The organism is Cohnella silvisoli (assembly GCF_021190915.1).
Classification (GTDB): domain Bacteria; phylum Bacillota; class Bacilli; order Paenibacillales; family Paenibacillaceae; genus Cohnella; species Cohnella silvisoli.
Genome location: NZ_JAIOAP010000003.1, coordinates 403700 through 519042 on the forward strand (window position 1 = coordinate 403700; position 115343 = coordinate 519042).

The 115343-nt window shown below is 45.2% G+C and carries 113 protein-coding genes, 2 pseudogenes and 1 riboswitch (2 of these 116 running past the window's edge); of the genes and pseudogenes, 54 read left to right on the forward strand and 61 right to left on the reverse strand.

Translation table 11 applies throughout. The annotated features are described in order from the left end of the window. The 20 genes and pseudogenes from K7P76_RS08495 to K7P76_RS08585 all read left to right on the forward strand — a co-directional run. A protein-coding gene (locus tag K7P76_RS08495; RefSeq protein WP_232184817.1) for a hypothetical protein crosses the window boundary here: on the forward strand, window positions 1–73 show its final stretch. It extends 335 nt beyond the left edge of the window; the window shows 73 of its 408 coding nt (coding positions 336–408); the start codon falls outside the window, past its left edge; its stop codon occupies window positions 71–73. A 150-nt stretch (window positions 74–223) separates the two neighbouring features. Next, the gene (locus tag K7P76_RS08500; protein WP_232184818.1) at window positions 224–601 is read left to right on the forward strand and encodes a transposase; all 378 of its coding nucleotides are present in this window, start codon (window positions 224–226) and stop codon (window positions 599–601) included. Further along, window positions 601–1053, forward strand: a complete 453-nt coding sequence (locus K7P76_RS08505; RefSeq protein WP_232184819.1) for a hypothetical protein — start codon at window positions 601–603, stop codon at window positions 1051–1053. The genes K7P76_RS08500 and K7P76_RS08505 overlap by 1 nt, the downstream gene beginning before the upstream one ends. Window positions 1054–1077: 24 nt before the next feature. Further along, window positions 1078–1686, forward strand: a complete 609-nt coding sequence (locus K7P76_RS33645) for a transposase (protein WP_373692363.1) — start codon at window positions 1078–1080, stop codon at window positions 1684–1686. Between the two features lie 859 nt (window positions 1687–2545). Further along, a complete protein-coding gene (locus K7P76_RS08510) occupies window positions 2546–3532 on the forward strand; it encodes a LacI family DNA-binding transcriptional regulator (protein WP_232184821.1) in 987 nt (328 codons plus the stop codon). 249 nt (window positions 3533–3781) lie between these two features. Next, window positions 3782–5119 carry an ABC transporter substrate-binding protein gene (locus K7P76_RS08515; RefSeq protein ID WP_232184823.1) on the forward strand — a complete coding sequence of 446 codons (1338 nt, stop codon included), beginning with the start codon at window positions 3782–3784 and terminating at the stop codon, window positions 5117–5119. Between the two features lie 156 nt (window positions 5120–5275). Further along, window positions 5276–6190: a carbohydrate ABC transporter permease gene (locus K7P76_RS08520; RefSeq protein WP_232184825.1), complete on the forward strand. Its 915-nt coding sequence runs from the start codon at window positions 5276–5278 to the stop codon at window positions 6188–6190. A 20-nt stretch (window positions 6191–6210) separates the two neighbouring features. Further along, window positions 6211–7071: a carbohydrate ABC transporter permease gene (locus tag K7P76_RS08525; protein WP_232184827.1), complete on the forward strand. Its 861-nt coding sequence runs from the start codon at window positions 6211–6213 to the stop codon at window positions 7069–7071. 58 nt (window positions 7072–7129) lie between these two features. Next, window positions 7130–8263 carry a Gfo/Idh/MocA family protein gene (locus K7P76_RS08530; protein ID WP_232184828.1) on the forward strand — a complete coding sequence of 378 codons (1134 nt, stop codon included), beginning with the start codon at window positions 7130–7132 and terminating at the stop codon, window positions 8261–8263. A 275-nt stretch (window positions 8264–8538) separates the two neighbouring features. Beyond that, window positions 8539–11769 (forward strand): glycoside hydrolase domain-containing protein, encoded by a 3231-nt coding sequence (locus tag K7P76_RS08535; protein WP_232184829.1) that lies wholly within the window; start codon window positions 8539–8541, stop codon window positions 11767–11769. Window positions 11770–12488: 719 nt separating this feature from the next. Beyond that, on the forward strand, window positions 12489–12653 hold the full coding sequence (locus tag K7P76_RS08540) for a hypothetical protein (protein ID WP_232184830.1): 165 nt from the start codon (window positions 12489–12491) through the stop codon (window positions 12651–12653). 403 nt (window positions 12654–13056) lie between these two features. Beyond that, window positions 13057–13689 (forward strand): HD domain-containing protein, encoded by a 633-nt coding sequence (locus K7P76_RS08545; protein ID WP_232184831.1) that lies wholly within the window; start codon window positions 13057–13059, stop codon window positions 13687–13689. Between the two features lies 1 nt (window position 13690). Then, window positions 13691–14278 (forward strand): GNAT family N-acetyltransferase, encoded by a 588-nt coding sequence (locus tag K7P76_RS08550; protein ID WP_232184832.1) that lies wholly within the window; start codon window positions 13691–13693, stop codon window positions 14276–14278. Then, window positions 14275–15096, forward strand: coding sequence for a VanW family protein (locus K7P76_RS08555; RefSeq protein WP_232184833.1), 822 nt, complete (start codon window positions 14275–14277; stop codon window positions 15094–15096). Before K7P76_RS08550 ends, K7P76_RS08555 begins: the two co-directional genes overlap by 4 nt. A 133-nt stretch (window positions 15097–15229) precedes the next feature. Next, window positions 15230–16501, forward strand: coding sequence for a stalk domain-containing protein (locus tag K7P76_RS08560; RefSeq protein WP_232184834.1), 1272 nt, complete (start codon window positions 15230–15232; stop codon window positions 16499–16501). A 17-nt stretch (window positions 16502–16518) separates the two neighbouring features. After that, window positions 16519–17520, forward strand: a complete 1002-nt coding sequence (locus K7P76_RS08565; RefSeq protein WP_309244744.1) for a phosphotransferase — start codon at window positions 16519–16521, stop codon at window positions 17518–17520. 85 nt (window positions 17521–17605) lie between these two features. Further along, window positions 17606–17974 (forward strand): helix-turn-helix domain-containing protein, encoded by a 369-nt coding sequence (locus tag K7P76_RS08570; RefSeq protein ID WP_232184837.1) that lies wholly within the window; start codon window positions 17606–17608, stop codon window positions 17972–17974. Between the two features lie 119 nt (window positions 17975–18093). After that, window positions 18094–18572, forward strand: a pseudogene (locus K7P76_RS08575) (MerR family transcriptional regulator). A 23-nt stretch (window positions 18573–18595) separates the two neighbouring features. After that, the gene (locus K7P76_RS08580) at window positions 18596–19039 is read left to right on the forward strand and encodes an SRPBCC family protein (protein ID WP_232184838.1); all 444 of its coding nucleotides are present in this window, start codon (window positions 18596–18598) and stop codon (window positions 19037–19039) included. A 23-nt stretch (window positions 19040–19062) separates the two neighbouring features. Further along, the gene (locus tag K7P76_RS08585) at window positions 19063–19653 is read left to right on the forward strand and encodes a dihydrofolate reductase family protein (RefSeq protein ID WP_232184839.1); all 591 of its coding nucleotides are present in this window, start codon (window positions 19063–19065) and stop codon (window positions 19651–19653) included. A 495-nt stretch (window positions 19654–20148) separates the two neighbouring features. On the opposite strand, the gene K7P76_RS08590 is transcribed toward K7P76_RS08585, so the two are convergent. Then, complete coding sequence (locus K7P76_RS08590) at window positions 20149–20946, reverse strand: SDR family NAD(P)-dependent oxidoreductase (protein WP_232184840.1); 798 nt, start codon at window positions 20944–20946, stop codon at window positions 20149–20151. 152 nt (window positions 20947–21098) lie between these two features. Between K7P76_RS08590 and K7P76_RS08595 the strand changes: the two genes are divergently transcribed. From K7P76_RS08595 to K7P76_RS08640, 10 genes are all read left to right on the forward strand, one after another. Further along, window positions 21099–22541 carry a nicotinate phosphoribosyltransferase gene (locus tag K7P76_RS08595; protein WP_232184841.1) on the forward strand — a complete coding sequence of 481 codons (1443 nt, stop codon included), beginning with the start codon at window positions 21099–21101 and terminating at the stop codon, window positions 22539–22541. A 74-nt stretch (window positions 22542–22615) separates the two neighbouring features. Next, window positions 22616–23749, forward strand: a complete 1134-nt coding sequence (locus tag K7P76_RS08600) for a GntR family transcriptional regulator (RefSeq protein ID WP_232184842.1) — start codon at window positions 22616–22618, stop codon at window positions 23747–23749. A 299-nt stretch (window positions 23750–24048) separates the two neighbouring features. After that, on the forward strand, window positions 24049–26100 hold the full coding sequence (locus K7P76_RS08605; RefSeq protein ID WP_232184843.1) for an RICIN domain-containing protein: 2052 nt from the start codon (window positions 24049–24051) through the stop codon (window positions 26098–26100). A gap of 31 nt (window positions 26101–26131) precedes the next feature. After that, on the forward strand, window positions 26132–27694 hold the full coding sequence (locus K7P76_RS08610) for a glycoside hydrolase family 76 protein (protein ID WP_232184844.1): 1563 nt from the start codon (window positions 26132–26134) through the stop codon (window positions 27692–27694). A 3-nt stretch (window positions 27695–27697) separates the two neighbouring features. Then, window positions 27698–28108, forward strand: a complete 411-nt coding sequence (locus K7P76_RS08615) for an ArsR/SmtB family transcription factor (RefSeq protein ID WP_373692357.1) — start codon at window positions 27698–27700, stop codon at window positions 28106–28108. A 106-nt stretch (window positions 28109–28214) separates the two neighbouring features. After that, window positions 28215–29342, forward strand: a complete 1128-nt coding sequence (locus K7P76_RS08620; RefSeq protein WP_232184845.1) for an NADH:flavin oxidoreductase — start codon at window positions 28215–28217, stop codon at window positions 29340–29342. Window positions 29343–29466: 124 nt separating this feature from the next. Then, window positions 29467–29805, forward strand: coding sequence for an ArsR/SmtB family transcription factor (locus K7P76_RS08625; protein ID WP_232184971.1), 339 nt, complete (start codon window positions 29467–29469; stop codon window positions 29803–29805). Between the two features lie 14 nt (window positions 29806–29819). Beyond that, entirely contained in the window at window positions 29820–30269 is a 450-nt protein-coding gene (locus tag K7P76_RS08630) for an SRPBCC family protein (RefSeq protein WP_232184847.1), read from the forward strand. 36 nt (window positions 30270–30305) lie between these two features. After that, the gene (locus K7P76_RS08635) at window positions 30306–30479 is read left to right on the forward strand and encodes a hypothetical protein (protein WP_232184848.1); all 174 of its coding nucleotides are present in this window, start codon (window positions 30306–30308) and stop codon (window positions 30477–30479) included. A 21-nt stretch (window positions 30480–30500) separates the two neighbouring features. Then, the gene (locus tag K7P76_RS08640; RefSeq protein WP_232184849.1) at window positions 30501–31139 is read left to right on the forward strand and encodes an NAD(P)H-dependent oxidoreductase; all 639 of its coding nucleotides are present in this window, start codon (window positions 30501–30503) and stop codon (window positions 31137–31139) included. A gap of 156 nt (window positions 31140–31295) precedes the next feature. Here K7P76_RS08640 and K7P76_RS08645 read toward each other — a convergent pair whose 3' ends face one another. Next, entirely contained in the window at window positions 31296–31472 is a 177-nt protein-coding gene (locus K7P76_RS08645; RefSeq protein WP_232184850.1) for a hypothetical protein, read from the reverse strand. Between the two features lie 195 nt (window positions 31473–31667). Between K7P76_RS08645 and K7P76_RS08650 the strand changes: the two genes are divergently transcribed. From K7P76_RS08650 to rpiA, 4 genes are read left to right on the forward strand one after another with little or no spacing between them, the layout of a single operon-like run. Beyond that, window positions 31668–32075, forward strand: coding sequence for a hypothetical protein (locus K7P76_RS08650; RefSeq protein ID WP_232184851.1), 408 nt, complete (start codon window positions 31668–31670; stop codon window positions 32073–32075). A gap of 15 nt (window positions 32076–32090) precedes the next feature. After that, the gene (locus K7P76_RS08655; RefSeq protein ID WP_232184852.1) at window positions 32091–32588 is read left to right on the forward strand and encodes a GNAT family N-acetyltransferase; all 498 of its coding nucleotides are present in this window, start codon (window positions 32091–32093) and stop codon (window positions 32586–32588) included. 19 nt (window positions 32589–32607) lie between these two features. Beyond that, window positions 32608–33405 (forward strand): inositol monophosphatase family protein, encoded by a 798-nt coding sequence (locus tag K7P76_RS08660; RefSeq protein WP_232184972.1) that lies wholly within the window; start codon window positions 32608–32610, stop codon window positions 33403–33405. 44 nt (window positions 33406–33449) lie between these two features. Continuing rightward, entirely contained in the window at window positions 33450–34121 is a 672-nt protein-coding gene (gene rpiA, locus K7P76_RS08665) for a ribose-5-phosphate isomerase RpiA (protein WP_309244741.1), read from the forward strand. 80 nt (window positions 34122–34201) lie between these two features. On the opposite strand, the gene K7P76_RS08670 is transcribed toward rpiA, so the two are convergent. Continuing rightward, on the reverse strand, window positions 34202–35575 hold the full coding sequence (locus K7P76_RS08670; protein ID WP_232184853.1) for an MFS transporter: 1374 nt from the start codon (window positions 35573–35575) through the stop codon (window positions 34202–34204). Window positions 35576–35727: 152 nt separating this feature from the next. On the opposite strand from K7P76_RS08670, the gene K7P76_RS08675 reads away from it, so the two are divergent. Next, window positions 35728–36729, forward strand: a complete 1002-nt coding sequence (locus tag K7P76_RS08675; RefSeq protein ID WP_232184854.1) for a CapA family protein — start codon at window positions 35728–35730, stop codon at window positions 36727–36729. Window positions 36730–36884: 155 nt separating this feature from the next. Continuing rightward, a complete protein-coding gene (locus K7P76_RS08680) occupies window positions 36885–37229 on the forward strand; it encodes an MmcQ/YjbR family DNA-binding protein (RefSeq protein WP_232184855.1) in 345 nt (114 codons plus the stop codon). A gap of 286 nt (window positions 37230–37515) precedes the next feature. Here K7P76_RS08680 and fumC read toward each other — a convergent pair whose 3' ends face one another. Beyond that, window positions 37516–38901: a class II fumarate hydratase gene (fumC, locus tag K7P76_RS08685; RefSeq protein WP_232184857.1), complete on the reverse strand. Its 1386-nt coding sequence runs from the start codon at window positions 38899–38901 to the stop codon at window positions 37516–37518. Window positions 38902–38970: 69 nt separating this feature from the next. Beyond that, window positions 38971–40056: a tyrosine recombinase XerS gene (gene xerS / locus K7P76_RS08690; RefSeq protein ID WP_232184858.1), complete on the reverse strand. Its 1086-nt coding sequence runs from the start codon at window positions 40054–40056 to the stop codon at window positions 38971–38973. A gap of 163 nt (window positions 40057–40219) precedes the next feature. Between xerS and K7P76_RS08695 the strand changes: the two genes are divergently transcribed. The 9 genes from K7P76_RS08695 to K7P76_RS08735 all read left to right on the forward strand — a co-directional run bounded on the left by K7P76_RS08695 (window position 40220) and on the right by K7P76_RS08735 (window position 51310). Continuing rightward, entirely contained in the window at window positions 40220–40489 is a 270-nt protein-coding gene (locus tag K7P76_RS08695; protein WP_232184859.1) for a hypothetical protein, read from the forward strand. A 37-nt stretch (window positions 40490–40526) separates the two neighbouring features. After that, window positions 40527–41624 (forward strand): nitric oxide synthase oxygenase, encoded by a 1098-nt coding sequence (locus K7P76_RS08700; RefSeq protein ID WP_232184860.1) that lies wholly within the window; start codon window positions 40527–40529, stop codon window positions 41622–41624. Window positions 41625–41650: 26 nt separating this feature from the next. Next, entirely contained in the window at window positions 41651–41791 is a 141-nt protein-coding gene (locus K7P76_RS08705; RefSeq protein WP_232184861.1) for a hypothetical protein, read from the forward strand. A gap of 80 nt (window positions 41792–41871) precedes the next feature. Continuing rightward, window positions 41872–42573 (forward strand): response regulator transcription factor, encoded by a 702-nt coding sequence (locus K7P76_RS08710; protein WP_232184862.1) that lies wholly within the window; start codon window positions 41872–41874, stop codon window positions 42571–42573. Between the two features lie 3 nt (window positions 42574–42576). Beyond that, on the forward strand, window positions 42577–43569 hold the full coding sequence (locus K7P76_RS08715; RefSeq protein WP_232184863.1) for a sensor histidine kinase: 993 nt from the start codon (window positions 42577–42579) through the stop codon (window positions 43567–43569). Window positions 43570–43674: 105 nt separating this feature from the next. Next, on the forward strand, window positions 43675–44439 hold the full coding sequence (locus K7P76_RS08720; protein WP_304518391.1) for an ABC transporter ATP-binding protein: 765 nt from the start codon (window positions 43675–43677) through the stop codon (window positions 44437–44439). After that, on the forward strand, window positions 44414–46291 hold the full coding sequence (locus tag K7P76_RS08725; RefSeq protein ID WP_232184865.1) for an FtsX-like permease family protein: 1878 nt from the start codon (window positions 44414–44416) through the stop codon (window positions 46289–46291). Before K7P76_RS08720 ends, K7P76_RS08725 begins: the two co-directional genes overlap by 26 nt. Window positions 46292–46545: 254 nt before the next feature. Next, window positions 46546–48894, forward strand: a complete 2349-nt coding sequence (locus K7P76_RS08730) for a glycoside hydrolase family 36 protein (RefSeq protein WP_232184867.1) — start codon at window positions 46546–46548, stop codon at window positions 48892–48894. A gap of 43 nt (window positions 48895–48937) precedes the next feature. Further along, window positions 48938–51310 (forward strand): DUF4838 domain-containing protein, encoded by a 2373-nt coding sequence (locus K7P76_RS08735; RefSeq protein WP_232184869.1) that lies wholly within the window; start codon window positions 48938–48940, stop codon window positions 51308–51310. A gap of 111 nt (window positions 51311–51421) precedes the next feature. On the opposite strand, the gene K7P76_RS08740 is transcribed toward K7P76_RS08735, so the two are convergent. The 13 genes from K7P76_RS08740 to K7P76_RS08800 form a co-directional block, all read right to left on the reverse strand. Beyond that, window positions 51422–52255, reverse strand: a complete 834-nt coding sequence (locus tag K7P76_RS08740; protein ID WP_232184871.1) for an AraC family transcriptional regulator — start codon at window positions 52253–52255, stop codon at window positions 51422–51424. 877 nt (window positions 52256–53132) lie between these two features. Next, on the reverse strand, window positions 53133–53684 hold the full coding sequence (locus K7P76_RS08745) for a GNAT family N-acetyltransferase (RefSeq protein WP_232184873.1): 552 nt from the start codon (window positions 53682–53684) through the stop codon (window positions 53133–53135). Window positions 53685–54075: 391 nt separating this feature from the next. Continuing rightward, on the reverse strand, window positions 54076–54693 hold the full coding sequence (locus tag K7P76_RS08750; RefSeq protein ID WP_232184874.1) for a helicase-related protein: 618 nt from the start codon (window positions 54691–54693) through the stop codon (window positions 54076–54078). Window positions 54694–54711: 18 nt separating this feature from the next. Further along, window positions 54712–55107, reverse strand: a complete 396-nt coding sequence (locus K7P76_RS08755) for a hypothetical protein (RefSeq protein ID WP_232184875.1) — start codon at window positions 55105–55107, stop codon at window positions 54712–54714. Between the two features lie 295 nt (window positions 55108–55402). Continuing rightward, window positions 55403–55858 carry a putative iron-sulfur cluster-binding metallochaperone gene (locus K7P76_RS08760; RefSeq protein ID WP_232184876.1) on the reverse strand — a complete coding sequence of 152 codons (456 nt, stop codon included), beginning with the start codon at window positions 55856–55858 and terminating at the stop codon, window positions 55403–55405. Window positions 55859–55874: 16 nt separating this feature from the next. Continuing rightward, entirely contained in the window at window positions 55875–56246 is a 372-nt protein-coding gene (locus tag K7P76_RS08765) for a glyoxalase superfamily protein (protein ID WP_255678411.1), read from the reverse strand. 526 nt (window positions 56247–56772) lie between these two features. Further along, on the reverse strand, window positions 56773–57963 hold the full coding sequence (locus tag K7P76_RS08770; RefSeq protein ID WP_232184878.1) for a trans-sulfuration enzyme family protein: 1191 nt from the start codon (window positions 57961–57963) through the stop codon (window positions 56773–56775). A gap of 47 nt (window positions 57964–58010) precedes the next feature. Continuing rightward, on the reverse strand, window positions 58011–58847 hold the full coding sequence (locus K7P76_RS08775) for a carbohydrate ABC transporter permease (RefSeq protein WP_232184879.1): 837 nt from the start codon (window positions 58845–58847) through the stop codon (window positions 58011–58013). After that, window positions 58847–59731, reverse strand: coding sequence for a carbohydrate ABC transporter permease (locus K7P76_RS08780; RefSeq protein WP_232184880.1), 885 nt, complete (start codon window positions 59729–59731; stop codon window positions 58847–58849). The genes K7P76_RS08775 and K7P76_RS08780 overlap by 1 nt, the downstream gene beginning before the upstream one ends. 99 nt (window positions 59732–59830) lie before the next feature. Next, entirely contained in the window at window positions 59831–61177 is a 1347-nt protein-coding gene (locus K7P76_RS08785; RefSeq protein WP_232184881.1) for an ABC transporter substrate-binding protein, read from the reverse strand. A 96-nt stretch (window positions 61178–61273) separates the two neighbouring features. Next, window positions 61274–62224: a PHP domain-containing protein gene (locus tag K7P76_RS08790; protein ID WP_232184883.1), complete on the reverse strand. Its 951-nt coding sequence runs from the start codon at window positions 62222–62224 to the stop codon at window positions 61274–61276. Between the two features lie 14 nt (window positions 62225–62238). Further along, window positions 62239–63084: a metallophosphoesterase family protein gene (locus K7P76_RS08795; protein ID WP_232184884.1), complete on the reverse strand. Its 846-nt coding sequence runs from the start codon at window positions 63082–63084 to the stop codon at window positions 62239–62241. Window positions 63085–63156: 72 nt separating this feature from the next. After that, window positions 63157–63957, reverse strand: coding sequence for an HAD-IIA family hydrolase (locus K7P76_RS08800; RefSeq protein WP_232184885.1), 801 nt, complete (start codon window positions 63955–63957; stop codon window positions 63157–63159). Between the two features lie 373 nt (window positions 63958–64330). On the opposite strand from K7P76_RS08800, the gene K7P76_RS08805 reads away from it, so the two are divergent. The 3 genes from K7P76_RS08805 to K7P76_RS08815 all read left to right on the forward strand — a co-directional run bounded on the left by K7P76_RS08805 (window position 64331) and on the right by K7P76_RS08815 (window position 72608). Beyond that, on the forward strand, window positions 64331–65182 hold the full coding sequence (locus K7P76_RS08805) for a MurR/RpiR family transcriptional regulator (protein ID WP_232184886.1): 852 nt from the start codon (window positions 64331–64333) through the stop codon (window positions 65180–65182). Between the two features lie 247 nt (window positions 65183–65429). Then, window positions 65430–65509, reverse strand: a riboswitch (ZMP/ZTP riboswitch). 365 nt (window positions 65510–65874) lie between these two features. Next, window positions 65875–67227: a catalase gene (locus K7P76_RS08810; protein ID WP_232184887.1), complete on the forward strand. Its 1353-nt coding sequence runs from the start codon at window positions 65875–65877 to the stop codon at window positions 67225–67227. Between the two features lie 269 nt (window positions 67228–67496). Further along, entirely contained in the window at window positions 67497–72608 is a 5112-nt protein-coding gene (locus K7P76_RS08815; protein ID WP_232184888.1) for an InlB B-repeat-containing protein, read from the forward strand. 88 nt (window positions 72609–72696) lie between these two features. Here K7P76_RS08815 and K7P76_RS08820 read toward each other — a convergent pair whose 3' ends face one another. The 13 genes from K7P76_RS08820 to K7P76_RS08880 all read right to left on the reverse strand — a co-directional run bounded on the left by K7P76_RS08820 (window position 72697) and on the right by K7P76_RS08880 (window position 83472). Continuing rightward, a complete protein-coding gene (locus K7P76_RS08820) occupies window positions 72697–73626 on the reverse strand; it encodes a response regulator (protein ID WP_232184889.1) in 930 nt (309 codons plus the stop codon). Then, the gene (locus tag K7P76_RS08825; RefSeq protein WP_232184890.1) at window positions 73623–75446 is read right to left on the reverse strand and encodes a histidine kinase; all 1824 of its coding nucleotides are present in this window, start codon (window positions 75444–75446) and stop codon (window positions 73623–73625) included. The genes K7P76_RS08820 and K7P76_RS08825 overlap by 4 nt, the downstream gene beginning before the upstream one ends. A gap of 261 nt (window positions 75447–75707) precedes the next feature. Further along, complete coding sequence (locus tag K7P76_RS08830) at window positions 75708–76217, reverse strand: DinB family protein (protein WP_232184891.1); 510 nt, start codon at window positions 76215–76217, stop codon at window positions 75708–75710. 150 nt (window positions 76218–76367) lie between these two features. After that, window positions 76368–76823, reverse strand: coding sequence for a DinB family protein (locus K7P76_RS08835; RefSeq protein ID WP_232184892.1), 456 nt, complete (start codon window positions 76821–76823; stop codon window positions 76368–76370). A 67-nt stretch (window positions 76824–76890) separates the two neighbouring features. Further along, entirely contained in the window at window positions 76891–77490 is a 600-nt protein-coding gene (locus tag K7P76_RS08840) for a hypothetical protein (RefSeq protein WP_232184893.1), read from the reverse strand. Window positions 77491–77594: 104 nt separating this feature from the next. After that, window positions 77595–78074 carry a hypothetical protein gene (locus K7P76_RS08845; protein ID WP_232184894.1) on the reverse strand — a complete coding sequence of 160 codons (480 nt, stop codon included), beginning with the start codon at window positions 78072–78074 and terminating at the stop codon, window positions 77595–77597. 343 nt (window positions 78075–78417) lie between these two features. Beyond that, on the reverse strand, window positions 78418–79038 hold the full coding sequence (locus K7P76_RS08850; protein WP_232184974.1) for a helix-turn-helix transcriptional regulator: 621 nt from the start codon (window positions 79036–79038) through the stop codon (window positions 78418–78420). Window positions 79039–79104: 66 nt separating this feature from the next. Further along, window positions 79105–80280, reverse strand: coding sequence for an ABC transporter substrate-binding protein (locus tag K7P76_RS08855; RefSeq protein ID WP_232184895.1), 1176 nt, complete (start codon window positions 80278–80280; stop codon window positions 79105–79107). Window positions 80281–80474: 194 nt separating this feature from the next. After that, window positions 80475–80663 (reverse strand): hypothetical protein, encoded by a 189-nt coding sequence (locus tag K7P76_RS33855; RefSeq protein ID WP_232184896.1) that lies wholly within the window; start codon window positions 80661–80663, stop codon window positions 80475–80477. A gap of 415 nt (window positions 80664–81078) precedes the next feature. Then, the gene (locus K7P76_RS08865) at window positions 81079–81837 is read right to left on the reverse strand and encodes an alpha/beta fold hydrolase (RefSeq protein WP_232184897.1); all 759 of its coding nucleotides are present in this window, start codon (window positions 81835–81837) and stop codon (window positions 81079–81081) included. A 12-nt stretch (window positions 81838–81849) separates the two neighbouring features. Next, the gene (locus tag K7P76_RS08870) at window positions 81850–82554 is read right to left on the reverse strand and encodes an alpha/beta fold hydrolase (RefSeq protein WP_232184899.1); all 705 of its coding nucleotides are present in this window, start codon (window positions 82552–82554) and stop codon (window positions 81850–81852) included. Window positions 82555–82579: 25 nt separating this feature from the next. After that, the gene (locus tag K7P76_RS08875) at window positions 82580–83023 is read right to left on the reverse strand and encodes a pyridoxamine 5'-phosphate oxidase family protein (protein ID WP_232184900.1); all 444 of its coding nucleotides are present in this window, start codon (window positions 83021–83023) and stop codon (window positions 82580–82582) included. A gap of 8 nt (window positions 83024–83031) precedes the next feature. Then, on the reverse strand, window positions 83032–83472 hold the full coding sequence (locus tag K7P76_RS08880) for a MarR family transcriptional regulator (RefSeq protein ID WP_232184901.1): 441 nt from the start codon (window positions 83470–83472) through the stop codon (window positions 83032–83034). 239 nt (window positions 83473–83711) lie between these two features. On the opposite strand from K7P76_RS08880, the gene K7P76_RS08885 reads away from it, so the two are divergent. Then, window positions 83712–84728 (forward strand): aminoglycoside phosphotransferase family protein, encoded by a 1017-nt coding sequence (locus tag K7P76_RS08885; protein WP_232184902.1) that lies wholly within the window; start codon window positions 83712–83714, stop codon window positions 84726–84728. A gap of 702 nt (window positions 84729–85430) precedes the next feature. Here K7P76_RS08885 and K7P76_RS08890 read toward each other — a convergent pair. Further along, a complete protein-coding gene (locus tag K7P76_RS08890) occupies window positions 85431–85643 on the reverse strand; it encodes a hypothetical protein (protein ID WP_232184903.1) in 213 nt (70 codons plus the stop codon). Window positions 85644–86144: 501 nt separating this feature from the next. Next, complete coding sequence (locus tag K7P76_RS08895) at window positions 86145–86294, reverse strand: hypothetical protein (protein ID WP_232184904.1); 150 nt, start codon at window positions 86292–86294, stop codon at window positions 86145–86147. Window positions 86295–86921: 627 nt separating this feature from the next. Between K7P76_RS08895 and K7P76_RS08900 the strand changes: the two genes are divergently transcribed. The 3 genes from K7P76_RS08900 to K7P76_RS08915 all read left to right on the forward strand — a co-directional run bounded on the left by K7P76_RS08900 (window position 86922) and on the right by K7P76_RS08915 (window position 88864). Continuing rightward, a complete protein-coding gene (locus K7P76_RS08900; protein WP_232184905.1) occupies window positions 86922–87047 on the forward strand; it encodes a sporulation protein YjcZ in 126 nt (41 codons plus the stop codon). A gap of 403 nt (window positions 87048–87450) precedes the next feature. Continuing rightward, window positions 87451–87681, forward strand: coding sequence for a hypothetical protein (locus K7P76_RS08905; protein WP_232184906.1), 231 nt, complete (start codon window positions 87451–87453; stop codon window positions 87679–87681). 889 nt (window positions 87682–88570) lie between these two features. Further along, a complete protein-coding gene (locus tag K7P76_RS08915; RefSeq protein WP_232184909.1) occupies window positions 88571–88864 on the forward strand; it encodes a hypothetical protein in 294 nt (97 codons plus the stop codon). Window positions 88865–89050: 186 nt separating this feature from the next. Here K7P76_RS08915 and K7P76_RS08920 read toward each other — a convergent pair. The 26 genes and pseudogenes from K7P76_RS08920 to K7P76_RS09045 form a co-directional block, all read right to left on the reverse strand. After that, window positions 89051–89624 (reverse strand): annotated as a pseudogene (locus tag K7P76_RS08920) (dihydrofolate reductase family protein). A gap of 171 nt (window positions 89625–89795) precedes the next feature. Then, window positions 89796–92075: an ATP-binding cassette domain-containing protein gene (locus K7P76_RS08925; protein WP_232184910.1), complete on the reverse strand. Its 2280-nt coding sequence runs from the start codon at window positions 92073–92075 to the stop codon at window positions 89796–89798. 258 nt (window positions 92076–92333) lie between these two features. Beyond that, window positions 92334–92777 (reverse strand): cell wall hydrolase, encoded by a 444-nt coding sequence (locus tag K7P76_RS08930; protein WP_232184911.1) that lies wholly within the window; start codon window positions 92775–92777, stop codon window positions 92334–92336. 214 nt (window positions 92778–92991) lie between these two features. Next, a complete protein-coding gene (locus K7P76_RS08935) occupies window positions 92992–93759 on the reverse strand; it encodes an ABC transporter permease (RefSeq protein WP_232184912.1) in 768 nt (255 codons plus the stop codon). Next, window positions 93760–94518 (reverse strand): ABC transporter ATP-binding protein, encoded by a 759-nt coding sequence (locus K7P76_RS08940; protein ID WP_255678412.1) that lies wholly within the window; start codon window positions 94516–94518, stop codon window positions 93760–93762. It lies immediately after the preceding gene. Window positions 94519–94533: 15 nt separating this feature from the next. Then, window positions 94534–94884: a DUF1048 domain-containing protein gene (locus tag K7P76_RS08945; protein ID WP_232184975.1), complete on the reverse strand. Its 351-nt coding sequence runs from the start codon at window positions 94882–94884 to the stop codon at window positions 94534–94536. 12 nt (window positions 94885–94896) lie between these two features. After that, window positions 94897–95244 (reverse strand): DUF1048 domain-containing protein, encoded by a 348-nt coding sequence (locus K7P76_RS08950; RefSeq protein ID WP_232184914.1) that lies wholly within the window; start codon window positions 95242–95244, stop codon window positions 94897–94899. After that, window positions 95244–95549, reverse strand: coding sequence for a PadR family transcriptional regulator (locus tag K7P76_RS08955; RefSeq protein ID WP_304518392.1), 306 nt, complete (start codon window positions 95547–95549; stop codon window positions 95244–95246). Before K7P76_RS08955 ends, K7P76_RS08950 begins: the two co-directional genes overlap by 1 nt. 245 nt (window positions 95550–95794) lie before the next feature. After that, window positions 95795–96301: a GrpB family protein gene (locus tag K7P76_RS08960; protein ID WP_232184915.1), complete on the reverse strand. Its 507-nt coding sequence runs from the start codon at window positions 96299–96301 to the stop codon at window positions 95795–95797. 418 nt (window positions 96302–96719) lie between these two features. Next, window positions 96720–97349: a tetratricopeptide repeat protein gene (locus K7P76_RS08965; protein ID WP_232184916.1), complete on the reverse strand. Its 630-nt coding sequence runs from the start codon at window positions 97347–97349 to the stop codon at window positions 96720–96722. Window positions 97350–98048: 699 nt separating this feature from the next. Continuing rightward, entirely contained in the window at window positions 98049–98495 is a 447-nt protein-coding gene (locus K7P76_RS08970; protein WP_309244742.1) for a DUF2269 family protein, read from the reverse strand. A 28-nt stretch (window positions 98496–98523) separates the two neighbouring features. Next, complete coding sequence (locus K7P76_RS08975) at window positions 98524–99252, reverse strand: NAD(P)-dependent oxidoreductase (RefSeq protein ID WP_309244746.1); 729 nt, start codon at window positions 99250–99252, stop codon at window positions 98524–98526. A 268-nt stretch (window positions 99253–99520) separates the two neighbouring features. Continuing rightward, the gene (locus K7P76_RS08980) at window positions 99521–99853 is read right to left on the reverse strand and encodes a winged helix-turn-helix transcriptional regulator (RefSeq protein ID WP_232184919.1); all 333 of its coding nucleotides are present in this window, start codon (window positions 99851–99853) and stop codon (window positions 99521–99523) included. A 355-nt stretch (window positions 99854–100208) separates the two neighbouring features. Continuing rightward, entirely contained in the window at window positions 100209–100718 is a 510-nt protein-coding gene (locus K7P76_RS08985; RefSeq protein WP_232184920.1) for a C40 family peptidase, read from the reverse strand. Window positions 100719–101116: 398 nt separating this feature from the next. Continuing rightward, complete coding sequence (locus K7P76_RS08990; protein ID WP_232184921.1) at window positions 101117–102115, reverse strand: phosphotransferase; 999 nt, start codon at window positions 102113–102115, stop codon at window positions 101117–101119. Next, window positions 102112–103245: a glycosyltransferase family 4 protein gene (locus K7P76_RS08995; RefSeq protein WP_232184922.1), complete on the reverse strand. Its 1134-nt coding sequence runs from the start codon at window positions 103243–103245 to the stop codon at window positions 102112–102114. Before K7P76_RS08995 ends, K7P76_RS08990 begins: the two co-directional genes overlap by 4 nt. A 499-nt stretch (window positions 103246–103744) precedes the next feature. Then, window positions 103745–104257, reverse strand: a complete 513-nt coding sequence (locus K7P76_RS09000; RefSeq protein ID WP_232184923.1) for a DUF421 domain-containing protein — start codon at window positions 104255–104257, stop codon at window positions 103745–103747. Window positions 104258–104665: 408 nt separating this feature from the next. Next, entirely contained in the window at window positions 104666–106429 is a 1764-nt protein-coding gene (locus K7P76_RS09005; protein WP_232184924.1) for a Rieske (2Fe-2S) protein, read from the reverse strand. 302 nt (window positions 106430–106731) lie between these two features. Continuing rightward, a complete protein-coding gene (locus tag K7P76_RS09010; protein ID WP_232184926.1) occupies window positions 106732–107085 on the reverse strand; it encodes a hypothetical protein in 354 nt (117 codons plus the stop codon). A 95-nt stretch (window positions 107086–107180) separates the two neighbouring features. Further along, window positions 107181–107828: a L,D-transpeptidase family protein gene (locus tag K7P76_RS09015; RefSeq protein ID WP_232184977.1), complete on the reverse strand. Its 648-nt coding sequence runs from the start codon at window positions 107826–107828 to the stop codon at window positions 107181–107183. A 454-nt stretch (window positions 107829–108282) separates the two neighbouring features. Continuing rightward, entirely contained in the window at window positions 108283–109098 is an 816-nt protein-coding gene (locus tag K7P76_RS09020; RefSeq protein ID WP_232184928.1) for a DUF2935 domain-containing protein, read from the reverse strand. Between the two features lie 307 nt (window positions 109099–109405). After that, window positions 109406–109786: a VOC family protein gene (locus K7P76_RS09025; protein WP_232184930.1), complete on the reverse strand. Its 381-nt coding sequence runs from the start codon at window positions 109784–109786 to the stop codon at window positions 109406–109408. Window positions 109787–109861: 75 nt separating this feature from the next. After that, window positions 109862–110377, reverse strand: a complete 516-nt coding sequence (locus K7P76_RS09030) for an SRPBCC domain-containing protein (protein WP_232184932.1) — start codon at window positions 110375–110377, stop codon at window positions 109862–109864. Window positions 110378–110388: 11 nt separating this feature from the next. Next, on the reverse strand, window positions 110389–110733 hold the full coding sequence (locus K7P76_RS09035; RefSeq protein WP_232184934.1) for an ArsR/SmtB family transcription factor: 345 nt from the start codon (window positions 110731–110733) through the stop codon (window positions 110389–110391). 162 nt (window positions 110734–110895) lie between these two features. Then, the gene (locus K7P76_RS09040; protein ID WP_232184936.1) at window positions 110896–112257 is read right to left on the reverse strand and encodes a sensor histidine kinase; all 1362 of its coding nucleotides are present in this window, start codon (window positions 112255–112257) and stop codon (window positions 110896–110898) included. Next, window positions 112254–112940, reverse strand: coding sequence for a response regulator transcription factor (locus K7P76_RS09045; protein WP_232184937.1), 687 nt, complete (start codon window positions 112938–112940; stop codon window positions 112254–112256). The genes K7P76_RS09040 and K7P76_RS09045 overlap by 4 nt, the downstream gene beginning before the upstream one ends. A gap of 166 nt (window positions 112941–113106) precedes the next feature. On the opposite strand from K7P76_RS09045, the gene K7P76_RS09050 reads away from it, so the two are divergent. Continuing rightward, on the forward strand, window positions 113107–113520 hold the full coding sequence (locus K7P76_RS09050; RefSeq protein WP_232184938.1) for a DUF6220 domain-containing protein: 414 nt from the start codon (window positions 113107–113109) through the stop codon (window positions 113518–113520). 350 nt (window positions 113521–113870) lie between these two features. Here K7P76_RS09050 and K7P76_RS09055 read toward each other — a convergent pair whose 3' ends face one another. Then, window positions 113871–114464 carry a YdeI/OmpD-associated family protein gene (locus K7P76_RS09055; protein ID WP_232184939.1) on the reverse strand — a complete coding sequence of 198 codons (594 nt, stop codon included), beginning with the start codon at window positions 114462–114464 and terminating at the stop codon, window positions 113871–113873. 340 nt (window positions 114465–114804) lie between these two features. Between K7P76_RS09055 and K7P76_RS09060 the strand changes: the two genes are divergently transcribed. Beyond that, window positions 114805–115176, forward strand: a complete 372-nt coding sequence (locus K7P76_RS09060) for an iron chaperone (RefSeq protein ID WP_232184940.1) — start codon at window positions 114805–114807, stop codon at window positions 115174–115176. 146 nt (window positions 115177–115322) lie between these two features. Here the strand turns inward: K7P76_RS09060 and K7P76_RS09065 are convergent, their stop codons facing one another. Next, a protein-coding gene (locus K7P76_RS09065; protein ID WP_232184941.1) for an ATP-binding cassette domain-containing protein crosses the window boundary here: on the reverse strand, window positions 115323–115343 show its 3' end. The gene runs 2226 nt beyond the window's last position; only the last 21 of its 2247 coding nucleotides appear in the window; the start codon falls outside the window, past its right edge; the stop codon is at window positions 115323–115325.

A 115343-nucleotide genomic window follows, 5' to 3' on the forward strand; every position in this document is an offset into this window, starting at 1 on the left:
TACATGGGAAAGATACAACGAAGTCCTAAAGGACTTCCGGCTTCCTAAACCTCGTATCTACGTCAATCTCTAAGGCAATACAACTCTGTAAATGATGATGTGAAGAGCCGTATGCGGGAAATCCGCACGTCAGTCTGTCTAACAATTATTTCAATATATCCTTTTTTTAGCATGTAAATGGATGATCTTTGTCGAATCTCTTTACCTAAGGAGATGAGCGCATATGCCTTTTATTGAAGGTGAAGATAGACTTCAAATTCATTTACTGCCATATACGTTGGACGATTTTGTAGAAGAAGAAAATCCTGTTCGAGTTATCGATGCTTACGTTGATAGCTTGATCCTAGAAGAATTGGGGTTTCAGGTGTATTCGGGCTCCAAAGCGGGGCAAAAACCTTACCGCCGGCAAGAGCTTCTCAAGCTCTATCTTTACTGCTATATGAACGGCATCCGTTCCTCTTGTAAGATGGAAACCGAGACGAAAAGAAATATTGAACTGATGTGGCTAATTGGTAAGCTCCAGCCGGACCACGGCACTTTATCTGCTTTCATGAAGAGTAACCAAACGGCCATAAAAAACTGTTTAAAGAATTCACCTTAATGTTAAAAGGTTTCGGGTTAATCGATGGTCAAATTGTCGCGATTGACGGCACAAAATTAAAGGCAGGCTGCTCTAAAAAGAAACATTATAATGACAGCATTATCAGTAAGAAGCTTGAGTATATCGATGAAAAAATCGATGCCTACTTGCTCTCCTTTTTAACAGAGGACGATCGCCTCAAAAAACAAGAAATCACGGAAAAGTTAGAGGTCTATCAAGAGAGAATGCACGAGCTGCAGGTTATGAAACAAGAACTCAAGGAAACGGGTGAAAACCAGCTCTGCGTTACCGACCCCGATGCCAAATCCATGAAAAATAACGGGATACATGAAGTTTGTTTCAATGTTCAAACTGTGGTGGACAGCAAGTATAAATTGATCGTGAACTGCGATATGGTCAATGATGTCAACGATCAAGGGCAGCTGTCCAACATGGCAAAGAAGACAAAGTAAGTTTTCCGTGATCAAAAAACCACAATTCTGGCCGATACAGGCTATTATAACTATCTTGAAATCATCGACGTTGTCGACGAAAACACTGAACTCTTAATAAAGCCACAGAAGGGTAAACATAACAAAGTAGCTAGTGGATTTGATAAAGAGAACTTTGAGTATGATGCCGTAAACAATAGATATATCTGCCCGTTGGGTTATGAATTACCTTTCAAATGGAATGGAAAACAAGATGGAAAAGAGTACAGGCGTTATACATGCGAAGCCTTCGAAATTTGCGGACAAAAGGATCTATGCACGTCTGCCAAAGGTGGGAGGTCGGTAACCAGACTTAGAGATGAAGATGTGATTGAACAGATTACCGAAAATACCCGTAGCCAAAGCAATACATATAAGCAAAGAGCGGCAATCGTTGAGCACCCTTTTGGGACGATAAAACGTCACCTGGGATATACATACTTTTTAACGCGAGGTTTGGCATCAGTAGGCACTGAGACCAATCTGATTTGTCTTGCCTATAATCTTAAGAGATTGATCAAAATAAAGGGAGTGAATGAGCTCATATGTCTCTTCAGAGACCGAGCTCATTCGATTTCTAAAATGCACAACGTTAATTTGAGTAAAATTGCATAAATCCACGTTTTAAGCGTGCTCAGAAATCAGTTGTTAGACAGACTGACGTCCGGATCTGTGAGGGGTATGGGGCACTATCCTCGAAAGGAGAGGCCCCGCCTACTCGACCTGCCGAATTCCAGTATGAAAGGTGGGAAATAATGAATGTCGGATATGACAATACGGAATGGAGCGGGACAGTGAACTAGGATAACGAATCGGAAGAGCTCGTTTTATTGGAACTCCTCTAATTCGTTGTCCCCAGGTTGTAGTATGGATGCCAAGGGCTGTGCTTTTCGCTGTTTGATTCGCCGCTGTAGCTACTGCATTTGATCGACGAAGATGAAGATCGGCCTCGGCGTCCGAAATTTCTGCAAGCTCTTTCGTTCAAGTTGGCGACTTGCTTTCATACAACGGCATATCGATCACCTTGCCAGGGAACATTCGCTTTGATATTCTATGAGCGGAACGAACGTTCGGAGGAAATGCCTCCGATACGTTACTTGGTTATGCGTAATGGGAGACAATCAAAGAAAAAACGAATGATGGTGATGGCTGCACCCCGGCGAAATGGTCAACTGCCTCTTCCATACTCGTTGTCAGATCCGCTCCAAAACCCACAAGGGGATTCAGATGATCTATATTGATATTGGCACAGAGGCAGTACAATTTGCAAGGCTTATTCAATTGTGGTGGCTTGATGAGATTCGAATGTTCTGGGGCGAGCCTTCTGCTTTTCCCATGTTCTACCTGTAACTGCATAACTCGTGATAACTCATATCGTGTACCAGCTATATTCGTTAATTGTTAATATTGCAAAGCAGTGTTATTATAACGGTAGTTAGACATTAACTATAACGCTTTTGGAGGAAGTATAGAAATGATGGTAACGAAGAAGGACATTGCCAATTTTCTCGGTATATCGCGCACATCGGTTTCGCTTGCGTTGAATAACGCGCCTAACAGTACAATCTCAGAAGAAACGAAGAACAAAATCTTAAATGCTGCGAGAGAGTTGGGCTATCGAGATAGCGAGATTAGTCCTAAGTTGTGCTTTATTATTTATAACCGTGCGGAAAATGACCCGCGTTATATTAATGATCTGAAAGTAGTCGAGGAGTCAGCGAGTCGCCATAATTATCGGGTCATTTATATGAGTATCAAAGCAAGTTATCTGGAGCTTCAGAAGCTGCAGAAGTTTTTACAGGGCCAAGAGGTCGAAGGTGTGATCGTGTCGGGCGACATAGATGACCAACTGGTCGAATTGATTGAGAAGTCGAATGTGCCGTATGTCTTTTACGGCGGAATTCAGCGCGAGAATGTTAACAGTATTGTAAATGATGACAAAAAAATCGCATATGAAGCAACCAAGTATCTAATTTCCCTGGGTCACAGGAAAATCGCGTTGTTCTCGGGTCGGTTGGATTTACAGATTCACCGCTTGAATATTGAAGGGTACAAACAGGCGTTAAAAGAAGCCAGGATTCCCCTGGATAATTCGTTAATTCAGATCAGCGGAGAAGAGGATGGCTACGAGCTCTGCAGTCGCATGCAGGCTCTTGGCATTGCCTATTCAGCTGTTTTTTGCGTGAATACAATTATGCAATTTGGCGCCTTGCAGCGACTAAAAGAGAGCGGTGTGAACGTGCCACATGATGTCAGTTTGATCGGATCGGGCATTTCAGAAATCGTTCGGGTGAGCGTCCCTCATCTAACAACTATGTATGTCGGACCTGAAGAAAAGGAATTGCTGGTGACGCGGTTGCTTGACATTATTAACGAAAAGGCAGAGACCCCCCAATCCATATATATTTCGAACTTTGAATTGTTTGAGGGGGGGACGGTAACTTGTAAAAACAAAATATAACGACCCTTAATTATATAGGCTGGATAAAAGTGAAATGATTCAATATTTCACTATTATCCAGCCTTTTCTGTCGTCCTGGGGGCATTGGATTAGTCGATAATGACGCCTCGTTATTTTTTTGTTGACAATAAAAATAACTATGGTTATATTTGAGGAGTCACAAAAGTACATACAAGGGAAATTGAGAAAATCAGGAAATGTTAAGCGGTTTCAAATTCGCAACAAATCAAAAATTACGGGGGGAAGAACATGAGAAGATCACGGTTTTTATCGGTAATAGCGCTTATCAGCATGGTAGTGGCATTGGCAGCTTGCGGTTCGAATAAATCAAAGGGTGAGACAGCCTCAAGTCCATCCGCAACACAGAGTGCGACTACAACGACGGAAACGGGATTAAAGGGCGAATTGGTTTACTGGTCAATGTGGAACGAGAATGAAACTCAGGCAACGGTAATCAAAGAGGCTATTTCAGCTTTTGAGGCAGAGAACAAGGATGTCAAAATTAAGGTTCAATGGAATGGCCGTGACAACGGCAAGTTGATCAAGCCGGCGTTGGACGCAGGACAGCAAGTCGACATATTTGATTCGGACAATAACTCACTATCCGGATTTGAGAGCTATGCGCTGAAGCTGGACGACTACATGACCAAAGCCTACGCATCAACAAACGGGAAAGCGTTGAAAGATGCTCTGGCGCCTGTATTCTACAATGCGATGCAGGTTGCGGCTACTGACGGCACATCCGTATATGGGATGCCTTATCAGCCTTATATGTACTTAATCCCATATAACAAGGCTTTATTCGCGAAAGCAGGAATAACTGCCGCTCCTCAAACATGGGCCGAGTTCATGGAGGCATGCGAGAAGCTGAAAGTAGCAGGAATAACGCCTCTAACTGTTGATGATGCTTATATGGGAGTTTCTAGAATGTACCATTTCTCAAGATATCTGGGTCAAGAAGGCGTAGCTAAGCTTGTTAAGGACAAGACCGGCGCTGAATGGGATAACCCGACGGTGTTGAAGGCTGCTAAAGATATTGAAGAGTTGGCGTCAAAAGGGTATATATCCAAACAGGTTGCAACAAACAAATTCCCGGCGGGTCAGATTGAATTTGCGAACGGCTCTGCTGCAATGTACTTTGGAAATGGAACATGGCTACCGAATGAAGTGGCTACAGTCGTACCAGCTGATTTCCAATGGGGCGAATTCGCTTTCCCGGCAGTAGACGGCGGAGTGCAAGGTCGCGAAGCGGCTATATACGGAACGCAGTGTCTGGTTATTAATAACAAATCAAATGCTCCTGATGCCGCTGTTGCGTTTGCTGCTTCATTGGTAACAGGCAAGTTTGATTCGGAGCTTTCTAAACAGACCAAAGGCATCGCGATGGGGACTGATTCAACTTGGGCTCCAGAGCTTGCAGATGCAAAAGCGGTGTTTGCCGAAGTAACGACACAGCTTACAAAAGGCGGCGGGTGGGATGAAGATGCCGACAAAAATGCAGTTGTAGGCGCAAACTATATTAAGCTGGTTACAGGAAAGATCACGGCTGAAGAATTCGTGAACAATTGCAAGAATAATGTCAAATAGGTAATTAGATAAGGCAATGGTTGTAGTGGCGGAACATTATGATGTTCCGCCACAACAGTAATACTTGCTTCATTCAAGCTCCGTTGCGGCGCGGCCATGAAGAACCTGTAAGTACCAGTTGCCCTAAAAAATGTTTAGCGTCTGTGGAGGTTTAACATGAAAAGCAGTAAATTGATGTTTGTTGTTTTTTTGGGGCCGGCATTGCTGTCCTATTTGATTATTTACGTATATCCAGTTCTTAGAACGGCATTGATGAGTTTCTTCTACGTACAGAATATTACTGATAACAGCTCCGAGTGGAAGTTCGTTAAGCTTGATAACTATATCAACTTGTTGACGGACAATCAGTTGTTTATGCAATCCCTAAAGAATATAGGATATATCTATTTCTGGGGTTTGCTAGGTGTCATGTTTTTTGCTTTATTGTTTGCTGTTATCCTTAACTCCGGTGTGCGGTTCAAAGAATTTTTTCGGTCCGTCCTCTATTTGCCCAATATCGTTGCAGCAGTAGCAATGGGTACGATGTGGGTGCAATACGTATTTAATTCTCAATATGGACTGTTAAGAAGCATTTTTAATTTTTTCGGATTAACCGGACTTGCTGAATTTGCGTGGACAGATGACACACATTTGCTTTTGTCCATGACCATTGCCTACAGCTTTGGCTGCATAGGCTACTTTATGCTCATCTACATGGCGGCGATGGATAAAGTCCCTTCCGATTATTATGAAGCAGCTACTATAGAAGGCGCCGGCATATTCAATAAATTTTTCCGAATTACACTGCCATTAATACGCAATGTATTTCGGACTACGCTTGTTCTGTGGTCAACAGGCTGCATAGGTTTTTTTGCTTGGTCTCTCATGTTTTCAAACATCAACTGGAACATAAGAACTGTAACGCCTATGGTGTATATGTATAATATCGTTTTTCAGGATGCAATAGGAATGGACCCGTCCCAAAAAAATGCCGGCGCCGGGGCTGCCGTAGGTATGATTCTGACGATTCTGGCTGTTGCTGTTTTTACAATCATAAATTTCGTGGTTAAAGAAGATGATGTGGAGTATTAAGCGAGGAGAGAAGGATCGCTATGCGCACAAACAAAACATTAAATAGGTTCTCACTATCGAAGGAACTACCGTTGCTTCCTGGCTATATTTTGGTAACTATATGGGTTGTATTCACACTGATTATGGTGGGCTGGGTTTGTTTGGCTTCGTTATCGACGACCAAAAGCATCTTTTCGGGAAATATACTGGGGGATGGCATCCATTTTGAAAGCTACAAACATGCTTTTCTAGATAACAACTTAGGCGCTTATACCCTGAACAGCATTATATATACTTCTGTTTCAATCACAGGAATGCTGCTTATTGCCGCTCCTGCCTCTTATATGTTGGCAAGGTTTAAATTCAGGGGGAACAAATTCATTCAGGGCATGTTTGTCGTTGCAATGGGAATTCCGAGCATCATGGTCATCCTGCCTTTGTTTTCATTGGCTGCACAACTGGGAGTTCTGAATTCACGAATAACATTAATTATTGTATATATCTTTACAGGCATACCGTTTACTTTATTCTTTTTGCATACTTTTTTCTCAAATTTGTCTCGTTCTTTTGAAGAATCGGCGGCGATAGACGGCTGCGGTCCTATAAAAACGTTTTGGGTCATCATGCTGCCACTGGCTTCGCCAGGTATTATTACCGTTACTATATTTAATTTTATCGGTATTTGGAATGAGTTTTTTATGGCGCTCATTTTTGCAAACCACTCTTCGTTACGGCCGCTTGCAGTAGGCGTATACGCGACGATGAAATCCTTTCTGTATGCAGGTGACTGGCCCGGTATGTTTACAGGCGTTGTCGTGATTTTCATTCCAACATTAATCCTGTATATCCTGCTGTCCAAAAAAATCATTGCTGGTGTAACCGGAGGGGCGGTTAAAGGATAAATAAGAAAGGAAAGGTTAGCAGAATACATGTTCATACGATTGATTAGGAGGTCCTGTTTTGAATCTGGGTGTGATAGGTTACGGTCTCAGAATGCGAACTGTAATTGGTGAAATAATGAAGCTGGACCCTTCATGCCAAGTGACAGCCGTCGTTGATTTGAACAATAATGCAATAAGCGCACGTATGAGGGAACAGGGCACAGAAGATATTCGGTTCTATACATCGACTGAAGAAATGCTGGATGCGGAGCGGCTTGACGGAGTGCTAGTCGGAACCAGATGTTCTTTGCATACAGAAATGGCATTAAAAATTATGCCAAGAGGTATTCCTTTATTTCTGGAAAAGCCTGTTTCCACAAATATGGAAGACCTGCTTCGCTTGAAACGGGCATATGATGATTTGCATTCCCCGGTTGTCGTCTCATTTCCACTGAGAATGACAACGATTGTGAAATCGGTTAAGGAAATCGTCGATTCAGGTAAGATCGGCACTGTGGAACACGTTCAAGCGGTAAATAACGTGCCTTATGGAAGTGTTTACTTCCAATCCTGGTATCGGGACGAGAGCATCACGGGCGGATTATTTCTACAGAAGGCAACTCATGATTTCGATTACATTAACCATGTTCTGCAGTATAAACCAATAGAAGTTTGTGCGATGACCTCCAAGCAAGTGTTTAAAGGCACGAAACCAGCTGAATTAAAGTGCAAAGATTGCGAAGAAAAGCATACTTGCGCCGACAGTAAAGCTTTCAAAACCGGCGAGGAAGGAGATTGGGAGTATTGCTGCTTCGCGGAAGATACCGGAAACGAGGACTCGGGAAGCGCGATAATCCGCTATGAATCGGGCATGCATGTTTCGTATTCCCACAATTTTTTCGCGCGTAGGGAGGCTGGGAGACGCGGGGCTCGCTTCCTCGGATATAAAGGAACGGTAGAATTCGATTTTATCAAAGGTAAAATTATGGTCATGATGCATCATACACCGCGGGTAGAAACATATGAATTCGAAGCAGGAAAAGGACATTATGGAGGAGATGCCGCTTTGGCGGAAAACTTCGTTCGAATGATGAAAAACGGTGCGTCCTCGCAATCTTCATTGGAAGACGGACTGACAAGCGCGCTGATGTGCTTGAAAGCAAGAGAATCAGCTATTTCAAGGCAATTCCAGGCAATAGGCTGGGATTTCTAACTAACAAACTTTTCTCCATTTGGCGTTTTCGACCATTCATATACGCGAACAAAAAATCATGAAGGCGAGGTGGGAAAATGGTGCGCAAACGATACTCTTGAGGAAGGATGCGATTTTAAAAAAAGGCAATCTATACGGAAGATGCGTACTTTGATTACGTCAAATTCACGATCACGTATGTCGATGCCGACGGGACAGTTAATCAAGACAAATGAAAGCGCTTAAAAAAAAGACATATTTCTCCGTAATTCACACAAATCAAGGAGGTAAGGACAATGAAGAGAATAGTTATATGGGCATTATGTGCGTTGTTGGCGTTCGTTGCAGTACCCACCGGTTCATCTGCAGCACCGGCATCAAGGATATGGGTGGCGCCGAATACGGTAAAGATTACAAAAATTCAGGGACCGCCTGCGAGTTCCCAAGGTTCAGTAAATATCAAGATGGCTAAAAATGAATATGAAAGCGCGCAGGTAATTGTTACCGCCGGTTCAACGGCAATCAACAGTGTGACAGCCAGTATTTCTAACCTGGTGTCGGGCGCGAATACGATATCGGCAAGCGACGTGAAGTTATACGTACAGCATTATATTAATGTTACGGTTACAACATCGGGGTCAACCGGGGATTTTGGAACTGGCTGGTATCCGGATGCAATGATCCCCTACCAGAATTACATGCAGGTAAAAACAAATCTTAGTGTTCCGGCCAATAGCAATCAGGGATTATGGTTTACTTTCAAGACGAGCAGCCAGACGCCAGCGGGCACATATACAGGAAACATAACGATTACGGCTGATGGTGTAAACAGCATTGTTCCTGTCGAATTGAAGGTTTGGAATTTCAGTCTAACGGATGAGACACATTCCATGAGCAGCTTCGCGATCTGGGGGGGAGATATGTTAATTGCGGGACATCCAGGCATCGTACAGAATAGTCCGCAATACTGGACGTTGATGCAGAACTATTATAATTACCTGCTAGACTACCGCGTGTCTGCAGGGAAGCTCCCAATTCCTGAGACGGATATCAACGCTTACATTCAACAGGCTGCACAATATGTAAACAATCCGAGGGTTCCCTCCTACAATATTTCATACACGCAAGGAGATTTCAATAACGGCAGGGCTGCGCAAATCGTTCAAGGCCTGAGAAACGCCGGTCTGCTCAATAATAAAGCATTCTACTATCTCGGCGCCGAGATCGACGAGCCCAACCCGGCTATGTACCCGGCCGTTATTGACTTTTCCAATAAAATAAAGGCGCTTGATCCTAATCTGCGGCATGTTGTAACTGTCGAACCGGTGAAGGAATTGATGGGTACTGTTAATACATTTACACCTCTTTTCTATTATTTAACAAATGATTATATCAGGAAGATGAGTGCAGAACATTTTAAGACGCCTGGTAATGAACTCTGGTGGTATGGCTGTGTGGGACCGCAACATCCTTATCCATCGTACCATATTGATGATTACACATTAGGCGCGAGAGTTATTTCATGGATGCAGAAATCGTATGGGATTAAAGGAAATCTGTACTGGGCGGTAAATATTTATAAAAAATATGTCAATGGGCAGTACATCGCAAGAGATATCTGGAATGATCCGATGGCATTTTCCCCCGGTGCGAACGGCGACGGATTCCTGTTGTATCCCGGAACGGCTTACAACATTAACGGGCCAATCGGAACGATAAGGTTGGAAGCGATACGCGACGGAAATGAAGACTACGAATATCTGTGGACCCTGGAACAGAAACTGAATGCTGCAGCGACTACGCTAGGAGTAAATGTAAAGCTGGACGATATCATGCAACCGTTGTATGACAGATTGTTCGGCAATGTAAACGACTATTCCAAAAATCCAGAGGTAATGGACAGCGTCAGAGACGAAGTAGCTGCGATGATTGAAAGCTTGGATAAGAATCCTAAAGCGCTTGCAGTTTTTGGAACTGCAAATACTACAAGTGCTCAAAAAGAGATTACAGTATATGCAGAACAGGGTACAACAGTAAAAGTAAACGGTACAGTCGTTAATGCAAGCGGCACAGTAGGAAATGCCAGCAAATACACGACAAGTGTAGCCGCAGTCCCCGGTTTCAACCAGATGACGTTGGAATATTCCAAAAACGGAAATACAGTAAGTATGGTCAGAAGTTTCATATGGACCTTTTATTCAACGAGTTCAATCAACAATTTTGATAATTCAACTGAACTGGGCAAACTGAGCACCCAAAATGGCGTGACTTTGAGCCTTTCAACCCAGCATGTCACACAGGGGACGAATGCGTTGAAAGCTGTTATTCCGGCAACTGTTCAATACCCCGGATTTTACCTTAACGTGGATACAGGGTTAAATGACATGCGCAAATACAAGACGTTGGAGATGGATATCTACAACGAAAGCAGTACGACGCAATATTTTTATGGAAAGTTCTTCAATACGAGCGGGCAAGTTCACGATAGAAGGATCGGATTTCTGACGCCGGGGCAAAATCATGTATCATTTGATCTGAGGAGCATGCCATCAAGCTTTAACAAAGCGACCATCAATCAGATTTTATTCTGGCTGGATGGCAATAATCCAGCTCCCATAAACCTGTATGTGGACAAGTTATATCTCATCAAAAGCGGGCTTACGGATATAAACAATTTTGAATCGGCAGCTGATATTCAAAGATTTAGCGCTCAGAACGGAGTAACATTAAGCCGCTCCAAAGAAGTTGTCGCAAATGGAAGTAATGCGATGAAGGCGGTAATACCTGCTACAAACCAATTCCCGGGATTCTATATCAACACTGATGCAAGCTTCAGCAATGTTTATCATTATTCGTCATTGGAACTGGACGTCTATAATGACAGCAATGTCAGCCAGGAGTTTTTTGTCAAATTCGTCAACAGTAAAGGGCAGGTAAGCGACAGAAAAGCAGCAGATCTTGCACCGGGAAAAGTAACCCATGTTTCATATCCATTGAGCGACATATCCTCTTCTTTTGACAAGTCGGTCGTAAGCACGATCATGTTCTGGATGTGGGGCGGCAACAGCCAGGTGTCCAACCTATATATCGATAATTTCGGCTTTATTGATCTTGCCACAACCGGTTCGATCTACCAGGCACATGTACAGAATATAGGCTGGCAAAGCTGGGTCAATAACGAAGCTACTGCAGGAACGGTCGGACAGAACTTGCAAATGGAAGCTTTGAAAGTTATGTTGACCAGTCCACCGGCAGGCGCACATATTAAATACCAGGCACATGTGCAGAGTGTAGGCTGGCAAAGCTGGGTATACGATGGTGCGATTGCAGGTACAACAGGCCAGAGTTTGCGAATGGAAGCGGTTAAGATTATGCTTGAAGGCGCACCGGCTGGCTATCATGTCAAATACAGGGCGTATGTAACCAACATAGGCTGGCAAAATTGGGTGTTGGATGGTGCGATAGCGGGTACGACAGGCCAGAGTTTACCGATTCAGGCTATTGAGATATCTGTATATAATGAGTGAAAATAAGATAAAGTTCTAGACATTGTACGGCCTGGATAAGTAAATGATGCAGGGGCAGGCAGAATGCATGCATTCGTCTGCCCTCTCTGCCATCGCATAAGTAAACATTAAAATTTAATTAGACCCGATTGAATGAGCCTGCCTCATGTCATGTTAATTCCCCGTATTATTATAACTTTGATTTATAGCTATGGTCCGATGGCCGGCATTGTAATGGCCTTTCAGAAGTTCAACCCTGCATTGGTTTTTTTTAAATCCAAGTGTGTGGGGGTAGAAAACTTTGAGTATATCGTGAATTTACCGGATTTTTATCAAATTCTCATGAATACAGTTGCCATTTCGTTCTGGAAAATTATGCTGGGTTTATTGATACCTATAATAATTGCCATCCTGTTGAATGAAGTTCATCAAAGTTGGTTGAAAAAGAGTATACAAACAAGTATTTACCTTCCGTATTTTTTTTCGTGGGTCATTTTTGGCGGAATAATTGTAGAGGTTTTTTCATTAAAGGGTCCCCTGAATATTTTTCTTGAGAATATTGGTTGATAATGTAGTATTACAGCATAACAATTGATTCGGCTTTTCGCTGTACTAAGCCGGAAGCAATAAGATTTGCGTCCCATGTCGAAATCATGAGAAGTTATTGCGACATGGGGCGGTTCTTTTCATTTTGAGTTTTTCATGTAGCCTCTCGGGATTAGACAGGGGGTTGAGGGGAGATGGCGGAGGAAATCAGGGGAATGGCGTTGGAAAGGATGGAAAGTGAAAACCAGTTTCAAAAAAGGACAGACTCCGCCAATTTGCAAGACGTTAATTTTTTAAAATTTAGGCGGCAGTGGGGAAAAACAAGGATTTCAGTTTGTCCCATTCGTCCTTCTGGCTGACGTACCAGGGATCCATGTGCTGGCAGATCATAATGCTATAGATGCGCATATACCACATTTGGGTGGAGCGGTGCCGGCCGGATTCGAGGTGGTAATCGACTTTCTCGCGCTTGTTGGAACGCTCAATGGATGTGCGTCGCTTATAGACCAGCTTCCACTTCTCCGAGTCACGTTAGTTTAACAAGCAGGCTGCAATTGGTAAATTTATCACTCATAAAAAGAACTCTCCAGACGCGGAGGGTTCTCACATTTTTTTCCATGTGTTTGCGAGTAGTGTCAGCTACGCTGGTATTACCCCATGAACCGCAAATCGATCATTCGCCAGGAACGAAGCATACTCCCGTACACTCGTCCGTGTTACAATGGTCGCACAGAGTGCATATTGACGGAGGGGTTCTAATTTATGTCGCAGTCGGATTTATGGAATAACGCACGTTTGTCCGGGCAAATCTCGTTTCTTCTAGAAATCGATAAGCTGAAAAACGTGCTCCGCAAAACTTTTCTCATTGACAAGAGCCGACTCGAGAATACCGCCGAGCATAGCTGGCATGTGTCTCTCATGGCCATAGTGCTGCTGGAGCATGCGAATGATCGATCCTTGGATTTGAATCGGGTTATCCGAATGTTATTGCTCCATGATCTCGTGGAGATCGACGCCGGCGATACTTTTGCCTATGATACGCAAGGTTATTTGGATAAGGAAGAACGGGAGAACGCGGCGGCTAGGCGACTGTTCGGTCTTCTGCCGGAAGATCAGCGGGGAGAATGGATGGACCTGTGGCGGGAATTCGAGGACGGGATAACTTACGAATCCAAGTACGCAGCCGCGCTGGATCGCCTTCAGCCGGTCATTCATAATTATTACACGGGCGGCGTAAGCTGGCAGAAGAACGGGATTGTCAAATCCCAAGTGTTGAAACGGCTTGCACCGGTGAAGGAAGTATCGGACACGCTGTGGATCTTCACCCTTGGTGTACTCCAGCGATCGGTGGAACAAGGGATTTTGCTAGGCGATCCAGCAGCCGAGGAGGGATAAAATGCCACGTGTGCACGGGAAACGAATCATGCTGCGGGAATATCGTCGGGACGACCTGCCTTGGATGCGCCAATGGGTGAACGATCCGGAAATCGTATACTATTTATCGGATATTTTCCTATACCCGCACCCGCTTGAATCGACGGAAGCCTATTTGGATTCCATTCTGGAGGGGAGTCAGGACAGTCGGGGATTCGTCATAGCGGATCTATCGGATGAGGCTTATATCGGACAAGTAAATTTAGACTCCATCGATTGGAAAAATCGCGTCGGTCGCATCGGAATCGTCATTGCGTCCACGGAGTATTTCGGGTTAGGGTACGGGACGGAAGCGATGAAGCTGCTCATTAAGTTCGCTTTTCTCGAGATGAATCTGAATCGGCTGGAGCTGGAAGTATATGATTTCAACGAACGGGCGATCAGAAGCTATTTATCTTGCGGTTTTCAACAGGAAGGAAGGCTGCGGGAGCGGCAATATAAAAACGGGCGTTACGTGGATGTCATCCAAATGGGATTGTTGCGATCGGATTGGGAGGGGCAACGGAATGGGCAAGGTGATGGAGTAGGCGAAGGGAAAGAAACCCGATGATGCCGGAACTTCGGCCTATCCCGCGCTCTCCGTGGCGCTTGCGTATTGGTAAATGGGCATATACCTCTCAGCGTTATATGGAGTGGATGTTTGGCGGCGTTAAGTTTGCTCGGTTGAAAAGTGAGCATTCACTCCCGCATCAGGCGATGACGCACAAGACGCCTTTGTTGCGAAAGCTGTCCAATACGGACTTATGGCTGCAGCATAACAAAATCATCAATCTATCGGTAGCCATTCCGCGTCTTGACGGCTTGGTGTTGCGACCGGGTGAGACATTTTCTTATTGGCGATTGCTAGGGAAACCTACAAGGCTTAAAGGCTACGTGGATGGGATGATTTTGTTCTGCGGGGAAGTGCGGACGGGAATAGCGGGCGGCTTGTGCCAGCTGTCGAACCTTATTTATTGGTTGACGCTGCATACGGAGTTGACCGTGACCGAGAGACACCGCCACAGCTACGACGTCTTCCCTGACGCAAGCCGCACGCAACCATTCGGAAGCGGAGCCACTTGCTCCTACAACTATCGGGATTTAAGGATCGCTAACCATACTTCGGTAATCTACCAGCTGCGGCTCTGTCTTGATGGGGAGTATTTGTGCGGGAGTTGGTATGCGGCAGAGCCGTCACGGTACCGTTACGAGGTAAAAGAGCGGGATCACGCGATCACCTCCGAGCCTTGGGGCGGTTACGTCCGGCACAACTTGTTGTACCGAGACGTTTACGCGCTCGATGGAGAATGGTTACGAGAAGAGGAGATAACGGAGAACCATTCGTTGATGATGTATTCGCCGCTATTACATGAAACCTCTAGCACATAGTTGCCGGACTTAGGTTAAAACACTGGCGTGGGAATATATCCCTTCTCTGGAATAGTTCTACGGTCGGTTACTTTGTCGGCATACGTCTGCTATAATTCTTCTATTCTAGTAATACAGAATAGGAGATTAAGAGATGAATATGTGGGGAAAAGCAGCTTTAGCTGCCTTAATAGGAGCAACAGTCATTAGCAGCGTATCAATAGGATCATCCGCCGCCGCAGTCAAAGGGGAAATCAAAGTCGTATTGGATGATGTTCCTCTGCCTCTTGGGGCTTCTCCAGTCATTAAGAATAACGTGACCCTTGTTCCTTTTCGATCGATTGCCCGTGCATTAGGTATTGACGTGATTTGGGATAGCAAGACGAAGTCCGTTCGTGCGCAAGGGGAAGTAGGCGGAGTTACGAGGAAAGTCGTCCTGCGGACCGGACAGAAGAAGGCTGAGGTAGACGGCAAATCGGTGGAGTTGCTGGCGGCGCCCTTGATCGTAAACCAACAAGTGCTTATTCCGCTTAGTTTCTTCGGCACCCAGTTCGGGGCTAAAGTCGGGTGGAACAGCGCCGCGAACACGGTTACGATCGTTTCTCAGAAGAAGTCAATGCATTTGCGGGCTTTCTACGCGATGGGGTCGTTCGCACAGCGGGATAAAATTGCCTCGATGGATTCCGTAGCTTTCGGATGGACTCGCATTAACGAGAAGGGGGAGCTCACGCTAGAAGGCGCTGATTTCAACTGGCCGGAAGCTGCAGGGGAAGTCACCCCGGAATCGCTCGTCAAGGATACCTCCGCGCAAGGCGTTAAACCATACCTTATGGTATATTCCGTAGACGGCAAAGGCGAGCTCACGAAGATGCTGAGCGACGAAACGCTTCGGAACAATTCTATTGAGAATATCGTGAGATTGGCGAGCGACAATAGCTTTGGCGGTGTTTTGCTAGACTTCGAGGGACTCGGATTAAAGCTTGATCCCCTAGGTCAGCAGAAGCTGCTCAACGATTATGTTCGATCGCTTGTCAAGGAGCTGGCTGCGATTAATGTGAAGCTTTCATTGGCCGTACCTCCGCCGAATAGCGCTTATAAAGGCTATGATTATAAAACGTTGGCATCGTTGGCAGACGATCTGGTCGTTATGGCCCATGATTACAATCCAAAGGGAACCCCGGATCATACTCCGGAGCCTAACGCTAAAGTTGATGAAGCCATCTCTCTGATGATTAAAGCCGGAGTGCCCGAGAACAAGCTAATCCTTGGTATTAGCTTATGGAACGAAACGACGGCAACCGTCGACGATAAGCTCGGTTTGGCAAAGAGGTATGGACTAAAGGGTGCATCTTTCTGGAGACTTACCTTCTATAGTCCGGATTTCGCAAATGTTATAGATCGTGTTGTCGAGAAAGTAGGAGAGTAAAGTTGCCTTTTGACCAAGTGTTACAGAGGTATTTCGGGAGTGGGGAATGGAAGTTCATCGAGGGACAATCGGGGTGGAATAACACCATGAGGTTCATCGAGGCGAATGGGCGCCGGTGGGTACTGAGAATCTATGAAACTCATAAAGATGCCGAGAAAATTAAATTTGAGCATGAGATATTGCTCGTGCTGAGCGAATGTTCGTTGCCATTTCAGGTACCCGTACCTGTGAAGTGTGAGGATGGGAGTACTGTAGTAGAGTTGGAAGATGGGACCGGGCGATTGGCCTGCTTGTTCCATTACATCGAAGGCCACAGACCGGAGGAGGGAAGCACGGAGATCGCCTATACATTCGGAGCCGCGACGGGGCAGCTAAGTGTTGCATTGGCCTCATTGAAGGTTGAGGGCAAGCCGATGTACCCTCCCTATTACGAGATGGACTCCGCTCACCCTCTATGTATGCCGAGTAAAGTGGCGGAATTCTGTTTTAACCCTCCAACTGAATTTCAGGGACAATCGGCCGCACTTCGGGTGATCGGTGAAGCTATACAGAACTTTCGCGGCTATTTGCCACAGTTTCGCGAGCTGCCTCATCAACTTATCCACGGGGACATCAATTACTCGAACTCGCTAGTATCGGAGTCTGAGTCGGATGGAAAATGTGTCGCGGCTATATTGGATTTTGAATTTTGTACCCGTGACCTACGCGTGATGGAGCTTGCGGTTATCGTTTCCGGGTTCTTGACTGGTGAATTAGCGCTGGACAATATTGAGGGGATTCTCTCCGGCTTTGGGGAACAACTGCAATTGGAACGAGCTGAAGTTGAAGCCATTCCGTTGCTCGTACAACTCCGGATTCTGGACGTATTCCTTCATTTCCTAGGGCGCTATCTGGATGGAGTTGACGGGGAAAGCGTTCTAAAGGAGCAAACTTTATATGCGTTGGACGGCCTTCGGCAGCTAGAGAAAGTTGAAGGGGAGATATTGGGTCTAAGTTTTCAATATTTAACGACAAAATAGTGATTTCCTATAAATCATTGACGTATTCGCTATGATCGGCGTGGATGCGTCTTTTTGTTAGAACCGTATAATTGGAGGGGTAATAATGAAAGGAAATCCGTTATCAATTATAATTGCTAGCGTGATCATTGGATTCTCGATCATTATGGGTTGTTGGTTATTAAAAGATGAACAGATGAAAGGAAAAACGGCAGACATTAACATTACAGCTATTGGGCCACTGCTTACCATTGAACAAACAGCAACATACCTAAACATGTCTCAGGAACAAGTGAATGTTATTATTGCTGCTGAACAAAAGATATTGAAGGATAGCGGATCATTTTCCGGTAGTATGTTTCCATATTTTAAGATTAATAATGAGACTTACGTCAGTAAAAATGAGTTAATGAATTGGATCAAAGATGTAACTGAACAAAGAAGAGAATATGTAAATGGGACGGTATTGCAATGAGCCAATTCGAAATCTTCATAACTATCAAAAAATGATAAATACACTATTGAAAGTGACGTAACGTAATGTTGTAAACTATAGTTACCGGTAGAAAGCTAGCGCAGAAAAAGGGGATGATCATGAAACAACGGTGGAAAATTGGTGAACTTGCCCAGTTAGCGGGGTTGACGGTTCGAACGCTGCAATACTACGATCAGATCGGTTTGTATTCACCATCGGGTCATTCTGATTCCGGACGCAGGCTCTATACCGAATCAGATATTACACGACTGCAACAAATTTTGTCATTGAAGGAGCTCGGCTTAACGCTAGATGAGATTATTTCTGTTCTGGCCGGTGATGATGTCAGCCTGTTCGACATAGTAACTTATCAGATCGCCCGAATTAAAAAGAATCTCATCGCACAACAGAAGCTTTTACGGGAATTAGAGCATGTATCCAGTCTGATGTTAAGGAAAGAACTTTGACCGTTGAAGATTTTACCAAGCTATTGGGAACGATGCGAATGACTCATGAGAAGTTTTTTGCCGAGAAGCGAGAGAGTTGGAATGTAAATCTTGACCGGCTTGGCGATTATCTTGACAACAATCCAGAGTAATCGAATGAATGGAGGACTTATCGATGAATGAACATTCAGTAAAACACGACACTTTCTTTATCGAACGTAGTTACAACGCCTCGCCTGCACGGGTTTTTGCCGCATGGGCAGATCCAGCTATCAAAGCCAACTGGTTCCCGAAAGCGGAAGAGTTCGACTTCCATGTAGGCGGACGGGAAATCATTCGAATGAGCTCGCCAGAAGGCACGATCTATACTTCCGCCGCCAACTATCAGGAGATTGTGCCGGACAAGCGTATCGTCTACACCCTTTATATCGACATGGGCGAGACGCGGATATCGGTTGCGGTGATTACGGTGGAATTCAAGTTCGAAGGCGCCGGCACGCAACTCATCTATACCGAACAGTGTGCTTTTCTCGACGGCCTGGATTCGCTGGAAGATCACATGCACGGAGCGAATGATTTTCTGGACAAACTGGACATTGAGCTGAAGCGAGCAAATTGAATATAAACGGGAGGGATATATAGATGAGAAAAATCGTTGTATCCGAGTTCGTATCGCTGGATGGTGTCATGGAGGATCCAATTTGGACAATCCCATTCAATACGGATGAACAGAATCAACACAAATTCGAGGAACTCCAATCATGCGACACTCTTCTGCTAGGCCGGGTAACTTACCAAGGTTTTGCCGCAGCTTGGCCTAAAACGGGAGAAACGAATACAGTAAGGAATAACATACGGGATTTTTCCATTCCTGATGGTTTTGCTGACCGAATGAATAACTATCCTAAATATGTTGCATCAAAGACAAAGACTCAACAAGAGATGAAATGGAATTCCAGCCTCATCACAGGGAATATCGCGGAAGAAGTTTTGAAGCTGAAACAGCAGCCCGGTCGGAACATTTTGGCCCTCGGAAGTTGCGAACTCGTAAACACGCTCATGCAATATGATCTCGTTGACGAGTATCGGATCATGGTATTTCCTGTTGTGCTGGGGAGCGGCAAACGTCTTTTTAATGACAATAACGACATGAAGACTCTAAAGCATGTCAATACAAAGACTTTCCATTCAGGTGTTGTGGAACTGACGTATGAACCGGTGAAGAAGGATTAACGGCAATTATCTCCAAACTCAATAAAGCGTATTGGGCTGTTGCGTAAAGCGGCAGCCTTAGAGAATGTAGGGAGGTCGATTAGAACTTATGCATAAATCTGTTCTCTTTATATTTGAATTGCTACGGTTATGTATATTACTTGCGTTGACTTTGCTTATTTTAGGTGGTTTGGAAAAAATCATCTACCAATGGATAGTTGGCGAAACCGTTTTTCATTGGAGTATGGCACTAGGGAATATGATTATATTTCTAGTGTTATACCGGAATTACTTTCAGTTTAAGGGTTGGTATAAATCTGAAAATAACAAAAAATTGAATAATATATCCACAATAAGTTTAACCGCAGTTTCACTAGGGTTATTATTGATACCGATTTGGATAAACCATTAGAGAATGCGCAAAGAGCGTAACGAGCCAAAACAGCAACTTAAAAAAGGTGGATACCTCCGTCCTCAAAACGGCGGCATCCACCTTAGCCCAACAATTCAATCCAATTAATCTAAAATGAACCCGCTAGTTAGGTTGGCAACCGTGCCCGTCATTGATCCGGCATGTTCCGAAGCCATGAAGACCGCCGTGTTCGCGACTTCGGCAAGCGTCGGAAGCCGCTTCAACAACGTGCCACCCGCTGCGCCCGCCATCATCTCCTCGATTGTGACGCCGACGCGCTCAGCAACGAAGCCGAAGATGTCCCGGCTGTGTGAGCCCAACGTCGTCGCCTCGGGAATCATATGAGACCTGAGGCAGATCACGCGGATACCGCTCGGTGCGAGCTCGCCTGCCAGATGGCGGGTAAATGCTTCGATCCCCGCACAAGCGACGCTGTGTCCCATGTACCCTGGTCCCGGCATTCGCGACGCTGGCGTCGAGAGCGTGAGGATAACGCCCGAGCCATTGTTCGTCATGTGCCGGGCCACTGCCTTCGCAGTGATAAAATTGGTCCGTGTGTATACGGTAATCGGAAGCTCGTAGTCCTCGAGGGAAAGTTCCGCTATAGGCGTGCCTTGAACGTGATTAATTCCGACAGCGTTTAAAGCGATGTCGATGCCACCCACCTTTGCAGCCACGGAATCGACATGTTTCTCGACTGATTTCTCATCAAGAGCATCGACTTGGGCGGTTTCGGCAAATCCCCCTGCGGCGGAGATGTCCGCCGCGACCTCGTCGAGTTTGGCAAGGGTTCGACCGGCTAGGAACACCTTCGCCCCTTCGCGGGCGAAAGCACGGGCAACCGCACCGCCGATCGCTCCACCCCCTCCGTAAATCACGGCGTTCTTGTTCTTAAGCAGCATATTATTTTCACCTCCTCTAGCGCTATCATAGCATCTAACCTATTTCGTGGTTTCTTATCGATTGCTAACTTTTGGATTCGACAAAGCGATGAAGGGATTAGTCTTGCGAAACAGCTACATACTGCTATTGACATATAACCGAGGTGAACGAGATGAGCTACGATAATTTGACGCTTCATACGGATAAATACCAAATCAATATGATGTACGCTCATTGGGTGCAAGGGACGATGAACGAAAAGGCGGTGTTCGAGGCTTACTTCCGCAAGCTGCCGTTCGGCAACGGGTTCGCGGTGTTCGCCGGGCTGGAACGCATCGTCCGCTACATTCGGGACTTGCGATTCGGCGACGAGGAGATCGCGTACTTGCGCACGCAAGAAGAAAACTACAGGGAAGGATTCCTTGATGAGCTTCGGCGCTTCCGTTTTACGGGGAACTTGTACGCCGTGGAAGAAGGAACGCTGGTGTTCGCGAATGAGCCGCTGGTCCGCGTGGAAGCCAGCGTGTTCGAAGCGCAGCTTGTCGAGACAGCCATCTTGAACTTCATGAACTACCAGACGCTCATTGCTACGAAAGCAGCTCGAATTAAACAAGTGGCGCCTAATGACACGCTTCTTGAATTCGGTACGAGACGGGCACAGGAGGCGGAAGCGGCGATATGGGGAGCAAGGGCGACTTACATCGCGGGATTTCACGCAACCTCCAACATGAGGGCGGGAATGCTTTTCGGGATTCCCACTTCAGGAACGCATGCCCACTCCTGGGTTCAAGGTCATGATACGGAAGAGGAGGCTTTCAGGCAATATGCCGAAGCGCTTCCCGATCACGTAACTTTACTGGTAGATACCTATAACACATTGAAGAGCGGGGTAATTAATGCCATTAAGATTGCTCGCATCTTAGAGGCGCAAGGGAAAAGAATGAAAGGGATTCGCTTAGACAGCGGGGATTTGGCGTATTTGTCGCAACGCGCTAGGGAGATGCTGGACGACGCCGGTTTCCCCTATGTGAAAATCGTCGCTTCTAACGATCTTGATGAAAATATTATTTTCAGCCTTAAGGGGCAAGGTGCGAAGATCGACATCTGGGGCATTGGAACGCAGCTTATTACTGCCGCTGACCAACCCGCGCTCGGTGGCGTATATAAGCTAGTCGCGAGAGAGAAGAACGGCGAATACGTCCCCGTTATTAAGATTTCGGGTAATCCGGAGAAAATATCGACGCCCGGCTTTAAGGAAGTTTACCGAATCGTGAACACGCAGACAGGCAAGGCAGAAGCGGATTATTTGACTCTAAAAGATGATGAGACCGTTAAGGAAGGGAAACGAATCAAGCTGTTCGATCCCGTTCATCCTTACATTTTCAAACATATTGAGTATTATCATGCGGAGCCCCTGCTTAAGCCGATTTATGTGGACGGCGAGTGCGTCTACGCATTGCCGCAGCTTGAACAAATTCGCGAGTATCACGAACGTCAGCTGAACCTTTTCTGGCCGCAATATCTTCGCAAGCTGAATCCGGAATCTTATCGCGTCAACTTAAGCGAATCAGCGTGGGAGTTGAAGATGGATTTAATCCGCAAATATCAGAACTGAGCCGTAGATTTGATATAGTGATTATTAAATTGTATAGTTGATATATCAAGATTACGTCGTGAGGATGGTTAACGATGGATATTCCACTATACGAACAAATATTCAACGATCTATTTAATAAAATAAAAGGGGGCAGCTTAAAGAAGGGTGAACGCGTGCCCTCAGAGAAAGAGCTGGCGGATCAGTTCAACGTTAGCCGCATTACTTCCAAAAAGGCATTGGAGTTATTGTCTCAATATAGATTAGTCGAGAGGATTCAAGGAAAAGGATCCTTTGTTGCCGAGACACTTCCGGATATGCAGGAAATCAGGATGCAACGGCAATCAGATAGCTCTGAGGCGAACGAAGAGTGGCGAACCATTGGCGTGATTGTACCGGATTTTTCGGATTCTTTCGGCGCTGCATTGCTTCGGGGCATCGAAGAGCAGTGTTCTAAGAACGGCTGCCGGATCATGTTGAAACTGACATATGACAAACGAGAGGAAGAAGAAGCCGCTATACGCTCGTTTGTCAGATTAGGCGTCGATGGGATTATTGTTTTTCCGGTTCACGGGGAGCACTATAATTCCGAATTGCTTAGACTTGTCGTAGACGGCTTCCCGCTTGTGTTCGTCGATAGATATTTGAAGGGTATCGCAGCTACTGCGGTGTTTATTGACAATAGGAAAGCGGCGTTCGAAGTAACTAATGTTCTGCTGGAGAAAGGCGTAAAGCAGGTGGGCTTCCTCTCGGCGCCGGCGGAAAACACGTCGACCATTGAAGATAGGCTGCTAGGCTTCACCGACGCGTGCATCCAGAAGGGGTGGACACCGAAACCCGATCAAATCATGACGAACTTGTACAGTTCGCTGCCCCAGTCGTTTGATACTCCGAAAGTACAAGTAGATATCGAGACGATTCGGCGGTTTGTTGAAATGAATCCGGAGCTAACCGCTTTTGTAGCATCAGAATACAACATTGCACTTATTTTAAGAGAAGTTCTCTTATCGATGGGGAAACGGATACCCGAAGATTACCAGATTGTCTGCTTCGATTCTATCAGTCAGCCATACGGACAATATTTATTTACTCACGTCCGCCAGAACGAACGAGAAATGGGGCTAATGGCAGTAACAAAACTGATAAGCATGTGGAAAAACGAAGAATCGCCATTATACAACATTGTGCCTCACGAAATCGTACTGGGACAATCAACCCTATTATCATAATGCCAAAGTTAAGTAGAAAATTACCGCTGGTTTATCAGCGGTAATTTTTTTTATGAATAAAAACATTCAAACCCAATTGTTATATGTTGACATACTAATTATACAGATATAATATATTAACTGTAAGAGATTTACAAAAATTACTAGGAGGGATAGGATGAACAATCTATGATAATCGTTATGGAATGGACTGAAGAATGATAGGAGGTTACTGATGTGAATAATTATTTTCAGAGAAACCATAAAAAGCAAACGCTTTCACAGTGAGTAAATAATCTATTTTGTGGAGGTATGATGTTATGGAAGCGGCAGCTCAAAAAAAGAAGAACTTTTTGTTTCAAATATTTTTGGCGCTATTAATCGCTTTGCCTATAACGATGTCCAGCTTTCATCAACAAGCTTCTGCCTTAAGCAATGGTTTAGCTTTAACGCCGCCGATGGGATGGAATAGCTGGAACTTCTACGCTTGCAATGTGGATGAGGTAAAAATCAAACAAGCGGCGGATGCAATGGTCAGCAGCGGTATGAAAGCCGCAGGATACGATTATGTGGTCATTGACGATTGTTGGCAAACGGGCCGCGACGCCAATGGGGATATTATCGCAGATCCGGTTAAATTTCCGAGTGGGATGAAAGCGCTTGCGGATTATGTTCACGGCAAGGGCTTAAAGTTCGGACTGTACACTGACGCAGGATTTACGACTTGCGCAGGCAGACCCGGCATTTACAGTCACGAAGTGCAGGATGCCAATAAGTTCGCCTCTTGGGGAGTAGACTATGTCAAGGTAGATTGGTGCGACAACGGGGGGATGGATCCGCAGACACGATATACGATCATTCGAGATGCGATGGCCAATTCAGGCCGCAGCATATTGTTCAGCATTTGCAACTGGGGGATCAATAAACCTTGGATATGGGGTCCAGCCACGGGAAATATGTGGAGAACAACGGATGATATATTCGATTATTGGCAGAGAGTAACTTGGATTATCGATCAGAATGTTCCGCTGGCGAATTTTGCGGGTCCCGGCAGTTGGAATGACCCGGACATGCTGATGGTAGGCAATTATGGAACGGGTGCGGTGTTCGGAGGGGGGATGACGGATACGGAATATCGTTCGCACTACTCCATGTGGGCGATCATGGCCGCGCCGCTCATTGCCGGGAATAACCTTGCCAGCATGAACCAATACACCAAAGACACGTTGATGAATAGCGAAGTCATCGCAGTGGATCAAGATTCGCTAGGCAAACAAGGGGTATTGGTTAGCGATTTGGGCGGACTCCAGGTCTATTCCAAAATATTGCAGACAGCGGGTACCCGTGCGGTCGTACTTCTTAATCGAAAGGATGCGGCTTCCAATATCACAGTGAATTTTGCTAGCTTGGGGCTAGGGTCAAGCGTAGCGGTACGCGATTTGTGGCAGAAAATAAACTTAGGATCCTTCTCCAACAGCTATACGGTGAATGTTCCATCGCACGGTTCTGTTATGTTGAAGCTGACCGGCACGGAAGCAACGACAGGTCCCATCGTTTCCGGTAAAACGTACAGGATCATACCGAAATCAACCGGGTTGTCGGCAGCCGTTGATGGGGCTTCAATGTCTAACGGGGCTTATGTTTTACAATGGGATTACGGAATTGCGCAAAACGATAAATGGATAATAACTGCAACTCCCGGAGGTTTCTATAAAATCATCAACGTAAAAAGCGGAAAGGCACTGTCCGTCGAGAATGCATCTCCAGACGACGGGGCAAAGGTTCTGCAATGGGATTTGGGCTCAACCGGCAATGATCAGTGGCAAATTCAAGGACTCGGCCAAGGGTATTATAAATTGCTCAATAAACTCTCGGGCAAATCATTGAATGTATCGGGTAACTCGTTAATCAGCGGCGGCGGCTTGATTCAATGGACCTATGCCCCGACGGATAGTATGACTTTCCAATTGATCGAGACTGACATCACTTACGAGGCAGAGGCGGGCGTACTTCACTCCCTCTCAACCGAATCAACGCACTTCGGATATACAGGTACAGGATATTTGGCCGGATGGAATGCGGGTGGGCAATGGGTAGATTTCAACGTGATCGCGAATGCAGCTGGGAACTATAATCTGACTTTCCGTTATGCGGGCGGGGCTGGTACGGCAGGACGTTACCTCTACGTGAACGGATCCGGGATCGTTAACAATGTGACATTTAACGGAACAAGCAACTGGGATACGTATAGTACGGTCACTATTCCGAATGTCCCATTAAACACCGGCATCAACACCATTTCACTCATTTACGACGTCGCAAAGGGCAGCACGAACTGGCTGAATCTCGATAGCCTGAAAGTATCCCAGTAACTATTTTCGACAAATGAGAGGGGAAATGAAGATGTTAACATGGAAAAAGCCAATTGCATTCGCGCTTGCTTGTTTGCTCACCGTGTCTCTATTTATGCCCGCTCCGAATCAAAAGGCCGAAGCCTTCACGACTTCCAACGCCGATACGGCCATGACCGCATTCGTTAATACGTTTTATGATGCTTCCGCCAAATACTTCTATACCAACAGCGATCATCTGATTCATCCGGAACATGCGTACGGTCCGAATGGAGGCTTGTATACCGACTTTTGGTGGGAAGCTCAACTCTGGGAAACGGTCATGGACGCCTATGAACGCACGAGCAGCCCAACCTATCGCACCATGATTGACGACATTTACACAGGCTTTAATGCGAAATATACCAATATGATGGCCAATGTATTCAATGACGATTTGGGCTGGTGGGCATTAGCTTGCCTGAGAGCTTACGAGCTGACGGGAACGGTGGAGTATTTGAATCGAGGCTCGTTCTTGTTCGACCAAATCTATTCGGAATGGGATACGAGCTATTACAACGGCGGCATATGGTGGAGAAGAGATGCGCACAATCCGAACGTCTCGGCCAATGCCCAGAAAAATATGGCTACGAACGCGCCTATGGTCATGACGGCAATCAAGCTGCGCTACGCCTATAACAATACCGCTTACCTGACGAAAGCAACCCAAATTTACGATTGGACGAAATTGAAATTGACTAGCGGAAGCAAGGTCAACGATCATATGGAAGGTACGGGCGCCGGAATCGTCAAAGATTGGGATTTCACTTACAACTACGGGACTTTCCTCGGAGCGGCAGTATCCCTCTACCAGGCGACCGGAAGCAGTTCTTATCTCACGGACGCCAACAACGCCGCACAATACGTCATCGATAAAATGGTGTCGGCACAATCCTTGATGTACGAAGGAGAAAACGATGCAGCAGGGTTTAAAATGGTATTTGCCCGTAACTTGAATCGTTTGCGGGTTCAGGGCGGGCAATCGCAATACTTGAGCTTTCTTCAGCAGAATGCGACGCAAGCATGGAATCATCGCCGCACGAGCGATAATATTATAGGCAGCGATTGGCTTCGTCCAACAGGCTCCGGTTACGTGCAAAGTCTCACGGCAGCGGCAGGCGCCTCCATTTTGCAACTTGTTCCGGCAGACAATTATACGGGGTATATCGCCGGAAATGGAGCCTATGAGGCTGAAAATGCGCGGAGAACTTTGGTCAGCGGAAGCGGCATGGTCAACGAAAGCACGTATGCGGGTTTTACGGGTAGAGGATACGTTGCGGGTTGGAATACGAATAATACTTCCCTTGATTTTTATGTCAACCAGAATTCTGCAAGCACTAAAACGATTTCATTCCATTATGCCGCGGGCGCCGGCAACGCATCGCGTTATGTGAAGGTGAACGGCGTATTTGTCTCTAACAATCTGGTCTTCGCCTCAACTTCCGGCTGGGGAACCTTTAGCACAGTAACGGTTTCCGTGCCGCTTAATGCAGGGTCCAATACGATCCAATTAGGTTATGACAGCTCCAAGGGGAATTCGAATTACCTCAATGTCGATTTGCTTAGCGGGTTGTAATGCATGAAAAGCGGCTATCCTAATAGTGGAATTTCCTACTATTGGATAGCCGCTTTTTTGTTTGAGTATTTACATTTCTATAAAAATAGATATAATGATCCTATGGATAACTTATCAATCATTAAAGCCTTGTCGAACGAGACGCGATTCAAGATATTGGAGTGGCTGAAGGAGCCGGAGGTTCATTTCGGGCCGCAGGATCATCTTGCGAAAGAATGCGGTTTTGAACATGGAATATGTGTAGGATCCATTGCTGAGAAAGCGGGGTTAGCGCAGTCGGTAATATCCGGATATCTTGTCAAAATGCAAAAGGCAGGCCTGCTGCAGTCCAAACGAATGGGGCAATGGACTTATTATCGGCGGGACGAAGACGCCATTCGGCGGTTTAAAGAGAGCGTTCAGGCGGATCTGTGAACAGGATTGTTCTCGTTATGGATTCTCTTTGCATAGTTGCATCTATATTTATATATATTAAGATACAATTGGTTTATTCCAATACTTACACAAATGGAGGTTCACAATGGATAATTCGAATACCGTACTTCATTCTCATTCCGTGGAAAGCCTGTTTCGCCCGATAGCAATAGGAAATCTGCAATTGCCGAACCGCGTCGTAATGGCACCGATGACTAGGAGCTTCTCACCAGGCGGCGTACCAGGAGCCGATGTAGCTGCTTACTACCGTCGAAGGGCTGAGAATGGAGTTGGCCTAATCGTGACGGAAGGCACTTTGATTAATCACCCGGCAGCAACAGATGATCCTAATGTTCCTAACTTCCACGGAGAGAAGGCACTGCAAGGTTGGGCTAACGTCGCATCCGCAGTGCACGAAGCGGGTGGCCGGATTTTTCCACAGCTATGGCATATCGGCATCACGCGCAGGAATGGCACTGAGCCGAATCCGGAAGTACTCACGATTGGTCCATCGGGTCTTAAATTAAACGGTGAGAAACTTACTGAACCGATGACCCAGTCGGAGATCGATGACATTGTTGCGGCATTCGCCCAAGCGGCGGCCGATGCGAAGCGGATTGGCTTCGATGGGATCGAACTGCATGGTGCGCACGGTTATCTGATCGACCAATTTTTCTGGGAAAAAACCAATAAGCGCACCGACCAATATGGCGGAGATATCGTTGCGCGCACACGTTTCGCTGTTGAGATCGTCGAAGCGTGCCGTCGTGCGGTTGGACCTGATTTTCCGATCCAATTACGAATATCGCAATGGAAATCGACCGACTATAACGCGAAGTTGGCTGAAACCCCGGAGTTGCTTGGACAGTTGCTGGCGCCTTTAGTAGCAGCCGGTGTTGATATTTTCCACTGCTCGACTCGCCGTTTCTGGGAACCGGAATTCGAAGGCTCGGATCTTAACTTTGCGGGCTGGGTGAAGAAGTTGACAGGCAAACCGACAATTACAGTTGGGTCCGTCGGGCTGGACACCGAGTTTACGAGCGCTTTCAGAGGGACGGGTTCGGAGACCGCCAATATTGATGATTTACTTGTGAGATTGGAACGTGAAGAGTTTGATCTAGTCGCCATAGGCCGCGCCTTGCTGATTGATCCGGCATGGTTAGCCAAAATACGCGACGGTCGCACGGATGAACTCGTTCCTTTTAACGTGGAGGCATTGAGAAAGTTATATTGAGATAAAAAAGTTGAAAATGGATCTATTCGAACCCCATCTCCTTCCTTAGGATGATGGGGTTTTACGCGTCCGTTAATTGGTGATCTGCTTGACAATACATAAAAATCAACTTACACTTAACCACATGGTTAAATATAATGATGAAATTTTGAATGATGTTTTCCACGTGATTTCCGATCCGACGAGAAGAGAAATCATAAGACGTTTAGCTATCGGAGAGATGACGGTTATGAATTTGGCTGAACCTTTTGAGATGTCATTGCCGGCGATCTCAAAACACTTGAAGGTGTTGGAGAATGCTGGATTAGTCTCAATGAGAAGGGAAGGGAGGTACCGGTATTACCACTTACTTCCAGAGACGATGGATATCGCACACGAATGGTTAACAGACTTGAGAAAGTTCTGGACTGATCAATTGGTTAGCCTTGAACACTTTTTGGATAAACAATCTAACGAAGACTAACGGAGGCACTATAGATGATTACAATGCTGGGTGGGAAATTTTCGCTTAAGCTGAATCACGTTTACAACGCGAACAAAGAAAGAGTGTTCCATGCTTGGACAAAGGAAGAGCTGTTAAAGCAATGGTGGGGTCTGGTAGGCTTTACGACGAACATTGAACAAATGGACGTTTCAGTGGGGGGGAAATACCGTTTTCATATGCGAGCTCCCAACGGTAAAATTCATACTTTAGAAGGCCGGTATGTCGACATCGTTCCGAATGAAAAGCTATCGTTTACTTGGAAGTGGGTGAGTGAAGGAGACGATTCAGAGGAAACGGTGGTTACGATTAACTTTGTCGATAAGGACGAGAAAACGGAGCTTATTCTAACACATTCCGACTTCTCCACGATGAAAGTCACGGAAAGACACAATAAAGGTTGGACCAATTCTTTAGAAGGCGGCTTGCGCAACTATTTTAATTAAGGCTTAGGAAAATTTCCACCTAATTATTAGGAGGTGATGCTTATAGGAATGCCCCTTTCAGAAAAAAACAAACGAACAGTAGAAAAAAAAGCGGAGCTTGCGCTGCCACGCAAACCCGCCGAAAGCCATCCGTGGAAAAACACGGGTGACAAAACCAAACTAAGCGTATCACAAAGCCAATTACGTTCCAAGCAGCATTTTAAAAATTAATTGAAGGCAGGTAATTTGATTATGGCAACAGTATTATATATCACAGCAAATCCGCAGAATACTGAAACATCTTATAGCATGGCAGTAGGAAAAGAATTTGTACAGGCTTACCGCTCCGCACATCCGTATGATGAGGTTGTTCATCTAGATCTATATAAAGTGGATGTTCCGCAGCTCGATGCCGATGTTTTTAGCGGTTGGGGCAAATTAGGAGCAGGCACTGCTTTTGAACAATTGACCGATGCGGAAAAAACGAAAATAAGTCGTCTCGGTGAGTTGGTAGATCAATTTGTAGTTGCTGATAAATATGTATTTGTAAATCCGATATGGAATTATTCATTTCCGCCCGTCATGAAAGCATATATCGATTCCGTCTGCGTTGCAGGCAAAACTTTTAAATACACGGATAAAGGTCCGGTTGGCTTGCTGAATAGTAAAAAAGCGGTTCACATTCAAGCCAGCGGCAGCGTGTTGTCTTCAGGGTCAGCTTATGCAGAATTTGAAATGGGTCATCGCCACCTGGATGCCATTATGAAATTCTTTGGAATTCCTAGCTTTGAAGGCATTTTTGTTGAAGGTATGGCTAAGGCTCCCGACCAAGCCCCGGCAATTAAAGAAAAGGCGGTCCAACAAGCGCGCGAAGTTGCCCTGAGCTTCTAACGACTCTGCAAACACGATTCATTATAAGGCCACATGATTGGTGAATAGTCGCCAGCATGTGGCCTGCTTTTACACTTATTCCGAGGCTTCTTGCGCCAATGTCGCACGTATGAATTGGATGTTTCGTCGAATGGAGTATCTATAATGTCACTTTCGTCAATCCAATAAGTCCGCTACAGAATCCTTAAACGTAGCCGTTTCGGATTCTGCTTTCTCTTTGGTCAAACCCTGCGATTCCTGCAGCCAATAATAATACCGTTCATAAATATCACCTTCAATTACACGCTGTCCGGGAACGTGCAAAAACTGCCAAGCTAAATCACTAAAACCCATAATATCAACCTCCAAAGCAATCATATTAAACAATCGGAACCTGGTATAGAGGTATCTTTTGTCGTAAAAAATCGAATGTTAGCTTACTCCCCGACCTAAGGTCTATATCCATAAAAGGGAATCATGGAGAAATTGTCGAACAATAGGATATCAGTATTTAGAATCTATAAGTGATTAAGAGAGGAGAAATGATCCGTGAGTGCAGGTTATTCTGGAACGCCTTTAGTCAAAAAGCTTGGAATTAAAGAAGGAAATATAATTTGTATTATTAATGAACCCGCAAATTACTGGGAACTGCTCGGGGACTTACCTTTTGCAATTGAGCGGGTAGAACCGAATGTAGATCACATTGATTTTATACATATTTTTGTCACCTCAAAGACGGAGTGCGAAGCGTTAATTATTGCAGCTAAGAACCAGATGAGCAAATCAGGTATGATCTGGGTTTCGTGGCCTAAGAAATCATCTAAGGTGCCAACCGATGTGAATGAAGACTTGATTAGGCATATTGCGATAGAAAATCACTTAGTTGATGTTAAAGTTTGCGCAGTGGACGATACATGGTCTGGGCTTAAGTTGGTCATACCATTAAAGTATAGATGATAAATGGAGGTTAAAATGAGCTTCATCACACGTTTCGCGAACAATGAAGATTATCATGATGTTGCTGAACTGGTGAGGCAAATACATGAAATCCATGTCATAGCGCGCCCAGATCTATATTCACCTGATCCTTGTCCAATGGGTGAACCTTATTTTCGAAAACTGATTAAAGAGGAACGATCTCAAATCCTAGTTGTAGAAGATGATGAACAAAAAAAGGTTGTAGCCTACGCCGTAATTAGAATAGACGAACCTCCATACCGTGCGATCTATAAACGAAGAAAATACATTTTTATTGACGACTTTTGCGTAGACGAGAAGGTAAGGGGACAGGGACTAGGGAAATTGCTATTCAGCTCAATCATGTCCTATGGAAAAGAAATAGCAGCCACAAGCATTGAATTAGGGGTATCGGAGTTTAACCAAGAGGCTATCAGATTCTATGAAAGCCTTGGAATGAAGACTAGAAGCCGCAAGCTGGAAATGAACATTGAGGAGAATAGAAATGACTAATATATCCTTAGATGGTTAAATCATTCATGCTGCTAAGGAATTAGCTCTTACTGCAGCTAGGCAAGCTGGACAAATTGCTAGAGAACGATTTGACCGTATCGAGCAAATAAACACGAAGGGTAGCTTTGGCGATGTGGTTACTGAAGTTGATCATCTAATTGAGGAACTTATTTTATATCACATTCAGAATGCTTTTCCAAGTCATCAAATACATAGTGAAGAAATCGGCGATAACGGAAAGAGTTCAGAGTGGCTTTGGTTAATAGACCCGTTAGACGGAACTAATAATTATGCAATAGGTCTGCCTGTGTTTGCTATTTCCATTACGTTGATGTTCCAAAAAGAGCCTGTCTTAGGAGTCGTATATGAACCTATGACGGACAGAATGTTCGTGTCAAGCCTTCTTGATGGAGCTTATTGTAACGATAAGAAGATTCAAGTCAAGAAAACCATGAATTTCAACAAAGGTAATATAGGTTGGATACAAGGTCATAAGGTTCAAAACGATTCTAGAGCTTTATATCTAAGACAACACATCGACAAAACTTTCAAGAGAATGCTGCGTTTATGGGCGCCAACGTTACAGTGGTGCATGCTTGCCAAAGGCGATCTTGATGGTATTGTCCTTTATAATTCTGAGGGGGACGATCTGTACTCCGGAATCTTAATGGCGAGGGAGGCCGGGGGTGTTGTCCTAGATTTCGAAGGGAATTCTATTGTTGGAATGAGTGAGGAGCCTTACATCATTGCTTGTTATCCTGACCATGTCGAACAATTATTGAGCGTTGTCCATGAAGGTTTGAGATCTAATTCATAATATAGTTATCGAGTCCCTAAATACGATTAAACTAAAAGAAAGGCGTGATTGTTCTGATTGCCAAAAGGGTCGCTGCGGAAAAAGCTGTAGAGCTTATTGATAATGGAATGGTCGTAGGCCTCGGATCAGGTTCGACTTCTACTTTGGCTATCCGAAAAATAGCCGAATACGTTAAGAATGGTCTTCAGATTACGGCAGTGGCTAGCTCTAAAAACTCGGAAAAACTCGCTAAAGAACTAGGAATACCTATAATCCCATTTTCCGAGGTTAAGGAAATCGATATCACGATCGATGGAGCAGATGAAGTTGATCACGATATGAATCTGATTAAAGGAGGGGGCGGAGCCCTCCTAAGAGAAAAGATTCTGGCGTTCAACAGCAAGAAATTCGTTGTTATCATCGATGAGTCGAAGCTTGTGAACAAGCTCGGCCAGTTTCCATTGCCTGTTGAAATCGTACCTTTTGCATCCGAATTAACGCTTAAGCACTTAGAAGCTCTCAATTGCAAACCATTGATCCGGAGGCATAATGACAAGGAATGGATATCAGACAACGGGAATCTCATCGTCGATTGTATATTTAATGTGATTAATGATCCATCGGATTTGAATCAGAAGATCAGATCCATACCGGGCGTAGTCGAAACGGGTTTGTTTATTGGAATGACCCACACGCTAATTATTGGGAATATGGAAGGGACGACAAGAACGTTGTGAAGGTTATAAATTCATCGATACGCAAAGGGAGACCCGCTGTCATTCAGACAGTGATCTCCCTTTTTTATTGCGCAGAACTATTATGAAGTTAGGAGCTTACGTGAAGTTGAACGCAGGTAGAAGTAGGCACAACCGATCGAGATTACGACGATGATCGCCATACCCCAATAAATATTACTGTAAGCTTGTGAAAGCGTAAGGTCCTTCTGCCAAACAAGGGCGCTTGCCGTCGTCGCGACCCCGAATGCTCCGCTGAAAAATTGGAGCAGTTGGAACAATCCGAGTCCGGATCCGATTTGCGATGGGAGCAGTATACGTGACATTTCATTAGAAATGCTGCTCGTCAAGAAAGTGAATCCGATGCTCATTAACATGTAGATAAACATAATTGAAAGATAAGAAGTGCCTTCGAACAAGGCGAATAAAACTACGGATGTAAGTACGAGCAAGGGAATGTAACGGATGATTGAGCCATTTCCTCGGACATCAATAATACGTCCAACCCGCCTTGATATTAACATCGCCAATAACGAGCCGGGAAAAATAACAAGGCCTGCTTCGATGGCGCTTAGGCTATACTGATGGACTAGAATTTGCGGCATGAGGAATAGGGTCGCAAAACTGCATAGATACGCCGCGATTCCGACTGCACCCAGTGTTAGGTATGACCGATTGCGGAAAAGCGAAGGGAGCACGAAAGGTTCTCTCGCAGATCGAATTCGCACGACGAACAAAATGAGCGCAATAATTCCGGAAACAAGCGCAATCCATGAATGGTTCGTCAAATAAAGCAGCAAGCCGGTCGTCCCTACTCCAATGAAAAGTGCGCCAAGTGCGTCGAATGACCCTTTTGCTGGTTTTTCCTTAGGAATGAGTAATGAAAAGAAAGGCACTAATAATAAGGTTATCGCAGTTACAACGAATAAGTAATGCCAACCCAGATACTCAACGACTGCTCCACCAACGACAGGACCAAGGCCTAACCCTAGAGAAGCTGCCGACATGATCGTAGCCATTGCTTTGCCTCGACGTTCGAGAGGTACATATCGGGAAATCAAGACTAAAGACAAAGCCGGTATCGAACCCGCTCCCGATGCCTGCAGGATGCGAACAATAAGCAGCATAATGAAGCTGTTGCTGAATAACCCGGCTATAGCAGCGAGACTGAGGGACAGTATTCCGATGATGAAAAGCCATCTGATCGGAACGAAATCGGATAAACGGCTGTAAGTAATGGATGAGATCGCGAATACGATAGAATAACCCGTAACGATCCACGAAGTCGAAGAAGCCGTCAAATGGTAAGCGAGCGATACGTCTGGCAGCGCTAGATTAAACATCATCGTATTCATAATAACAAGCACAATTGAGATGCCGAGCAATAGCGTAACCAAACCTTCTCGCATGGCGTGCTGCTCCGCTATCGGATTGGTTTCCCGTGACGTGACCGACATAGAAGTCCCTCTCTTCATTTTCTAATTTCGAATATCATCGAACATTAGAAATATATCATGAGTCATTTTAAAATGCAATCATCTTGTTTAATGGAAAATGGTTAGGAGGTGCATGATAAAAGACAAAACGAAGGTATTGGATGTGAGTAGATTTGATCCAACAAATGATCTTAGCCGCAATGCTCGCTTATTCGAACCTAAACGGGACAAACGAGCCAAATAAACCGATTGACGTCGTATTCGCTGGAGACACGATGATGGATGGCTCCGTCAAACGCGCTATTCAGCGTAAGGGGCCAGATTTTCCATTCCGGAACGTCAAGTCGGAAGTATCGAAAGCCGATCTCGCGATTGCGAATCTTGAAACATCGGTTACGAACGCCAGTCGTAAAGACAACGTACAGTTGTTCAATTTCAAATCCGACGCAGCTTCGCTTGCGGGAATTAAACATGCCGGGTTTGACTTGGTTTCCGTGGCCAACAATCACGTTCTCGATTATAGGCAACCCGGGCTATTCGACACATTCAGGAACCTTAACAGCTACGGAATTCCTTACGTAGGCGCCGGCAAAAATGAACAAGAAGCTTATTCTGCCAGAACGTTTCTCGTCAACGGGAACGTTATCAAGATAGCGGCATTCTCCCGATTTCTCCCTTCGGGAAATTGGTTCGCACGAAACGATCATGCAGGCGTGGCAGAAGCTTATGAGACGAGCCGAATGATGCAGGCGATCAGACGGGAACAAGTCGGGGCGGACTATCTGATCGTCTATATCCATTGGGGCGTCGAGAAGAACAATCGTCCCGAAGCTTGGCAACGGGCTATGGCTAGGCAGATGATCGATGCCGGCGCCGATGCGATCGTGGGGAGTCATCCGCACGTGCTTCAGGGCTTTGAGATCTACAAAGGTAAACCTATAGCCTATTCCATCGGCAATTTTCTATTCCCCGACTATGTTCGCAACCGGAAGGCGGAAACGGGGCTCCTTCATTTGAAGCTAGCGCAAGGGCAGATCCGGATGTCTTTCTCTCCTTACTATATCCTCAACAATCAAATCGTTAAAAGGGGCGGTAATTATGACAAGTCGCAGTTAAAATACTTGGAGAAGCTTTCTTACGGCGTGAAAATAAGGAACAGGGAAATCGTGAAATAAAATAATATCGCCTAATCGGTTCCACGGCATGGAGGAAGGAGGAACCGGTCAGGCTTTTTTTGTTGTACAATACGAATTATGTAATCAAAAAAATGGTGACGAAAGAGGGTATAGAGGTGTCTCATTCGGGTTTGAAGTCTGCGGAGGGATTGGCAATGCTTCGCAAAGCGAGGGGAACGTTCTCCAAGTTGCCGGAAGTGGAAGAGAAGATTGACGGGTTCGGCCATTCCATCGCGCAGGTAAGAGGGAAAACTTTCTTAATGATGGGAGAGGGAGAAGGGGAAGCTGGACCGGGGATGAGCATCAAGACCGATAAAGAAACTCAGCAGCTCCTTGTCGCGAAGGGCGGTTACTACAAAACACCCTACATCGGTCAGCACGGCTGGGTATCCGTTAAAGCAAGCCAAATTCGCGATTGGGATGAAGTCTCTCAATTAATCATTGAAGCTTATTTACGGCAAGCTCCGAAGAAGCTTTCCCAGCTTTATTTGCAAACCTGATGTTGGTGGTCATGTTTTATTCGTTCGGAGTATAAAATGGTATCGTTACCCTAACGGGTCAATGCAACTAAGCGGGCTCGGTGCGAAAGGAGCGTCGATTTGGAAACTTTCGGAAGAGGCTGTCTTTATCTTATCGTCGGCATTATCGTTCTTACAGTGTTCGTTATTTTCACCCAAAGCTCCATCAATATCCCTTGGTTTATCCTTATTCCAATAATCATTTTTGTCTTCTGGATAGCAAGCAAGAAAAGCAAAAAGTGAGGGCAAACCGCCCTCACTTTTTGCTTTAACGCGGATGAATCATTTGCTCTGGGCGAACGATCTCGTCGAATTGCGCTTCGGTTAATAATCCACTCTCGAGCGCCGCTTCTTTCAGGGTGAGTCCCTTACTATGAGCTGCCTTGGCAATGGCTGCCGCATTCTCATATCCGATATGAGGACTCAGCGCTGTTACAAGCATAAGCGATCGTTCGAGATGTCCTTGGATGACCGCTAAGTTCGCTTCAATACCAACGGCGCAATTGTCGTTCCAAGAATGGATGGCGTCGGACAACAGTCTCGTGGATTGCAAGAAATTGAAAATAATGACCGGCTTAAAGACGTTAAGCTCGAAATTGCCTTGGCTAGCCGCAATGCCGATCGTGACGTCGTTACCCATGACCTGAGCGACAACCATCGTTAACGCTTCCGATTGGGTAGGATTCACTTTGCCCGGCATAATGGAGCTGCCTGGCTCGTTGGCGGGAATCGTAATTTCGCCAATTCCGCTTCTAGGCCCGCTAGCCAACCATCTGACGTCATTGGCAATTTTCATCAGATCGGCAGCTAACGCTTTGAGTGCCCCGTGAACGTAGACAAGCTCATCGTGGCTCGTAAGCGCATGAAATTTATTGACCGCGGACTCGAAGGTTTTCCCGGTTAATCGGCTAATTTGCTCAGCAACCTTAGAACCGAATAGGGGATGAGCGTTAATGCTCGTACCGACCGCCGTTCCACCGATAGCCAATTCCCTTAAGCTTTCCGCGCTTTCCTGGATCATCCGTTCGGTCTTGTCGAGCATCCGGACCCAACCGCTCATTTCCTGACCTAGAGTCAGCGGGGTTGCATCCTGCAAGTGAGTCCGGCCTATCTTGATGACGTCGGAAAATTGTTTGCTTTTCAGCGACAAAGTCTCTTTCAGTTTTCTAACGGCAGGGAGAACGTGATCGTGAACGGCAAGCATAGCGGCAATGTGCATCGCAGTCGGAAAAGTATCATTGGAGCTCTGAGATTGGTTTACGTCATCGTTCGGATGGACGCGTTGCTTGCTGCCTTGCTCGGCAAGGATCTGATTGGCGCGATTGGCAATCACTTCGTTTACGTTCATGTTCGATTGCGTTCCGCTTCCCGTCTGCCAAACGGCAAGAGGGAAGTGCGTATCCCATTTCCCCGCGATGACTTCATCGGCAGCGGCAATAATGGCTTGGGCCTTCTCGGCATTTAATTTGCCAAGCTCGAGATTCACGATAGCCGCGCTTTTCTTCAATATGGCAAAGACGGCTATAAGCTCGAGCGGCATTTTCTCCGTACCGATCCGAAAATTGGTCAAGCTGCGTTCCGTTTGGGCGCCCCAAAGTTTGTCGGCAGGGACTTGAACCTCTCCGAGCGAGTCCTTCTCGATCCGATATTCCATTCGCGCACCTCGATTCCTCATTGTAGTTGACGAGAGTTTAACTTGTAGCATCTATCATTTACTAAGAAATTAACCGTCCGCTTTGCGGCGATCGATGGCTTCGGCCATCGTTTTATCGGTAAGATGGGCATAAATTTGCGTTGTTTCCGGCGAAGCATGGCCGAGCTGTTCTTGAGTTTTGTAAAGATCGTTGCTTAAGTAGTAGTCGGTGGCAAAAGAGTGCCGGAGCTTATGAACGGACAAATACGGCTTACCGAAACGTTTGGCGTATTTCATGACCATCTCTTGAATGGCTCTTTTGGTCATGCGTGAACCTTCTTTTTTCCCATTGGCGATGGCCAAGAATAACGCTTTTTCCTTCTTCGGGGCTTTGTATCTGGTTTCGCGTTGGCCCAGATATTGTTCTAAGTCGCTTACCGCTTCCTGCCTGAAGTAGACGGGAGTCTTGAACGTATCGTCGTTCTTTCCTTTGCGATGCACGTACACGAGCCTTTTCTTGAAGTCCATATCGTCGACGTTCAAGTTCACGAGTTCAGACACCCGCAGACCTGAGTTAAGAATCAGGCTTACGATGCAGCAATCGCGAATCCGATTGAGTTCATGGGCATAAATCGCTTGTTTGTTGGCAGCGGCGTCATGAGCGTAATCTTGTTTAATGTAGTTAATGAATTCGATAATCTCTTGCTCCTGTAGAAGCTTGCCTTCCAATTTGGCTGCGGTATCTTTAGGTTTCTGTGTACGCTTGATCGACACTTTGGCCATGACATTGCGCTTAAGCAATGGATAGAAGTTCTCGTCCTCGGCGATTTGGCTTAAATAATGGAATAAGGAACGAAGAGAAGACAGCTTGCGGGATATCGTCGTCTTCGTGTTGGCGTTGTCCCGTTTCGTAGCGAGGAACATCCGGAAATTATCAACGCTGTCCATATGGAGACGTTCCAAATCCTCAAGAGGGATGCCGCTCATTTTATCCGCCGAGGTTAATCCTTCCGCCATAAACCAGGAGAAGAAGGCTTCGTAATCGCGAACGTATTCCAGCAGGGAAGATGGAGAGAGATCGGGAAGTTTATAATTGACGAACTTCTCGACGTACCAAGGCATCCTTGGAATTCTTAAGTCGAGTTCTTCGCGGTCTTTCTTTTTTTGCAGGTTCATAGAATGCCCCTTCTCCGACGCGTATTTCTTATTACCAAGTATACCAAATTTCTTGATGCAAGTTATTGGGTTAGATTGAACGTGTCATTTCGTTTGCGCCGGGTATTTTGATACAATGAAGTTATTGGTCGTTTGAACCCTGAAAGTTCAAGGAGGAAAAGCCATGCAAGGTCCGGGATATGTGTTCATTTGGATATTTCTATTGATCATTCCGATAATCGCTCTTTGGAAAAGAAGATGGTGGGCATTGGCGCTCTATGTGCTCGGGTGTATTATCTTTCTAGTTGAGGTTATGAAAGGCAATGGCGGCTGGGATGATCTCGCTGATTTCGCCACGCTTGTTGTCATTGTTATTCCAATCTATATTGTAGCAACGATCGTGTGGGTGGTTGGCATCATTATCGATCGGAAGAAGAAAAGATCAACTAAATAACATAATAATAATTATGTAAACTAAAAGAGGTACTTAAATGATTAATGCAGTTAACTATGGTAAATTCGTTGAGCATGAAGCCCTGACTTTCATACAGATGTTCTACGAAGAATCAGGGCGTTCTATTGAAGAGAGAGATGAACGAATAGCCGCAATTGTTGATTGCGGACGTAAGACTGGCACTTATACGCATACGATCGAGGAATTGACTTACGGAGCAAGAGTTGCTTGGCGCAACAACAGCCGATGTATTGGTCGACTGTTCTGGGAATCCCTTGAGGTTATAGACGAAAGAGGTGCGGATACGGAAGAAGCCATAGCAGAGGCGCTTCTCCGACATGTTGCTTATGCTACGAATGATGGCCGGATTCGCCCGGTAATTACGGTATTCGCACCCGAATCCGATGGACGGCGAATCCGAATTTGGAATCATCAGCTCATACGTTACGCGGGTTATGTGACTGCCGATGGAATTATTGGCGATCCGGCTTCAGTGGACTTTACAGAACAATGCATGTGCTTGGGATGGACGGGCAGGGGGACTCGGTTTGATATTTTACCCCTTGTCGTTCAAATAGCAGACCGTCAGCCTAAGTGGTTTCCAATTCCGGATTCACACATTAAGGAAATTGATTTCGTTCATCCGGATATCGAGAATTTCAATGAGCTGGGTCTGAGATGGTATGCGGTACCGATAATATCGGATATGGTTCTGGATATAGGCGGCATACGTTATACCGCGGCACCATTTAACGGCTGGTACATGGGTACGGAAATCGGAGCGCGAAACTTAGCGGATGTCGACCGTTACAACGAGCTGCCTGCAATCGCGAACTTGATGGGCTTAGATCGCTCTACCAATACATCGCTTTGGAAAGACCGGGCGCTTCTCGAACTCAATACGGCCGTTATTCATTCCTTTAAGCTAAACGGAGTTAGCATAGTCGATCATCATACAGCCGCTGAACAATTCATGCGTTTTATGAAACGAGAGCAAGATAACGGACGAAACGTAAACGCGCGATGGTCTTGGTTAATTCCGCCGATGTCGCCAGCCGCTACTCCCATATGGAATCATAGCTTCGAGGAACGCGATGTAAAGCCCGATTTTATTTTACAACCCCGCGCTTATTAAAATAATGTTGGATAGGAGGTTTCTTAATGGCCATCGTACAAGTGACAATCGTCCCTCTAGGAACCGGAACACCCAGCGTAGGCGATTATGTTGCTGCTGATGACCGCAGAGATAAGAAGGGTACGATGGAACAGAAGATCCGTTCGGTCGAAGAAAAGCTGAAATAATGTCATTTACATAGCGCCCGTAAGAAAGACACTTTGTAACAGGTGGCTCTCTTGCGGGTATTTTCGAAAGGATGATTTCTTTGCAGCGCATTATGATTTGCGAGGATGACCCAAAGCTATCGGCCATACTCAAGTCGAATATTGAGAAGTATGGATATGATACCGGGGTAGTTCAGGAATTCGACAGAGTCGTTGAATTTTTCCAATCCTACGATCCGCATCTCGTATTAATGGACGTCAACTTGCCTAAGTACGACGGCTTCTATTGGTGCAGGCAAATACGGGCGTTATCCAAGTGCCAAATCCTATTCATTTCCGCCAGGTCGGGCGAGATGGATCAGGTAATGGCATTAGAATACGGTGCCGACGATTACATAACAAAACCATTTCATCTTGAAGTGTTAATGGCCAAGATTCGCAGCCAAATGAGACGTGCTTACGGTGAATATGCTCCGAATACGGAGGAAAGAATCGTTAAGCTTTTCGGATTATTTCTTTATCCCGAGCGATTGGAGATGGAATTGAACGGCAACAATAACCAACTGACCAAGAAAGAAGCCGTGTTATTGGAAATTCTCATTCAGCAATCTCCTCGAGTCGTTAGCCGAGAAGCCTTATTAGAGAAGTTATGGGATGATCAAGCATTCGTCGACGAGAACACTCTGAATGTAAATATAACCCGGTTACGGAAGAAACTTCAGGAAATCGGAATTGACAACGGGATTGAAACCGTGCGGGGAGCTGGTTATAGACTCCAGATCGCATGGGACAATAGGGACTAAGCCATGAAACTCTTCTTCCGCGAGCATATGCCGCTTGTTATCCTTCATATCGTTCAATTGTTTCTGGTCCTTCTCATTTATTGGCTCGACGGCTATCGAAATATGCTTACGGCTCTTTATTCCATCTTTCTCGGACTTGTATTGCTCACCGGTTATTTAATTTACCGTTACGTATCTCATCAATCGTTATACCGAAGATTATCCGATCCTATGGAAACGTTGGCAGACTCCATTCAAGGGGGCGGCTATACTCCATTATCCGATGCGGTCAATGAACTGTTGCAAACACAATATGGGCATTACCAGCAACAGCTTCGATTGGGGGAGAAAACCCGTAAAGACCATCTTACCTTCATGAATCAATGGGTCCATCAGATGAAGACGCCTCTTTCCGTTATCCGATTAATGATGGAGGAAACGAAAGATACACGGTCCGCAAGCATTCTCGAAGAAACGGATCGGATGGAAAAAGGGCTCGAAACGGTATTATACGCCGCACGTCTGGAAACCTTCGAACGCGATTTCAAGGTCGAAGCCGTGTCGCTTAGAGCCGTCGTTGAGAGTATTATCCATGAGAACAAACGGTTATTCATAGGAAGCAAAGTCTATCCTGAGTTAAAAGTAGAGCCTGAATTAATCGTTGAAAGTGATGCCAAATGGCTTTCTTTTATGATCGGCCAGCTAGTTACTAATGCCATTAAATATTCGGCGGATTCCCATCAGAAAGTTACGTTTTCTTCATCGACAACGAGTAAAGAGGCCATTCTGGAAATACGCGACCGCGGAATCGGCATTCCTTTATCGGATAGAAAAAGAGTGTTTCAACCTTTCTATACCGGTGATAACGGTCGAATGTTTCGGGAATCCACGGGTATGGGGCTTTATTTTGTGCAGGAGATAGCCAATCGCCTCGGTCATCGGGTCGAGCTTGATTCGGAGGTCGGCGAAGGAACGACTGTCCGATTGATCTTTTCTTCTTATCTTACAAAGATGTAATGAAGTTGAAAGGCAAATCGATTGGGCAAATCCTTCTCGTCCATTACACTCGTTACAGAACCTGATAATGGACTGCACGTTGAAGAGGAGAGTTTATCGATGGAGATGCTTAGCGTTCACCAACTGAATAAAATCTATGGAGGGAAGGTTCCATCCCGCGCCTTGACGGATATAAGTTTATCGATAGAGCAAGGTGAATTCGTTGGGATTATGGGGCCATCCGGAAGCGGCAAAACAACGCTGCTTAATCTGGTTGCTGCGATAGACACACCGACTACTGGGGAAGTGCTCATTAACGGGAAAAATCCTCACAAGTTAAAGAAGAAGGAATTAGCACGTTTTCGCCGCAAGGAATTGGGCTTCGTATTCCAGGATTTCAACTTGCTTAACACGCTTACGGTTGAAGAAAATATCGTACTTCCCTTGACCTTGGACGGCGAACGGGTAAAGGTCATGGAGGATAAAGTAGCCGCAATTGCCAAGAAACTCGGTATCGAATCGATTCTTAAGAAGCGTACTTATGAGATATCCGGAGGCCAAGCACAACGGACAGCGATTGCCAGGTCGATGATTCACTCGCCGAAGTTTCTGTTCGCGGACGAGCCTACGGGAAACCTGGATTCGAAGTCGGCCCGGGATGTCATGGAAACACTGAGCACTATTAACCGTACCGAAGGCACGGCCATGATGTTAGTGACCCACGACGCGGTAGCGGCAAGTTATTGTCATCGAGTCATCTTCATTAAGGACGGCCAACTATTTAATGAGATTAATTGTGGAGATAACCGACAAGCTTTTTTCCAGAAAATCATTGACGTCCTTTCGTTGTTAGGAGGGAATGCGCATGACCTTTCGTCAATTCGCGTTTAATAATGTGCTGCGCAATAAGCGTACGTATGGGGCGTATTTCCTCAGCAGCGCGTTCTCTGTTATGGTATTCTTCATGTATGCCGTGTTCGCTTTCCATCCTGATTTGACGGGAGGAACGATCCATAAGAACATTATCACCGGGATGCACTTCGCGGAAGGGCTTATTTACGTCTTTTCATTTTTCTTTGTCCTTTATTCCATGAGCGCGTTCTTAAAGACGCGCAAGAAAGAATTCGGGTTGATGATTATGCTCGGGATGACTCATACGCAATTGCGTGCGATGATATTTCTTGAGAACGTGCTGATCGGTTTCTTCGCAATTGTATCCGGAATCATGCTAGGTTTGGTATTCTCCAAAATTATGCTGCTCGCAGCCCAGAACTTCCTTCAATTGGATCAGAGCTTGCCATTTTATATGCCCAATCAAGCGATCATTTTGACTTTCGCAGCGTTCGCGGGCTTATTCGTCGTGATTTCTTTTTTTACCGTGGTCATTTTAAGAGCCAATAAACTCATTGACCTAATTAAGGGCAGCAGCATGCCGAGAACAGAGCCGAAGTCGTCCGTTACATTATCCTGGTTTGCCGTATTGCTTTTATGCGGAGGATATGCGGTTGCTTTAATAGTGAAAGGCATATTTGTCTTCTACGCCATGATTCCGGTAACGCTGGTCGTTATCGTAGGGACTTATTTCTTGTTTACCCAATTGAGCGTTTACGTCATTCACAAAAGCAAAAATAACCGCACGTTCTTCTGGCGCAAAACGAATATGCTGTTCCTCTCGGATTTGGCTTACCGGATGAAGGACAATGCCCGCACCTTCTTTATGGTCGCTATTTTATCGACGGTTGCTTTCTCTGCGATCGGTTCGTTAGTCGGGTTTAAGACCATGTCGACAGAGGTTATGGTGAACGAGAATCCATTTGCTTTCGAATATACGGCCTACGTTGGCAATGAAAAGAAAGCAGATGAGGATCTTAGAACAATCCAGACTGCGCTTCAAGCAGAAAATATTAAATATCAACGGCTTCAAGCGGCTATGTCAGAGCAGCGAATAGCCGATTCGGTTAAAATAACAACTGTAGTGAAGGCTTCGGAATTTAACGCCATCGCAATCGCGGCCGGTGAACAAACGGTTAACCTGAAGGATGATCAATCAATGATGGTTCAATATTCAAATTCCATGTCAGAAAATAAAGATAAGGGTAAAGTAGAGGGAGTTAGATTACAAAACGGGAATATTGCTCTTGAACCTCTAGGAAGCCTTACATCCGTTACGCTTCCACTATTCAGTAAATATTATGTCGTCTCGGATTCTTTGTTCGATAAGCTGAATCATGGCAAATTAGAAATGTTCTATGCTTTCGACGTTGCCAACATGAAGCAAACGGAAGAGGTTGGAGAGAATCTCACGAAGAAATTGTCCATGGGAAGTAATCACTTTATGTCCACCGCCTATGAATTGCATCAGATGAATCAAGGCTTCGGCGCAGTACTATTCATCGGACTCTTTATCGGTGCCGTGTTCTTCGTTGCAGCAGGCAGCTTCCTTTACTTTAGACTATACGCTGACCTTGGAGATGATAAAGTAAAGTTTAGATCCATCATGAAATTAGGGTTAACCGATGGGGAATTGTCTAAGATACTGACCAACCAGCTTCTCATCTTGTTTTTCGTCCCGATTGTAGTAGCCACAATACATGGAGGGGTTGCGTTAACCTCGTTGCAGCATATGTTCGGCTATTCATTCATGAAAGAATCATTCATGGTGCTGGGGACATTCGTTCTCATACAGATGGTTTATTTCTTGCTTATTAGATCCCGTTATATCAAACAGGTGATTGCAAAGTGAAATACGGGAAATGGCGATGCATGTTGGCACGGAAATAACGAGATTTCCGGTTAGGCGATATAACGAAGGTCAACCATCCTTTCTGGTTGGCCTTTTCTTTTCTCAAGCTCCTAGAAGACAATACTCCATAAAGCTGCGCGTTTTATCCATCTGAAAGTGATTCGATTTATGTTTAAATGAAAATGAAGTTTACATGAAAGCGCTTAACAAGCAAATGTCTCTGGTTACACATTCCAGAAAGGAGAGCAATGAAAATGAATAATGACATCAAGGCCGGCAGAATGAACGTAAAGGTGGATTCCAATCGATTCGGCTTCGACTCAGATCAAATTACATTTAAGGAAGCAGTTCGCGAAGCGACGGTTTTGGTTGGAAAACGAGAAAAGAAATTGACAATTGGAACGGAGGGAAACGTGTTACATAGCTGCACGAGCCGGTCGACTCCTGTCGGAGAAGCGATCGACTATACTTGGCGCCGCGAGAATAGTGAAGGGTTGACGCTCGCTTGGACGCTCAGCTGCCTTGATCATCTGTCAGCAATCACGTTGCGAGCTAGTGTAACTAACGGGACGGAAGACAATGTTCGTTTAAAGGAAATCGTTCTGGCCAGATCGTCAGACGATTCACTTTGCTGTGATGGCGATCCTTCAGCCTGGCTGCTTTCACCGATTTCACATGATAAGAGAGTCGGCCATTTAGGCCAGACCCTTACGAGTGCTAACGAAGATACGATCGAGTTTTGGAAAAGCATGAACGCCGCAGTTCCTTTTAAGCTTCCAACCGAAGAGCGTTTCATTGACGGGCGTTGGAGGTCGTACAAAGATTTTGTGACGCTGTATACGGAGGCCGGGGAGATTGGGCTAACGATGGGCGCCGTAGGCGAGCCTGAAGCGGATGTTCGGTTTGACTGCAAAGTTAACAATGGGAAAATGCGTCTAGATATCATCAGTGAAATGAGCGATGTTCGAATAGAACCGGGAGAAACCCGTCATTCGCAAGAAGTGATGATCCTTGCAAGGCCCTATGATGAAGCAGTCGACACGCTTTTTAAATGGCTGAGCACAACCCACGGAAGCCGGACTCATCAAGGAGCGAAGTATGGGTGGTGCAGTTGGTACGATCTTCGCTGGGATATTACCGAAGACACCATTGCAGCAACTGTCCAACAATTTAATAAGCGTAAGGATCGAACACCCGTGCAGGTTATCCAAATCGACAACGGCTTCGAGAAAAAGGTTGGTGACTGGCGGTGCAACGACAAGTTTTCTGGTGGATGGGCGCCCCTTGTCCATAAGATCCGGGAAGCCGGTGCGGAGCCGGGCATTTGGCTGGCACCTCTGGCCATGCACGATTCGTTGGGTTATTTGGGAGAGCACCCGGACTGGTTTCAACGAAATGCCATAGGCGAATTGGAACTGGGGGATGACACTTGGGGAGCAACGACTCATTGGTTGGACCCGACTCATCCGGAGGTCCAGACGTTCATGCGCGACATCGTGCGCGACCATAGACGGGAAGGATTCACGTATTATAAAACGGACTACAATACCATTTCAGACAACTGCCGCTTTTACGACAGTAAGAAGACTCGACTGCAAGCCTATCGAACATTTTACCGGTTGCTTCGAGAGGAAATAGGAGAAGAAGATTATTTGCTGGCTTGTTCAGGTTTTACTCGCGGAATTATGGGCTTTGCCGACGCTTGCCGGATCGGACCTGATTCTGTTGATGTATGGAGTACGGCACATACGCCATGCACGATCCTTGAAGCGATTCGGGCAACGGGTAAAACTGCGGCAGCCAATGGAATCTTTTTTGCCAATGATCCGGACGTAACCTACACCATGATCCGTCCGCAATCAAGCGTGAAAAGAACTCCCATGGAAGTTGGCGACAGCCTGACTTTGGAAGAATGGCGGACTTGGCACGGGTTTGCAGGTTTGCTTGGAGGCATGCAGTTTATATCCGATCCATTAGAAAAACCAGTCTATGCGAATGCGTGGCGCAGTTTTGAAATCTTGACGCCTCCAGCACCTGAACGAGCACAGTCACTGCATGCGGGCACGGATCTGAATCATCAACGCTTTGGATTTGTTGCGAATCGCGAATGGGGTTCATTTGCTTCTTTGTTGCTTTGGAACGCGGAAGACGAAGGCGCCTCAATAGCTTTAAACAGCAACCGGTTGGATCGGCTCGGGGAATCTTATCACATATGGTCATTCTGGGATGAGACTTATTACGGAATAGGTGACAGCAGCTTTGTTACTCCTCTTCTGCAGCCGCATGCCTCTCTATTACTGCGGTTTACGCCTTGCTATGTTAGCGATGAACGTCCGGTTCTAATCGGCTCCACGTTACACATTTCTATGGGAGCATCTGAAATCAGTGGAATTACTTCTACCAATCATACTCTCGATATCCTTCTAAATGATGGCGGAGCTTCCGATGGCAAGCTCTTCGTTTATAGTAAGCAACCGCTAGTTCTGCAGAGCGCTGAAGGTTGCACCGTTGAGGGTATAAAGGAAGTTGAGGAATTTGTATGGAGCATTCACCTCGCATCACGTCAGAGGGGCAGAAACCAAGCCTGTCATTTATTGTTTTGAACGTTCCGGTGGCTCTGAATAAATAACAAATAGGAGGATTGAAATGAAGAAGAATCTTTCTCGTAAAGCATCGTTCTTTGTTTGTCTGGTACTTTTGTTCTCCTTGTTCATGTCCGTCACTTCGCCTGCATCTTATGCCGATGCTGCTGGATCTGCAGCTGCAGAGGAATCGAGTATTCCGAACAATTTGATGGGGGATTACCGCGAGCCCACTGTTGCACCGATTAAAGGTGTTGATCTCGTTGTCGCGGGAGAAAGCCGTGCAACTGTTGTCTTAACGCCGACCGCAACGGATCTGGAGAAGCAGGCGGCGCAGGAGCTGCAAAGCTATTTGAAACAGATATCCGGGGTGGAGCTGCCCGTTGTGACCAATGCGAATAACGCCACTGGGATCAAAATTTACGTAGGAAGCACTGCACCCGATCCACAGCTGGAACAAATTCGCCAGGGGGGAACGAATGCCGATTCCTTCCGTCTATCCGTCAGCGGAGACAGCATTCAACTCGTCGGCCTTTCCGACAGAGGCACGCTGTTCGCTGCCTACGAGATGCTCGAGCAGATCGGCATTCGTTGGTTTAATCCCGGAGAATTAGGCACGGAAGTTCCATCCATGCAATCGATTACAGTGAAGGAGCAGAATACGATTCAGCATCCGGGTGTGACGAGTCGGTATGTGGGAGGGATAGATTATCTTTTCTCCCAGGAACCGATGGAGTTCGTCGACGAGTTTGAAGGAAAGAAGTGGCTGCAGCATCGCAGGGGTAACAACACGGTCGCTCTTGGCGGGCACGGGCTCCCCTGTACGATCACAGTACAGGAACGTCCAGATTTGTATGTTCAAGTCAATGGAAAGCCTACCAGTCAGTTCGATGTCACGAAACCAGAAGTGCTGATCTGCGTCGTTGAAGGGGCATTGAAGTACTTGGAAGAAAATCCCGATGCAAAATATTTGAACCTCGGACCGAATGACGGCGACGATTTTGGCACATCGGTCTGGGATGCGGAAGATTATGATCCGCTGATGGGCTCCAACTCCATCACTGACCGCTATGTTAAATTTTACAATCTGGTATTGGAGCAAATCGAGCCGCAGTATCCCGATGTCGGCATCGCGTTCTTTGCTTATCTACGCTATATGAGAGCGCCGGTTCGGGAAATTCCTAACCCTAAGCTTCTGCCTGTTATTGCTCCGATCACGGTCGAGCGCATCCATTCGATGGAAAACGGCATGTCATGGGAACGGTCTTATTTGAAGGATCTCATCGACGATTGGAAGAAGCTTGGCGTTAATGTCTCCTTCTACAGCTATATGTACAATTTGGCTGACCCTGGCATGCCTTTTTCGATAATTAACAGAATCGTAGAGGAAATGAATCATTTCAAACAGGAGGGGATGAATCAGCTTCGTTTCGAAGGCCTGCCGTCTTGGGGTTACCAAGGACCTTCCTTATATTTGATGGCGAAATTGAGCTGGAATCCGGATTTGGATGTTCAAGAGACGCTGTCCGACTATTTCTCCAAGTTTTATGGTCCGGCGGCAAAGCCGATGTGGAATCACTTTCGAAAGCTTGAAGATGCGTTTGCTCAAGCGGATTACTATACGGGCGCTGTATTCGATTTCTCGAAAATATTGACTCCGGAAGTGATGGCGAATTTGGAAAGCACCTTGTCCAAAGCGGAGAAACAAGTGCCTGCGAACTCTAAATACGCCAAGCGAATCCGGATGGTACGCGTTGCGTTCGATTTTGGGAAAGCGTTTACGAAGATGAGGGATGCTTACCTCAAATTTAATTTTGTGAAGGCAAAGCAATATTACGATGAGGCCAAAGCGCAATTAAAGGTGGCTGCGAAACATTCTCCCGTCATCATCCATCCTTGGGCGGGCGGATATATCGATATTTTCTGGAAGTACCAAATTGAGCAGGCTTATGAACGGGTTACCAACGGAAGCGGAATTGTGGCAAAGCTCCCAGACGAATGGTCGGCTATGCTTATTCCGGGCGGAAACGGCGCGAAGCTGGGATTATGGAAACCAGGGATAGGCATGAAATCGTGGATGAAGCTTAAGACATATTCCGAAACATTTACCAGCCAAGGCTTGCGTTATTATAAGGGTGAAGTCTGGTACCGAACTTCAGTCAACGTGGCTGAAGCCTATAAAGATAAGCCGATTCGGCTTTGGTTCGGAGACATCGACGAAACGCCGCGAGTGTGGATCAATGGGAAGGAAGTTCAACCTATGACCACCGGCATCGCAACGGTTATCCCTTGGGAATACGATGTATCCAGCGTGATCAAGTTCGGCCAGAAGAACGATATTGTCGTCTCCGTCAACAATCGATATTTAGATGAGTTGGGCACGGGCGGCATTGTAGGTCCTGCCGTTCTCTGGACGCCTGCCGGCACAACGCCGTAACCCGAATTAGGCGCAAAAGAGATTGTTAACGGCATTAAACCTTCTTTAACATATCTTGAACAGTGTCATTCTAATTGCTTTTCTGCCGGGAGCCGAACGGGCTTCCGGCTTTCATTCTCTCATTTTCTGCCGATATACGCTAGGTGAGACTCCTGACCATTTTTTGAACATTTTCGAAAAATACATGGCATCGGGATATCCTACGGAAGCGGCAACCTGTTCGATGGTAAAAATACTAAGAAGAAGTGACTGGGCTCGCTGCATGCGCAATTTAAAGAGATATTGGGTTGGCGAAATACCGGTATATTTGGTAAAAAGCTTGGTCAGATAGGAGCGGTGGTACCCCATTAAATCTGCCAGTTGTTCAATCGTAATTTGCTGATTATAGTGTGCTACCATCCAGCGGATCGATTTTTCAACAGCTGAATAGCCTTCTTGATGCGTAATCATCGCTACTGGCTGATTTTTCTCCATTATTTTTCTGAATTCAACAAGCAAAAGCCTTAAATAAGCTCCCGTCGGTAAATCAAAGAAATTGTTTTTCGGCTGAAAGTGGTCATGGATGTTAGTGAAAAGACTTGGAATTCGTTCATCTTCATCGATATGCAATACATGTAAATCTTCAGTGATGCCAACAGCATTTAACATTTCATGCGCATATGAACCGGTAAAACCAACCCATGTATACTTCCACGGATCCGTATTGTCAGCCACATAGGCTACCAATTGATTCGGATAAATAATAAACAGGTCGCCAACTCCAAGTTCGAAACGTTGTCCGCTGTTCGAGAAGACGCCCTTGCCTGATATTACAAAATGAATGAGATAGAAATCAAGGATCTGAGGTGCAACCGAGTAACCAGCTGTCGTCTGGCTAATTCCACTAGTCAAAACCATGATTTCACCCGGGCTGCTATTTGGGAGAATAAATGACGTCTGAAGCAATACGCTCACCTCTAAGCTGAAAGTTACCATATTCATTTCTATCGTGCAAGATTGTTGAAACCATATGAGAGGGCATAATAGGTATCCGAATCGGAAGCTAAATTTATAAAGATAACATAATTTATATTATGTAAACTTATATGAATACATGAAGGGGATGTTGGATATTAATTACATTATAAAGTGTGTTACAAAGAATTCGATTTACAGCGGCCAATAGATTGGATACAATACACAAGTTCAAGCCGCCAACCAATTGGTATGGCAAGCGATGGAATCATAGTTTATAGATCGATTGTAAATAATTCATCAAAACTAAATCATTTCTGATCGTATCTAATCTACGCAAAGTAATCAAAGAATCCGCAGTTAGTTGATCTCAGGGATTAAACTGAACTTGTGAAATGAAATTGTATTCGTTGAAACAGTGAGCGACAACATAAACCAAAGATAATATGCAAATTGAACAGCAACATGAACAGCAACATGAACAGCAACATGAACAGCAACATGAACAGCAACATGAACAGTTAAAGCAATGTCTCACTTATGTTTTTATTTACTTCTTCACAAAACCCGTATTTTGTACATATGTCACAAAAGAGCTTTTTTGTCTGTCTGCGCCAATGTCTAACTTTGTGTCGGAAGTCAACAACTTGATCCCATAAGTGACAAGAACATTGTCCCATTCCCTTTATGTCTGGCCCCCTAATGCTAAACTTCTCATCCCGCCAGAAAGTTGACCTGTATAGCGACACAATGTTGACCGCAATGAAAAACGCAGTCTGCTACGAGCAGACTGCGTGAATGACTCGATTAAACTAACGTCTCCCGTTAGCTGAACGAATAAGGCTGCCATTGATGGCAGCCTTATGTCCTACACTTTCATTTTATCATATTCATTTTTTGTTAGACCATAAACGAATTCATCGAAATGTTGACCCTTAGTGAAAATCATATCTCTGAGTCGTCCTTCTTGAGCGAACCCAAGATGCTCCTGTAATGCAACTGAACCCTCATTAAAGGCATAGACATGTGCGTTTACTTTCCGATATCGCAGTTCCTCTAAATAATATCGCAGTAATATCTTTACTGCCTCTGAAGCATAACCTTTACGCCAATGTTCACGGAAAATTGCAACACCATATTTGAAGGTTCCATTGCGTGTATCACAACTATTAGCAGATATGCTTCCGATTAGTATTCCTTCAAGAGTTTCAATAGCTAACGAAACGTTATCGCCGTTGGATGTATTTGATGCTTGATGTGTAGCCCACGACCTTGTTCCTTCTTCGGATCTTGGAAAGTGTATTACATCGCATAGTCTAGCACCATCGGAATCAAAATCGTTATTATGAAACTTCTCCCAATCGGTGGACAGAATAGGTCGTAATCTGACTTTCATACCAGACCAAATGTAATTATGCATATATGATCCTCCTAATGATAAAATTCACACCACCCAAAACTTTTAATAAAGGTGGTGATCTTGAACGAGGATCTACTTTTTTTGTAATTACATTGTTCTCATCCCTTTCTTACTGGTAAATTGTAACATGTTGTGATGTATAAATATAGCGATTTACTCATTTCTAAACTGTCCAGCAACTTAACATAAGTATTCTACTTTCACCACGTTAAACTGCCCGTTAGTTTAATGTCCCCTCCGTCCACTCCGTCGGGAATGAGACAATGTTCTTGTCACAAAACGGGAATGGGATCAAATTCTTGACCCCCGACAGTTTTCGTGGATTTTTGCGACCGCTGTTCTCGTCCAAGTGTTACTCGCCGATATTGCCTTATTTGAGGACTCAAAACTCTTAGTCAAACGTTTTAGACTGCAGATATTCGAACTCGTCGATTCGTCCGGAAGTGATCAGGTAATAGAGGGTTGCTTTCGAATGCTGGGATGTTTGTCTCGAGATCCGGTTATTCCGCCCCATCAGATCCGTGGCTTTCTGCGGGTAATCGTAATGGATCAAATGGTTCGCCGCCGTTACATCCCACCCCGCATTTGAGGAATCCGTCAAAAGCAGTACGGCCGATTCCGGCAATTTGCCGAACTGGTCTATAATTTGATTCACTTCATGCACGGAGTCATGTTGGGTAATGTTCAAAATGACTCTCTCACCGAATATCTCACCCAGAAACGCGACCAACTCAGAGGCCACAACGGTCGACTTCGTCATGAGAACAGCTTTTTCGCGTGACTCCCGTACCTTTGAGACGATTTCGGAGAGTGCGTCCAGCTTTCGCGGGTTACGATTGCATAAGACCGCCATCTCTTCTTTAATGGCCATCATATTTTTCTTCTCTTCGATGGATGAAGCACGGCCGTCCCGTTCGGAAGCCGCAAAATAATTGTTCAAGAGCTCGAAGTATCGGCTGTCATGAGGCTGCTCCAGAGAGACGACGATCGTGGTTTCTACGACTTTCATGCACTGGCACATCCTTTCTCACATTTTCTGCAAGTATGCCTCGAGATGTCCTTCCAGTTCCAAAGCAGCGTTTTCATAGGGTTGATCCATCAAGTCTCCGACGATTTTGCTGCCAGGTATATTCCACTTGGTTGGAACACCGAAAAATACGCGTTGACACTCCCAGATCACAATCCGATGGGTGTCCAATATATTATCCTTGCTGGTGACATCAAGTGTTACTTCAGAGCAATAGTAGGGAGAAAAAGTATCATAGCCTTCCCGCGACAACTGGAACTTGATGTCCAGACTTTTGGCGGCGGCGATTTCCTGGTATTTGAGATTCAACTTATCGCACCATTTGCCCAACTCTCGTTCGGCTTCCATAATGTTTCCTTTCATTGTCCGGGTCAACTCGTGTAGTTCCAGTCTCATGCTGCGGCACCCTTTCTGTCAGTTCATGGTGACTTATCTTCTATTATCGCATATGAAAATGGGAACACTACCGGTGAAATTATCCAGCCTATTTTTTGAGATAAAATACTACACTTCAAAAGATTCTTTCTTTCCAATCAATGAATCTGATAGCCACAGTTTTTGTTGCAATAAAAACACGGCAACACAAATTCATGCTGCCGTGTAAAAAATGTTGAGTATGTCCCGTTGTTGTCTAACGACACAAATGTTCCAGACATAAACCAACTATCGTACCCGTTAGTTGAATTACATATTACTCTTCTTTGAGACTTCGTTCAAAAGCGTTCACGTTACCTAAGCAACAAGCCCCTTGGGGGTTGTTTACCTCACACCCGCATCGCCCAGCCTGAACATGAGCTTTGATTTGGTCAGCAGGTTTTTGGTCGGTGCCCACGGCTTGAATAAGCCGCTCTCTTGTCCAATCAAAACAGTAACACACAGGCACGTCTGCGCTCATATTTTTTTGGTACACTGGCACCTTTAGGTCGTTCTGCACAAACGTTTGCGAATGGTTACTGCTGAAGTAGACGATAGAGCAAGGAGGGTTGGAACAAAAAACATAAGATTTATCTGGCTCAATGGTTTCCAATGCCGCCGCTTGAAGTAGGGACTTGAGCGTTATGAGTTGCACGTTTTTGCCCTTTTCACCGCAGGAAGGGCACTCTGTTTTTGCAGTTTCGACGCTATTAGCTGGTGTACAGCAATCCATAAGTTTTATCTCTCCTCTATTTCCGAGTACAAATTCGCAATTGATTTCCGTCTAGATCTAAAACTGTCATCATGCGGAGACCTTCAAGATCCTCGCTTGGAGGCTCAATAATATGGGAGTTTATTTTGCTCTTGAACTCGCTATACCAGCTATCAACATTTGGAACAAAAAAGTGAATCAACCCGCCGACTTGACAGTCGCCCGTATGTTCAGTCAAATAAATCACCATTTCATCCTTCGAGATTTGAGCAAAAACAGGAAAATGCGGTTCAAACCGATGTTCCCAGTCCATTTGAAAACCCATTCCCTCCACGTAGAACGCCTTACTATTTGAATAGTCCGTGATGCGAAATGCAGGAATCACTTTCTGCATATTGATCCTCCACAATTGTTTATTGCTATTTTATCATACTCTAGTTGCGTTTAATGAAGCTATAACCACACTTCGGGAATCGGTATACATTCTTGGCCTCAATCGGCAATCGGTACGAAATCTTGACATTGATTTTTGACAAGAATATATACCGATAAAATAATAAATCCACTTTTTACGCGGGTTAGAATAAGTACACAATCTTATCATCCGACATTTTTTATTTATTTTCCTTTATTATTATGATCCAGGAATCACTCATAGAGTGTATTCATTCTATTCAAATGATGATGATGACAAGAACATTGTCCGATTCCCTACTCTTTGTACTAAAAGAAATTGCAAACCCCAACAGTAAAATAAACTGTGGGGTTTGGTTTTTTAGATTTATACCTTTTTCAGTAAGAATCCTTTTAGTGTCCGCCAAAAGTTTCTCAGAATCCAAGACTAGAAAATCTAGCTTTGGACCGCTCCTTATTGTATATATAAATTAGTCATTTAGCTACTCTGCTAGAAGCCTACTTGCCTAACGTAACTTGCTTTATAGGCTAGCTAACGCCTGATTAAAGTCTTCCATTAAATCATCGATATCCTCGAGCCCAACAGATAACCTAACGGTGTGCTCTAATCGTGTTTCATGCTCGGTGCGAGATTTCTGTTCGGGATTAATGGCTAGACCTGGGGAATAAATCAGGCTTTCAAAGCCTCCCCAGCTCACGCCGATTTGAAATAGCTTCAGATTGTTCATCAGCTTTGCTACAGCAGAAGGACCGCCATGCAGCTCAAAGCTGAACAAACCTGTGTTCCCTTTAAACTGTCGTACCGCAAGCTCATACTGCTCATGCTGCTCCAGCAATGGAAGATTGACTCTGCTGACATGAGGGTGCTGGCTAAGCATAAGCGCAATTCGCATCGCTGACTCGGCATGCTGCTTCATACGTAGTCCGAATGTCTTCAGTCCACGAGTAAGCAGCCACGCCTCCAACGGTGCTAATGTAGCCCCAAGCAGCACGATTTCATTGTTCGCTATCGCATCAATCCGCTCTTGCGAAGCAATGACTACTCCAGCAGTCACATCACTGTGACCTGACAAATATTTGGAAGCGGAATGGATCACGATGTCAATGCCCCATTCAATGGGGCGCATTGTTGCAGGTGTTGCGCAAGTGTTATCCATTACCGTTAGTAATTGATGTTTCTTGGCGATTTGGACGACAGCCGGAATATCGAATACATCCATGTAGAAGGTTGAAAACCCTTCACAATACAGCATTTTCGTATTCGGCTTAATCGCTGCTTGTACCTGGTCTAATTGTCTGAAATCCACGAAATCAGCAGTAACACCAAACTTAGGCAAGTAGTTTTGGAGCAGCTGATATGTGCCACCGTATATCGGATAGCTGCACACTACATGGTCGCCTTGGCTCAAGCAGTGAAGCAACGTAGAGGAGATTGCCGCCATTCCCGAAGTGAATAGCTTGGCCGCCTCTCCCTTTTCCAACGCCGCTAGCTTCTTCTCTGCGATCTGCCGAGTAGGGTTAGAAATCCTTGAATAATAATAAGCCTCTTGCTGCCATTGCGACTTATGGAATGCCTCATACGAATCAAATGTAAATAGTGTATTCATAAACACGGGTGGAACAACCGCTCCTAGAAACGTTTCATCCCCATAATGGGCAAGCATGGTCTGCATGCCTGCATCCTTGGTTTCCTTCCCTAATGGTTTGCTCATCTTGTCCTCTCCACCTCTACCTCTATCTATTCAAGCTTATCGATTTTCTAGCCTTTCACAGCCCCATCCGTCAGTCCGTTAACAACAAATCGTTGCATAAAGGCAAACATAATCAACGATGGAACGGTTGCTGCTATGCCTCCAGCCGTCATGACACCCCAATCAATATCATAGTTGTGTATAAACATGTTCAATCCTACTGGAATTGTTTTTAAACTGTCGCTGCTTATTATCATTACTGCTCCAAGCAGATCGTTCCACGCTCCAACAAAGGCAAAGATGAAGGTTGCAATTACACCCGGTAACATTAGGGGCAGAATGATTTTGAATAGTGACTGCATTTTGTTGCAGCCGTCGATCAATGCAGCTTCTTCAAGGTCCATCGGAATTCGATCGAAAAAGCTCCGCATTAAGATCAAGCTAAATGGAATAGTCCCAACTGTGTAAAAAAGGATGAGTCCGCCCATTGTGTTGGTTAAGCCAAGCTTGGAATACATAATAATCGTCGGTACTAACACGAGGACACCTGGAATCAATTGTGTTAACAGCAAGCCGTAAATGACAAGTTTATGTCCTCTGAATTTGAATCTCGCCATCGCATAACCGCCAAGAACGGCCAGACAAGTACCAAACAATCCGGTAGCCAATGAAAGAATAATACTGTTCTTAAAAAATATGTGAAAATTAGAGGTTTCAAAAAGGTAGATGTAATTGTCGAATGTGATATGTTTCGGCCAATACTGAATATTAGTTGTAAGGATATCCAATTTGGGTTTTAACGAAGTGATAAATAGCCAATAGAATGGCGCTAATACCATCAGCAGATAACCCAACAAAACAACAAAACGGACAATAACAATAGGCGCACGTTGTTTTTTGTTCATTATAAGTTACCTGCTTTTTCAAATTTAGTGAGACGAAGGAAAATAAAAGCAAATAGGAGCAATAATACCATAAAGAATAGACCGATAGCCGCTGCTTGACCGTAGTCTAGCGAAGCAAAAGCTTTCATGAACATGTAGGAAGCTAACGTGTTGGATGAATTTGCTGGTCCGCCTGTCGTCATAATATAGATCAATTCGGCAGATGAAAACACCCAAATGGTTCTTAGCAGCAATGTAATCAGAATAGTTTGCTTAATGTAACTAAAGGTAACATGCCAAAACCTAGAAATGATTCCCGCTCCATCTATTTCCGCCGCTTCGTAAATCTCATGCGGAATAGATTGCATCGCTGCAAGCAGCATGATTGCAAAGAAAGGAATTCCCGTCCAGGCCATGGCAATAATAACCGAGTATAGCGCCATTTTAGGATCGGACAGGAAATAAATTTTTTCGTGAATTATCCCAAGCTTCAACAGAATATCATTGACAGGTCCGTACTCTGTATTGAATAACCAGCGGAATGTCAAGCCTATGACAAAGGAGGAAACTGCCCATGGTAGGAAAACGAAAGCCTGATATACATTACGCAAAGGAAACGGACGACTCAAAGATAACGCGAGAATTAAACCAAGAATAAATTGCGCTCCTACTGTTAAAACTACCCAGATTAGAGTGTTTTTCATGATTAACGGAAAGTTATTATCGGTAAGAACAGCTTTAAAGTTCTCAATTCCGTTAAAACCAATAGCATTAGGAGCGGTCAGCTTAAAGCTTTGAAAGGCGTACATGATAGAGCTTAATAAGGGATACGCCAGAAAAATAAATAATAGAAAAAAACTAGGAAAGAGCAGGATATACGGTTCATTCTTACGAACATATTTCAATTGCAGAAACCCCCAGTCACTTCTGAAATTCAAAAAAACATATCAGAGGTCAGTGAACTGACCCCTGATCGTATAGGATGCTTACAGATTCAATCCTTACTAGCCTTTATAATTTGCAGCATGTGGAACTTTGTAATCCGGATTTTCTTTCATAAATTTCTGCATTCCCTTCGTTAAAAAGTCACCTAAATGCTTCATCGTATCTTCAGCCGATTGCGTGCCTAATAAATATTTTTGCACTTCTGCATCCATAATGCTTTCTCTGAATTCACCAAGCTCAGGGAATTTTCCCATATCTGCACCAGGTATCCGCTTTGGATCATTCAACATATCGATAAATCCTTTCATTGGGCCTTGGCCGAGCTCAGGATCTTTAAGGGAATCTTGCATGATCGGGATCAGGGTCATTACTTTACTATATTTATTATTGCTTTCCGGTTTGGAGATGAATTCAATAAATTTCCAGGCCGCTTCTTTATTCTTAGAGTTTTTGGAAATACTATATCCCCATGAAGCTCCTGCTCCGCCATATGAGTTGCCGTCTGCTGCCGGAGGGGTAGGAATGACCGTCCAAGTTCCATCCTTCATAGAGGCTTGTGCGGTAGCAACTACTTCAGTAGTTTGAGATAACATCCCGCTTACACCTGATGTGAAGCCCTGCACCATTTCTTGGTATCCCCAGTTTATGGAGTCCTTTGGAGCCCAGCCTTTTTTATAGATATCGGTGTATCTCTTGAATGCAGTCAATGCTTCGGGTCTAAGAAGAACTGATGTGCCGTCCGGTTCATAGCTTTCGCCTTTTGTAACAGAGAAAATGTAAGCAAAGATTTGGTCAAACCCTGAACGAGCTCCCCGGTACGAAAAACCATAACGATTTTTGGCTGGATCCGTCAATTTTTCGGTAGCATTAAACAATTCATCCCATGTTTTAGGCAATTCCAGATTCGCTTCTTTCATCCAATCTGTTCTTATGAACAATGCCTCGCCCATAAGACCGTCCGGAATGATATAAACATCATTGAAGGGTTCACGCTGCTGTTTCTCGATTGTAACGTTCTTTACGAATGCTGCAAGATTATCTTTCTTATCCCATGCATCATATTGTTCCGTAATCGGCTCTAGATAGCCTGCTGGAACGAAAGTAGTTAACCAAGATGGGTAAACGTTGACGACATCGGGCATTGTTTTGCTTTGACCTTGTGCTGTCAGCTTTGCAAAGGCTTGATCCCAAGGCACTGTTTCCAATTTCACTTTGATATTCGTATTTTCTTTTTCGAATTCAGCAATGATTTCATTAAAGAATTTCTTTCTCTCAGGCGATGGAGCAACGTCAGTAAAGCTGATTTCAATCTTCTTGCCTGAACCTCCACTGCCGCCGTTGCTACAAGCGCTTGTAACTAGCAATGCCGTGCTAATAGCTAGCAAACCAAACATTCTTTTATTCATTGAAATCTCCCTCTCTAAATGCAATTTTTTATAATGCTATTCCAATTACAAGGTGCTGCTTCTATACATGAGAATTCATACTGTAAACGAATACCCTCACTCTTCGGGGACAATCCAAAATGGCTGGGACCACGCCCTCTTGTTACCATGCCCCAAGCACTCGATACGTACATAGAATGCTTCACTCAGATCTTTATTGTGTAATCTGGGATTCTCACGCAATTCCTTCATGGTCAAAGAGGAAGAACCTCCATTTACTTTTTTCAAAATAACCCCATTTCGACTAATCCAATGAACTTCATCAGCATCGGATTCTATTGAAATACACTGATTGTTATCTTTTGTTTCAATTTTTGAAATGGATACTCCCGTTGATGCATAAAAGCGTCCCTCTGAAAGTGAGGCGATAATTCCTTTTGGATCAATGGCTTGCGAATCTGGCCACTGCACACAGTTCCAAGCAATAAATTGATCTTCCCGTGCATGCTGGTCATCCGTTGCATGGCCCAAAATCCTCCATCCCTTACTCAACAGATAGTCCCAGCGATCAGTCGCTAAAGCCTGTCCGAACAGTCTTTCGATAACCCCAGTATAGATTTCTATACCTTTAATACCTTCCATCGAATCGAGCATTTGATCTGTAGCATATTCTTGAAAGGGCTTGAAGTTGGGATGATTGAAAATGCAAAGTCCTCCGGCCTGATGCACTCTATCCATAATTTCCCTGGGTGTCAATGAAAGCGGAGGAAGTACTCTGTCAGCTCCAAGATATTGAAGAGTTTGTTCGTCTTTAGCCGCGACCTCTACGGCCGGGATTACACACATCTTCGTATAGGGCTGTAGTTCTTCTCGTCTGAGTAAAAAATCATGTTCGGAAAGGGCAAAGTAATCGTATCCAGCTTCCTCATAAGCACGCACAATTGTTAAAGGTTCGTCGGTGCCATCCGACCTCGTCGAATGTCCATGATGATTGCCGCGAAGCCATTTGAAGCTGATGTCAGACTCTAAGTAGGACGATATAAAGTTATGCTGTTTAATTTCCAACATTTTCCCTTCCTCTCTCAATCAGTTTGGTCTTCCCTAAATTTAATGCCCCATAAACGAAGTTCCAAGTCGATGGGCCGGACCGGCGGCTGGATTTGGTCGGGGATATAAAGTAGTTCCTCGCCCAGCATTTGTCCGTATTGCGTAAGCATGTCGTCATTCAAGAAACGGGTTTCGATAAATGCATCGCTGTCTTGTACTGTAATGATCCGGTAAGATGGTTTTATTAGGCAAGCGGCGGTCTGAATATACACCCATGGACTGCTGTGGTGTGTAGAGTGAATATGATTGTGACCGTTGCAATACAACCCGATCCCTTGCTTACTCGCGAGAATGCCTGTTAGCCGGTCATTCCGGATGGAAAGATGCTCCATTTCGGAAAAAGTGGTAGTTCCAAACAACGGGTGATGGGCAAACAATATAACCGGCTTGCTCTCGCTGCTCAATATCAATTCCTGTAGCCAGTCGAGTTGTTCGTCCGAGATCGCTCCCGAAGAGTCATCAGGACACTGTTCCCACACCGTATCGATAAATGCCACAATGGCATCCTCAGTCGACACATGATAATACAGAGGACGCTGTATTACCGAAGATATCAGCTCCTTAGGAATCGTCAGAGCATCATGATTTCCTATCGCTTGGTAGAAGTGAATATGTCTCTCATTCGCGATTTGGTAGATCCGGCCGAATTCCGCAGGAGAGCCAGAGTGCGTTAAGTCACCGACTGAAACATGCATATCGGCCGGGACCTGAAATACATTATCGAGATAACGTGTGAGGAAATCTTCCTGATACTCCTTCAACGAAGGATCAGCGAACGATAGCGAATAATGCAGGTCCCCCATCACTACGATCTTCATCATGGCTATCCCCCTGTGCTGGCTTTGATATTGTCATCTTTAAAGGTCCAAATGCCGTAAATTCAGGCACACCTATCAGATCTGATTACTCAACTTTCTGTAGAAACCGTCAATTGTGGAAACCTTATAAGTGGGAACTGGGCTTGCTCGTGGACGACTTCTGTGGTAAGAAATCCAAAGCGTATCGATTCCCGCATTCCTGCCCCCCTTAATGTCGGTGTAAATATTGTCGCCAACCATTAGGCACGCGTCCCGACTTGTTCCGGAAAGCTCAAGCGCTTTTTGAAACGGATATGGCTCAGGTTTTCCAATGGAAATAACGCTTGGCCGGTCCAACATGGAAAGCACCGACGCCAGCAGTGCCCCCGTCTCTGGCACTCGCTCCCCGAACGCACCTGGGTGGTACACATCGGAATTGGTAAGAACCAGTTTTGCCCCCCGCTGCACTTGGTTGACGGTTCTACTCAATTTCTCGTAATTAAAGTGGACATCCCGGCCTAACACTATGAATTCGGATGTTCTTTGATCGTCCAGGCGGACGACTCGATGTCCAAATCCACTTAAGCTTGCCTCCAAGGATTCCGATCCGCATACCGATACAGTTACCTTGCCGTACTTCTCTAGCAGATATTTTCCGGTTAAATCGGTAGCTACCATAGCCTGTATTCCCAAAACAGGAAATCCCATGTCCGACATATTGGCAAGTACCTCATCCGATGTCTCGGTAGAATTATTGCTCAGAAAAATGATCTTTTTGTTCTTGTCCGCAAGGTATGAGATAAGTGCGATTGACCCTGGGTATGGTTCATTTCCCGCGTACAAACATCCATCCAGGTCAAAAATATAAGTTTCATAATGCCCAAGCTCACATGTCATCCCTATATTCTCCCGATTTGGTCTATGGAGTATAATTCTCTAAACAATTATTTCCAGTGAATTTTATTCCTTCTAAGTTATTTTTTGATTCTATCTTTCAAGATAAGTATCGTATCTTAATAAATGAGGATTCGATTCATGGATCATACCTCCTGACTGTCCGTTACATTGAGGAATATAATTCTTTGTTTAATAAATAAATGAAGAATAATATTCCTTGTTGATTAAACATTTTCATCTTAACTGTTGAATGTTAACTGAAGGTTATTGTGATTTTAAATATTGTAAATTTGAACGGGGTTTTCTTGAATGGATTGGAATGTGATAATATAAAATCATTGATGATGATTAATAAAAAGTATGGAGAGCGTTCATGGACATTGCGAAGGATTACCTAGTCATTATTAAAAATTTGTTACCCTCTATGCATCAAGGAGAAAAAAAAATAGCGGAATACATTCTGAGTCACCCTGCTGATGTCATTAATACGACAATTGCTCAACTGGCTATTCTTCTGTCAGTCGCAGATTCAAGTATTGTCCGATTCTGCCGATTAATTGGTTTGAACGGATTTACTGACCTAAAAATTAATTTAGCTAAGAATATTTCCAAATCATCCTCCCCCGTACCGGAAGAGATCAGTCTTCATGATGACGATTACTCGATTGCTTTGAAGGTATTCAGTTCAAGCATTCAAACCTTACAGAATACAATAAATACATTGGATAAAGAGGAATTCCATCGAACGGTTCAACTTTTATTACAGGCTAAGCGAATAGAAATTTACGGCGTTGGAACATCCGCCACACTCGTCCAAGACGCTTATTATCGCTTTATGCGTATCGGTCTTCCGGCTTATGCAGCCACCGATCCTCATATCAGTCGCATATCTGCAAGCATGCTAGATGATGAATGCGTGGCACTTGGTATTTCACATACCGGCCGCACAAAAGATACAATTGAAACATTACAAATTGCAAAAGGAAAAGGCGCAAAAATTATTGGCATTACAAGTTTTTATAAAACTCCCCTTCTGGATCTCGTAGATAGCAGATTGGTCATCTCATCTATTGAAGCAGACTTTCTAAAAGAAGCTGTGTCCTCTAGAATTGCACATCTGGGATTAATTGATAGCTTGTGTACTTGCCTTATCATCAGAAGGTACAAACAGACAGAGCCGCTACTTGACAGTATGACTTATATTTTAAATCAGTTGCGTTATTAGTTTTATCTGGAAAGCTACATATCAACGGCTAAGACCCACCCTGCCTATTTTGCGAACAAATTATATGAAGCTGGAAGGGATTAAGTTGTAGCGGTAGCTATATCTTCTTTTTTTGGCGGGGCAGTTTTCCTCTAGAATATATCTTAGCCTTCTTTTGATGTGGATTCATTCCATACCGCAGATTAACATCTTCAATTCAAAAAAAGCCCTCTCAGAAAATGAAAAAAGTATTCAGACTTAAGTCCAAATACTTTGCCCAGGCGTACGGCTACTATTCTGTGTGCTCCTTCATGGTTCACCATGTTCGCGCCAGTAACACACAGATTAATTCTTAAGAAGATTTCAATGGATTCATTATTTCCAAGTTATTGTTAAATTTGCTTAACGAATAGCCATTCCGCTAATCTGCCCGTTAGCGTAATGACCCAACCAAGTCTACCGTCGGGAATGGGACAATGTTCTTGTCACAAAACGGAAATGGGATCAAGTTCTTGACATCGCCCAATGTCAAGAACTTGATCCCATAAATAAAAAAAGCCGCGATTTACGCGACAATTAATGGGACAATGTTCTTGACTCCCGACAGAATTTGTCGGAAGTCAAGAACTACGCCGCGCTGTCATATTCGCTTAGTAGCTCTTCATACCTTTTGATATATCCAAACAATTCGCATGCCAGTGGGAGGTTGAGAGATGAACGAGAACAATGGAACTCGCCCTAACAAATGGTCCGGAGATACTCCGGCAGCTTTTCATTCGCAGACGGTGGGCGAACGAGGCCCCGTATTGGAACAGGACAACGTGCTGCATGAAGCGCTGGAGACTTTCATCCATACGAAATTGTTGGAAAGACCCGTGCATGTCAAAGGCTATGGCGCATTCGGCTACTTTCAGACCGTGCATGCCATGACGGCTTACACGCAGCTTTGTTTCTTACAAAATCCGGGTCAGCAGGTCCCCGTCGCGGTAAGATTCTCCTTAGCCGTCAGCAACAAAGGCACGCCGGATACTTCCCGTAACGTGTGCGGATTGGCCACCAAGTTCTATACGGATCATGGCGTGTTCGATCTTGTCTGTAACCATATCCCCGTGTTCTCCGTCCGAGACGCCATCCGCTTTCCCGAGTTTATCAAGGCCTTCCTGCCGTCGCCCGTTAACAACTTCATCGATCCGGAACGATTTTGGAGCTTCGTCGCCCGAGCACCGGAATCTACAAACTTTCTCGTCCGGCTCTACTCCGACGCGGGCACTGTCAAGAGTCTTCGCCACATCCCGGGCCACAGCGTCAATACTTACGTCTGGAAAAACGCACAAGGTGTCCGCACTTACATTAAATATCATTGGATGCCTCTTGCGGGTGTGCAGTATATTGACCGTCAAGAAGCAGCCCGGCTCGCTTGCGAGAATCCGGATTATGCCGGCAAGGACTTATTCGATACGCTGAAAGCGGGCAAAACGGTTGAATATGGGCTTTACGTGCAGCTGATGAACCCCCAAGACGAGTCCTATCTCCCTTATGATCCGCTGGATAATACAAAGGTATGGGATGAGCGGCAATATCCCTTGCTCCCGGTCGGGAGATTGGTATTAAATCGCAATCCGGATAATTATATGGAGCAAGTAGAAAAATTGGCTTTCTCCCCTTCCAACCTGCTGGAAGGTGCAGAGTTGTCGGACGATAAGATACTACAGGGGCGCGCAAATATTTATTGGGATTCGCAGCGACGGCGGCTTGGTCCGGATTTCCGCAAGATTCCGATTAATCATCAGAAGAACTGGACACCTGCTTCCCTTGTGACCAGCGGCAACGGGAGATTCGTGGAAGGACGCCTCGTGCGGTCCGACGTGCCCAAGCAAGACGACTTCGCGCAAGCCGGTCAGTATTATCTTGCTCTTGCGCCACTGCAGCAAGAACACTTGGTAGATAACCTGGCCGTCGATCTGGTCGGTATATCCCTCGAAACGAAAAACATCGTGCTCGGCTACCTGTACCAGGCATCCACCGAGCTTGGGGAACGTGTCGCCCGAAAGATCCAAACTTCATAAGGAATCGCATGGAGCAAAAACTTGCCGTCACTTATGATAAAGTTCACCGCGAATGATCTTAAACTATCCACCCAGTATATCAACAAATGAAAAGGAGCTGCCATTTGGCAAGCTCCTTTTCTGCAATCGTGTCCGTTATCGCGGCCTCACATTGCCCTCATCCCCCCGTCTTTCCGCTTCGCAGTCTGCTGTTTAGATTCCATTTAGATCCGTCTGCTAAGATCAGTAATTGACTGCAAGTTGATAGATTATGAGGAGGAAAATTGAACTTGTATAAACGCCTATTAAGTCTGCTGCTATTGTCTTGCATACTCGTAACCTTAATGCCTCCTGAGATTTCTGCCACTTCACGTTCTTCTGTCGAACCTGCGACAACACATCAAAAGACTGCGCAGTCCGTGCCTCAAAGCTTGTTTGAAGACGTGACACCTTCGGCCTGGTCCTACGATTCGGTCATGTATGTCAAGCAGAATGGCCTGTTCAGCGGTACAAGCAAAGATCGCTTTTCGCCTGACGCAACCATGAGTCGTGCCATGTTTGTTACTGTACTTGGGCGAATCGCCCAAGTAGATGCAAGTCAATACAAAACTTCCGCATTTACAGATGTGCAGCCGGGCGATTGGTATGCGCCTTATGTGCAATGGGCAATCGAACGCGGCATTGCAAGCGGAACCGGCAGCAACAGATTTTCGCCGGACGCCGCAATTTCAAGAGAGCAGATGGCAACGCTGACATTGAAATATTTTGAAAGCGAAAGTATCCCTTATCAAAAAAACGACAGCACATCTACGCCTAACGACATATCCGACATTTCTTCATGGGCGGTTGATTCGGCGGTAAAGCTTTGGCAAGCCGGCTTATTTACCGGGGATGCAAAAGGCAATTTCCTACCGCGTTCAAAGGCGACTCGCGCTGAAGCGGCCGCGCTTTTTATGCGTACGGACAAAGTCGCGAGTTTCAGCGACGGCATAACCTATACGGTTGCGTTTAACCCGAACGGCGGTTCGCCGATCGACAGCCTGAGTCTGAAGCGAGGCGAATCGCTGAATCAGCTTCCGCTGGCATTCAAGCCAGGCTCGATTTTCAATGGCTGGTATAAGGATCGTGCTTTTACGCAACCGGTCATGAATGGCGATACCGTCAAGAGCGACCTGACCTTGTACGCCAATTATATTACATCGCCCGATGATGCTGTGATAATCACTCCGAATGCATACGCAATGGACCAAGCACCGAACTTTAGGATCGCCGTGAAAGATTCTGCAGGTAAAATGACGGCGGCGGCCGTTCTAGCCGGCATGACATTCAAATCTCCGTCCAATCCTGATTTTGCAGGAATTGCGGTAACCGGCTCGAATGGCAACTTTACTGTAGCTGCAAAAAGCGGTGCATTCGAAGAGGGCAGCACCTACCAAATCACTTTGAAGGATACAAATCTTGCTTTCACAGGCAAAGACGCAACGACTAGAAATTATATTTTTAGTATTGCCAAACAAGAGGTCATGCGGCTGCCTCTAAATCCTTACATGATTTATTTGAAGTTTTCCGATATCTCTCAAATGAGCCAGAATGGCGCATCCGTTGCTTCCCCTTCGATCGCTGTAATGAGCGCGAACGTTGGCGGCGGATCGGGTTCGAACTCGGCCCCTGTTGCGAGCGGTACCTTCCGCTATGACGGAAATACACGCTTGAAGGTGGGCGATACCGTCTCCGTTTATGAAGGGACTCGTCCCGATCTGCGCACTTTGGATACTTCCGATGATGGCGATATCGCCTATGTAGCGATCACTGCGATCAACGGGAATATCTATTCCTATACCAGCGCAAACCCGACGAACGTTCTTCTTAAACCGCACGTGCTGCCGGTCGACCCTGCGTCGGACACCGACGGGGACAGGGCGAACCGCTCCATCACGGTCGCTCCGGCGTCGATGGATTATTCCGACGCCAAATATGCGCCTATGGGTCTTAACTCCGCTACCGTTGCCAGAGTCGGGGACTTCCTCGCGCTCGTCAATATGAGTACGGGAGCCTCTTCAGGCTACGGGAAAGTGACGTCCGTCTCCAACTCGGGGAATAATTATGTAATCGCTTATACCGATGCGACACAAGATGACATCACTCACGCCCTGGATTTCTATAAGCAGGAAACGATTAGCGGAGCCGATCTGTTGTCGCAAGCCGATATCGCTTCTTTGGAGGATCAAATCAAGCAGCAAGCGCTGGCAAGCGGATTTGTCGATGAAGCTGCAAACTATTTGTCAACTGCCGCTTTGCAAACCGACAGCTTCAAAACGTTGATCGCAGCCAACGCCTCAACGACCTTGCAGAAAGACAAAAAATCGGAAGTCCACATCCTCTCCGCGAAACCGGGAGAAGAGAATACGGAAGTCACCATGCATAACTTGAAGGTTTCAGCAGACATAGGCACGAAGTTATCCCATTTTCAGAAAAAGTCCGGTTTGCGTCTGAATCTCGCAGTTTCAAGCGATATTCAAGTTTCGACAGGCGCGGACAACGATATTCTTATTCATATGAACGCTGCATTTACGGAAGAAATCTCTTTGAGCGTGGGTGTAAATGGCAATACGGTTTGGGGGTATATCGATCTGGGACTGTTCGATCTCCCGTATCCCAAGGACTATCAAGCAAGCGCCAACCTGGACGCCTTCACGTTTACGAGCATAGACGCGTCTGCGCAGATCGGCACCGTGGCAGCGGATACTCCGCGTGATCGCTGGACGAATATTTGGAATACTGCCAAAAACAAAGTAGACATCAAGGCGCAACTGAAAGCGGTTCTGGAGCAGACGCCTTCCACTCCGGCCAAGGTAAACGCCGATACGCTGGTGGAAAGCTATCAAGCTATGCTGGAGAACGAGACGGATTGGGTTGACTTGGTAGAGGAAGAAATCTTCGAATTAGACAGACACCTGTTATTGGGTCTTCTTCATATCAACTTTACAGGAAATTTCGTCATCAGCATGAATCCGAATATTGCCCTGGGGATCGGCTTCAGCTATGAATCCGCGAAGAGATATACGGCCAGCTTCAAACTCAGCGAAGGATCGCCTTCTTTCGGTACTGTGGATTTACCGGGCGACGGCACCTATAATTTCTATTTCTATGTCATGGGAACACTAGGCCTAAAGGCAGGAATTCGTCTCGAACTGGCGGCTGGTTTGTTCCACATCGAATTGGACAGTATCGGGATCACGGCAGAAGGCGGCGCCTACCTTCAACTCTACGGTTTTTTCTATTACGAAATCTCATCTTCGGCGCCGACAAAAACGTTAGGAGCGCTGTTCCTGGAGATCGGCATGTATGCGGAGGCAGAGTGGGAAGCACAGATTCTCGGTGGGTCATTCTCGTATTCCGACCTCTTTTATAGCGAGTACTGGCCGCTATATAGAGCCGGCACACCGAATGGTCATTTCATCGGTTTCGCCTATGAAGAAGAAGCAGCGCCTTCCTTTGTCGCTTTTGAGCAGAAAGTGTTCCCATCGATCGGGGACGCCTTGAAACTGAACGATTTGAATCTGGTAACGGGCGAAATCATTACAGGCAAAGATCAACCACAGAACTACACAATCACTTTTAATAACAATAAGTTTACGTACGATCCGAAGACATTCCGTGTATCCGTATCGCCCAATGCCACGGATGATATTCTCACCAGCAAGATGACTGTAACGTGGAAGGGCTCAACGACAGGTTTAAATTCTCTTCCCTACTCGCGCGATATTAATTTGACCTGGTACAAGAGTGGATACCACTCTATTACCTTGAATCCTAATGTCCCATTAGTAAACGGTCAAGATCCAAGAGAGGAAGTTCGGGTGAACGAGTACGGGCGGGTTGTTCAGCCGGTCAACACGTCAATCAAAAATTTAAAAAGATTAACAAACGTGCCCAAAAGAACTGGATATACCTTCAAGGGATGGGCCTTGGATCCTGAAGGAACGAAACCTTACATCATTCCTGATATCATGCCGGCAGGAAATATAACGCTTTATGCGCAATGGACACCGCACACGAATATACCCTACTTGGTTGATTACATTACGGTAGATCCCAATACAGGGAATCGCACCACCAAGAAAAAAGATACCTTTTCCGGTACGGCAGGCGCTTCCGTTTCACCGGCGCCGATAGCAATCGAAGGCTATGATACACCGCCAACACGAACCATTACAATATTCGGAACCGGTTTATCGAAACTGAGCTACGAATACCTGCCTGCCACGCGCAAAATGACTTTCTATGCCGATCCGGGCGGAACCTCGATCGTTTATTCGGCCAGAAGCTTATCGAAGGTACCCGATAGTGCAGTGCCGAATTTCACAAAACCCGGCTATACCTTTGTCGGCTGGTCACAGGCAATTCCAGGCACCATGCCGTCAAGCGACACCACTTACACAGCGACCTGGAAAGTACGTACCGATACGCCTTACCGTGTTTCGAACAGGCTGCAAGGTGTCGGAAGCACTTCGCTTTACGTTGAAGCCGACACGGGAAGTTTTCAAGGGACAACCGGCGCGCTAGCGGCGCCAGCGATCCAGCAGTATCCCGGTTTTACCTATGACTTTAACATAGCCTATGACAGCAGCGGTAAAGCATTGGCAACGAGTACGGTTGCAGCCGATGGAAGCCTCACGATCGTGCGTTATTACACACGCAACAGCTACAACTTGACGTTTGATGCAAACGGAGGCACTGTCGGTTCCACAGATCGAGTTCAGTACGGCACTGCCATACAGGCGCCAACCGTAACGAAATCAGGCTGTACTTTCACAGGTTGGTCGCCCGCGCTGGCAAGCACAATGCCGGCCCAAGACGCCACCTATTCTGCACAATGGAATTGTTCGCCACCGCCACAGCCGCCGGCACCGGTGCTTAGCGGCGCCAAGTCGGTTCTGTCCAATGCGAACGGGAATGTGAGCGGGGTCAGCCTTTCGGCTCCGAGTACGCTGACAGTGGGTCAGTTGTTGAGCGGGTTGACGGTATCCCCTCACGCTACAGCCCAAGTGTTGGATCAAGCCTTGGCGCCTGTCACCGATCAGACGGCCGATATCATTTCAAGTATGATCGTACGCGTTACCGCTCAAAATTCGTCTACTGCGGATTATCATATTCTGTATAACGACGTTGAAGTGACATCGAGTAGCTATCAAATTGATCAGAACGCAGGGACGATTACCGTGCCTTCCAATACTTATGGCATGACTCTATCTTTAATTGCACCAGCGAATGGAAGCTATAAAGCCTATGACCAGATCAACACAGAAATTTCACATGGATATTTCATGCAAAGCGGAGACACGCTAGTCGTAACCGCACAGGACGGTACTCAGAAGACGTATACCTTTGTCGTACAGTAAGTTCATAGAAAATCATGGCACGTAACAATAAAATCGCCCGCAGCTGGTCACAGCAGGCGGGCGATTTTATTTTCCGGACGCTATTTGTTCAGAGCATTTTTTTCATTTCAAAGTACTTGGCTTTTTTCTCATCGCCGCGTTCCCTATGATACTGGATCAGAATATTTAATGCATTTTCGAACCTTACATCGTACGGTTGCTGTATACTTAATGTCCATGAATAAAGCTTGTTTTCAAATAACATGCCTTTGTACAGCTCCACCATTTGCTCGAGGATTTCCATTTTACTCTTATCTTCATTATAACTTTTACTGAAGTGATCGAACTCCAACAAATCCACTTTAATGTCTTCGATGTTGAGCCAAATGTTCCCGAGTCTGCTCTTGATCAAATGATGGATGCCAAAAGCCTCGAATCGCTTCTTTAGGTTATATTGCGTCGTATATAAGTTTGCATACCCTTTATCCATTTCCAAATCGGGCCACAAGTCATTAATGATTCGTTCTCTGGACACGTACTTGCCGTTCATACATAACAAATAGGCGAGAAGCTCTTCCGTTTTTTTGGTTCGCCAATTGTCGTCGATCAATTTCCCATCTATAAGTACGGAAAAATCGCCAAAACACTTCATCTCAATTTTGTGTCCGATGCCGGTTTTGCTTCTAATCTTCTTTATTTTTTCCAATGTGACATAAAGCTGTTCGTACTTCACCGGTTTAACGAGAAAATCCAACGCTTTTGTTTCAAGCGTGTCCGACACATAGGCATGGTGAGCACTTGTGAAAACAAAATCCATTTCCGGTCTTTTTTTGAACATCATCCCCAACAAATTTATGCCATCGATCTCCGGCATTTCGATATCCAGAAAAGCAAGGTCGGGCTGTATGCTGCTCATTTCTTCCAAGGCTGTTGTAGGATCTTCATACATCGCAACGACTTCGACATCCGCAATTTTCTCCAACTTGTTTTTCAAGTTCCGCAGCGCATAATATTCGTCATCTACAATAATAACTCTCATGGCTGCTCCTTAATGGGTACGTCAAAACGAACCGCAGTTCCTTTACCCTTCTCGCTGACGATTTGAAGCTGCGTTCCATACTCGGCCTTTAGCCGCGCGTTTATGCTGGCTAGCCCAATGCCCTTGTTGGGCGAGTATTCAAGCAGTTTATATTTGTCCGCGTCTTCAATGCCGACGCCGTCGTCTTCTACCGCTATGAAGTAGCCCTGTTCAAGCTCTTTAACCCTGATCGTGACTGTTCCTGCAATTTTCCTTTTACGTATACCGTGTTTAATCGCATTTTCTACCAAGGGTTGAATCACCATGCGCGGCACCTTCAACTGAATGCCTGGATCAATTTCATAGTTGACGAATATTTTGTCAGGAAACCGGGCTTGCTCAATGCGAACATAAAACTTGACTGCATCCAACTCCTCATGGATAGAAATATATCTTTCCGAATTGCTGTAATCGAATATATTTCTGAGATAATGGGATAAATCGTTGACCAAACTTCCCGCTTTTTCTTTGTTTTCGGCAATAACCCCTTCTATCACATTCAAGGTATTATGAACAAAATGAGGATCCATTTGTGCCCGTATAAAAGCAAGCTCAAACTGCCTGGCTTGAATCTCGGAATTTTCAAATAGAATTTGATTGCGTTGCTTCTCTTCATTTAAATCATTTATGATTTCTGCGAGAGACAGGGCAAAGGCGATAGCGGAGACACAAGAAAGAAAAAATAAGTAATAAATCATAATGTAACTTTGAGGCAGCAACCCGAAAACCATCAAATAAAACAGGATTATCGACACAATACACAAGAGCCATGCCGTTATGAGTTGCGGCGAACGAATAATTTTGTACCTTATTCCTTTAAACATAATCATAAAATACAATACGTACACCACAGAAGATGCGCCCGCACTAAATGCTCCCAGCTCTTTACTGACGAAAAGAAACAGCAATAAATTGATGGGGAAGTAAACGATGAGCAGCTTTAAACAAAAATCGATCTTCGGGAACCTGGTTTGGGTCTGAAAAATCGCTCTCATAAAAATGGCGATGGCAAGCGACATAAGAATGCCGATGCCCGCGGAATAATCCGCAATCCAATAGGCGTACTTGAAGCCCGTGATGTTTAAAAGTCCCGTCGTTGCTGCGTTCCATAACAAGGTGGCGAAAACAAAAAAGCAGTATTTAATAAAAGTTTTGTTTTTTATGGCTAAGCCCATAATCAAATGATAAAAAAACAATGCCGCCAAAACGCCGAATAAGATGCCCCCTGCCAAGACGTTTATCATGCTTGTCTTCCTGAAGAGATCGTCATTTACGATTTGGACAATAAAGTTTTGTCCGTATAACGATTTGCTTGTCATGTATATGTACTGATTATGATCAAAATGAGGCGGGATTTTGAATGCGGGGTAGACATAGCCGATCTCATCGGAATTGCTCTTATACGCGAACCCGAAATGCTTTATTTCGTAATCGTTACTTGTCGGGAGGTAAATCGTTACATCTTCAAAAAGAGGGTTGTTTATTGTAAGGTAATTGATTTCATCCGCGTTATACCGATTTAATTTTATTTTGAACCATAATCGGACCGGAGAATAGCCAACCTTGGAATAGTTGCCAGGCAAAGCTACGAATTGATCGCTGACTTTAACTTCGGACAAAGTCATGTTGCCTGAATTGTCTTGTAGAATCTCCATACTGATATCATCTTTGGATTTGTTCGCATCCTGAAAGTAAATGACGAAAACGAATGCGGTGCAAAGCGATATGGACAAAAAAATGGTCATTATTTTCATTAAAAATATAGTAGATTCCGATCTCATAAACATACTCCCCAGTAAACTCGGACGATGTCGATTCTTGGAGCAATTCTACCATGGTTCCGTCCATCCTTCAATCTGTCAGCTTTAATCGGTCCAAACCGAAAAAATGTAAAAGTTGATTCATCGAACTGTGTTGCTCTCAATGAACTCGTATTACTTTAATGCATTCAACTTATTCATGAGTCCGGCAAGAATAATTATAATCTTGTCAGGACGGAAGCCGCGTTGTCCGCGCAGCTTCCGTCCCAATCTTCCGGACGACTAACTCAAGTACCGATTTCGGATGACCCCCATGTGATGAAGTTCGTGTCCCGCGATGCCGTACGCGAGGGCGCGCGCCGTAATGCTTACGTTGTTGGCTATGCCCTTGCGGGACCAAGCCTCTGCCGGCAACCCGCGCAGCAGCGTGATCGTCGATTGCCGTACGGCCCGGTAGTCTTTGGCCAATTGCGCGATTGTCCAGCTTCCGAAAGGAGAAATGAACAATTCCTGGTCGAAACCGGGCAGAGGCGTCTGGTCCCCTCTTGCGAACCGGAGCAGGCGGTAGGTCATGACGCGTTCCCCGTCCGCGATGTGGCCCACGACTTCTTTCAGCATCCATTTTCCTTCCGCATACCGATACGCGCCCTGGCTTTCGGTCAACGATGCCAGTAGCTCGGTCATTTGCTTTTCCTGGGTGAGCAGAATGTCGATGATGTTGCCTTCCGGCACCAACCGGATATACTCGCCGAAGTCCCCGGCGTATTCTTCTTCTGACGGTCTTTGGTTCATGCGTGGTCCCCTCTCTATGGAGATATAGAAAATTATAGCACGTGTGCAACACTGCGTGGGCTCAACTAGCGACAATGACCCTATTTTCGTGTCGTTTGCTTACAATGTCCACACATTTGTGTCGTCAGACATGATTATTATTAGGCCCCGTTAGAGCCTCGCGAACGTGATGTAATCGACTTGGGCAGGCTCTGCCGATTCGATCCGAAGTGCCCGGTTGATCTGTCCCCGGTGATATTGCCCATGTAAGAGGACATGCGACAGAATGTCCCGGACGGACGTTCGGAACGGAACTCCGCTCTGGTTCGCATAGTCGATCATCTCGTCCAACTCGGATTCCTCGAGCCCTTCGATATAGGCGCGATATTGCTCGGCGTTTTCTTCGAACATCGTCCGGATCGCCGTCAGGTCTTCCGCTTCCTCCCACAACGAATATTGGAAGCTGCCCTTGCCCTGCAATCGGGACAGCCAGACTCGTTCCGCGACCGCGACGTGCCGAACCAGCTTCAGAAGGTCCTTGTTCTTCGTCTCACTCTCCTCGAGCGAGTCCAAGATGCGTGCGTTCGCCCAGTACAGGTGGTCCATCATGCACTTGATCGTCTTCATTTCGGTTTCCCCCTCTTCGTCTCATCGATTACTTGAACCTACTGTTATCCGTTAGCGTAATCAAACTTTATTTTATATCGGTTCTTTGAAGCCATATTGCCTCAATATTCTCAATGTTGTTATCACTCATAAATTTTAGAGTGCTTATTTCAATATTCTCTAATAACTTTAACCACGAGGAATCGTATAAGCTGTAATGATCCCCTTCCTTAATTGCTGATAACCAGGTATTGTTTAGCTCTTGAACTTTACTTATTATAATTTTCGTATTTGCATCCAATACACTTTCATGAGCTTCATCCCAGTCATAAGATAATCGTGTAATCTTTATTGCATTTAATGAACTTTGATCATGCTGAAAATCATCTTCTCGCATATTGAACTTAATTGCCATTTCTCTATATTTCAAGATGATATCTCTGATACTTTCATTACTCCTCATCAGTGAGTTCACCTGTGTTTGTGAAATGCTCTCTGAAATCAACACCTCACTATAAACAGAATTATTATTCTGTATGGTGGTGATAAGCTGTCGGAAATCCGCGTTTAGATTGTTGGATATATAGGATTTGTACATCTCCTTTGTCTTATATTGTGAAAAACTGAAAAAAATCAGAAGAAGAACAACAATACCCAAGAGCAGTTTATAATATTTTATTTGCTTCAATTGTAAAACACCTCCTAGAACATATTCGCGAATTAGCAATAAAACCCTTTCAACTTTCCTGCCCTATCGTACCCGTTAGCGGAACGAAGTTACCTCGATTACAATTAATCTTGTATGCAACCCCAGTTAATTTTGGATGTTCTCTCGTCTTTAGTCGAATATTTCTTATCGAGAGTGGATTCTATTTTATCCATATAAGAATTGGCTTTGGAAACTTGCTCATCATGCTTGTTTTTATCAATTTCTTGATTTACCCATACTAAAATATTTGTCATTTCAGTTGCCTTATAGGCACTTGTGGTTATCCATTTACTTTTCTCAAAAGAACCCGATATCTTCCCAACAATGGTATGCCCATCTGATTCGGGATTAGCTATCTGCCAACCATTGTCAGACCAGATGTCTTTAATTTCTTCAAATGGAATCTCGTGCTGATATTTTACCTCTACGATTGCCCCATTATATGGGCATCCTTCACTGACTAAAACACCCTTAGAGTTAGCGGCTCCACCTTCGTTGCTATTAGCGGCACAAGCCGTGAACAGCGACAGCAAGGTTATTGCAAAGATCAAACTTTTTTTCATAAACTACCTCCTTACTAATCTCCATAACAAACAGACGAACGAGCAAGCACGGTTGTTGCGTTATCCTGCCCGTAATGCCCCTCTCGAATCTTTATCCCGTGGCAATCGGAGAATCTTCTTGTCATCGCCAAATGACAAGAACATTGTCCGATAAATAAAAAAGCCCGCGGTTTACACGGACTTCATTAGGATAATGTTATTGTCTTCCAACAGCATTGTATTTGGTGTCAAACACTATATAACTATATTTTTCGGTTATAAAATAATAAGATTTCCCGATCTCGATAAAATAAGGATTCTAGTTAACCTGGAATCCTTATGCCAGTTATACATCCGTATCTACTCAGAGCAAATATGTCTGTCCGCTGCATCGAATCGATTCGATCCGGTCGAGTCGGAAATGCTCCACCTCGCCCGATTGCTCGCACCAGGCGATCACAGCCACATGCTCCTGAGTAGCTTGGGAATACGTCCGGTACGGGTGAATGTCAACTTCATGCTCACCAATGTTGTCGGCGTAGACGATGTGCAGCTTGTTGCCGCGTTCAATCGCTTGATCGATGTCATGCTTATGCTGCGCCGTCCTAGTATCCACGATAAATGCAGGCAACTCGCTATCCTCCGGCTGGTACGGTACGAAACGTTTGAGCGTCTGTATAACCCGGTCCAATCCTTCCACATACCCTATCGATTTGACCGCTTCCTCATATTTGTAGATTAGAAAATTTACGATACGAATATCCGTCTCCGTAAGAAACACGGAGGGCAAAATATAGGCCGCATCATTGTACTCGTAGCCGCGGCGCCTGGCATTGTAGCTCATCGGCGCGCGCAGCGATTCCTGCATATATTCGATGTCCCTATCTGCCTGCCGCGCCGAAATTTCGAAATGTTCCGCCAATGCTTTCGCATTCGGGAAGTGCCGCGAGCGAATTTGCTCATCGAACCACAATATGCGGTGCATATTGCTCACAGACGCATGCCCTCCTTTCCGAGATACCCCGAGCTTCTTCCTCGAACATAAACGCAATTACCACCACTCGAACGTGACCGGATCGAAAGCGGGCAGCGTCGGAGTCCTGTGCACAGCGGCTTTCAGAACCTGTTCGACATTTTCGGCATGCACCATCGTTCGGAATGTGTCGTGAAAATGGAACGCCGGAATCATATTCGGCCACTGATACGCGCTCAGTCGAGCAGACTGCAGCTCAAGCAGGAACGGAGCATACAAAGCGTCCGTCGCCTGCCCGCTTTGCTCCGCCGCCGTCTGCGAGACGGTCAACTTGAGCACCGACCACAACTTGCCAATTTCTCCACTAGGTGCAGTCAGTTTACGCAGGAAAGCCCAAGCCAGCTCCCGTTCCGGGCATGACGGTGAAATGCCGTAGCCGTACACTTCGAATAAATTCGACTTTCCCGGATTGCGCGGAAACCCGGCAACGCCGAATTTCGCCCGCTGCTCTGCCTTCATCGGCCGGATGGTCCAGTTCGCACTGATATACATCGACATTTTACCGTGAATAAAGCAGTCGATCCATGAATCGCGGCCGACTTCCATGCGGGGGGACAGCCCCTCGTCAATCAACCGTAAATAACGGCAAACCCCTTCAATCGTAGCTTCGCTGTTCAAGTAGCCGTCCAACTGCGTCCCGTCTTCCGACAAAAAAGCTCCGCCGCAGTCCCAGACAACCGGTTCGACGTAAATCATGTAACCGAAGCTGGCAAAAACGCCATGGCGCCTGATGTCCCCCCGCTCATCCCGAAGCGTCAATCGCTTCGCCGTTTCTACGAACTCCTCCCACGTCCAGTTTTCCCGAGGATACGGAAGCCCCGCCTGGTCGAAATGGTCCCGATTGTAATAGACGCCGAGCGTATCGGCCATAACCGGAATCGCTCCGATCCGTCTATCCGATTGCACCGCCTCATAAACGCTTGGATAGTAGTCGCCCATGTCAATGCCGTCGCGCGCGATCAAATCGGACAAATCCGTCAATAGTCCGCCTTCCAGACATTGCCCCATGTTCGCCCCTTCCCACTCGACAATGTCCGGTCCGTTTCCTTCAGCCAACTGCCGCCGCATCGTCTTTCTGTCCGGCACAAGCTCCAATACGGTAGTGACGTCTGGATATTCCTTTCGAAACTGCCGCATCGCTTCCTGAATGACAGCCATCCGCTCCTCGTCATGCGTCGCAATTCTAAGCTTCATTTCATTCCGACTCCTTTATATGAATTTACTTACAGCCTCAATATATCGGATGCGCTCGGACATATCGTGTCCTACACAGACTAACCTGTTGAGAACTGAATGATCCGCCAAGGCAGACTCTTCTTTTGCTTCAGTTATCTCAACCCAATTTTGTTAAACCGGTTGTCTAGCCTTTCTTTCATGACGTTTTGTTCTCATCCAGTTATTGCGTCTACCTTGGTTTGTGGTGCGTGAGAGCACCGTTTGCACACTTTCACTACTGTACCGTCGGACTTTGACCGGGAATATAGTAATTTAATCCGTGTTGTACTACAAACCTGGCATGTACCACGTCCGCGTGAAGGAATGCTCCAAAGGGCGCGGCCTCTTTTCGTCTTCGCCATTGATATAATCCCCCTTTGTTGACTCAACTTGAATCTGCAATTTCTCCTTCAGTATAAAACAATTGGTAGGACATAAAATGTCATACCAGTAGAAAATTGCACTTATAACTAAGCAATCCTGCCGTTAGCTTAATAATCTCCCTCCTCTTCTAGAATTGGGAATGGGACAATGTTCTTGACTCAAAATGGGCATGGGATCAAGTTCATGACATCGAGCAATGACAAGAACTTGATCCCATAAATGAAAAAAGCCGCGATTTACGCGACTTTTAATGGGACGATGTTCTTGACTCCGGACATGTATTTGGTTTCATACACTATAACCCCTATTTTTCGGATATTTCGTTGGAATAGGCACGGAATTAGAACGAGCCGGGTTGGCGATGTTAAGGTCTATTGAAGTTGTGAAGTTCTTCTACGTAATTGGATATGTCTCCAATAACTTAAGAATCGTTTCATTAACTAATGTCGGGTTTTCCCTTAACATATGCGGTCTATGGCTCCCGCCTGGAACAACGAGATAGCTCGATCTTGTAACAAATGAGCTCAAGTGTTTGATTTTTTTCTCGCCGACAAATGGGTCATGTTCTCCAGTAATAAATAGCGCCGGACACTTAATACTGCCGAGTTGTTCCTCTGAAAGTTGTGGATATAGACGCCAATCTTGTGCGGCTTGTCTCATATGTTCTTGCCAATTGCCTCGATGTGCTTCCATATGTCTTTCCGTCATCTGATTAATCGTATCCTGCTCTTCATTTTCAATAAGCCATTCCGGCTCAAATTTTTCAACACCGGTTGGATCACAAAAACCGCTAGTTCCAATAGTCGTAAGAGTAGCTACTCTGTCGGAATGATTAACGGCAAGATAAAGTCCAACATTCGCTCCCAAGCTGTAACCGATCAGATGAGCGGTTGAGATATCCATTTGATTCATAAATTCGATTACATCATTGGCAATTTGAGGTGTAGACCATTCCAGGCTTCCACATCTTGTTCTGCCGTGCCCTCTGAAGTCGGGAAAATAACAAGTATATTTCTTTTGGAAATCCAGCATTTGACTCGCGAAAGCCAAGATGCCCCTGGAATAGCCGCTGTGCAAAAAAAGCACAGTTTCCCCTGCGCCCATTTTTTCGTAGAACATCTGCAATCCTTTAACTTGTAAGTATGACATCATTCTCCATTCCCTTCATGAGTATTGGGCAATGAAATCTAAAATTGTATCGTTGACAAACACCGGATTTTCGCCGCTCATGTGAGGTCTATGGCTGCAACCTGAAACGATCGAATAACGAGAGTTACTGATCAGAGCAGTCACTCGCTCTAGATCTTCCTTTGGCGCGAGCTCATCATATTGTCCGGCAATTAAGAGTGTGGGACAGGTGATGCTTCTTAGTTCGTCATCATTCAGCTGCGGATATGTACGCCAATCTTTAATCTTTGCCCTTAAAAATTCCTGCCAATTCCCTTGATGTGCATCCATATGTCTTTCTTTCATGGAATGAATAAAATCATTACGACCGTTTTGTATGAGCCATTCCGGTTCGAACTCTTCTGATCCTTTTGCGGCGACAAACCCGCATTGTCCAATTGATGTCAATGATACGAGTCTGTGAGGATGACTGACAGCCAAATGAAGCGCAACCCCTCCTCCCATACCATATCCAATAACATGTGCCTTATTAATATGTAATCGATCCATAAATTCAGCAATATCTTCAACATGCAGCGGAGTACTCCATTCAAGGCTGTCGCACCTGGTTCGGCCATGACCCCTAAAGTCCGGAAAATAACAGGTGTACTTCCTTTGAAAGTCGAGCATTTGACTGGCAAAAGCCAGTATCCCTCGAGAAAAGCCGCTATGCAAAAATAACACCGGATCGCCGACGCCCATTTGCTCGTAATATATCTCCAAGTTACTACATTGTAGATATGGCATCACTACTCAACTCCTCAATTTTGAAGATGTGCTTTTCCAAATTGAAGTAATAGTTGCCTATCTTTGAAGTAAACTCGAATACACAATAGTCCGGATCATTAACACCAAGAGGATAATACTTCTCATCACGTTCAGACCAAAGCATTTCTTTGCTTTCCCGATCAAGACAAACCTTCATTTCGCCAATAAGCATTAGTCCATTATTTCTTCCAACACAATAAAGGCTGGCCTTCGGGTTTTTCATAAATTGCTGAGTACGTAACGAAGAAGTGTTGGTCGAAAACCAAAACTTGTTTAATCCTTCATGCTCCCTTTTAAACATCTGTTTTGAATTAGGATAGCCGTTATCATCGACAGAACTAACCACAATCGTGCGTACATCTTCTACTAAAGAAATAATATGAGATCGCGTAATAAGATTCATACTTTCACTCACTCCTTATATTGCTTTAGATTATTGAGCACTTTTGCGAGCATATTGTCGAACCGGGTTATTTCCTCGTCCGAAAATCCCTCGTAGAAAAGTTCGTTCATCTGAATGGTTACCGCATCATAGCTATTTTTAAGAGACTTGGCCTTTTCTGTCAGCGTGATCCGTATTTGTCTTCGGTCTTTCGAGTCAGGATTCCGTTGAATGTGACCTTGATCGGCCATTCGATCAAGCATGCTGGTAAGGGTAGTTTTGGCAAGCGATGTTTTTTCGCCAAGCTCACTAATTGATAAGTTTTCCTTCTGCCAAAGCACGAACAATATTCTGCCCTGAGGACCATTGAATTCCTCGATGTCATTATCTTTTAATAACTTCTCAAAAATTCTGCTGGATAATTGCTTGATTTGGGAGATATAAAAACCGCCATGTGTTTCTATTTTCATTTGCACCACCCCATTAATATTATATAGAATAGTACTATATAGAACTATACGTCAAGTGGGATTGGTTAAAGTTAAACATGAGTCGGCGGTCGTACAAAATCGGCGTCTTTTCTAAATTTTTGATGACCGAATCAGGGAATTTCGTTCGGCGTTTAATTTAAGTAACCTTAATCATTGACCTCAAACAAAACGATCGCCATGTGGAGCAAGCAAACGAAGAAAAACGGAGGTTGGAAGAAATGAATATTAAATTCGAAACGCTGATCTATGCCATATGCCAACGGTTCAAGAAGGAAATCATCTCTGCAGACTTCCAAACCACGCCATTACAGGGCGGAACTGTGGGAAATGTGTATGAGGTAACGGGGATCGCCGAAACCGCGGATGGCGAAAAATTTCCGTACCGTATTGTGCTGAAGATCCAGAAGAAATGGGAGCGTTACGGCGATCCGGGTTCATGGCGCCGGGAATATGATCTCTATACGTCTGACTTTGGAGCGACGTTCTCGGATACCTTCCGCTGGCCGACATGTTATCATGCCGAGATCAATGCCGAAGAAAATGAATTCCAGCTGTGGCTGGAATATATCGATGGCGTAACCGGTTTAGACTTGACCGGTGACATGTATAACCAGGCTGCGCTGGAATTAGGACGCTTTCAAGGCAAGCTGTATGCGGAGCAGCCCGCTGTACTGCAGAGCCTGACTAACCTGAGCCATGCGGATCTCATGAAGAATACATATCTGCATTACCGGTCATGGCCGGTCGTCTACGATTATATACGCTCGGAAGACTGCGAATTGCCGCAGCACGTGCGGCATATGCTCATCGACATCGATGAGCACTCAGACGAGATACTCGCCCGCATCGAAAAATTGCCCCTCGTGCTATGCCACCGGGACTTCTGGGTGACCAACCTGATCTATGCCGACGGGAAAATCGCGCTCATCGACTGGGACACATCCGGATGGGGTTACTTGGGAGAGGATCTCGCAAGCCTGATTGCGGATGAAGCGGATATCGATCACATGGTCGAATACTACCAGCGATGCGTCCCCGCGTATTACAAAGGCTTTTCTGAATATGCGGATGTATCCCCTATCGCTGATCATTGCGTCTACGAGATGATCCTTCTCGTATTCGGGTACAGGCTTGTGGAGTGGTATCTCCACACAGAGGACAATGACGAGAAGACGAAGCATGTCCATACGCTCCAAAAAATCTATGAAATGAAGACCAGCCTTGCACAGGGTTGACTTTAAAAGGAACTCCGAAAACCCTTGAATGTAGTGGGCTTTCGGAGTTTCTTTCATGAGCCGGCCAATAGTATTCAATTCATATACTTTTCGAATTCGCGTTTCAACCAGTGCTGATTTTGCACTGAAATGTATTGTTCCATCAGAATAAGTAAATCAACCAATTCTGGCTTGGTAAGCTTCATGTAGTGCTGTCTTACTCGATCAACGTCACGATCACGTTTTATATGCTTGAATGCATCCAGATCGTCGTCTAAGGGCTGGTGTGACCTTTTGCGAGGCTCTTACTACTTCGTAGTACTGTGTTGAAGAAAATGCTTGTGAAGCTCTTGGTTTTTGCGAATGGTGTTTGGGTGTATGCCTATTCCATCCGGATCAATTTCTTTCGATTTATCAGAAATTGTTCTGTAAGATACAAATTTACCTTCTTTAATTAGCGCTTCGATCTACTTTATACCAAGTTCGATCGAACGGTTTTTCTTCTTGTCGTACGATTCTTGTAGCCATCCCAGTTCATTTGTTTGAGGAGATACGGATTTCCGGCGCAGAAGTCTCATCCTTTTGAGATTTTTCGATCAATTGGATCTCCTTGAGCTCGTTTCTCGCCCTGTTTTTTTGCAATCTTCATCTTCTTCGCTTCAAGGAGTAACCCTAACTGCTCAAATTGCTTTTCACTTTCATCCGCCCAATTATAAAAAGCAGTTATTTCTTCCTTAAATTCCGGCCGAGGTACTTTCGCTCCACACCCGACACAAGCCATTTTAGTCGGGCATACCGAGTCAATGGTACCATACCATCGGACTGGTCCATCAGGTCCACCGTATACTGGTAGAGCTCCTCATTAGATTCAATCATCTGCGTATGGTCACAGCAACCGTCCAGTGTCACATTCATCATCAGGATTACACGTCCCATATGCAGCCTCCTTTTTGTCTACATTTTATCATACAACAGCAGGTCCAGTTTCTCATGGATTGCTAAATTATTGTTTTGTTTTTTGTCGAACTTATCATCATTTCTTCGTCGCATTTAGTAGAGTCATTACAACTGGATTATGTAGCTGACATACAAACGCTCACGTCATTGACGGTGATTATTTCACCGATAAAGAGTATGAGCGGTAACAATTACAGGCATGGCTTTCTTTCGAAGCAATGTTTCCATCCGCTCTATCCGACCTCCATCATTCCGACCGTCGTCCGACCGCCCTTATTTGGACGGATACATACAAATTCTACATTCGACGAACTCCGTCCTCCGCGTCCGTTTCCGTCTTCGATGTTGAAGACGAGCAAAGATCGCAAAGCAGGATGCACAAATTGCAGATCCACAACTTATTTTCGCCCCGCTTAGTCTATAAGTAAATCCAGATTCTCTTGATTTGTCCGTGGGAAAGAACCCAGAGGATTTTTTCCTTTACATCGTAATGATACCCAACAAGGCGCACAGAACAAGGTTGTTACAGGCTAAAGCATTTCCTCCATAATACTTCGAAACAATAGCCATCAAGACGCACAGGACAAGATCAGTAGCCGAAAATCCGCCACCGGTAGTATACTTAACCAAAACAATTACCTCCTAATGGAATCTGTGTGATTTTCTACTATTATACGGACCTTTAATACAATTGCTTGGACATCCTACTTAGTTTCGAATAATAATCAGAACATAAAGAAAGAATCCCACGCCAAGCATCACCACGTACATCAGCTACATGAGCCGTGACGAAAATCGATTATAGGCGTTGTTACACAGAAACAGAACAAGGCGCGGAAGAATTACTTCAATTAACAAACGCATAACCGAAAATACCGAAATTATTTTTATTCCGCCTATCCCTACATTGGTTGTTGCTGAAAATAAACGTTCATATTTCTAGGAAGTCATTGAGAGGCACAGAAGTGAGATTCCAAACGCTAACGTAAAAGTAGAAAATAGTGATAGGTCTGAGGAAATCAAACGACTGATGCGCGAAAGGGGTTTATAAATTAAATCGAAAACGCTTGGGAATTTGGAGTTAAGGAAATTTTTCCTTACCCGAAAATAAAAAAAGCCCAAGAGCCGAAGCCCCCGGGCACTTCTGTGCTCTAGCGGAAAATGTACATTTCTGTATGAATGCACTTGCCGTATACTTATCCATGCATAAACTAACCATGTGATAAACAATCACAATAAACATTGGTGGTGATAAATATGGGCTATGGAGTTGGCGGTGTAGGTTCTTGTGGCGGTTATGGCGGCGGTATGCAAGCTGCTGCATTCGCACTTGTTTTATTCATTCTTTTGGTAATTATCTTAGCAGCCGGACGCACCTACTAATCAATATTACCTCTCTGTTTACACCACTTCCCTCTGCCCTGCTCCGTGTGAATGTGATGGCGAATACAGTCAGCAAATTCCCGCCAGCCAATCGGCCAAGCGGGGATTTGTTTTTTATACGAAAAAGAACACCAACCGAAGCCAACAGGCTTATCTAATTTTCATTGTACATATGCGGATTAATGATGGACCTGTGTGAATGCACTGGCAGTACGCTTATCCATTCATATTATAGGAGTGGTAATAATCACATTTTAACGGCAGGTGGTGATTATGGTATGCAGGCAGCTGCATTCGCACTTGTACTCTTCATCTTATTGGTCATCATCTTGCGGGCTGGAACTAGATATTAAGTTCACTTCTTCAACTTCTCGAATTGCATCAATAAGAAGGAGGTGAACATATGGCAGTTCCGAAAAAACAACTGAAAACTAAATCTGTTTACGCAAAATCCTTCAAAAATAAAAATAAGAAAAACGTCCGTACGAGTGCGAGTAAGATTAAAACCAAAAAACCTGTGAGTACAAAAGCCTTTTTCCCGTTTGGATTCGAACGTTTTGAGCCATTCGAACGATTCGAGCGTTTTGAGCCATTTGAACGTTTTGAGTTTTTTGAACCATTCTTTTTCTTTTAACGAGGTTTCCGGGATTTCTTCTAAACAAACGCTCAATAATCAAAATCCCCGCTCAGTCCCGTGACTGGGCGGTTTTGTTTTGGGTAAATAAAAAGCCTGAGAGCCGAAGCCCCCGGGCACTTCTATGCTTTAGCGGAAAATGTACATTTCTGTGTGAATGCACTTGCCGTACACTTATCCATGCATAAACTAACCGTGTGATTAACAGTCACAATAAACTTTGGTGGTGAAATCAATGGGTTATGGTGTTGGTGGTGTAGGCGCTTCTTGTGCAGGTTATGCTGGTATGGGAGCTGCCGCATTCGTACTTGTACTTTTTATTCTTTTGGTCATTATCTTGCGTGCTGGAACTGGGATCTACTAAGAAGTATTGAAACCCTCCTGCTTCTTCTTTACCCCATCATGAGGGGCTACTTGATGGGGCTTTTTTTATTTCGAAATATCGATAATCCAGGGTAATGATAGGTTCGCTCATGAAAAAAGCACGAGAGCCAAAGCCATCGGACGCTTCTGGTGGTGATATCCAAGAGTTATGGTGTTGGTGGTATAGGGTATGAACATCATCATGTAAGAGAATGGCGGTTTCTTTACAAAAATCAATTAGGTGGTGATGTAATGAACATTTCTGTTGTAGAACTGATCGTACTTGTTATATTCATTCTTTTGGTTTTTTTACTTTTCGAAAAATTATTTTCTAATAATCTAATTAACCAAAATAAATATCAAAATAAACCAATTGGGATTTCGATGGTGAAAAAATCAGGAAATCAGGCAAAAAAAAATCGGCGATCATAAACATCGGCGAATTAGGATATATTTTCAAATGATGTAAGGGGCAAGTTACAAGGAGGAGTTTCTTTTAAAAAATAAATTAGATGGGTTCCATGAAATGCTGAGCGAACTGCAGAATATGCCGAAGCGCACAGAAGAGTTGGAGAAAACACCTTCCGACTCTTTTGAAACATTGTTCATTCCTTCATTTATGAAGAAATTCACAGTCTTCACATCATTTAAGGAAATGTTAGTCGCAGGGGGATTTGAAGTCAGCTGTGAGGAAGACTTTCAAAACATCCCCGACGACTTGTTTGACGAACACATAGCAAATCATACTTTTTTCGACGACTGGCAAGAGATGTTGGACACGGCCATGCAGGAGTATGTCGCCCGAAAACTTGATTTCTAGGTATTAAAATGGAGTTGTCCGTAGAAGAATCTGTTCATATTCTTTAAGGCGATGCATTATTTGTCGTCCTTTCCTTGTGTGCGTGCAATCGGTAGCGTAAAGAAAAAGACGGTACCTTTCCCCTGTCCCGTTAGTTGAAGAAGTGACAATTAATTTCCAGTATTTCCTGATGATATTTATTGTATTTTATCTTTGGAATGTGCAATATTCTTTCTCATTCAAATGATAGATTAGTTGCACAACGCCAGATGAGTGTTCTTGTATTAACTATTTTTAAATTCAACCTCTGTTTAATATCAATAAACAACGGTTTTCCTTCTCCCAAAATAACAGGATGAACAGATAATCTAAATTCATCAACAAGCCCTAAATTGATAAAAGTTGTAATAAGACTTGCTCCACCATATAGCCAAATGTCTTTACCAGGCTTATTCTTTAATTTATTGACTTCTTCAAGAATATTATCATTTATGAATATTGCTTTATTATCAGTCCCTTTTTGCGTTCTGGAGAACACATATTTTTCTTTACGATGAACCAATTCCCAAAAGTTTTTTTCATCATTCGAATGATCTATTCTTGGAACAAATTGTCCCCATAAATCATAGCTTTTTCTTCCATATAAAATAGTATCAATTTGATTTAAGAAATTATTAAAGCCCATCTCAGAGTCCATAATGCACCAATCAACTTCCCCATTTTTCCCTTCAATAAAACCATCTAAAGTAACTGCTAAATCTAAAATTATTCTTCGTTTCATGATTTGTTACTCCTTTCGTTGATCTACCATTTTTTATAGACATTAAACATGTCACCTTGTGACATATTTATAATAGAAAGGTTTGGTCGGTACGGTTTTATGCGCTCTTCACAGCATATCGAACGCGTCTTCTAAGAATGACGCCTCCTTCACAAAACCGTATAGCTTTCATTATAGCTTCTTTTCCATCTGGCCGGTTTCTGTCTTGCGCAAATACGCACCCGTTATCGAATGTTCGGCGGCAGCGAGTTGAACAGGTGTGCCTTCGAAGACGATTTGGCCGCCCCGGTAGCCGCCTTCGGGTCCTATGTCAATGATCCAGTCTGCGCTCTTGATCACATCCAGGTTGTGTTCAATGACCACCACCGTGTTGCCCCCGTCGACCAAGCGGTTCATAATGTCCATCAGACGAGAGATATCGGACATATGCAGTCCGGTTGTCGGCTCGTCCATTACATAGAGACTGCCTTCCTTGTGAAGTTCCCCGGCCAGTTTGATGCGTTGGCATTCTCCGCCCGACAAGGTGCTCAGAGGCTGGCCCAGCGTTACGTATCCGAGTCCCACATCCTCAAGCGTCCGCATTTGACGGAGCAGTTCCTTCCCGCTGAAGAACGCCGAAGCTTCCCGTACCGTCATAGCGAGGACGTCACTGATGGATTTTCCGTTCAGTTTATACTGCAGCACTTCATCGCTGAACCGCTTGCCCGCGCATATTTCACATGTCGTCCTTACCGGCTCGAGAAAGGCCAAATCCGTGTAGATCATCCCAAGACCCTGACAGTTGGAACAGGCTCCCTTGGAGTTGAAGCTGAACAGGGAAGCGCTCACCTTGTTGGCTGCTGCGAACAGCCGGCGGATCTCGTCCATCATCCCCGTGTAGGTAGCCGGATTGGAGCGGATGGACGTTCCCACGGCCGTCTGATCAATGACAATCGCTTCCGGATGCGACGGCAGGAATGCTCCGTTAATCAGCGTACTTTTGCCTGAGCCGGCTACTCCCGTTACCACGGTCAGCACACCGACGGGTATATCGACTGTCACATCCTTCAGATTGTGCAGGCTGGCGCCGGCTACGGTCATCCGACCCTTGGGCACCCTGGTTGAAGTTTTCAAGGGCAGACTTTGCTTCAAGTACCGTCCTGTCAAGGTATCCGCGCGGAGCAAGCCCGCAAAGTCGCCTTCGTAGACGATTTCTCCGCCGCGGGCTCCCGCATGAAGTCCGACATCGATAATGTAATCGGCGATCTCCATTACTTCGCGGTCATGTTCGACGACAAGTACGGTATTCCCTTTGTCCCGGAGCTGGCACAGCATGCCGTTCAGACGATGGACATCCCGCGGATGCAGTCCGACACTCGGTTCATCGAAAATGTAGATCATGTCGGTAAGACTGCTGCTCAGATGCCGGATCATCTTGATTCGCTGCGACTCCCCGCCCGACAAGGTTGCGGTTTGACGGTCCAGACTCAGATACTCCAGCCCAATAGAGACCAGATGGTTCAAGCGGATCAGAATCCCGCCAATCATCGGACCGGCAACGGGATCCCGAATGGCTTCAATCATACGTATTAGCTCGCCAATCTCCATCGCTGCGCATTGGGCAATGTTGTATCCGTTAATCCGGCAGCCCAAGGCCACTTGATTAAGCCGGCTTCCCCCGCAAATGTTACACTCGCTATAGGAAAGAAAGCGGTCAAGGGTTTCGCGTTTGGCATCTGACATCTCGCTGCTGTCCCGCTTTAAATACAGGCGGGTGAGCTTGGGCAGCAGACCTTCATAATCCGATTCGATATCGCCGCCTTTGGTACGGTATACGATCTTGCTTTCTTTGCCGTGGAGGAGGGCATCCCATTCTGCCGGCGTATAGTCGGCAAGCCGCTTGTCATTGTCGAACAAGCCGGAATGGGTATACGTATTCAAGTACCAGCTTCCCACTTTAAATACGGGGAACAGGATTGCGCCTTCATTCAGCGACTTGGACCTGTCGAGCAGTTTGTCCACATCAAACTGCACCACCTGTCCGACTCCAGAGCATTCCGGGCACATGCCGGCCGGTTCGTTAAACGAGAAAAAATGTGAAGAGCCGGCAAAAGGCTTGCCGATTCTGGAGAATAGCAACCGGAGCATGGCATAAATATCCGTGATTGTGCCGACCGTCGAGCGGGAGTTGCCGCCGAGCCGTTTCTGGTCGATAACAACCGCCGTGGACAAGTTCTCGATGAGATCGGTATCCGGCTGACTAAACCGGGGCAGCCTATTGCGGATGAATGCGGTAAAAGTCTCATTAAGCTGCCTCTGCGCTTCTGCGCTTACGGTGTCGAATACCAAGGAAGATTTTCCCGAGCCCGAGACGCCGGTGAAGATTGTGATTTTTCGCTTCGGTATACGGACATTCACGTTTTTCAGGTTATTCTCGCGTGCTCCTTTGATTATGATATCTTCGACGTTCATATACTCCACCTCGGATTTCCATTTTCTTAGCTTTCACAGTATAACGGAATAATCACGACAACATATGTCATGATTAGACGAATATTCTTAGTGGAGATAAAGTTTAATTTACCCTCATGATTGCGTTTCCATTTATATATATTATTTGATCTGCGACTAACGATGTATGTTCTTGTCCTTCTACACCCCTAGATTCGTCAACCCACCACATCTAAAAAGAAACCTTGAAAGGCATCAGAGCCTATCAAGGTTATAAAATTAAAACGTATTATATACATTTTCACATTCTTCCGCGGTCGGTTCATAAAAACAGTGCTTCTTCCATCTTCCTGCTTGCGGCTGATTATACCAAGTTGGCGGACATGGTCCGGGATTTTCGAACGTTCCTGGACGGAAATACCATAGGGAGAATTTGGCTGGCCAATTCCGCTCCCCATTCACAGCCCGTTGTGCCAGACGGCGTTCCCTCTCTCTTGCGTTTTGATAGTACATACCATGTTGCAATGCTTCGAACGCATGCGGCTGGTTGATCATCTGGGGAATTGTCCGGAGTCCTTTAAAATCGGAGCAATTCGCTCTTATTCGGTTAATGCCAACATTTCCAACAAGGAGCATGCCCATTTCGCCTTCGGTCTCAGCTTCAGCTCGAAGCAACCTTGCCAACATATCAATATCCTGTTTCCTGGCTTTTACGACTGCCATTGGCTCACCTCTTTAGATTTCTAGGCTCATCATATTGTAGATGAAGCAGATGTGTTACTCTGGAAAAATAGAAAGCGATAAAAAATGTCCTCTTCTGGACTTCATTCGGATAATGTTCTTGTCATCCGATGAAAACAAGAAGAACTGCCGTGTGGCAGCCCTTTTGTTATTCAACTATCGTTTTCCGTTAGCGTAATCTATAGAGTCCGCGTTTTCACACTCTCTTCTTATACACCCTCATTGCAAAGAAATAGGCTACTAGCAAAATCCCGACGCACCACGCAAGAGCGACCCAAATCTCATTGCCCACCGGCTGACCTGACAGTAGCGCACGGATGGCATTCACGATCGAGGTCACCGGCTGGTTTTCGGCAAAGGCGCGAACGACCGACGGCATCGACTCCGTCGGCACAAACGCCGAACTGATAAACGGCAGGAAGATAAGTGGATAGGAAAACGCGCTTGCACCTTCCATCGTTTTTGCGGACAGTCCGGCAATCGCCGCGACCCAAATTAAGGCCAGCGTAAACAACGCGAGTATGCCTGCTACGGCAAGCCATGGCAGTATTCCCGCGGACGAACGAAAACCCATAATCAACGCTGCGAGAATGATAACGAGAACCGATATGGCGTTGGACACCAGAGAGGTCAGCACATGCCCCCACAGCACGGCGGAACGTGAAATCGGCATGGTGTGAAACCGCTCGAATATGCCTCGTTGCTTATCCATAAACAGGCGGTAAGCCGTATAGGCTATTCCGCTTGCGATAGCCATAAGCAGTATGCCTGGCAACAGGTAATTCACATAGTTATCCGTTCCGGTTTGAATGGCACCGCCTAACACATAGACGAACAGCAGCATCATCGCAATCGGAGTGATGCAGACCGTGATGATGGTGTCCATACTGCGGAAAATATGGCGCATGGAACGTCCTAGCATAACGCTAATATCGGTGAAGAAATGATTCTTTGCCGTCTCCATTTACTTTGCCTCCTTTTTGCCGACGATGGAGAGGAAAATCTCTTCTAATGTCGGCTGTTTTTCAACATACTCCACCTTTGCGGTTGGGAACAGCTTTTTTAGATCCGAGAGCGTGCCGCTGGCGATAATCCTACCCTCATGCAGAATGGCTATTCGGTCGGCAAGCTGCTCAGCCTCCTCCAAATACTGCGTAGTTAGGAGTACCGTCGTGCCGCCATCGGCAAGCTCCTTGACAATCTTCCAAGCCTCAATGCGTGCCTCGGGGTCAAGCCCAGTGGTTGGCTCATCGAGGAAAATGATCTGCGGTTTTCCCACAAGGCTTAAGGCGATGTCGAGCCTGCGGCGCATACCACCTGAATAAGTAGACGCCCTGCGGTCGGCGGCGTCTGTCAAGCCGAAACGTCTAAGCAAATCATCCGCTACCAGACGCGGACTTTTGAGATATCTCAGCTTTGCAATCATGATCAGATTTTCCCGTCCGGTCAAAACTTCATCCACGGCGGCAAATTGCCCGGTCAGACTGATCGCCTGCCGCACATGGTCGGGGTTGGAAGTAACGTCGAATCCATTTACGGTAACGGATCCTCTGTCTGGTTTGAGCAGCGTGGTGAGGATTTTGACCGCGGTTGTCTTGCCCGCGCCATTGGAACCGAGCAGGGCGAAAATCTCACCTCGCTTCACTTCAAAATCGACGCCCTTTAGGACTTCTGTGTCCTTGAAAGACTTTCGCAGACCTTTCACTTCAATTGCTTTTTCCATCACGATATCCCCCTTTTACTTAGTTTTATCCGTAACCTTTTTCATGGCCTTGTTACCTTCTTGGTCAACAGATTCTTGATAGATGTCAGCGTAAGTTTTTGAATCTTTGATTAGATCGTCGCAGAAAGCCGCTACGTCACTGCCCGTCACTTCGAGCACGCCTTTCCCCAAGGCCGCGCCCTCTTCAAAAAGATCGATAATCCCCGAGAGCAACCCCGTACCGTCGGTTAGCTCAACAGGGCCGACCTTAAAGAGATATTTTTGAATCTCTTTATAAACAATCTGATAATCTCGCGGGAGCGCCTTGACACGCGCCACGTGCGCTCGCCACTCTTTTTTGCCTTCGATGATATCTCGTATTCTCATCATTTTACCCTCCTATTTACCTAATTTTTTAGCGATATTATTGTTGAGTTGCTCGCGCCACTTGTCGCGAAAAGACTTTGCCCCTTCTTCGCCGGCCAGCGCTGAACAGAAGCCTTTAATATCGTCACCCAAAACCTCTTGGACACTTTGACCGTCAGCCGCCGTTTCTTCGAGCAGACCAAGCACACCGTCAAGAATTGGCATGAGGTTGCGACCGGTGAAATCTGAGTACGGCCAAAGATTGGCAAAAACTTTTCCCCATGCCGCTTGATAATCAGCCGGTAGCTTTTTGACTCGCGATTCAAAAGATTTCAATTCTTTAGTCATGTCGCTGCCAGTGATTTTTTCCCAAAAATTCATTATTTCTTCTCCTTTAACTCGTTAATTTTTGATGATACGAACTCCCATTTTTCCCAGAACTGCCGTAGTTCCTTGCGCCCCGCGTCGTTGAGCACGAAAAACTTGCGCGGCGGTCCCACCTCGGAGGGCTTCTTGGTGATCTCCACCAACTTGTTTTTTTCAAGCCGGATCAGGATGGTGTACACCGTTCCCTCCACAACATCTGTAAAGCCGAGGGCGTTCAGCCGCCGCGTTATTTCGTAGCCGTAGGTTTCTTTGCGGCTTATTATTTCAAGAACACAGCCCTCAAGCGCCCCTTTGAGCATTTCCGTTAGATTTTCCAGCACAGTCACCCCTTGCTATTCTGTATCACTGGTATGAAGTGATACTTACTACCGCTATAAAGTAACACGTAGTAGTTTATTTGTCAATAGCGTTTGCTCTGACACGGATTTTACATTTTCAACTATCCTGCCCGTTAGTTGAATCAAAAAGGATCAGGCCGCAGTTGCGAGCTGATCCATTAAACTATCGTTTCCCGTTAGTTTAATAACACAGGCTGAAATACACATCATTTCCAACCCGCACGTTGTAGTATCTCTCTCACAAAATCACCCTTTGCATTTGTGTATGCCAAACGGTCATTCTGGAATCGTTGTGCAAGTTCCAATTTTAAGTCACCATATTGTTTGGCATCCTCTGGATGATTTCTCAAATAATCTCTAAAGAGGATATGACGCTTATATTCGGCGTTTTCCATGGTGCAGACGTATAGGTGATGCCAAGTTACATCGGCGGGAGGAATAAAAGCCTCTCGTCCCGTAGCTCCTAAATCGCCTTCATGAACGTAGCCAATGGTGGCTAGCCTTTGAATAGCCGTAAGGACATCTGATTGCGTAGACACCACCACGTCTATATCTACAATCGGCTTCGCCGCTAACCCTGGAACGGATGTACTGCCAACGTGTTCTATTGTGACTACAAAATCGCTTAAAACAGGAAGTACAAAGCCTCGTAACTGTTCAAACATCTGAACCCAACTAGGGTCATATTCACGTACTAATAGACTGGAACCCATTCAAACTCCTCCTGACTGTAACAACATGATTACAAATCAATTCGTAGGAGATTTGCGTATTCCTGCCCGTTAGATTAACGCCAGCGCCTAGTCTACAACTTTATTTTCGCGGTCTAATACTTTATTTTTGTCCGCGGACGTTGGCTGTCAGCCGAGCGTGCCGGCATTCCTGGAGAGTTCCGCTGGTGCGATCGCCGGACGGATCCGGACGTTGGCCGTCAGCCGCGTTAACTGGCATTATCTATGACTCTAGTATTTCCAATCCTCGAAAATGATATTCCGAACTTAGTATAACTTCCCTAATACTATGAGCATTTTTATTTAGTAGTTGATTATTGGGTTGATAGAGAGTAAATCAATCACGCAATGAGAAAGAGCATCTCTCCTAGGAGAAGATGCTCTTTCTCATTACGTATACCTATTCGAGTTTTTCTTCGGGAGCGTCCGTAGAATCGCTTTTTTTCGTGTATGCGGTAAGTTCATCCGCGCTGTTTTCATGTATCGTATTATTCTTAAAAGTATATTTAGTACCATTCGCATCTATCAGATCGAGATCTTCCCAAGAGATTGACCAGTTGACGACGATCATGTCAGGGGTACCAGGGAAGAACACTCTTGTCACGTTATCGCCCTTAAAAATCAACTGTAAATTCCCGTACTTATCTTCCCATGTACCCTCATATACCGTTCGGAAGGCTAGATTTTCCAAATGCTGCTCAGTATCCTTGTAGCCCTTGATCTCTTCGAACACTTCGATTCCTTTTTTGAAATCTTTATTTGCGACATACTGCTTGCCTAGCAGGTACTTACTCTCGGTAAGGTATTCCTTGGAACGCTCGTAACCGTGTAACTCTGCAAATATAGAAATAGCTTGTTCATATTTCCTGTCCAACATGAAGGTCTTTGCATCGGCATACTTCCCTTTGGGGACGAAGTACATCATGTATACAACTACCAAAGAAATAACAATAACAATCAATAATACGATAGTGATATAAAGCTTTTTATACTTGGATTGCTTTCCGTCATCGTAAGTAAAGCTCTGCATGAACTCAATCTCCTTTTCCAATTAAAAGCATTTACTTCTTTATAGAGCAAATTGGAATATTACTCAATATGTTGTAGGGAAGGCTGTCGACTTTTCGATATTATAATAGAATGGAAAATGCAGTCACAATCCGCCTGCGGGTTCGTTTGCAGGTCGATACGTTCGGAAGCGAGGCTCTTCAAGGGCTGTTCGATCGCTATATGGATTTGCGGACGAGCATAATTCAGCCGAAACCTTGGAAGCACGAGCTGCCCTTCTCCGTGGTCTGCATCACAAATTAGATCCACCATGTATATATCCGATAATTCATCAAGCATACGCTGGCTTTGTAACTATTAATAAGGATATCATGGGAAGGATATTATGGTGTACTTGGATTGAAGGTTTACTCGCCCAGTTAACAAAAAATCCACCATTCAGCAACTCAGGAGTAATACTTTCCATTGATGTCGTGTATTTCATCCTGAGTCGCCCCCCTATCTTCATTCCTTATATTACCATAAAATACTGTTGAGCTATCCTGCCCGTTAGCTAAATAAAATGAGCAGGCCTACGTAGCGCCTGCTCAACCATGTATTTTATTCAACTATCGTTCCTTATTAGCAGAACAAAGTGTTGCCACGGCTGCCCATTCGATCTTGATTCTTCCCTTTCTGGGACTACCCACGGGACGATTGTAAAAAAGGCTTGACGGCTACTTTAGAATGGCTTTAGGACCATAAGCACGGTTATGGCAATCATCAGCAGCTGTGACGCCATCTCGATTGGTACGATCTTCTTCATCAATCGAGCGAGCTCGGCGGGTACTTCATCCCCTTTGCCTTGACTTATAGATACAATCTGCATGATCTTTTTAATGCGCGGCCCGATCAACCCGTCGATCGTGGCGACCATGAGCAGCGATAAAAGGATCGATATATTTAGCCACATTTGGGACAACCCCATCTTCGTTATGATAATAAGCCAAACTCCGGTAATAATAAGTACGGCTCCGCCAATTTTAGGCAGGATGGCAAGCTTGTTCGTTACATCAAAAGCAAAGCGCAACTGGCCGACGGTTCTAGCGGACCTTCGAATGACGGGTACCACTAAAGCGGGACCGATTACCGATAGAAGCCAATATATGCAAAACGAGGATCCATCCAAACAAACTGATCATCTCCCTTCTTGCTCCTTAGCGCACCGGAATCTCGCTTTGATAGGCGAGTCCGACCCTTTTCCTCTTAAAAGGCCCTCCGAGCTCGATATGGTCCATCATGCATTTCACGACATCATCATAAGCAACATCCAGCTCTTGAAGCCGACTGAACAAGTAACCGGCTATATCGGCCTCGGATAATTCCTTGATAGTCTTCGGAATTGATATGGGCAAGGTTTCCGTTGTTACATGCAGATGAACCGACACCGGAGGCTCTATCGAATCAATCATAGTTCCCGGACACATAATTGACCAATCGAGCTCAGACTGCAGCAGTCGTTCAAAATTCCGGTTGTGATTTTTATACGCGGGCGGGAAGCCGGGCAGATTGTTGCCAATGAGATCCGTATATGGAATATCCAGCAGGCCGGCACCTCCCATTACCCATACCCTCCCAGAAAAATTTGGGTGGATTTCACATTGGCTTATAATGTTATCAACGAGACGAACGAACTCATCTCCTTGTCCTGCGTGGCCGGCAGCAATAATAGCGGCGTCTTGATGCGAGAGCGCCTCGCCGACGCTTACTGGGTTTATGATATCGTCCACGATCACCTTCACATGTTTTGCGGAACGCTCTCTTTGCTGTCCATAAAACTTCTCGGAGTTTCGTACGAATGCGGTCATTTCATGTCCCATTTTACCCCCTTGCTCCAGCGCTCTTCTCCCTGTATTTCCCGTTGCTCCGAAAACAATAATTTTCATCATTTTTTCCTCCTTTTATAATTGATTCCCGATATTTCATCTCTCGATTGACTCAAGCTTAGCATCGTTTCAATATCTTGATAAGAACCCACTTTAATGTAGGGTACTTACTTAAAAGTAAGCATAAGCAGAAAGGGATATCCATGTTTGTCCACGGCGAAAATCTTAAAGGAAGATTGACTGTAAATAGCAAAAGCTGCCAGGGAAAATCCCTTGGCAGCTTTTGTTATGAGTCCTTGAATTAGTGTGCAAATGAATTGAACCAGCTTTAAGAAGCAGATTCTTCATAATTCCGCTTATTATGGTTTTCTCCCCAAGCACACATGACTTCTGATACAGGAATCAATGTTTTACCATATTCACTAAGGGAATATTCTACTTTTGGAGGAACGGTGGGGTAGACCGTTCTATCGATTATGCCCTCTCGTTCCAAGTCCCGTAGATGTTGCGAAAGCATTTTTTGAGAAACATCAGGTATAAGCTTTTCCAGATCGTTGAATCGCTTATTGGATTGTATCAAATGCCATAAAATCATTGGTTTCCATTTGCCGCCTAGAACATGAATGATTGTCTCCACTGGACATTCAAGCTGATGAATCATTGATAAATCATCCCCTTACCTTTAAGTAAGCTCATTACCCTAAAGTATACACTTAACAAAATTCTACAGAATGTTTGCAATCCGGTCAACCAAATCAAATTAATTCGAAACAGACAAAGAGAAAAACTTATTGGGACCACAGTCAGAATCATTAAGCCATTCATGACCAGTGTATCCTAGACCATCTCCTGCTTGCCAACTTTCATACTTATCATGGTGCCCATTTACAAAAAGCGTTTTTCCAGATTCAAATTACGAAATCTGAATGAATTAGAAAACTCAAAAAAGTCCGCGAAGCGCGGACTTTTTCGGACTTTTACATATGATGACTCTTTACACTTGCTGGGCTTGTCCTTTAAACGACGTGACGTCCCAAGATGAAGCGGTTTTTGAAGTAACCGCTATCTAAGCTCTTGATATTTACGCCAACGCCCGGTTGATTGTTAATAAACTTGCCGTCGCCGATATAGATGCCAACATGCGAAATTTTTCCTGGAGTTCCGATACTAAACATAACCAGGTCGCCGACACGCAGGTCGGACTTCGATTTAACGAGCGTGCCAATTTGGGCTTGGGCTCTAGAACCCCAAGGGATGGAAATACCATTATTTTTGAAAACCAATTGGGTAAACGAAGAACAGTCAAGAATAAGCTTTTGTGTGTCACGTACGCCGAATTTATAATGCACTTTACCAATATAGGATAGTGCATTGTCGACGATTTTTTGTTCAACCGATGTAACGGAGACGGTTTGCGTCGGTGCCGCTTGAGTTGTTTGAGCGGTTGCTGCAAATGCTTCTGTTCCTGAGAAGTTTACTGAAATGATCGACAATGCAGCTAAAGAAGCAATAAACCATTTTTTCATGATTGCGCACTTCCTTTCGAGGACTTTGGGATCGATCAATCACAAAACCGATTGTATCACGGTTTTTAATCCCAGCTTGTCCCAATGAGAAAGGAAATGCCCCAATAGCCCGCCTATTCAACTATTTATGATAAAACAACAAGGAATTTATCATTTTCTGAGAATGTTAGCACTTTTCAAGCCATTCTTCTTCTTCGTGCTTGTTATTGCTTTTTTACCAGTTTAGGTATCGCATATTATGTGAAAGGATGCAAGTTCTTGACCTGGCAAAAGGACAAGAACTTGCATCCTTAGAATGAAAAAACCGCTGGGGCGCAACTTACTCGCTGCGAATTTATATTTCAAATAGAAAGTGCTTGTTCTGACATTACTTGTACCACAAGATGGTTTGCTCATTATTAGGAACAATTCTTAGCAGAATAATCGTCAAGCTTCTTCAAAAATGGACCAATTTTTCTTTCGGATTCAAGTGCCCATTGTAACCAACTTTTTGTAAACGGAAATCTCTTGAAGGGGGCAAATACCAAATATGTCGTGAATGGAAATCGTAACCACACACGCATAAGCTTGAAATCGTTCTTGTGAAGCTTCGAAACCTGACGGTAACCATCCAGAATAGCTGATGCGATCGAAAAGTTCCATTCATAATCTTTGCATGAATTATAAATGACCCGGTATAAATCGTAGGATCGCAGGTCTACATGAACAGTCTCGAAGTCGATAAGGTAAGTACCTTTGTCATTTATAATAAAGTTGCTCGGTCCTCCGTCTCCATGACACAGAACGCCGGTCTTTCGAGGACTTCGAAAGTATGTGTGATATCCGCTGCCTCGTAGCATTGATTTCGCCTGGTTCGAGTAACGCAAGATCTCAGATCCGTGTTGCTTGATAAACCGGCTAATCGGTAGACTAAAACCATTTCTTCTTGCTTTAACAATTTTGTTTTTAATATATTCCTCCCTATTTCTTAATGTGGAGTACCATGATCCAATTCCACTATAAGCGATCTTCCCCTTTAGTCCGGCACGCCCGGCTTTATGAAAGCGTGCCAAGGCGATGCCGCACGCTCGCATATCAGATAATGAACGTGGAGATGGTTTCCTCCCCGATATCCAGGGTGTTAAGACATAATGCTCTCCTTTCCGGGAAGTTACATATGGTTTGCGCCCCTCTAGGGTATTGGGGTTGCGCCATGCTAGAAGCGATCCATTTCGCCGGATCCTGAGCAAGACTCGGTCGATCCACCTTAATCTTCCTACTTGCTTTTGCATCCGCTTCAAACTGAACGTCTTCCCATTTGATGTGACAACCTGACATATGCCGCCTCGAATTTTCTTCTGCCTGCTTATCTTAATCCCAAAACGTTTTGCAATATGGTTAATCATAGATCCACTCATGCTTTGCTCCCCTTTTTTAATTCCCCGAACAATGACTTATATTTTTTAGCGATAGCAGGCCATCTAAATCGGGCGGCAGTTGATCGAGCATTGGTTATTCGTTTCCTTGACACGGTAGGATTGCTCCAGAACGCTTTGATGGCCTGGGCTATACTCGCACTATCGACAGCGCGTATGATTTGAGCATTTTGTTTGTTCACAAATTCCTTTAACCCACCCGACAATGTAGAAATAAGAGGTACCTCGTTTGCCATTGCTTCCAGCGCAACCAAACAGAACGTTTCGGTCTTGCTTGGAATGATAACAGCTCCGTAAGAAGCGTACATCCGTTGCACAGTACCATACGGCTTTCTATTAACCCAGCGAATTCGTTTTGTCACGCCAACTTTCCTTGCTAGTGTTTTAAGTTTTCTTTGATAGCTCGGTTTGCCACTTCCAACGATCGTCAAATGACCACGACTATGATTTCTAGATAACAACGCAATGGCCCTAATTAAAGGCTCGAGTCCTTTAGAAGGAATTAATCTGCCAACGTAGAGTAAATTATTCGGGGTACCCTTTTTCTTCTTGGATATTGGTTTAACACCATGAGGGATCACAGCCGCTGAACTAATAACCATTAGTGGATAACGTTTTTTAATGGCTCCAATCTGCCAGTTGCTGGGAACGATGATTTTTTTTGCAATTCGAAACAATTTCGTTTGGTTTTTCCCAGATGGCGAGTTGATACCTTGCGATGCGAGAGAATGGCATGAATAGACGATTGGGGACAAGAACTGCACTCTTGCCTTTTTGGCCGTATCCGCAAATTCCGTGCTATGCACATGAACGATATCCGGTGGAATGTAGCCCATCGAAGAAACAGCACGCATAACGGAAGATGCCTTGAATGATTTTTGGGAATGGTTATAATACCGTGAATTTCGGGGGAATCGAAGAATACGCAGATTGACGTTCGGATTAGATACTGACAATCGATTGGATTTACCCGAGCAAAGCACTGTGACTTGTACACCAGTCTTGCTCAGAGCTCTCGTTAAGTGAGTAGCGGCGATCCCCAACCCCCCTACTATATTGGGTTGGAACTCGTAAGACATGACCCATACCTTAAGCTTGCTCTTTTTGTTCATTCATACCCTCCTTTTGGTTATGGCTTAGTGCACTTCACCGGGTTGAGCCGGTTATTATGAAGCGCGATCCCTGCTTTGCTGAATGACTGGGTAAACAGCCCTTTCTCCGCTGCAATTCCGACTTTGGCCCCATGTTTTCGTAATCTTCGGGATAACCGGAGCTCTATTCGGAATAGTGTATGTATTCAGGCTTGAAATTGCACTGGACCGCTGTCCGTCGCCTAAACCCTAATCGGACGTATTTTAATGCATTCGGGAGATCATAACCTTTGAATATTCGGAGATCAGTCTGCTCGGCAATCGGTACACATTCTTGGCCTCAATCGGGAATCGGACAATATTTTTGTCAACCGACAAAGAAAAATAAAATATTAGACCTGGTGCGGTGATCCCGCCCGGCTTTTTGATTCACTAAACAGTCAGACTTCGTAAAAAAGAATTGGACTGACCCAAACTATAGAGCCAGCGGCAGCCATGGACGCGAAGGACTCAGCTGCTTCTAAGGAACACTTTTCTTCCTCGTTATACTTTTAAGATCTTGCAAAGTGACACTTCGGTATTTCCGTTTCTTGAGAATCGACAGCGTTCCGTTCAGCTCCAGTACCGCGAACTCGACCTGCTCGAGTTCGAAAATTCCCTTCCCTCTCAAGCCTTGCTTTAATGCTTCCATCGAGTATTTGTACTTCTTCATCTCCTCCTGCAACAGTACGCCGTCCTTAATAATCACGATCGGCTCTCCGGAAATAGCCGCGTCGGCCTTCTTGCTGTACAACGATATTCTCATCAGCGCATACCCGATTACACTGATGACGAACAAGCTCAAGATGAAATTCATCAAACTGATCTTGAGATTGAATGCCATATTACCGCCGATCGTCCCAATCATCATCGTAAGGACGAACAAGTGGTACGAGCTCTGCGCAATCAGGCGCATGCCGATCAATTTCGTGTACAACCATAGCCATAAATAAGAAAGGATCGTTCTTATTATAATTTCTAGGGATTCGTTCAAGATGTGACCAGGGCCCCTTCGTCTTCGTGTTGAGAGTTGAAGATTTACGAAAAATTCACGTTTTCCCACTATTCTTGCTATGGAGATGTTGTTTTATCCATAAGCCAGGCGACTTTGTCTTAATAATTATCGGCTCCTACCTGTCGATAAAATCCTTGGTCAGGATGGAAGCTGCTCGCCTTCCCGCGGCAGCCTCGGTTAGCTAAACAGGCTGCCGATCTTCGACCGGTAGCCTGCTGTTGTTGTGCTATATCCATTAGCTAATGCTTTAATTATCTTCAATCCCAAAAATTAAAGATGACATCCCCGACGGTTTTAGGTTTTCAATGATAAATTTGGCTTACTTCCGCTTCGATAAAAAAGGAACCAGCCGAAACGCTCCTACGATCCAGCTGGCGTGACCATCTGCTATTCTTCTTCAAACAACCGTTCGCCTTTATGCAGCCTCTGGGCAATTTTAGCTGTATGCGGGAGCTCGCGTGCGGTTGGCGCGTGTGCCGCCAAATATCGAGTGCAGGCGAGCAGCATCGTTTCTTTGGCCTTCTCGGCAAATGGGCCTGCTACCGCATGCCAGCGGTCGTATTCAGCCACTGCGGCCTCATACATTTGGAAAGAATGGAATTCCGCATCCTCCCGCAACAGCGCATGGCCAAGCGTGTTAAGCAGCGCTCCCGGCTCACCACCGCCATGAATGTAGTCTATCACCCATTGCGCGGCCGGTCCGATCTGCTGGCGCAGATCGAGCAAATCGAGCAGTTCCTGATGGTTGGTCGGCGCGGCGGAGCCGGACGGCTTCGGACGCGCGGCTGTCGGCACGTTTAAGAAACGGTCAAGATATACGCTGACGGCTCCGTGAAAAATCGCCCGCTGCAGCAGCGGCTCATCCGATTGCAGCAGCCTTTCATGCACGGCGTGAGCATAAGTGAACGTATGGAGCACTGCAATCCAATCGCCGAAATCGTTCTGCGTATGGAAACGAACGATCCGTTCCGCGGCCGCCAAAGCAACGAGCTGCGCCAATTGCGCCGGAGCCGTTCCAGCCATGAGCAGGTCGCGCAGCAAAGCGATCGTCTGCTCCGGCGTATCGCTCAGTAGCTGCTGCAGCAATTGCTCTTCCGTATCAGCAGATAGCCTCGCATCCCTTGACCCACCGGCGAGTTTCGCCTGCGCCGCATTCTGCTCCAGCCCGGTGACCGCTTGCTTGATCGGCTCTACGAGGTTCAGCGGCGCCTGCCACTGGTGCAACTCCTCGCTCCGTGTCGGACGAGCCATCATCGGCACGAGCGAAGTTAAAATCCGCTCTTTTTGCGACACCTCCGCCCACTCCAGCGCTTCAAAAGCTTTGCTGTGGAAATCGAACACATGCCCGCCGTCCAAGTAAAAGTGATCTGTTGCGGCGACAAGCATCATTTCCGACAGCCGCTTCGTGTCAATGCCTTTCAAAATGGCCGTTATCAGCACTTTCTCAGCGCCCTGCGTATCCCGCACCTCTATGCAGCTGCGATACCACTCGGTCAACCGATTGAACGGCACTTCCGCCGACGGCAACGCCGACAGCAAGTGACGGGTTCCTCTGCCCGAGCTGCCTCGAGCGACATGGACAAGGCCTTGGTACAAGGCGAGTATTTTGCCGTTCTTGTCCAGCTTGTCGACGCTTTGCGCCATCGCGGTCAGAATCGTAAGTCCGGCGTTCCAGCCCGTTCCATATGTCGTGCCGAATTCAATGCCAATGCGGGCGATGTCCTGCTCCGGCACTCCCGCTTCGATCAGTCCGACGACCGCTTTCGCGATGACGATGCCGATATTTTGCTCGAGTCCTTCTTTCAGTCTATGCTTATATTTTTCTATACCTTCCGCTCTTCTGGAAACCGGATTTACCCAAACTTCGCCGCCGTCGACCCTCACTTCATACGACGGAACATCGTCCGCCCACGGATCAAGCGTACCCCCGCTGCAGACGTCAAACCGGGCATGATGCCAATGGCACGTCAAAATCCCTTCGCACAAGCTCCCCATATGGAGCGGAAAGCCTAAATGCGGGCAGCGGTTGTCCACCGCGTATACTTGGTCTTCATGATAAAAAACAGCGATACCGCCTCGTATAACCTTTGCACCCTCTTGTTTAAGCGCTTCCAAATTACCTGCTGAAATCCAGTTTAAACTGACACTCATCGATAGAGCCTCCTCCTTTATTCTTTCAAGTTGCACTCCCTAGTTGGAAAATATCTTTTACCAGTTGCTCCCGTTACAAATATAGTCATCGTTTATCCTCAACTAATTTTTTTTAGCGTAACATACCTTTATATACTTTTTCAATTTTTATGTATGTTAAGTGAAAATGTAATTAGTAGTTATGGGACTATGTTTTTTGGGGGGTACCTAACTAAGATGGGTAGATAAAAGGACGTACAGGGTAACCGCCCTTTTATCCATGACAGGTTGCATTTAACGGCAATCCGAAATTCATCCCCTCCCTATAGAGGAAGAGGACTTCTTTCGGATTCCGTTAAACTGCTGAAACGTGCAGCAATCTCATTCCCGTAGAAACGTTTAAACACCTCGGCCATATCGGGTGGATTTCGTAGGAGACGTTCAGTAACAAGTGATTCATCGGGCAAACTGGCTGCAATGCTTATGATGAGCATCCTCGTCCAAGCAACATGTTGTTCCCATAGTAATCGAAACAATTGGTTTAACTCTTCTTCTGCTTTACTGATACATGCAGTATCTTGGAATGGGATCGGTTGATTTCCTGGATAGATAACGTTTATTGGATAAATATAAGGTTGAAACCGTGGATCTGATGTCCATGGCGTTGAATAGAACATGCATATTTCCTCCTCCAACATAGTCATTCACCTAATAAGCAAATGTAGTGGAGATGTGACTTGTTTGGGCGCATTGGCTTCTGTCAGATTGAAGGTTATTCTAATATTCCCAACTGTTCATAAACCGCTATCGAGACCACGCCGTTTTGCGTCAGGCCAGTGTCACGTTGGAATTTTTTCAGAGCGTGGGTCGTACTCGAGAGGAATTTACCGTCGCATGGGCCGTTATAGTACCCGGCACTCTGTAGCCGGGATTGGATCAATTGCACGTCGCCCCCGACGTCTCCTTCCGCCAAATCCCTGGGATTACGACTGGGACCTCCTAATATATGCCCGTATATCGATACCTTAGTTCCAATCGGGATCAGGTCGAATAACTCCACCACGTCCCTGTTGTTCATCCGGATGCAACCATGGCTTAAGTGTTGTCCAATCGAGTAAGGCTTATTGGTACCGTGAATCCCGTAATTTCCCCAAGGCACGTTTAGCCCCAACCATCGCGGACCAAAGGATGGCCCCCAGTTCTTTCCTTTGTACACTACTTTATATTCACCGACAGGAGTAGGAGTGGACGGATTCCCGACGGCAACGGGATACGTCTTTATTTTTTTGCCTTGCAGTCGCACGATAAGTTGGTGATCGCGAGGATATACTTCGAGCGAAAAAATCCCTTGATCGGCTACAATTGGCAGCGATGGCTCGGCATAAGCAGTCGAATTTGACGAGCTGCCTAACGACGTCATAAGCAACACACACGCAACGATTCGAAGAGAATTTAGATGTAGATTTCGCATCACTGTCGTATCCCCCCTTTTTCCTGTATTCATTCGGAACTTATTAAGTTTGTATTTAACACAGTTTTTTATTCCTTATCAATATTGGAAGGGATCATGAAAGTCCTCACGCAACCGGGCGAATGGGTTTACTTATGATAACCAAAAATTCGCATGTTTAAGTATGGGCTTTAGCCGTGGTCGGACAACATTGGAGCTCCATAAGCTGATCTTATAGGAAGTAATATTGAAAAATGAAAAGCCCGCTTAACTGCGGGCTTTTCATAACTAACCAACTGCATAAATGATGGCTGTCAACACGATAATGCTAACAAAGCTGACCTACTTAGAAAATGGTTTATGTAGGATCATGTCTTGCATAGATAACAAAGAAACCCGCAAATTACGCGGGATTGAATCGAACTTACATGTGATGAATTGCCTGCACAGGTTTTCCTGTGAGACTATTCTCAAACATATCAATTATAAACAAGAAATGTTCAGCTTCTCGGAATACATGATCCGCTAATAAAGGATGAATTATGCTCTTAATCCGGCAAGCTTCTATTAGATCGCGAGCTGTCTTCTTAAAGTCACGAAGCGATTTGACTGATACGCGATTCTGGTCCAGAAATTGATCAAGAAGCGGTAGTGTTTGCGATTGAGGACGCATAGACTCCAAGTCTTTAGCTTGAAATAATAATTGGTCGAATTCATGACTAAAATTATTCGCCTGTTCAACGAGTTTTCGTTCGGATGGATCAAGTAAATGGCTAATAAACTTGGCATGATCGGCCATGATTCTCAGGAAGAATACATTCTCATCAATTATGGCGTCGGGAAGCGGTTCAAGTCTGCCCTGATTTAATTCCGTCAACCGATTTCTGAAATAGTTGGCTTCCCTGCTCACATGATCCACTAACAAGGGGAAATTGTTGGCACCGGGAAGCTGACATGTCAGTATCAATCCAAGTACTTTTCTCTTGAATACCCAAATATAAGATACTGCATGATGAACTTCTTCATTAAACCTTCTGATTACGTTTGGGTCTGTTCCAACTGCATAGTTATTCGCTCTATTCTCGATCGCTTCAAATATAGAATAAAATTGATTAGCCTCGTTAATCAATTGCGTGTCTTCACATCGAAATCCCAATCTTAGAAACAATGAATGTTCTTTCATGATCCTAGACCAAAATCTTACTTCTTCCAATGATCGGGATACAAATTCATCCGCCAACGGCAGCTCCTCCCTTGAAATCTTTTCTCCAACTACCGTATGTGAGGAGTGCTTGGTTATATGCATCAACTCAGTGAAACAATCTAACTCGTTCTCCTGACTTAATCAAAGACCGGAATCTGAATTAAAATAAAGCCCGCTATGTCAAGCTTTTTTTACTCCATCAGTCTTTTTTTATCATATACATACACAACCATACGAGTAAAAACAGATCACTTGATGGGCAATAAATCCCATTAAGTGACCTGTTTTATGATGTTGGGCTATTTCAGGCCCAGCCGCCTATACGCCTATAACCATTAGCCATTTACTTTTTTTCCATTACGGCAAAGTAATTTTCTTCATCGTCTGCAAAGTTAAATACTTTTTCCCCGGAAGGCATACTTACAATTTCTCCGACTTTGACATTTTTATTGGATAAGTCGGCATGCAATTGATCGACATTATCCGTGAAAAACATTAAAGAGGGTGTGCCGAGATTCATTTCAGGCTCCATTTTAGCGACGAATTCCTTATTTTGGAGAACGATGCTTGTTGCTGCACCCTTGGGAGCAACTTCAATCCATCTCATTCCTTGACCGTTATCTTCCTCGGCGATGACCTGAAATCCTACTTTTTCTGTCCAAAAATCCCGTGCGGTATCCTGGTTATTGACATACAACATAACTTGACCAAGTTTACTAATCATCGTTTTTACTCTCCTTTGTATTGAGTACTGACCAAACTCAGGCTCTCCAAGCCAGATGGCCGTCTCCGTCATTCCTTACTTGACCGCGTTCAGGCGCTCTTCCAAGCGATCCCAAGTTTGAGTGACGCCATTCAGCACACCCATATCCATGACGCTCTTGAGGGTTTCCGCGGACACATATTCGGAACGGCTGACCAACTTCGTCTTGCCGCCCAGATCAATAAATTCCATCGTGATCTCGGCCGACGGCATGGTGTCGTTCTCATTCCCTTCGGCGTCCGTGAAGTAATCGGTGTAGATGATCTTCTCCGGCTCGACAATTTCCTTGTACACGCCTTTGCCCCAAGATTCAATGCCGTATAATTCACCTTGGTTCTGATCGACGCATTTCATGCAGTAGTGCCAAACGCCGCCCGGCCGGAAATCCATGTTACAGACCGGAAGATCCCAGCCTCTCGGTCCCCACCAATGTTTGAGATGCTCAGGCTCTTTGAACATCGTGAACACAAGATCGCGTGGCGCGTCGAAAACGCGCTCCAGCACCAACACACGTTCGTTCTCTACCCTAGAAACCATTGCGTTGTTTGCCATTGTAATTTCTCCTAGGATTTTTTTTGGTTTTGAAGTTCCCGCAAGTAGTCTTCCAGATTGTCGATTCTGCCTTCCATAACGTGCCGGAAGGACTTCAGCCAAGAATCCAGCGCTTGGAAGGGCTCAGGCCGGAGCTTATAAATCCGGCGGTTTGCCTCGGCCATCACTTCCACAATCCCGTTGTCACTAAGCACCTTCAAATGCTTCGAGGCTTGGGGCTGGCGAAGCCCGAGACGGTCCGCGATTTCCCCCACGGTCAGGGGACCGCCGCACAAGAGTTCGACGATATCCCTCCGATTCGGCTCGGCCAAAGCGCTCAGCGTCGTCATGTCCATGCCCGGATTTTTCCCTGACATGCCGCTCACCTCGTTAAAGGATGGTCGCTCGTATCATCTCTCATCTCCTTCATCACAGTGGTCAACTTCTTGATGACTCGAATATACCAAATAACGAATATTCCTGTCAAGGAATATTTTAACCGAGCCTCATTCCGCCCGTGTGGCGGCTACGGGCTTCATCTACGCGGTAAAATCGCTCCCACTATGCAAAGGCAAATACACGGTAAATATAGTCCCTTGATCAACCTCACTATTTACCGTAATAAAACCTCGATGAGACTCGACAAATTCTTTTGCAATTGCAAGTCCCAGACCCATGCCTCCCGTATGACGGGAACGCGACTCTTCAACGCGATAAAAACGGTCGAACAAATAGGGAAGCTGCTCCTCCGCGATACCGACTCCGGTGTCCGCGATCGAGACGGCCGCAAATCGCGACCCTTCATGATATCTGTTCGAAATTCGGATCGAAATATTTCCACCGGACGAGGTATACCGTAGGGCGTTGAAAAACAAGTTATAGAATACCTGAGTGATCCGGTTAGGATCGACAAACGCAATCAACTGTTCTGCTGGGTACGAACGGACAATCTCGATTTGCCGTTCCTCTGCTTCCGGTTTTAACATATCGATGATCCGCTCCAAAAGAGGAATAAGATCGGTCGGGGTTCGATCCAGCTGCAATTTCCCTGCTTCGGCCAGCGTTAACTGGTGGAGATCGTCGACAAGCTTGGACAAACGGATCACTTCATCCTGCATTGGCAACAAGGTTTCCGGAGGAATGTCCCGCCTTCCCTCCTGTATAATTTCCATTTGGTATTGAATAATTGAAAGCGGCGTCCTTAACTCGTGCGCTACATTGGCAGTCAAATGTTTTCGCACCTCTTCTGCGCGCAACAACTGCTGCGCCATATGATTTAGCGCTTCCGTTACTTTCCCGAATTCATCTCTTGTTGTCACGGGAATGCGAATGTGAAGCTCTCCAGCTGCCATTTTTTGTATGGCGGGGATGAGACGTTCCAGGGGCCGTGTTAATTTCTTGGTTAACCATAAGCCAAGAAGCAGTGCAATGATCCCGGTTAAGACCGGTACCATAACACCTTTGGTGCGCATGGAGTCCAGAACATACTTCTTTAATAAATAATCTTCGGTGGATTCCCACCTATCGACATAGACCGTGCCGACAGTTGTTCCGTTTACCATGACTTTATTCCGTTTTCCCTGATGTATCAACGATTGAGGATCGCCCGACCCTCTAAAAAACAAGATGTTGCCATCAGGAGACAATAGAGCGATCGTGAGATGATCAGGATTTCTCTGCTCCAATCCGTCTGAAATTTTCATTTCCTCTATGCCTACCCATGAATTTTTATGCTCCTTATAGTAAATTTCAAACGACTCTGTCGTTTTTTCTTTGAAGTAACGTTCAAAACGGCTTTCTAAGTATCCTTGGATTGCCCCATAGTAAGCCAAAGTGACAAAAAGTACCAGAACCGCCATCGCGCCAAACAATTTATCCCCGATGCACCACCGAACGTTCATAACTTGTCACCGAATCGATAACCGAATCCGAACAGGGTTTGAATATATTTCGGGATCGCCGGATCGTTCTCGATCTTTTTCCGCAAGTTGCTGATGTGGGAATCGATCGTGCGCTCGTAGTTGATGAAATCATCTTCCATGACCGCTTTCATCAGTTGAAGCCGACTGAATACAATACCGGGTTTGGCGGACAAAGTAACCAGTAATTTGAATTCGGTAGGAGTTAAAATGATTTCTTCGCCCTCTTTCATGACTTGGCACTTCGATTCGATAATCGTCAAGTCTCCCCTTTGAATCGTCTGATGTTCTTCGGATTTACCCTGTAAGCGGCGTAAAACGGAACGAATTCTCGCTGCTAACTCTCTCAAGCTGCATGGCTTTGTCATGTAATCGTCCGCCCCGATTTCCAAACCGATGATTTTATCCATTTCCTCCTTTTTTGCCGTCAACATAATAATTCCATATGACCCCATGCTTCGAAGTTCGCGGCAAACTTCAATTCCGCTCATTCCCGGAAGCATCCAGTCTAAAACGACCAAAGCCGGATTCTCCGCTTTAGCCACAATGAGAGCATCTTTACCGCTTGTAGCGCTCACAATCCGAAATCCTTCATTTTGTAAAAATGCAGCCATAGCCTCAAGCATTTTCACTTCATCTTCCACCAGAAGTAAAGTTGTTTCCATATTTATCCTGCTTCTTTCCTCTGTTTTAACTCGTATTATAGCTTTGTTTTTAAACAAAAACTGAATCACCATGAAAAAAGGATAGGTTCTCCACAAATTCTCAACATTAGCTTGCTACTCTTTAGTTGAGCTCGGGAGATTATCAAACGAAAGAGAGGATTCAAAGATGAATAATCTATTAATAAACAAAGCAAGTATCGTCTTTAAATGGCTTGCATGGATATTTACAGTTTGCATTTTGATCCAAGTGTTTCTCGCCGGCCTCGCATTGTTTTGGAATTCAGAGCAATGGGCAAGTCATACGGGCTTTTCCAGAATCTTGATGATTCCACCGATCCTGATGCTCGTCACTTCTTTCATCGCTCGGCTGCCGGTCTCCCTTCGTCTGAAAAGTGCAGGTTTGATTGGCATGCTTATCTTAATGGGTGTCAGCGCCAATTTATCGTCTGAAATGGGATATTTATCGGCTCTTCACCCGGTAATCGCGCTGATGTTGTTTTGGGGAACTATGTCTATCGCACGGAAGACTGATGCCCTCATTAAAGCAAAACAGCAAGTATATGCGGAGCAAAGCGTTTGAATTGAATTTCGATCATAATCTTCAACTTTTATGGAGGAAAAGATGCCACCCTAATCTAAACGATTATCTATTGGTCTTTCTATTCCTAATCGCGTCTGGAGTATCGCTGCATCTGGTTGCGCATGACTATGAGAATCGAACTCATAGGTTTCGAAAAATTGTAATTGTTCTATATGGAATGTTCGATATCCTTGTTTTCTTTATATTTGTCCAAAGACAATGACCGAAGAGAGCAAGTATTAAAATGGATGCTTTGGTTATCGCAGACATGGTGAAAACGGCTATTCAGATGCAATACATCCTGCCATTGAAAAAAGTCCGCGGATTACGCGGACTTCATTTGGAGCGTCTTAATCATCTAATCCCTTTCCATTGAGAATATACGGCAAATATTTTTCAACCCTTGACTCTCTGGTTTTGGATTGTTTTGGTGCGGAAAAATGAAGAATGTACGCTCTTTGCCGTCCCGGCGTCAATGCTTCGAAAGCCGTTTTCAAGTCAGGGATTTCAACGAATTTATTTTGTAATTCTTCAGGAACGATGTATTCCGTATTCTTTTTAAAGTCCACTTGCAAACCGGCTTTTTCAACTTCAATGGCTTCATCAATATAAGTTTTCAAGATCATCTGCATCTCGTCTATTTCTTGAACATGGGTGAACCGAATCTGGCGTGCCGCCTGCACATTCTCCGTTTGTTGGATGAGGATCCCATGGGGATCTTTTAACAAGGCACCTTTGTGAAATAGAAGCGCGCAGTATTCTTTAAATCCATGGATTAAAACGATGTTTTTATCTTGAAACGTGTAACAAGGATGCATCCACTTAAACTCTTCGGTCAACTCGCAGTCAAGAACGATATTTCTCAATAGCTCGAATTCTTCTTTCCACTTTTTAGCCTTGCTAAAAAATGGATCAATCTTAGGATTCCTTTCACCCTTTATCATCAAGGTACACCTCTCTTCAATTTTCACTAACTTTGGGATTCATTCTACGGCCGTCAGCTACCCTAAGCTGGTGGGCTGAACTATATTACGCTCGGCCAGATCCTCAGCACGCTAAGTCGCTTCTCGCTTGATTTGAAATTTGTTTTTCCGCAATAGGGTTCTCCTTCTCCACTGTGACCCAATTCGTGGACGGTAATAAATAAACAGCTGTTTACTTATCCAGCCAGTAGATGACTTCTGAATTCATTAAGGTTGTTTGAGCCGGAACCTCCTGATATCATAAACATAACTCTGCCCACGGCTTCTCTGAATGACATCATCCATACAAGGAGGGAACAACATGGAAGTTTTTAAAGAATATTTAGCGCGAATCGATAACCCGCAACATCGGGACCGAACGGAAGAGATTTTGGGTTGGGTATCTAAGAAATTTCCAAATTTAATGCCAAAAATGGCGTGGAATCAGCCTATGTTTACCGATCATGGCACCTACATTATTGGCTTTAGCGTAGCCAAACATCATTTGGCTGTTGCCCCTGAACGAGCAGGTATGATTCATTTTTCCGATGAAATCGTACATGCTGGTTATGAACACAGCAAGGAGTTGGTACGTATCCCGTGGGATAGTCCGGTTGATTTCTCGTTACTTGAGAAAATGATCGAGTTCAATATTTGGGATAAGGCAGACTGTTCGACTTTTTGGCGAAAATAAAAAAGGGTTGGGTGAAACATCAGCGCAGCGCAACCAAACAAACAATCATTCCATTATGGAATGATTGTTTTCGTTCAGTCGTTTTTCAATTATTCAAAGTATCTATTGTTGACCTTTAATTGGACACCATTTGGTGATTTGATACATTACATCAAGTATTTTCCCGT

What these genes read in the sequence shown, in the direction of transcription:
- K7P76_RS08500 (WP_232184818.1), top strand. Translation starts at nt 224, where the DNA reads ATGCCTTTTATTGAAGGTGAAGATAGACTTCAAATTCATTTACTGCCA.
- K7P76_RS08505 (WP_232184819.1), top strand. Translation starts at nt 601, where the DNA reads ATGTTAAAAGGTTTCGGGTTAATCGATGGTCAAATTGTCGCGATTGAC.
- K7P76_RS08510 (WP_232184821.1), top strand. Translation starts at nt 2,546, where the DNA reads ATGATGGTAACGAAGAAGGACATTGCCAATTTTCTCGGTATATCGCGC.
- K7P76_RS08515 (WP_232184823.1), top strand. Translation starts at nt 3,782, where the DNA reads ATGAGAAGATCACGGTTTTTATCGGTAATAGCGCTTATCAGCATGGTA.
- K7P76_RS08520 (WP_232184825.1), top strand. Translation starts at nt 5,276, where the DNA reads ATGAAAAGCAGTAAATTGATGTTTGTTGTTTTTTTGGGGCCGGCATTG.
- K7P76_RS08525 (WP_232184827.1), top strand. Translation starts at nt 6,211, where the DNA reads ATGCGCACAAACAAAACATTAAATAGGTTCTCACTATCGAAGGAACTA.
- K7P76_RS08535 (WP_232184829.1), top strand. Translation starts at nt 8,539, where the DNA reads ATGAAGAGAATAGTTATATGGGCATTATGTGCGTTGTTGGCGTTCGTT.
- K7P76_RS08540 (WP_232184830.1), top strand. Translation starts at nt 12,489, where the DNA reads ATGGCGGAGGAAATCAGGGGAATGGCGTTGGAAAGGATGGAAAGTGAA.
- K7P76_RS08545 (WP_232184831.1), top strand. Translation starts at nt 13,057, where the DNA reads ATGTCGCAGTCGGATTTATGGAATAACGCACGTTTGTCCGGGCAAATC.
- K7P76_RS08550 (WP_232184832.1), top strand. Translation starts at nt 13,691, where the DNA reads ATGCCACGTGTGCACGGGAAACGAATCATGCTGCGGGAATATCGTCGG.
- K7P76_RS08555 (WP_232184833.1), top strand. Translation starts at nt 14,275, where the DNA reads ATGATGCCGGAACTTCGGCCTATCCCGCGCTCTCCGTGGCGCTTGCGT.
- K7P76_RS08560 (WP_232184834.1), top strand. Translation starts at nt 15,230, where the DNA reads ATGAATATGTGGGGAAAAGCAGCTTTAGCTGCCTTAATAGGAGCAACA.
- K7P76_RS08570 (WP_232184837.1), top strand. Translation starts at nt 17,606, where the DNA reads ATGAAAGGAAATCCGTTATCAATTATAATTGCTAGCGTGATCATTGGA.
- K7P76_RS08580 (WP_232184838.1), top strand. Translation starts at nt 18,596, where the DNA reads ATGAATGAACATTCAGTAAAACACGACACTTTCTTTATCGAACGTAGT.
- K7P76_RS08585 (WP_232184839.1), top strand. Translation starts at nt 19,063, where the DNA reads ATGAGAAAAATCGTTGTATCCGAGTTCGTATCGCTGGATGGTGTCATG.
- K7P76_RS08590 (WP_232184840.1), bottom strand. Translation starts at nt 20,946, where the DNA reads ATGCTGCTTAAGAACAAGAACGCCGTGATTTACGGAGGGGGTGGAGCG.
- K7P76_RS08595 (WP_232184841.1), top strand. Translation starts at nt 21,099, where the DNA reads ATGAGCTACGATAATTTGACGCTTCATACGGATAAATACCAAATCAAT.
- K7P76_RS08600 (WP_232184842.1), top strand. Translation starts at nt 22,616, where the DNA reads ATGGATATTCCACTATACGAACAAATATTCAACGATCTATTTAATAAA.
- K7P76_RS08605 (WP_232184843.1), top strand. Translation starts at nt 24,049, where the DNA reads ATGGAAGCGGCAGCTCAAAAAAAGAAGAACTTTTTGTTTCAAATATTT.
- K7P76_RS08610 (WP_232184844.1), top strand. Translation starts at nt 26,132, where the DNA reads ATGTTAACATGGAAAAAGCCAATTGCATTCGCGCTTGCTTGTTTGCTC.
- K7P76_RS08615 (WP_373692357.1), top strand. Translation starts at nt 27,698, where the DNA reads ATGAAAAGCGGCTATCCTAATAGTGGAATTTCCTACTATTGGATAGCC.
- K7P76_RS08620 (WP_232184845.1), top strand. Translation starts at nt 28,215, where the DNA reads ATGGATAATTCGAATACCGTACTTCATTCTCATTCCGTGGAAAGCCTG.
- K7P76_RS08625 (WP_232184971.1), top strand. Translation starts at nt 29,467, where the DNA reads ATGGTTAAATATAATGATGAAATTTTGAATGATGTTTTCCACGTGATT.
- K7P76_RS08630 (WP_232184847.1), top strand. Translation starts at nt 29,820, where the DNA reads ATGATTACAATGCTGGGTGGGAAATTTTCGCTTAAGCTGAATCACGTT.
- K7P76_RS08635 (WP_232184848.1), top strand. Translation starts at nt 30,306, where the DNA reads ATGCTTATAGGAATGCCCCTTTCAGAAAAAAACAAACGAACAGTAGAA.
- K7P76_RS08640 (WP_232184849.1), top strand. Translation starts at nt 30,501, where the DNA reads ATGGCAACAGTATTATATATCACAGCAAATCCGCAGAATACTGAAACA.
- K7P76_RS08645 (WP_232184850.1), bottom strand. Translation starts at nt 31,472, where the DNA reads ATGGGTTTTAGTGATTTAGCTTGGCAGTTTTTGCACGTTCCCGGACAG.
- K7P76_RS08655 (WP_232184852.1), top strand. Translation starts at nt 32,091, where the DNA reads ATGAGCTTCATCACACGTTTCGCGAACAATGAAGATTATCATGATGTT.
- K7P76_RS08670 (WP_232184853.1), bottom strand. Translation starts at nt 35,575, where the DNA reads ATGTCGGTCACGTCACGGGAAACCAATCCGATAGCGGAGCAGCACGCC.
- K7P76_RS08680 (WP_232184855.1), top strand. Translation starts at nt 36,885, where the DNA reads ATGCTTCGCAAAGCGAGGGGAACGTTCTCCAAGTTGCCGGAAGTGGAA.
- fumC (WP_232184857.1), bottom strand. Translation starts at nt 38,901, where the DNA reads ATGGAATATCGGATCGAGAAGGACTCGCTCGGAGAGGTTCAAGTCCCT.
- xerS (WP_232184858.1), bottom strand. Translation starts at nt 40,056, where the DNA reads ATGAACCTGCAAAAAAAGAAAGACCGCGAAGAACTCGACTTAAGAATT.
- K7P76_RS08695 (WP_232184859.1), top strand. Translation starts at nt 40,220, where the DNA reads ATGCAAGGTCCGGGATATGTGTTCATTTGGATATTTCTATTGATCATT.
- K7P76_RS08700 (WP_232184860.1), top strand. Translation starts at nt 40,527, where the DNA reads ATGATTAATGCAGTTAACTATGGTAAATTCGTTGAGCATGAAGCCCTG.
- K7P76_RS08705 (WP_232184861.1), top strand. Translation starts at nt 41,651, where the DNA reads ATGGCCATCGTACAAGTGACAATCGTCCCTCTAGGAACCGGAACACCC.
- K7P76_RS08715 (WP_232184863.1), top strand. Translation starts at nt 42,577, where the DNA reads ATGAAACTCTTCTTCCGCGAGCATATGCCGCTTGTTATCCTTCATATC.
- K7P76_RS08720 (WP_304518391.1), top strand. Translation starts at nt 43,675, where the DNA reads ATGCTTAGCGTTCACCAACTGAATAAAATCTATGGAGGGAAGGTTCCA.
- K7P76_RS08725 (WP_232184865.1), top strand. Translation starts at nt 44,414, where the DNA reads ATGACCTTTCGTCAATTCGCGTTTAATAATGTGCTGCGCAATAAGCGT.
- K7P76_RS08730 (WP_232184867.1), top strand. Translation starts at nt 46,546, where the DNA reads ATGAATAATGACATCAAGGCCGGCAGAATGAACGTAAAGGTGGATTCC.
- K7P76_RS08735 (WP_232184869.1), top strand. Translation starts at nt 48,938, where the DNA reads ATGAAGAAGAATCTTTCTCGTAAAGCATCGTTCTTTGTTTGTCTGGTA.
- K7P76_RS08745 (WP_232184873.1), bottom strand. Translation starts at nt 53,684, where the DNA reads ATGCATAATTACATTTGGTCTGGTATGAAAGTCAGATTACGACCTATT.
- K7P76_RS08750 (WP_232184874.1), bottom strand. Translation starts at nt 54,693, where the DNA reads ATGAAAGTCGTAGAAACCACGATCGTCGTCTCTCTGGAGCAGCCTCAT.
- K7P76_RS08755 (WP_232184875.1), bottom strand. Translation starts at nt 55,107, where the DNA reads ATGAGACTGGAACTACACGAGTTGACCCGGACAATGAAAGGAAACATT.
- K7P76_RS08760 (WP_232184876.1), bottom strand. Translation starts at nt 55,858, where the DNA reads ATGGATTGCTGTACACCAGCTAATAGCGTCGAAACTGCAAAAACAGAG.
- K7P76_RS08770 (WP_232184878.1), bottom strand. Translation starts at nt 57,963, where the DNA reads ATGAGCAAACCATTAGGGAAGGAAACCAAGGATGCAGGCATGCAGACC.
- K7P76_RS08775 (WP_232184879.1), bottom strand. Translation starts at nt 58,847, where the DNA reads ATGAACAAAAAACAACGTGCGCCTATTGTTATTGTCCGTTTTGTTGTT.
- K7P76_RS08785 (WP_232184881.1), bottom strand. Translation starts at nt 61,177, where the DNA reads ATGAATAAAAGAATGTTTGGTTTGCTAGCTATTAGCACGGCATTGCTA.
- K7P76_RS08790 (WP_232184883.1), bottom strand. Translation starts at nt 62,224, where the DNA reads ATGTTGGAAATTAAACAGCATAACTTTATATCGTCCTACTTAGAGTCT.
- K7P76_RS08795 (WP_232184884.1), bottom strand. Translation starts at nt 63,084, where the DNA reads ATGATGAAGATCGTAGTGATGGGGGACCTGCATTATTCGCTATCGTTC.
- K7P76_RS08800 (WP_232184885.1), bottom strand. Translation starts at nt 63,957, where the DNA reads ATGACATGTGAGCTTGGGCATTATGAAACTTATATTTTTGACCTGGAT.
- K7P76_RS08805 (WP_232184886.1), top strand. Translation starts at nt 64,331, where the DNA reads ATGGACATTGCGAAGGATTACCTAGTCATTATTAAAAATTTGTTACCC.
- K7P76_RS08810 (WP_232184887.1), top strand. Translation starts at nt 65,875, where the DNA reads ATGAACGAGAACAATGGAACTCGCCCTAACAAATGGTCCGGAGATACT.
- K7P76_RS08820 (WP_232184889.1), bottom strand. Translation starts at nt 73,626, where the DNA reads ATGAGAGTTATTATTGTAGATGACGAATATTATGCGCTGCGGAACTTG.
- K7P76_RS08825 (WP_232184890.1), bottom strand. Translation starts at nt 75,446, where the DNA reads ATGAGATCGGAATCTACTATATTTTTAATGAAAATAATGACCATTTTT.
- K7P76_RS08830 (WP_232184891.1), bottom strand. Translation starts at nt 76,217, where the DNA reads ATGAACCAAAGACCGTCAGAAGAAGAATACGCCGGGGACTTCGGCGAG.
- K7P76_RS08835 (WP_232184892.1), bottom strand. Translation starts at nt 76,823, where the DNA reads ATGAAGACGATCAAGTGCATGATGGACCACCTGTACTGGGCGAACGCA.
- K7P76_RS08845 (WP_232184894.1), bottom strand. Translation starts at nt 78,074, where the DNA reads ATGAAAAAAAGTTTGATCTTTGCAATAACCTTGCTGTCGCTGTTCACG.
- K7P76_RS08850 (WP_232184974.1), bottom strand. Translation starts at nt 79,038, where the DNA reads ATGCACCGCATATTGTGGTTCGATGAGCAAATTCGCTCGCGGCACTTC.
- K7P76_RS08855 (WP_232184895.1), bottom strand. Translation starts at nt 80,280, where the DNA reads ATGAAGCTTAGAATTGCGACGCATGACGAGGAGCGGATGGCTGTCATT.
- K7P76_RS33855 (WP_232184896.1), bottom strand. Translation starts at nt 80,663, where the DNA reads ATGGCGAAGACGAAAAGAGGCCGCGCCCTTTGGAGCATTCCTTCACGC.
- K7P76_RS08865 (WP_232184897.1), bottom strand. Translation starts at nt 81,837, where the DNA reads ATGATGTCATACTTACAAGTTAAAGGATTGCAGATGTTCTACGAAAAA.
- K7P76_RS08870 (WP_232184899.1), bottom strand. Translation starts at nt 82,554, where the DNA reads ATGGGCGTCGGCGATCCGGTGTTATTTTTGCATAGCGGCTTTTCTCGA.
- K7P76_RS08875 (WP_232184900.1), bottom strand. Translation starts at nt 83,023, where the DNA reads ATGAATCTTATTACGCGATCTCATATTATTTCTTTAGTAGAAGATGTA.
- K7P76_RS08880 (WP_232184901.1), bottom strand. Translation starts at nt 83,472, where the DNA reads ATGAAAATAGAAACACATGGCGGTTTTTATATCTCCCAAATCAAGCAA.
- K7P76_RS08885 (WP_232184902.1), top strand. Translation starts at nt 83,712, where the DNA reads ATGAATATTAAATTCGAAACGCTGATCTATGCCATATGCCAACGGTTC.
- K7P76_RS08890 (WP_232184903.1), bottom strand. Translation starts at nt 85,643, where the DNA reads ATGGGACGTGTAATCCTGATGATGAATGTGACACTGGACGGTTGCTGT.
- K7P76_RS08900 (WP_232184905.1), top strand. Translation starts at nt 86,922, where the DNA reads ATGGGCTATGGAGTTGGCGGTGTAGGTTCTTGTGGCGGTTATGGCGGC.
- K7P76_RS08905 (WP_232184906.1), top strand. Translation starts at nt 87,451, where the DNA reads ATGGCAGTTCCGAAAAAACAACTGAAAACTAAATCTGTTTACGCAAAA.
- K7P76_RS08915 (WP_232184909.1), top strand. Translation starts at nt 88,571, where the DNA reads ATGCTGAGCGAACTGCAGAATATGCCGAAGCGCACAGAAGAGTTGGAG.
- K7P76_RS08925 (WP_232184910.1), bottom strand. Translation starts at nt 92,075, where the DNA reads ATGAACGTCGAAGATATCATAATCAAAGGAGCACGCGAGAATAACCTG.
- K7P76_RS08930 (WP_232184911.1), bottom strand. Translation starts at nt 92,777, where the DNA reads ATGGCAGTCGTAAAAGCCAGGAAACAGGATATTGATATGTTGGCAAGG.
- K7P76_RS08935 (WP_232184912.1), bottom strand. Translation starts at nt 93,759, where the DNA reads ATGGAGACGGCAAAGAATCATTTCTTCACCGATATTAGCGTTATGCTA.
- K7P76_RS08940 (WP_255678412.1), bottom strand. Translation starts at nt 94,518, where the DNA reads ATGGAAAAAGCAATTGAAGTGAAAGGTCTGCGAAAGTCTTTCAAGGAC.
- K7P76_RS08945 (WP_232184975.1), bottom strand. Translation starts at nt 94,884, where the DNA reads ATGAGAATACGAGATATCATCGAAGGCAAAAAAGAGTGGCGAGCGCAC.
- K7P76_RS08950 (WP_232184914.1), bottom strand. Translation starts at nt 95,244, where the DNA reads ATGAATTTTTGGGAAAAAATCACTGGCAGCGACATGACTAAAGAATTG.
- K7P76_RS08955 (WP_304518392.1), bottom strand. Translation starts at nt 95,549, where the DNA reads ATGCTCAAAGGGGCGCTTGAGGGCTGTGTTCTTGAAATAATAAGCCGC.
- K7P76_RS08960 (WP_232184915.1), bottom strand. Translation starts at nt 96,301, where the DNA reads ATGGGTTCCAGTCTATTAGTACGTGAATATGACCCTAGTTGGGTTCAG.
- K7P76_RS08965 (WP_232184916.1), bottom strand. Translation starts at nt 97,349, where the DNA reads ATGCAGAGCTTTACTTACGATGACGGAAAGCAATCCAAGTATAAAAAG.
- K7P76_RS08975 (WP_309244746.1), bottom strand. Translation starts at nt 99,252, where the DNA reads ATGAAAATTATTGTTTTCGGAGCAACGGGAAATACAGGGAGAAGAGCG.
- K7P76_RS08980 (WP_232184919.1), bottom strand. Translation starts at nt 99,853, where the DNA reads ATGATTCATCAGCTTGAATGTCCAGTGGAGACAATCATTCATGTTCTA.
- K7P76_RS08985 (WP_232184920.1), bottom strand. Translation starts at nt 100,718, where the DNA reads ATGAAAAAATGGTTTATTGCTTCTTTAGCTGCATTGTCGATCATTTCA.
- K7P76_RS08990 (WP_232184921.1), bottom strand. Translation starts at nt 102,115, where the DNA reads ATGAGTGGATCTATGATTAACCATATTGCAAAACGTTTTGGGATTAAG.
- K7P76_RS08995 (WP_232184922.1), bottom strand. Translation starts at nt 103,245, where the DNA reads ATGAACAAAAAGAGCAAGCTTAAGGTATGGGTCATGTCTTACGAGTTC.
- K7P76_RS09005 (WP_232184924.1), bottom strand. Translation starts at nt 106,429, where the DNA reads ATGAGTGTCAGTTTAAACTGGATTTCAGCAGGTAATTTGGAAGCGCTT.
- K7P76_RS09010 (WP_232184926.1), bottom strand. Translation starts at nt 107,085, where the DNA reads ATGTTCTATTCAACGCCATGGACATCAGATCCACGGTTTCAACCTTAT.
- K7P76_RS09015 (WP_232184977.1), bottom strand. Translation starts at nt 107,828, where the DNA reads ATGACGTCGTTAGGCAGCTCGTCAAATTCGACTGCTTATGCCGAGCCA.
- K7P76_RS09025 (WP_232184930.1), bottom strand. Translation starts at nt 109,786, where the DNA reads ATGATTAGTAAACTTGGTCAAGTTATGTTGTATGTCAATAACCAGGAT.
- K7P76_RS09030 (WP_232184932.1), bottom strand. Translation starts at nt 110,377, where the DNA reads ATGGCAAACAACGCAATGGTTTCTAGGGTAGAGAACGAACGTGTGTTG.
- K7P76_RS09035 (WP_232184934.1), bottom strand. Translation starts at nt 110,733, where the DNA reads ATGTCAGGGAAAAATCCGGGCATGGACATGACGACGCTGAGCGCTTTG.
- K7P76_RS09040 (WP_232184936.1), bottom strand. Translation starts at nt 112,257, where the DNA reads ATGAACGTTCGGTGGTGCATCGGGGATAAATTGTTTGGCGCGATGGCG.
- K7P76_RS09045 (WP_232184937.1), bottom strand. Translation starts at nt 112,940, where the DNA reads ATGGAAACAACTTTACTTCTGGTGGAAGATGAAGTGAAAATGCTTGAG.
- K7P76_RS09050 (WP_232184938.1), top strand. Translation starts at nt 113,107, where the DNA reads ATGAATAATCTATTAATAAACAAAGCAAGTATCGTCTTTAAATGGCTT.
- K7P76_RS09055 (WP_232184939.1), bottom strand. Translation starts at nt 114,464, where the DNA reads ATGATAAAGGGTGAAAGGAATCCTAAGATTGATCCATTTTTTAGCAAG.
- K7P76_RS09060 (WP_232184940.1), top strand. Translation starts at nt 114,805, where the DNA reads ATGGAAGTTTTTAAAGAATATTTAGCGCGAATCGATAACCCGCAACAT.